At 46.6% G+C, this 115343-nt stretch carries 99 protein-coding genes and 2 tRNA genes (2 of these 101 cut by a window edge); 37 read left to right on the top strand and 64 right to left on the bottom strand.

Annotated features, from left to right (window positions below; translation table 11 throughout):
* A protein-coding gene (locus A37S_RS0101050) for a glycoside hydrolase domain-containing protein (protein WP_036600783.1) crosses the window boundary here: on the top strand, positions 1 to 1386 show its 3' portion. 690 nt of this gene lie to the left of the window's left edge; 1386 of the gene's 2076 nt are visible here — the last part of the coding sequence; its start codon lies beyond the left edge, outside the window; the stop codon is at positions 1384 to 1386.
* A gap of 49 nt (positions 1387 to 1435) precedes the next feature.
* Here A37S_RS0101050 and nagB read toward each other — a convergent pair whose 3' ends face one another.
* The 11 genes from nagB to A37S_RS23120 form a co-directional block, all read right to left on the bottom strand.
* Entirely contained in the window at positions 1436 to 3370 is a 1935-nt protein-coding gene (gene nagB / locus A37S_RS0101045) for a glucosamine-6-phosphate deaminase (protein ID WP_281169842.1), read from the bottom strand.
* Between the two features lie 193 nt (positions 3371 to 3563).
* Positions 3564 to 4346 carry an indole-3-glycerol phosphate synthase TrpC gene (gene trpC / locus A37S_RS0101040; protein WP_028295389.1) on the bottom strand — a complete coding sequence of 261 codons (783 nt, stop codon included), beginning with the start codon at positions 4344 to 4346 and terminating at the stop codon, positions 3564 to 3566.
* A 2-nt stretch (positions 4347 to 4348) separates the two neighbouring features.
* Positions 4349 to 4936, bottom strand: a complete 588-nt coding sequence (locus A37S_RS0101035) for an anthranilate synthase component II (RefSeq protein ID WP_028295388.1) — start codon at positions 4934 to 4936, stop codon at positions 4349 to 4351.
* Between the two features lie 46 nt (positions 4937 to 4982).
* Positions 4983 to 6398: an anthranilate synthase component I family protein gene (locus tag A37S_RS0101030; protein WP_028295387.1), complete on the bottom strand. Its 1416-nt coding sequence runs from the start codon at positions 6396 to 6398 to the stop codon at positions 4983 to 4985.
* A 305-nt stretch (positions 6399 to 6703) separates the two neighbouring features.
* Entirely contained in the window at positions 6704 to 7147 is a 444-nt protein-coding gene (locus tag A37S_RS0101025) for a hypothetical protein (protein WP_028295386.1), read from the bottom strand.
* 53 nt (positions 7148 to 7200) lie between these two features.
* The gene (locus A37S_RS0101020; RefSeq protein WP_028295385.1) at positions 7201 to 9678 is read right to left on the bottom strand and encodes a TonB-dependent receptor; all 2478 of its coding nucleotides are present in this window, start codon (positions 9676 to 9678) and stop codon (positions 7201 to 7203) included.
* A gap of 165 nt (positions 9679 to 9843) precedes the next feature.
* The gene (locus A37S_RS0101015) at positions 9844 to 10128 is read right to left on the bottom strand and encodes an ATP-dependent Clp protease adaptor ClpS (RefSeq protein ID WP_028295384.1); all 285 of its coding nucleotides are present in this window, start codon (positions 10126 to 10128) and stop codon (positions 9844 to 9846) included.
* Between the two features lie 183 nt (positions 10129 to 10311).
* Positions 10312 to 10899, bottom strand: a complete 588-nt coding sequence (locus A37S_RS0101010) for an outer membrane beta-barrel protein (RefSeq protein WP_028295383.1) — start codon at positions 10897 to 10899, stop codon at positions 10312 to 10314.
* Positions 10900 to 11285: 386 nt separating this feature from the next.
* Complete coding sequence (locus tag A37S_RS23125; protein ID WP_051292619.1) at positions 11286 to 11807, bottom strand: hypothetical protein; 522 nt, start codon at positions 11805 to 11807, stop codon at positions 11286 to 11288.
* A 99-nt stretch (positions 11808 to 11906) separates the two neighbouring features.
* On the bottom strand, positions 11907 to 12611 hold the full coding sequence (locus tag A37S_RS0100995; RefSeq protein ID WP_028295382.1) for an ABC transporter ATP-binding protein: 705 nt from the start codon (positions 12609 to 12611) through the stop codon (positions 11907 to 11909).
* Positions 12611 to 13561 carry a glycerophosphodiester phosphodiesterase family protein gene (locus A37S_RS23120; protein WP_051292618.1) on the bottom strand — a complete coding sequence of 317 codons (951 nt, stop codon included), beginning with the start codon at positions 13559 to 13561 and terminating at the stop codon, positions 12611 to 12613. The genes A37S_RS0100995 and A37S_RS23120 overlap by 1 nt, the downstream gene beginning before the upstream one ends.
* A 327-nt stretch (positions 13562 to 13888) precedes the next feature.
* On the opposite strand from A37S_RS23120, the gene A37S_RS0100985 reads away from it, so the two are divergent.
* The gene (locus tag A37S_RS0100985) at positions 13889 to 15358 is read left to right on the top strand and encodes a glycine--tRNA ligase (protein ID WP_028295381.1); all 1470 of its coding nucleotides are present in this window, start codon (positions 13889 to 13891) and stop codon (positions 15356 to 15358) included.
* 85 nt (positions 15359 to 15443) lie between these two features.
* Here the strand turns inward: A37S_RS0100985 and A37S_RS0100980 are convergent, their stop codons facing one another.
* From A37S_RS0100980 to A37S_RS0100965, 4 genes are all read right to left on the bottom strand, one after another.
* Positions 15444 to 15932, bottom strand: a complete 489-nt coding sequence (locus A37S_RS0100980) for a DUF4920 domain-containing protein (RefSeq protein WP_245586278.1) — start codon at positions 15930 to 15932, stop codon at positions 15444 to 15446.
* A 41-nt stretch (positions 15933 to 15973) separates the two neighbouring features.
* Complete coding sequence (locus A37S_RS23115; protein ID WP_051292617.1) at positions 15974 to 17290, bottom strand: NAD(P)/FAD-dependent oxidoreductase; 1317 nt, start codon at positions 17288 to 17290, stop codon at positions 15974 to 15976.
* Positions 17291 to 17464: 174 nt separating this feature from the next.
* Positions 17465 to 17538, bottom strand: a tRNA-Asn gene (locus A37S_RS0100970).
* A 36-nt stretch (positions 17539 to 17574) separates the two neighbouring features.
* Positions 17575 to 17648, bottom strand: a tRNA-Asn gene (locus A37S_RS0100965).
* Between the two features lie 218 nt (positions 17649 to 17866).
* Here A37S_RS0100965 and A37S_RS0100960 point away from each other — a divergent pair.
* The 5 genes from A37S_RS0100960 (at position 17867) to A37S_RS0100940 (ending at position 24423) form a co-directional block, all read left to right on the top strand.
* Entirely contained in the window at positions 17867 to 18781 is a 915-nt protein-coding gene (locus tag A37S_RS0100960) for a PfkB family carbohydrate kinase (protein WP_028295379.1), read from the top strand.
* 216 nt (positions 18782 to 18997) lie between these two features.
* Positions 18998 to 20365, top strand: coding sequence for a GH1 family beta-glucosidase (locus A37S_RS0100955; protein WP_036600781.1), 1368 nt, complete (start codon positions 18998 to 19000; stop codon positions 20363 to 20365).
* 18 nt (positions 20366 to 20383) lie between these two features.
* The gene (locus tag A37S_RS0100950; RefSeq protein ID WP_028295377.1) at positions 20384 to 22021 is read left to right on the top strand and encodes a hypothetical protein; all 1638 of its coding nucleotides are present in this window, start codon (positions 20384 to 20386) and stop codon (positions 22019 to 22021) included.
* A 135-nt stretch (positions 22022 to 22156) separates the two neighbouring features.
* The gene (locus A37S_RS23110; protein ID WP_051292616.1) at positions 22157 to 23371 is read left to right on the top strand and encodes a glycosyltransferase family 4 protein; all 1215 of its coding nucleotides are present in this window, start codon (positions 22157 to 22159) and stop codon (positions 23369 to 23371) included.
* Between the two features lie 143 nt (positions 23372 to 23514).
* Positions 23515 to 24423, top strand: coding sequence for a CorA family divalent cation transporter (locus A37S_RS0100940; protein ID WP_036600778.1), 909 nt, complete (start codon positions 23515 to 23517; stop codon positions 24421 to 24423).
* A gap of 52 nt (positions 24424 to 24475) precedes the next feature.
* Here the strand turns inward: A37S_RS0100940 and A37S_RS0100935 are convergent, their stop codons facing one another.
* From A37S_RS0100935 to A37S_RS28110, 8 genes are all read right to left on the bottom strand, one after another.
* Entirely contained in the window at positions 24476 to 26869 is a 2394-nt protein-coding gene (locus tag A37S_RS0100935; protein ID WP_028295375.1) for a S9 family peptidase, read from the bottom strand.
* Between the two features lie 192 nt (positions 26870 to 27061).
* Complete coding sequence (gene frr, locus A37S_RS0100930; protein WP_028295374.1) at positions 27062 to 27625, bottom strand: ribosome recycling factor; 564 nt, start codon at positions 27623 to 27625, stop codon at positions 27062 to 27064.
* A gap of 84 nt (positions 27626 to 27709) precedes the next feature.
* Positions 27710 to 32278, bottom strand: coding sequence for an efflux RND transporter permease subunit (locus A37S_RS0100925; RefSeq protein ID WP_028295373.1), 4569 nt, complete (start codon positions 32276 to 32278; stop codon positions 27710 to 27712).
* A gap of 180 nt (positions 32279 to 32458) precedes the next feature.
* Entirely contained in the window at positions 32459 to 33595 is a 1137-nt protein-coding gene (locus tag A37S_RS0100920; RefSeq protein WP_036600832.1) for an efflux RND transporter periplasmic adaptor subunit, read from the bottom strand.
* 230 nt (positions 33596 to 33825) lie between these two features.
* Positions 33826 to 34215, bottom strand: coding sequence for a hypothetical protein (locus A37S_RS0100915; RefSeq protein ID WP_157278284.1), 390 nt, complete (start codon positions 34213 to 34215; stop codon positions 33826 to 33828).
* Between the two features lie 124 nt (positions 34216 to 34339).
* Positions 34340 to 35722, bottom strand: coding sequence for a DNA repair protein RadA (gene radA / locus A37S_RS0100910; RefSeq protein ID WP_028295370.1), 1383 nt, complete (start codon positions 35720 to 35722; stop codon positions 34340 to 34342).
* Between the two features lie 53 nt (positions 35723 to 35775).
* Positions 35776 to 36147, bottom strand: coding sequence for a hypothetical protein (locus A37S_RS0100905; RefSeq protein WP_028295369.1), 372 nt, complete (start codon positions 36145 to 36147; stop codon positions 35776 to 35778).
* A gap of 95 nt (positions 36148 to 36242) precedes the next feature.
* Complete coding sequence (locus A37S_RS28110; protein ID WP_281169841.1) at positions 36243 to 36374, bottom strand: hypothetical protein; 132 nt, start codon at positions 36372 to 36374, stop codon at positions 36243 to 36245.
* A gap of 258 nt (positions 36375 to 36632) precedes the next feature.
* On the opposite strand from A37S_RS28110, the gene A37S_RS0100895 reads away from it, so the two are divergent.
* A complete protein-coding gene (locus tag A37S_RS0100895; RefSeq protein WP_028295368.1) occupies positions 36633 to 36911 on the top strand; it encodes a transposase in 279 nt (92 codons plus the stop codon).
* A 361-nt stretch (positions 36912 to 37272) separates the two neighbouring features.
* Here the strand turns inward: A37S_RS0100895 and A37S_RS0100890 are convergent, their stop codons facing one another.
* The 3 genes from A37S_RS0100890 to A37S_RS0100880 all read right to left on the bottom strand — a co-directional run bounded on the left by A37S_RS0100890 (position 37273) and on the right by A37S_RS0100880 (position 38940).
* On the bottom strand, positions 37273 to 37509 hold the full coding sequence (locus A37S_RS0100890; protein WP_028295367.1) for a calponin homology domain-containing protein: 237 nt from the start codon (positions 37507 to 37509) through the stop codon (positions 37273 to 37275).
* A gap of 82 nt (positions 37510 to 37591) precedes the next feature.
* Positions 37592 to 38125, bottom strand: a complete 534-nt coding sequence (locus tag A37S_RS0100885) for a DUF3037 domain-containing protein (protein WP_028295366.1) — start codon at positions 38123 to 38125, stop codon at positions 37592 to 37594.
* Positions 38122 to 38940: a HipA family kinase gene (locus A37S_RS0100880; RefSeq protein WP_028295365.1), complete on the bottom strand. Its 819-nt coding sequence runs from the start codon at positions 38938 to 38940 to the stop codon at positions 38122 to 38124. Before A37S_RS0100880 ends, A37S_RS0100885 begins: the two co-directional genes overlap by 4 nt.
* Before the next feature lie 594 nt (positions 38941 to 39534).
* Between A37S_RS0100880 and A37S_RS0100875 the strand changes: the two genes are divergently transcribed.
* Both A37S_RS0100875 and A37S_RS0100865 read left to right on the top strand, forming a co-directional pair.
* Positions 39535 to 40572, top strand: a complete 1038-nt coding sequence (locus A37S_RS0100875) for a PDDEXK nuclease domain-containing protein (RefSeq protein ID WP_028295364.1) — start codon at positions 39535 to 39537, stop codon at positions 40570 to 40572.
* Between the two features lie 400 nt (positions 40573 to 40972).
* Positions 40973 to 41536 carry a transposase gene (locus tag A37S_RS0100865; RefSeq protein ID WP_028295363.1) on the top strand — a complete coding sequence of 188 codons (564 nt, stop codon included), beginning with the start codon at positions 40973 to 40975 and terminating at the stop codon, positions 41534 to 41536.
* A gap of 208 nt (positions 41537 to 41744) precedes the next feature.
* Here the strand turns inward: A37S_RS0100865 and A37S_RS26960 are convergent, their stop codons facing one another.
* A complete protein-coding gene (locus A37S_RS26960; protein ID WP_157278281.1) occupies positions 41745 to 41912 on the bottom strand; it encodes a hypothetical protein in 168 nt (55 codons plus the stop codon).
* Between the two features lie 377 nt (positions 41913 to 42289).
* Here A37S_RS26960 and A37S_RS0100855 point away from each other — a divergent pair, with 377 nt between their 5' ends.
* The 4 genes from A37S_RS0100855 (at position 42290) to A37S_RS0100840 (ending at position 43677) form a co-directional block, all read left to right on the top strand.
* Positions 42290 to 42538, top strand: coding sequence for a hypothetical protein (locus A37S_RS0100855; protein ID WP_028295362.1), 249 nt, complete (start codon positions 42290 to 42292; stop codon positions 42536 to 42538).
* 109 nt (positions 42539 to 42647) lie between these two features.
* Positions 42648 to 42920: a hypothetical protein gene (locus A37S_RS0100850; protein WP_028295361.1), complete on the top strand. Its 273-nt coding sequence runs from the start codon at positions 42648 to 42650 to the stop codon at positions 42918 to 42920.
* 3 nt (positions 42921 to 42923) lie between these two features.
* Positions 42924 to 43178, top strand: a complete 255-nt coding sequence (locus tag A37S_RS0100845) for a hypothetical protein (RefSeq protein ID WP_028295360.1) — start codon at positions 42924 to 42926, stop codon at positions 43176 to 43178.
* A 139-nt stretch (positions 43179 to 43317) separates the two neighbouring features.
* On the top strand, positions 43318 to 43677 hold the full coding sequence (locus tag A37S_RS0100840; RefSeq protein ID WP_028295359.1) for a cupin domain-containing protein: 360 nt from the start codon (positions 43318 to 43320) through the stop codon (positions 43675 to 43677).
* Between the two features lie 159 nt (positions 43678 to 43836).
* Here A37S_RS0100840 and A37S_RS0100835 read toward each other — a convergent pair whose 3' ends face one another.
* From A37S_RS0100835 to A37S_RS0100795, 9 genes are all read right to left on the bottom strand, one after another.
* Positions 43837 to 44805: an ABC transporter permease gene (locus A37S_RS0100835; RefSeq protein WP_036600775.1), complete on the bottom strand. Its 969-nt coding sequence runs from the start codon at positions 44803 to 44805 to the stop codon at positions 43837 to 43839.
* On the bottom strand, positions 44789 to 45748 hold the full coding sequence (locus A37S_RS0100830; RefSeq protein WP_028295357.1) for an ABC transporter ATP-binding protein: 960 nt from the start codon (positions 45746 to 45748) through the stop codon (positions 44789 to 44791). Before A37S_RS0100830 ends, A37S_RS0100835 begins: the two co-directional genes overlap by 17 nt.
* A 3-nt stretch (positions 45749 to 45751) precedes the next feature.
* The gene (locus A37S_RS0100825; protein ID WP_051292615.1) at positions 45752 to 46918 is read right to left on the bottom strand and encodes a COG1470 family protein; all 1167 of its coding nucleotides are present in this window, start codon (positions 46916 to 46918) and stop codon (positions 45752 to 45754) included.
* 470 nt (positions 46919 to 47388) lie between these two features.
* Positions 47389 to 48369 (bottom strand): NAD(P)H-quinone oxidoreductase, encoded by a 981-nt coding sequence (locus A37S_RS0100820; RefSeq protein ID WP_028295355.1) that lies wholly within the window; start codon positions 48367 to 48369, stop codon positions 47389 to 47391.
* Between the two features lie 21 nt (positions 48370 to 48390).
* Positions 48391 to 49752, bottom strand: coding sequence for a sensor histidine kinase (locus A37S_RS0100815; RefSeq protein WP_028295354.1), 1362 nt, complete (start codon positions 49750 to 49752; stop codon positions 48391 to 48393).
* Positions 49736 to 50434 carry a response regulator transcription factor gene (locus A37S_RS0100810; protein ID WP_036600773.1) on the bottom strand — a complete coding sequence of 233 codons (699 nt, stop codon included), beginning with the start codon at positions 50432 to 50434 and terminating at the stop codon, positions 49736 to 49738. The genes A37S_RS0100815 and A37S_RS0100810 overlap by 17 nt, the downstream gene beginning before the upstream one ends.
* A gap of 51 nt (positions 50435 to 50485) precedes the next feature.
* Positions 50486 to 53590: an efflux RND transporter permease subunit gene (locus tag A37S_RS0100805; protein ID WP_028295352.1), complete on the bottom strand. Its 3105-nt coding sequence runs from the start codon at positions 53588 to 53590 to the stop codon at positions 50486 to 50488.
* Positions 53591 to 53595: 5 nt separating this feature from the next.
* Complete coding sequence (locus A37S_RS0100800; protein WP_084163703.1) at positions 53596 to 54708, bottom strand: efflux RND transporter periplasmic adaptor subunit; 1113 nt, start codon at positions 54706 to 54708, stop codon at positions 53596 to 53598.
* Entirely contained in the window at positions 54705 to 55994 is a 1290-nt protein-coding gene (locus A37S_RS0100795) for a TolC family protein (protein WP_028295350.1), read from the bottom strand. The genes A37S_RS0100800 and A37S_RS0100795 overlap by 4 nt, the downstream gene beginning before the upstream one ends.
* A 530-nt stretch (positions 55995 to 56524) precedes the next feature.
* Between A37S_RS0100795 and A37S_RS23105 the strand changes: the two genes are divergently transcribed.
* The 3 genes from A37S_RS23105 to A37S_RS0100775 all read left to right on the top strand — a co-directional run bounded on the left by A37S_RS23105 (position 56525) and on the right by A37S_RS0100775 (position 57414).
* The gene (locus A37S_RS23105; RefSeq protein ID WP_211229696.1) at positions 56525 to 56719 is read left to right on the top strand and encodes a DUF433 domain-containing protein; all 195 of its coding nucleotides are present in this window, start codon (positions 56525 to 56527) and stop codon (positions 56717 to 56719) included.
* Positions 56720 to 56783: 64 nt separating this feature from the next.
* Complete coding sequence (locus A37S_RS26955) at positions 56784 to 56999, top strand: hypothetical protein (RefSeq protein WP_028295349.1); 216 nt, start codon at positions 56784 to 56786, stop codon at positions 56997 to 56999.
* Positions 56986 to 57414: a putative toxin-antitoxin system toxin component, PIN family gene (locus A37S_RS0100775; protein WP_028295348.1), complete on the top strand. Its 429-nt coding sequence runs from the start codon at positions 56986 to 56988 to the stop codon at positions 57412 to 57414. The genes A37S_RS26955 and A37S_RS0100775 overlap by 14 nt, the downstream gene beginning before the upstream one ends.
* 259 nt (positions 57415 to 57673) lie before the next feature.
* Here A37S_RS0100775 and A37S_RS0100770 read toward each other — a convergent pair whose 3' ends face one another.
* Together A37S_RS0100770 and A37S_RS0100765 are read right to left on the bottom strand one after the other, a co-directional pair.
* Positions 57674 to 58417, bottom strand: a complete 744-nt coding sequence (locus A37S_RS0100770; RefSeq protein WP_028295347.1) for an AAA family ATPase — start codon at positions 58415 to 58417, stop codon at positions 57674 to 57676.
* A gap of 19 nt (positions 58418 to 58436) precedes the next feature.
* The gene (locus A37S_RS0100765) at positions 58437 to 58925 is read right to left on the bottom strand and encodes a thioredoxin family protein (protein ID WP_036600826.1); all 489 of its coding nucleotides are present in this window, start codon (positions 58923 to 58925) and stop codon (positions 58437 to 58439) included.
* Positions 58926 to 59017: 92 nt separating this feature from the next.
* Between A37S_RS0100765 and A37S_RS0100760 the strand changes: the two genes are divergently transcribed.
* The 3 genes from A37S_RS0100760 (at position 59018) to A37S_RS0100750 (ending at position 66423) form a co-directional block, all read left to right on the top strand.
* Positions 59018 to 62395: a UvrD-helicase domain-containing protein gene (locus tag A37S_RS0100760; RefSeq protein WP_028295345.1), complete on the top strand. Its 3378-nt coding sequence runs from the start codon at positions 59018 to 59020 to the stop codon at positions 62393 to 62395.
* Between the two features lie 35 nt (positions 62396 to 62430).
* Positions 62431 to 65322, top strand: a complete 2892-nt coding sequence (locus A37S_RS23100) for a PD-(D/E)XK nuclease family protein (protein WP_051292614.1) — start codon at positions 62431 to 62433, stop codon at positions 65320 to 65322.
* A 114-nt stretch (positions 65323 to 65436) separates the two neighbouring features.
* The gene (locus tag A37S_RS0100750; RefSeq protein WP_036600771.1) at positions 65437 to 66423 is read left to right on the top strand and encodes a pyruvate dehydrogenase complex E1 component subunit beta; all 987 of its coding nucleotides are present in this window, start codon (positions 65437 to 65439) and stop codon (positions 66421 to 66423) included.
* A gap of 104 nt (positions 66424 to 66527) precedes the next feature.
* Here the strand turns inward: A37S_RS0100750 and A37S_RS0100745 are convergent, their stop codons facing one another.
* On the bottom strand, positions 66528 to 67001 hold the full coding sequence (locus tag A37S_RS0100745; protein ID WP_028295343.1) for an Lrp/AsnC ligand binding domain-containing protein: 474 nt from the start codon (positions 66999 to 67001) through the stop codon (positions 66528 to 66530).
* 451 nt (positions 67002 to 67452) lie between these two features.
* On the opposite strand from A37S_RS0100745, the gene A37S_RS0100740 reads away from it, so the two are divergent.
* A complete protein-coding gene (locus A37S_RS0100740) occupies positions 67453 to 67986 on the top strand; it encodes a 5' nucleotidase, NT5C type (RefSeq protein WP_036600769.1) in 534 nt (177 codons plus the stop codon).
* A 73-nt stretch (positions 67987 to 68059) separates the two neighbouring features.
* Here the strand turns inward: A37S_RS0100740 and A37S_RS0100735 are convergent, their stop codons facing one another.
* The gene (locus tag A37S_RS0100735) at positions 68060 to 68572 is read right to left on the bottom strand and encodes a DUF2911 domain-containing protein (protein WP_036600768.1); all 513 of its coding nucleotides are present in this window, start codon (positions 68570 to 68572) and stop codon (positions 68060 to 68062) included.
* A 124-nt stretch (positions 68573 to 68696) separates the two neighbouring features.
* Here A37S_RS0100735 and hisS point away from each other — a divergent pair, with 124 nt between their 5' ends.
* On the top strand, positions 68697 to 70070 hold the full coding sequence (gene hisS, locus A37S_RS0100730; protein WP_028295340.1) for a histidine--tRNA ligase: 1374 nt from the start codon (positions 68697 to 68699) through the stop codon (positions 70068 to 70070).
* A 181-nt stretch (positions 70071 to 70251) separates the two neighbouring features.
* On the opposite strand, the gene uvrB is transcribed toward hisS, so the two are convergent.
* Positions 70252 to 72285, bottom strand: coding sequence for an excinuclease ABC subunit UvrB (gene uvrB, locus A37S_RS0100725; protein ID WP_028295339.1), 2034 nt, complete (start codon positions 72283 to 72285; stop codon positions 70252 to 70254).
* Between the two features lie 217 nt (positions 72286 to 72502).
* Here uvrB and upp point away from each other — a divergent pair, with 217 nt between their 5' ends.
* Together upp and A37S_RS0100710 are read left to right on the top strand one after the other, a co-directional pair.
* The gene (gene upp / locus A37S_RS0100715; RefSeq protein WP_028295338.1) at positions 72503 to 73153 is read left to right on the top strand and encodes a uracil phosphoribosyltransferase; all 651 of its coding nucleotides are present in this window, start codon (positions 72503 to 72505) and stop codon (positions 73151 to 73153) included.
* A gap of 20 nt (positions 73154 to 73173) precedes the next feature.
* On the top strand, positions 73174 to 73884 hold the full coding sequence (locus tag A37S_RS0100710) for a YjjG family noncanonical pyrimidine nucleotidase (protein WP_028295337.1): 711 nt from the start codon (positions 73174 to 73176) through the stop codon (positions 73882 to 73884).
* Between the two features lie 86 nt (positions 73885 to 73970).
* Here the strand turns inward: A37S_RS0100710 and A37S_RS0100705 are convergent, their stop codons facing one another.
* The 4 genes from A37S_RS0100705 to A37S_RS0100690 form a co-directional block, all read right to left on the bottom strand.
* A complete protein-coding gene (locus A37S_RS0100705) occupies positions 73971 to 74330 on the bottom strand; it encodes a CoA-binding protein (RefSeq protein ID WP_028295336.1) in 360 nt (119 codons plus the stop codon).
* 131 nt (positions 74331 to 74461) lie between these two features.
* Positions 74462 to 76036: a SusD/RagB family nutrient-binding outer membrane lipoprotein gene (locus tag A37S_RS0100700; RefSeq protein WP_028295335.1), complete on the bottom strand. Its 1575-nt coding sequence runs from the start codon at positions 76034 to 76036 to the stop codon at positions 74462 to 74464.
* Between the two features lie 14 nt (positions 76037 to 76050).
* Positions 76051 to 79089 (bottom strand): SusC/RagA family TonB-linked outer membrane protein, encoded by a 3039-nt coding sequence (locus tag A37S_RS0100695; protein ID WP_028295334.1) that lies wholly within the window; start codon positions 79087 to 79089, stop codon positions 76051 to 76053.
* A gap of 99 nt (positions 79090 to 79188) precedes the next feature.
* Positions 79189 to 80388: an ROK family transcriptional regulator gene (locus A37S_RS0100690; RefSeq protein WP_028295333.1), complete on the bottom strand. Its 1200-nt coding sequence runs from the start codon at positions 80386 to 80388 to the stop codon at positions 79189 to 79191.
* Positions 80389 to 80614: 226 nt separating this feature from the next.
* On the opposite strand from A37S_RS0100690, the gene hemW reads away from it, so the two are divergent.
* Entirely contained in the window at positions 80615 to 81739 is a 1125-nt protein-coding gene (hemW, locus tag A37S_RS0100685) for a radical SAM family heme chaperone HemW (RefSeq protein WP_028295332.1), read from the top strand.
* A gap of 9 nt (positions 81740 to 81748) precedes the next feature.
* Here hemW and A37S_RS27910 read toward each other — a convergent pair whose 3' ends face one another.
* Positions 81749 to 83104, bottom strand: coding sequence for a 3-deoxy-D-manno-octulosonic acid transferase (locus A37S_RS27910; protein ID WP_028295331.1), 1356 nt, complete (start codon positions 83102 to 83104; stop codon positions 81749 to 81751).
* A gap of 135 nt (positions 83105 to 83239) precedes the next feature.
* On the opposite strand from A37S_RS27910, the gene galE reads away from it, so the two are divergent.
* The 3 genes from galE to A37S_RS0100665 are packed head-to-tail and all read left to right on the top strand — an operon-like array spanning position 83240 to position 85878.
* Positions 83240 to 84271 carry a UDP-glucose 4-epimerase GalE gene (gene galE, locus A37S_RS0100675; protein WP_028295330.1) on the top strand — a complete coding sequence of 344 codons (1032 nt, stop codon included), beginning with the start codon at positions 83240 to 83242 and terminating at the stop codon, positions 84269 to 84271.
* Between the two features lie 9 nt (positions 84272 to 84280).
* Positions 84281 to 84838 (top strand): hypothetical protein, encoded by a 558-nt coding sequence (locus A37S_RS0100670; RefSeq protein ID WP_028295329.1) that lies wholly within the window; start codon positions 84281 to 84283, stop codon positions 84836 to 84838.
* Between the two features lie 35 nt (positions 84839 to 84873).
* A complete protein-coding gene (locus A37S_RS0100665; RefSeq protein WP_036600767.1) occupies positions 84874 to 85878 on the top strand; it encodes a hypothetical protein in 1005 nt (334 codons plus the stop codon).
* A 7-nt stretch (positions 85879 to 85885) separates the two neighbouring features.
* Here the strand turns inward: A37S_RS0100665 and A37S_RS0100660 are convergent, their stop codons facing one another.
* From A37S_RS0100660 to rsfS, 4 genes are all read right to left on the bottom strand, one after another.
* Positions 85886 to 86524 (bottom strand): rhomboid family intramembrane serine protease, encoded by a 639-nt coding sequence (locus A37S_RS0100660; RefSeq protein WP_028295327.1) that lies wholly within the window; start codon positions 86522 to 86524, stop codon positions 85886 to 85888.
* A gap of 48 nt (positions 86525 to 86572) precedes the next feature.
* Positions 86573 to 87643, bottom strand: coding sequence for a PA0069 family radical SAM protein (locus tag A37S_RS0100655; protein ID WP_051292612.1), 1071 nt, complete (start codon positions 87641 to 87643; stop codon positions 86573 to 86575).
* A 133-nt stretch (positions 87644 to 87776) separates the two neighbouring features.
* Entirely contained in the window at positions 87777 to 89882 is a 2106-nt protein-coding gene (ftsH, locus tag A37S_RS0100650; protein WP_245586277.1) for an ATP-dependent zinc metalloprotease FtsH, read from the bottom strand.
* A 141-nt stretch (positions 89883 to 90023) separates the two neighbouring features.
* The gene (rsfS, locus tag A37S_RS0100645; protein WP_028295324.1) at positions 90024 to 90395 is read right to left on the bottom strand and encodes a ribosome silencing factor; all 372 of its coding nucleotides are present in this window, start codon (positions 90393 to 90395) and stop codon (positions 90024 to 90026) included.
* Positions 90396 to 90490: 95 nt separating this feature from the next.
* Here rsfS and A37S_RS0100640 point away from each other — a divergent pair, with 95 nt between their 5' ends.
* The 4 genes from A37S_RS0100640 (at position 90491) to pfkA (ending at position 94736) form a co-directional block, all read left to right on the top strand.
* Positions 90491 to 91261 carry a biotin--[acetyl-CoA-carboxylase] ligase gene (locus A37S_RS0100640; RefSeq protein ID WP_028295323.1) on the top strand — a complete coding sequence of 257 codons (771 nt, stop codon included), beginning with the start codon at positions 90491 to 90493 and terminating at the stop codon, positions 91259 to 91261.
* A gap of 78 nt (positions 91262 to 91339) precedes the next feature.
* Entirely contained in the window at positions 91340 to 91792 is a 453-nt protein-coding gene (locus A37S_RS0100635; RefSeq protein ID WP_028295322.1) for a protein-disulfide reductase DsbD N-terminal domain-containing protein, read from the top strand.
* 193 nt (positions 91793 to 91985) lie between these two features.
* Complete coding sequence (locus A37S_RS0100630; RefSeq protein ID WP_036600765.1) at positions 91986 to 93671, top strand: protein-disulfide reductase DsbD family protein; 1686 nt, start codon at positions 91986 to 91988, stop codon at positions 93669 to 93671.
* Between the two features lie 87 nt (positions 93672 to 93758).
* Positions 93759 to 94736: a 6-phosphofructokinase gene (gene pfkA / locus A37S_RS0100625; protein WP_028295320.1), complete on the top strand. Its 978-nt coding sequence runs from the start codon at positions 93759 to 93761 to the stop codon at positions 94734 to 94736.
* A gap of 46 nt (positions 94737 to 94782) precedes the next feature.
* Here pfkA and A37S_RS0100620 read toward each other — a convergent pair whose 3' ends face one another.
* The 11 genes from A37S_RS0100620 to tpx form a co-directional block, all read right to left on the bottom strand.
* A complete protein-coding gene (locus A37S_RS0100620; RefSeq protein WP_028295319.1) occupies positions 94783 to 95190 on the bottom strand; it encodes a hypothetical protein in 408 nt (135 codons plus the stop codon).
* Positions 95191 to 95266: 76 nt separating this feature from the next.
* Positions 95267 to 95941, bottom strand: coding sequence for a peptide-methionine (S)-S-oxide reductase MsrA (gene msrA / locus A37S_RS0100615; protein ID WP_051292611.1), 675 nt, complete (start codon positions 95939 to 95941; stop codon positions 95267 to 95269).
* On the bottom strand, positions 95938 to 96948 hold the full coding sequence (locus A37S_RS0100610) for a zinc-binding dehydrogenase (RefSeq protein ID WP_028295317.1): 1011 nt from the start codon (positions 96946 to 96948) through the stop codon (positions 95938 to 95940). The genes msrA and A37S_RS0100610 overlap by 4 nt, the downstream gene beginning before the upstream one ends.
* Before the next feature lie 178 nt (positions 96949 to 97126).
* Positions 97127 to 97738, bottom strand: coding sequence for a superoxide dismutase (locus A37S_RS0100605; RefSeq protein ID WP_028295316.1), 612 nt, complete (start codon positions 97736 to 97738; stop codon positions 97127 to 97129).
* Between the two features lie 232 nt (positions 97739 to 97970).
* The gene (locus A37S_RS0100600; protein WP_051292609.1) at positions 97971 to 98438 is read right to left on the bottom strand and encodes a nucleoside deaminase; all 468 of its coding nucleotides are present in this window, start codon (positions 98436 to 98438) and stop codon (positions 97971 to 97973) included.
* Between the two features lie 19 nt (positions 98439 to 98457).
* On the bottom strand, positions 98458 to 99702 hold the full coding sequence (locus A37S_RS0100595; protein WP_036600763.1) for an ABC transporter permease: 1245 nt from the start codon (positions 99700 to 99702) through the stop codon (positions 98458 to 98460).
* 56 nt (positions 99703 to 99758) lie between these two features.
* Positions 99759 to 101009, bottom strand: coding sequence for a metallophosphoesterase (locus tag A37S_RS0100590; protein WP_028295313.1), 1251 nt, complete (start codon positions 101007 to 101009; stop codon positions 99759 to 99761).
* Positions 101010 to 101023: 14 nt separating this feature from the next.
* Positions 101024 to 102070, bottom strand: a complete 1047-nt coding sequence (gene hemH, locus A37S_RS0100585; RefSeq protein ID WP_028295312.1) for a ferrochelatase — start codon at positions 102068 to 102070, stop codon at positions 101024 to 101026.
* A gap of 142 nt (positions 102071 to 102212) precedes the next feature.
* Complete coding sequence (locus A37S_RS0100580) at positions 102213 to 103061, bottom strand: 4-hydroxy-3-methylbut-2-enyl diphosphate reductase (RefSeq protein WP_028295311.1); 849 nt, start codon at positions 103059 to 103061, stop codon at positions 102213 to 102215.
* Between the two features lie 88 nt (positions 103062 to 103149).
* A complete protein-coding gene (dacB, locus tag A37S_RS0100575; RefSeq protein ID WP_036600820.1) occupies positions 103150 to 104532 on the bottom strand; it encodes a D-alanyl-D-alanine carboxypeptidase/D-alanyl-D-alanine endopeptidase in 1383 nt (460 codons plus the stop codon).
* A gap of 47 nt (positions 104533 to 104579) precedes the next feature.
* Positions 104580 to 105077 (bottom strand): thiol peroxidase, encoded by a 498-nt coding sequence (gene tpx, locus A37S_RS0100570; RefSeq protein ID WP_028295309.1) that lies wholly within the window; start codon positions 105075 to 105077, stop codon positions 104580 to 104582.
* Between the two features lie 202 nt (positions 105078 to 105279).
* Between tpx and A37S_RS0100565 the strand changes: the two genes are divergently transcribed.
* Positions 105280 to 107853, top strand: coding sequence for a zinc-dependent metalloprotease (locus tag A37S_RS0100565; RefSeq protein ID WP_028295308.1), 2574 nt, complete (start codon positions 105280 to 105282; stop codon positions 107851 to 107853).
* Positions 107854 to 107952: 99 nt separating this feature from the next.
* On the opposite strand, the gene A37S_RS0100560 is transcribed toward A37S_RS0100565, so the two are convergent.
* Positions 107953 to 109551 carry a lamin tail domain-containing protein gene (locus A37S_RS0100560; RefSeq protein ID WP_169719410.1) on the bottom strand — a complete coding sequence of 533 codons (1599 nt, stop codon included), beginning with the start codon at positions 109549 to 109551 and terminating at the stop codon, positions 107953 to 107955.
* Positions 109552 to 109711: 160 nt separating this feature from the next.
* Between A37S_RS0100560 and A37S_RS0100555 the strand changes: the two genes are divergently transcribed.
* Positions 109712 to 110701 (top strand): aspartate-semialdehyde dehydrogenase, encoded by a 990-nt coding sequence (locus tag A37S_RS0100555; protein WP_028295306.1) that lies wholly within the window; start codon positions 109712 to 109714, stop codon positions 110699 to 110701.
* A 103-nt stretch (positions 110702 to 110804) separates the two neighbouring features.
* Here the strand turns inward: A37S_RS0100555 and A37S_RS0100550 are convergent, their stop codons facing one another.
* Positions 110805 to 111260 carry an Hsp20/alpha crystallin family protein gene (locus tag A37S_RS0100550; RefSeq protein WP_245586276.1) on the bottom strand — a complete coding sequence of 152 codons (456 nt, stop codon included), beginning with the start codon at positions 111258 to 111260 and terminating at the stop codon, positions 110805 to 110807.
* Positions 111261 to 111581: 321 nt separating this feature from the next.
* On the opposite strand from A37S_RS0100550, the gene porK reads away from it, so the two are divergent.
* Positions 111582 to 112868, top strand: coding sequence for a T9SS ring complex lipoprotein PorK/GldK (porK, locus tag A37S_RS25980; protein WP_051292606.1), 1287 nt, complete (start codon positions 111582 to 111584; stop codon positions 112866 to 112868).
* Between the two features lie 22 nt (positions 112869 to 112890).
* Here porK and A37S_RS0100540 read toward each other — a convergent pair whose 3' ends face one another.
* Positions 112891 to 114435 carry an NAD(P)/FAD-dependent oxidoreductase gene (locus A37S_RS0100540; protein ID WP_028295304.1) on the bottom strand — a complete coding sequence of 515 codons (1545 nt, stop codon included), beginning with the start codon at positions 114433 to 114435 and terminating at the stop codon, positions 112891 to 112893.
* Positions 114436 to 114588: 153 nt separating this feature from the next.
* Here A37S_RS0100540 and A37S_RS0100535 point away from each other — a divergent pair, with 153 nt between their 5' ends.
* The gene (locus A37S_RS0100535) at positions 114589 to 115167 is read left to right on the top strand and encodes a LemA family protein (protein ID WP_028295303.1); all 579 of its coding nucleotides are present in this window, start codon (positions 114589 to 114591) and stop codon (positions 115165 to 115167) included.
* A 13-nt stretch (positions 115168 to 115180) separates the two neighbouring features.
* Positions 115181 to 115343 carry the beginning of a TPM domain-containing protein gene (locus A37S_RS0100530; RefSeq protein WP_028295302.1) on the top strand. 281 nt of this gene lie beyond the right edge of the window, so 163 of the gene's 444 nt are visible here — the first part of the coding sequence; it begins with the start codon at positions 115181 to 115183; its stop codon lies off the right edge, out of view.

Here is a 115343-nt window from a genome sequence, read left to right as displayed (position 1 = left end):
CTGTACATATCCTTCTCGTCCGTCGATGAGCAAAGTGCACTGGCCTCGCTGTTGACCTCAGATTATCAAACATTTGCCCAGAAAAGCAACTCTGAATGGAACAAGCTGTTAAATAGGTTCCAAGTGAAGGGAGACGATGATCGTACCCGTCTATTTTACTCGCTCTTATACAGAACGCTTCAATCTCCCTATAACATCTCCAATCCAAGCGGCCAGTATAGGGCCATAGACGGGTCGTTGCAGCAAGCATCAAGCCCACGCTACAATGGCTGGGCCATATGGGACAACTTCAAGACGCAACTACCTTTGCTAGCTTTAGCCTACCCTGAGCGCTTTGGCGATATCGCGCAGTCCATTGCCAACCTCTATCCTCATGGCAAGAAAGACTTTGCAACGGAGCACGAGCCCTCCAACACTGTTCGGACAGAACATGCAATTGTGGCACTGATAGACGCGCATCGCAAGGGTTTCGCAATAGACTTTGCATCCATTATAGATTCCTTACAGGCGGAAGTAGACCGATTGGATTTTTCAAAACCAGACAAGGCTTTAGAGTCATCCTATGACACGTGGGCGCTAGCAGAAATATACGCCATACTAGGCAATGAGACAAAAGCAAGGCAGCACTACCAGAAAGCATCGGAATACAAAAACTATTGGCTCAAAGATTTTGCAGATCTCAGCAAGCCGGATGTAGATCGCATGTCGGCCCGAAATATGTACCAAGGTACCATCAGGCAATATCGTTGGTCTGTTCCTTTTGACATTGCAGGATTGAAGGCATTGATGGGAGGCGAACAGGAGTTCGTAAATCAGTTGGACGATTTCTTCGACCATCATTATTTCAACCGGACCAATGAACCGGACCTACAAGTACCGGCTTTGTACCAGGCTTCCAATGCACCATGGAAATCACAAGCATGGATGCATCAGTTTGCCGTAGATACCGTGATAAACCACTATTTCAACGACAATAGTCGAGGCATAGGTTCTGAAATCGATGTCATTTTCAAAAATCAACCAGCGGCATTCATCCGCACCATGGATGACGATGCCGGTGCCATGTCTTCTTGGTTTATCTTTTCTTCCTTGGGGCTCTATCCTGCCGCCATTGGCTGGCCCATTTACTACCTACACCTTCCCTTATTTGAGGAGATCACACTTGACCTTACGCACGGGCGTAAGCTACACATTCAGGTAAACAACTATGCCAAGGACAAACGATATATCCAAGACCTCACCTTCAATGGGGAAAAAATAGAACGCAATTGGATAAGTCATGAGGAGTTGATGCAGGGAGGAGAACTTATCTTTACTGCCTCCGATAGTCCAAATAAAACATTCGGCATCAAAGATCAATGGATCTCTACCTTGAGGGAGAATTAAAAAAGGGGCATTGTGCAATGCCCCTTTTCTATCACTATATTTATTTATACTAATCAAATTTCCACCTAACGAAGGCTTCAATCGCTTCGTACTCTGCCAGGCCAAGTTCGTCGTAGAGCCGTGCAGTTTCGCTAGTTCTATCTTCGGCACGCACCCAAAACTCCCTTGCGTCATCGCCAGGAAATACAGGTAGATCTTTTTGCGACTGATGCTTAAAGATAGCCATCCGCTTGCGATATACTTCCTGAGGAGACAATGGCACAGCCATTTCTATTTCATGTATGGGGAACTCGTGCCAAGCGCCACGGTATAGCCATAACCAGCAATCTTTGGTCCACTCCTCAGTTTTGCGCAGACGAAGCAAGGCTTGCAGGATAATGTCAAAACACACTTTGTGCGTTCCATGTGGATCAGCAAAATCGCCTGCCGCAAAAATCTGATGAGGCTTCACTGCCTGTAGCAACTCCACCGCCTGTTGGATATCGTCCTCATAAGAGATCTTTTTATCAAACTTGCTGCGATCATAGAAAGGAAGGTCCATAAAATGGATATGATCATCGGGCAAACCGGCATAACGGGCTCCTGCCACAGCTTCACCGCGCCTTATAATGGCCTTAATCTCCCTTATTTCCTTCGTATCTATCTGGTTGGGTTTCTTTGCTTCAAAAAACTTTCTGGTATCGTCGTAGAGTTTCAGGATATCGTCTTTCTCACGTCCCATAGCTTCAGCAAAATCGCGGGCAAACTCGATGTAGCGCAGCACGTCGTCATCCCATACAGCGGTATTGCCCGAAGTCTGGTAAGCCACATGTACGTCGTGCCCCTGATCGGCCAATCGAATAAATGTTCCCCCCATGGAGATGACGTCATCATCGGGGTGCGGAGAGAAAATAATTGCCCTTTTCTTGGCAGGTTGTGCCCGCTCCGGCCTTTGGCTATCATCTGCATTGGGCTTGCCTCCTGGCCATCCGGTAATGGTATGCTGCAGCTGATTGAAAATATCGATGTTCAGGTTATAAACCGGCCCTTTTTCTGTGGCCAGCTGTGCCATGCCGTTATTGTTGTAGTCCTCCTCCGTCAGCTTTAGTACGGGCTTACCTACTTTTTGAGCCAGCCATACTACAGCTTTTTTGATTGTTTTGTTATCCCATTCGCAGTCCTTTACCAACCAAGGCGTATCAAAACGGGTAAGGGAAGATGCTGCTGCCTCATCCAATACAAACTCCACATTATCTGAAAGTTGCAAGTAAGTAGCCGGTACCTCGGACGATATTTCGCCTTCTACCGCCTTTTTCACTATAGGCGCTTTGTTCTCACTCCATGCCATCAAGATAATTTCCCTTGCCTTGAATATTGTCCCCACCCCCATAGTGATGGCCTTTGTTGGCACATTTTCTTTTCCACCGAAATCACGGCTTGCATCACGCCTTGTAAGATCATCCAAGGTGACTAACCGTGTTCCGGAGTTTGGCGCAGAGCCTGGTTCGTTGAAGCCAATATGCCCCGTACGACCTATACCCAGCAATTGAAAATCCAAACCACCCAACTCGGTAATCTGTTGTTCATATTTCAAGCAATAGTCGTGGATAGCCTCTTGTGGCAAGGTACCATCCGGAATATGTACATTCGCTCTCACAATGTCCACATGGTCAAACAGATGCTTGTTCATGAAAGTAACATAGCTTTGCTTTGCATCTGGCTGCATAGGGTAGTACTCGTCCAAGTTAAAGGTGATAACATTGCTAAAGCTCAGTCCTTCTTCTTTATGCAGACGTACCAACTCTGCATATACTTTAATAGGTGTTGCTCCAGTAGCCAGGCCTATTACGGCATGCCCTCCTGTTGCTTGTTTTGCCTTAATGAGGTCGGCAATTCGATGAGCGACTGATACAGAGGCCTCATCGGGATTCTTGAAAACCGTAACGGGAAGTTTTTCGAAACGGGTTTCTTCTAGTAGATTTAATCTAGCCATTGTTTGTAGGATAGTTTTTGTTTTAAGGTGAGAAACAAAAGTATATATTTCACCCTTTCTAAAAGAGCAATTTTAAGGCATTTTTTGTTTTTTCCATAAAAAAAAGCAACGCAAACGATTGTTCTTTTTAAAATAGCACTTAAATTTTCTACTTTCCTCTATTGAGACGATGAAAAAGCAGTTTGAGCGACTACTCGTCACGCTGCTACAACTGGGAGACAAAGTCCTTAATTGCCTGCGCGGGGTTGTTGCTCTTCATAAAATTTTCTCCAATGAGAAAGGCATCGAAACCTACTTGCTTCAGTTGTCTTATGGTTGCTGGATCACTTATGCCACTCTCGGCTACCTTGATATAGCGATCGGGAATTTGGGGTGCCAGGCGGATGGCGTTTTCTACCGACACGACAAAGTCTTTTAAGTTGCGATTGTTCACACCTATAGCATCTACTTCGTCAAATAAGCAATCGTGCAGCTCTTCCTCGCTATGCACTTCCAGCAAGACATTCAAGCCCAAATTCTTCGAATAGGCTGCCAAGCGGTGCAGATCATCGGTAGACATCGCAGCAGCTATGAGCAATATGATATCCGCGCCATGAGCTTTTGCTTCCGCAACCTGGTATTCATCTATTGTAAAATCCTTACGAAGCAAGGGGATATTTACTGCCCTTCTAGCCTCTACCAAGTCGTTCAAGGAGCCTTTGAAAAAATCCTTATCGGTGAGGACGGATATGGCCGATGCACCGGCAGCATCGTAGCCGGATACCACCTCAACTACATCTGCTGTCCCATTTATAAGTCCTTTCGAAGGCGACGCCCGCTTGAATTCGCTTATAATGCCCGTCCTTTCCTCATCGCGAACAAAATCGGCCAGCTGATAGCACGAACGCTCAAAAAAAGGAAGCCTTTCCAAATGCGCCAAAGGGACTGTTTTTTTTGCTATTGCTACTTCCTCTCTCTTTCGAGCTATGATCTTATCCAGTATCGTCATGCTTATTCTTTTATCCAGTTTAATATCATTTCCCGTCCATATTCACTTAATACCGACTCTGGGTGAAATTGCACCCCATGTACCTGATAGTGCTTATGCGATGCCGCCATAATAACGCCCTTGCTGTCAACAGCGGTCACTTTTAGTTCCTCCGGCAGGTCATCGCCACTCACTGCCCAGGAGTGATAGCGCCCCACCAGAAAGCTTTGGGGCAATCCCCGAAACAGCAAATCATCACCATCGGTCACCTGTAGGGTGGTAGCAACCCCATGCACCGGTTTGCTCAAATTGAATAGTTTGCCACCATACACCTCGGCAATGGCCTGCAGGCCCAAGCATACGCCAAGAATGCTCTTGCTTTCTCCATATCGACGGATAACGTCCATCAACAGTCCCGCCTCTTCCGGTATCCCCGGTCCCGGCGAGAGCAGAATCTTATCAAAGGAAGCCACATCTTCCAATTGGAATTTATCATTGCGCCAAACAGTACAGTCCATGCCGCATTCGTGCAGCAGATGTACCAGATTGAACGTAAAAGAATCGTAGTTGTCAATAACCAATATGCTGGGATTCGTAGATAACGGGCTCATTGATTCGTTTTATTTTTTACTTTTTGTTTTTTACTTTTTAATTTTCTCAGCCTATCTCTTGCGCTAGCTCCAACGCTTTGCGCAATGCGGCAATTTTGTTATTCACTTCATTAAGCTCACTTTCCGGGTCTGAATCGGCTACAATGCCTCCTCCAGCCTGATAGTGCAGTACGTGTTCCTTGCTCAGGAAAGTACGAATCATAATGGCATGATTGAAATCGCCGTTAAAGCCCATGTAGCCAATGGCACCGCTATAAAACCCCCTGTACTGCCCCTCATAACGATCTATCAACTGCATAGCCATGTGTTTAGGAGCACCACTCAGGGTTCCGGCAGGAAAAGTATCGCCCACCACGTCAAAGGGATTGCTATTGGCTTGCAGCTTACCCGTCACTTTGGATACCAGGTGGATGACATGGGAGTAAAACTGCGCTTCCTTAAAGGATTTGACCTCCACAGCATCACAATGCCTGCTCAGGTCGTTCCTGGCAAGGTCTACCAGCATCACGTGCTCCGCACTTTCCTTGGCATCGTCCTTTAATTCTTCCGCAACCTGCAAATCGCGTTGCAAACTACCTGTTCTCTTAAAAGTGCCCGCTATGGGAAATATAGAAGCCTCTTCGCCCTTGATCGTTATCTGTGCTTCAGGTGAAGATCCGAACAGCTTAAAATTACCATAATCAAAGTAGAACAAATAGGGCGAGGGGTTTATGGAACGCAACGCTCGATAGACGTTGAACTCGTCGCCTATGAAAGGATGTGAGAAAGCCCTGCTGGGAACTATCTGAAACACATCTCCGCGATAGATATGTTTTTTCATCAATTCTACCAGCCGCTTATGCTCTTCATCTGTCCTATTGGACCCCTCCTCACCACTCAACTCAAAGCTATATTCCGGAAAATCTTTGTTTTGAATCAAGTATTGCATTTTCTCAAGCCCACTTTCTTCCTCACGGTCTCCATATTGATGCTCAAACACATACAATTCGTTTCTAAAGTGATCGATTGCTATGACGTAGCGGTATACATGGTATTGCAAAAAGGGAATTTCCCTGGCCGGGTCTGTAGGCGTATGGAGTTCAATATCCTCGAAATGGGTGACTGCATCATAAGTAAAATAACCAAACAATCCATTGGATATAAAACGAAAATCTCCTTCCCCTTCCGAACTGAAAGACCGGCAAAATGCGGATACCGCGGACCGCAAATTTACCTTATCTACGGGCACAGTCTCCTGGCTGCCGTCAGGATAGCGTGTTTCGAGTACCTTATCGTTCAGTACGATGCCCGCCATAGGGTCGCAACATACATAGCTCATGTTGTTTTCGCGGCTATGGTAGTCCGAGCTCTCCAAGAGCAAGCTATTGGGAAACACATCCCGCAATCTGAGGTAAATGCTTACCGGCGTAGTAGTATCTGCTAAGAGTCTTTTGTACTTCGTATTTAAATGATATGTACCCATTTGTTCAAATTAATTAAATCCTATATTAAAGCGCCAATCACAGCCACAAAAAAAACCCGACGTTGACAGCGTCGGGTTAGTAATTTTTAAGGTTTGTGTTGATTATCAATATCTTTAAACATATGCCCGGCGCTCTACTTTTGAGTAGGCCACCACCAGCTATGCATATATACTTCGATAATCATGTTGACGCAAACCTAGTATTAAATTTTGTAAATACAAATAAATTGTCAATTTTTAACAAAATCAATCAATTCTGCAAACAGACGCCATTCCATTGCCAGTTATATCAATACAAGTAAGACTTAAAAACCCCAGAAAGTAATGAAACCCTTGCTTACGGCCATAAGAATGGTCGCTAGGATAATAATCAAAGCGATGGTATAGAAAACGGCTATCTTTTTGAATTTTGCTGAAGCGGTAAGTGCCTTCTTGGATTTTGAATGTCCTATGGTAATAAGTATTACCGCTATCAGCATCATCGTACTGTGCTCTGCCGTCCAATAACGAATACCACTGTTGGCACCTATATTGGAGAAATCTACCTTCGTGCTGATAAAATACAGCCCCAAGCCAACCAAAAGCTGCACATGGGTAAAAATGAGGGTAAAGAGATTGAGCTTTCTATTGCCTTCGGTGTATGCCTTCTTGCCAAGTAGGCCACTGATAGCAGTGATGACAGCAATGATGAGCAGCAACAATACGACATAACGCAAGCCCGAGTGTAAGTGTCTAAGTCCAGTATACATGTTGTTCAGTTTTTAGTTAGGCCAAAGGTACATCTTTTTAAGAAAAGCGCACATTAAAACTGCTCGCCACCCCCCATTTCGTCGCCATTATTTTGCTGCTTGTCTCTGTCTTCCTTATGGTCTGGCAGCTTCATGCCAAAACGATAGCTGAAGGTAAGCATGGCCATCGGCCCTTGCATCATCCTGCGTTGGAACTGCCTGTTGAACTGCGCCGTAAATTGTTCGCCACCAAAGCGGCGTTGGTTGAAGATATCGCGCACGTTGAGCATCAGGCTTCCCTTGTCTTTCAATACGGCAAGTTTGAAGCCCGCATCTACCATTACCATATCAAATGATTTTCCCTGAGCCATCACCCTTGGCGCCATGTAATTTGCCCGCAATTGTGCGGTAAGGCCCTTGGCTATGCGTCCATTGGCCGTCAAATTGGCATCCCAGTTGAAACCGCTATTCTCTGCCACGCCAAATTCTTCACTTCCCTTGAAAGCTAGGTAATTGCCATTGAAATTGGCCATGAAGTCCATTCTCGGGCCCACAGTAAATTGCGAAATAAGTTCAATTCCCGTAGCCCGGTTTTGGCTGATGTTCTGAAAACTGGAGAACGTGGCGTTCGTCTCCACATTGGCAGAATCGACTATCATTTGGATAACATCATTGGTAATACGGTGATATACGGTGGAGGTAAGGCTTACCTTGCCCCATTTCTTGTTGTATCCCAATTCCATGGAGTGGATATCTTCTGGCATCAGATTGGGATTCCCTTGCCGCAAATTCAGCGGATCGGAAACATCTACAAAGGGATTCACCTGCCATCCCCGTGGCCTATTCACCCTTCTGGTATAGCTCAGTTGCAGGGATTGGTCATTGGCAAGCTCTTGGGTAATGTAAACGCTCGGGTAGACACGGAAGTAATCCAATCGGCCCTTGGCTATCCGATCTTCGGGCGACAACTCGGGATCGTAGCTGATATATTCGGTATTCAGGTAAGCCTGTTCTGCCCTCAGCCCTACCTGATAGCCCAATTTGTCGGTCAACTTGTTCTGGTAATTGGCATACAGGGCATGAACGATATCTTCAATATTGAAATCGTTGGTCAAGTCGTAATCGCGCTCGTACTGTCCCGTCTGAGGATTCCGTATGTCGGACAGCTGCTGTTCGTTCCCATTGCGCAAGGTAGTGCGATAGCCCGCTTCCAGTTTTTGGTCACCGCTAAAGGGCAAGGTATAGTCGATCTGGATATTGGTGTTATTACCATCCTCATAGGTGTCGTTGATTCGATCATTGTCTATCGAAATAGAGGGATCAGAGGCAAACTGATTAAAGGTCTGTATACCGTCTTCCTTGCTCCTGCCATAGGAGACATTGGCCATCAACTCCTCCCCTTCGCGCTTAAACTCGCGCTTGAAATCCAGGTTGAGGTCATAAGCACGGTCGTCTTCATTCTGTCGGGTATATCGCTCGCTGGTGCCCGTGGCCGATCCCGATGTATTATAATAAGTATAGTACAGGTCTTCCCTACGAATATTATCCCTTATGCTCATATTTCCGGAAAGTCCTATCGTGGTTTTCTCATTGAGGAAATAGTCGGCCCCCAAGCGAATCATGTGGTTATTGCCCGTACGCTGGTTATCGCTGGTATTGTACACGCGGCTTCCGTTGAGGTATTGGTTGTCATTGTATCCATTACCGGGCGCATTTCTTCTGTTGTAATTGTAGCCGGTGAAATAGTTGAACTTGCTGTCCCGATAGTTCAGGTCCAGTCCGCCATTGTAGTTATTATAAGAGCCTCCTCCACCACGCACCATGCCGTTGAAGCCCGTGCGGATATTTTTCTTCAGGATAATATTAATGATGCCGCCTTGACCCTCTGGGTCATACTTGGATGAGGGGTTGGACATCACCTCAATACGTTGAACGGAATTGGCTGGCAGGGATTCCAGCAAGGTGTTGATATTGCTTCCTGCAAGGGCAGAAGGTTTTCCGTCTATCAGTATACGAACATTGGTAGAGCCACGCAGACCCACATTGCCATCCATATCTACTGATAGAGAAGGTACGTTCTGCAGCAAGTCCGAGGTGGTACCTCCTTCGCTCACGATGCTTTGCGACACGTCAAACACCTTGCGGTCTATCCCCACTTCCATGGTGGGAGTTTGCCCCTCTATCACCACCTCACGCAGGACGTTTTCCTGAGACATCCGCATTTGGATAGTTCCTAGGTCTACATTCTTGCCGGCAGTTACAAAAAGTGGATTTCGCTCAAAGCGCTCATATCCCAAAAAACTTATGCGCAATATGTAATTACCTGCAGGTATTCCCTCCAAGCTAAAGCCACCCTTTTCATCGGTCTGCACGTGCTTAATAGGCTGCTGAGTGGGCGAGAGCAGGCTCACGCTGGCAAAGTCAACCGCCTCCTTGGATAGCGAATCGACCACTATGCCTCGTATTTGGGATGTCTGTTGCGCCAAAGCAGAGGATATGGAATAACATATAAATAGATATATAAAGAATATAGGCTTTACAACGTTATGCATGTTTTTTATTGTTTGTTTCAGTATTTTGTACAAGGGTGACAAAAATAGTGCTAATCGTTATACGAGCAGGCATTCTTTTGTCACAAGTATGAGGGGTAACTACATTATTACATTTCTCCCTTACGCTGGGAGAGGAAGACAGGCAAGAACTTGGGACAGTTCTTATTATTCGACACTTACAGTGAGGCCTTCTCCCTTTAAGATTTTCCTATATACCTCTATCTCGGTATAGGAACCTTCCAAAATAGCACACTTGCCTTCATTATGAACTTTCCATGCTATCTGCTCTGCCTGGTACTCCGTATAGTCTAAGTATTTCATTAGGCAATAGATAACGTGGTCAAAAGTATTGATATCATCATTCCAGAGTATGAGCCGATGGGAATTTCTGGCTACAGCAAGTATTTCCTCCAAAGTGAACGTTTCCTCTTGTACTGCAGGATTGGACATGTTTGTTTTTTATTTAAGACAGCCAATGGTGGCCGCAAAAATAGCCAAAACAGCTCTGATATACAAGAGATAGTCTTTTTTTACAACTAGTTCAATTCAAATTAGTGTAGGAGCAGGGGGACCGAAACGACAAAAGATGCCCCATTGGAGCATCTTTTGTCTATGAGAAATCGATATCTAGTCCTAAAAATAAAACTGAACACCTAACTGCGGCGAAAAGAAATTACTTGCCAATCCAAAGGAATTGGAAATGGACTTGCCGCCAGTAATCTCATTGGTGAATCTATCATTACCATAGTACAAGCCTCTTACACTTAGTTCTATACCAAAGTTGCTTTTGGGGAAGAAAGCCACTCCTGGAGATAGCTGCACACCATAGTTCGCGGTGCTAGCAACCTTGGTGCCGTCATTTTTCACAGTTCCCCAGGCCATCGGTACAGATAGTTCGCCAAAAAATTTAAAAGTTTCTGTCCCCGAATATTTACGGGCAAAAGGAACTGCAACGAAGCTACCCCACTTATCTTTGATTTCCCCGTCTTTTTCTTGTCTATATGCATATCCTACGCGCGTACCGATCGCAAAATTATCCGAAATGAAATAACCAATGTTAGGCGTCACATTGAAACTTTGCGTATTGGCATCGGATCCATTCAAATGATCGTAAGAATAACCAACAGATCCTCCCAAAATTATTTTTCCTTGTTCTGTTTGTGCCTTAGCGCCGAACGAAATAGCCAAAGCTGCCACGGCAGTTAATAGTAATTTTTTCATCTTTCAATAATAATTTATGTTAGCAAATAAAGGTGTACTTCACCTCATTTGTAGGCTTATTGCCAAGAAAGATGCCATGTCAGTAGCTGTCAGGCAATATTTTCAGACGAAAAAAAGTCAAGCGCTGATTATTAATATCATATTTTTATGGCATGACAAACGAATGTTTTTGAAATGACAAAACCTATATTTTGTAAAAACTGCCATTTTATCAAAAACTGACTTTTTAAGACAATTAGTCAGTTTCTTCTTTGTCCTGCATATTAAAAAACAAAAGGACATCGAGCCCATGCCCGATGTCCTGTAAAAATTTAAAAATATATAGTGAGCTACTAGCGTTGACCAGGTAGATAGATCTGGAATCCAAGACTTGCGCCCAATCCGTTTTACGCAGTAGCACTTCCGCCACCTGCTTTAGAATAGTTATAACCAACTACTGCTTCCAAAGCCACGCTTTCTGTAATAAAGTGGGCATATCCTAATCCCAGGTCACCGGCAAAGCTAACACCTGAACCTCCTCGACTGCCACCTATACCTGCACCAACCTGACCGAAAAAGCGCCCGGTTGACGATGCACCTTCGGGGAAGAAATAACGAACGAAAGGAGCTACGCTATATGTCCAATCATTTTCGGTATCAGGATGAGTGGCAAAACCCAAGTTTGCTCCCAAACCTATAACAATACCATCAGAAATAAAGTATCCTGCACGTGGATTCAAATTGATATTAAAAGATTCAGACTCAAATCCATAGCCCAAAGACCCTAAAGCACCGCCTACCATCCAGTTACCTGCTTGTATGGGGGCTCTTCCTACCGATGCCGATGTTTGTGGTCTTGATACTTCTTGGGCTGAAAGCGTGAATACGCCACCCAATACCAAAGCTGAAAATAAAAATAATCTTTTCATAGTTGAAATGTTTGAATAAATGTTACTATTAGTTAACGTTATATCATTCAAACACAAACTATGCCAAGCTGGTTTTCCAACATGGAAAATAGCTCGTTGCTATCGCAGCGACTCAAAAAGACTTTCCAAGCTTAATACCTCATTATTAGACAATAAAGAATGTGTATCTCCTTCATGCACTTTCTTCCCATGGTTCATCATGATGATGTCGTTACAGGTATTTCTCACGTCGTGGAGCGAGTGGGTGGACAGTATAATGGTCTTGGATTGTCCTAATTCGACCAAAAATCGGTTAATATCGTGCAGCTGATTGGGGTCTAGGCCAGAAGTGGGTTCATCCAATAAAATCAGCTCTGGGTCGTGCACAAGGGCATGCGCAATACCCAATCGCTGCTTGTAGCCCTTGGACAAAGTACCGATTTTCCGATTTTTCATCTCCGCCAGCCCTAGCTGATCGCATAACTCATCTATACGGCTTTTTGCATTTTTCACCCCATAGTACCGGCAATGATGGTCTAGGCTTTCAAGTACATACATCGATCGGTAAAGCGGGTTTTCTTCGGGGAGATATCCTATCTGTTTCCTGATGGAAGCATGCCTTATGCCTATCGCCTTTCCGTTCATGCAGATGGCTCCAGAGAATGGGTCTATGACACCTGCGAGACATTTCATCAAGGTGGATTTGCCGGCACCGTTGGGCCCCAGTAATCCCAGCACCGTACGAGAAGGAACCTCAAAGGATAGATCTGTTATGATGGGCTTAGTCCCATACTTTACGTTCAGGTTTTTGACGCTGATAGCCATTAGTAAATGAAATCGGATTTGAGGTGTCTGTCCGTCACAAAGCGCAATAGTTGTGCGCCTGCTTCCTCGGGCCTATCGGTAGACAGCATGTCCGCACCGCGCTGTACCAATCCGTAGTAAACCGAGTCTCCCCGCGCTACCGCACGTGCATCCAAGTTGCCCATGGTTCCAAGGATACAGCGGATACCATGCTCGTGCAAGCGTGTATATAGAGCGGTATCGGGTTCCCTTATGCCCACAAAAGCTACCAATCTATTGTCTGGCACCCCCAGTTCTGACAATCGAACCAGGTCATCTATCTTGGCTATGGAAGCAGATATCATCAACTCTGGCGCCAATTGATACACCTCCTCTGCCTGGCCGGCGTTATAGGTGATGATAATGGATGAGGCCTCCGCACGATTTCTCCGTACGGCATCTATCACCAGGTCATACGGCACGCCCCGCTTCACGTCCAAAGTAAAGAGCACTTTGCCCTTGCCCCAGTTGAGGGCATCATCCAGTTTGGGTATTTTAAAATCCGTCACTTTGCCGTCCGTATCCCTCAGTTGCAACCTCGCGAGCTCCTCATAAGTAAAGTCTTTAAGGTATCCCTTTCCGGTGGTGGTGCGGTCCAGCTTATCATCATGCATCAATACCAGTACGGAATCCTTGCTCAAGGCTATGTCGCATTCAATGACCAGCGGCTGTGTGGCAGCACGGTGCATGAATGTTTCCAACGCATTCTCGGGATATCCAGGCCCCGGCCCGCCACGATGGGCACTGACCAGTGGAATTCCCCCATCCCGGTAGGCGAGCAGGCTATATAAGTTCTCCAGGCGCTCCGTATGAATCTGCATGCCCATACGCGAAGATATATACCTATCGCTCCCAGATAGGCAGCCCACGGCCATGACGGTCAGGCAACAGCAAAAGATGGCCAAGAATCTGACGGCACCCCTTCTTTTCATAAGTAATATTTAAATTTACTCTCCAAACTTAGCGAAATTGTACGGCACATACAATATGGGGCAATTCAAACCTTCACAAGGCTTAATGCGAAGCTGCAAGCTTCTTCTTATTGGTCGGCCCAAGCTAGGCCACCACCCTTTCCCGCCCTTAAGCTTGCGCCAGTATTGGTACGAGAACTGGCGCAAGCTTTGGGATCATGGCTTTGTGCGGATAGGTCAGCTTGTGCCTTGAAATAAAACCAAGCTTGTAGCTTGGTAAAAACGAAGATTTGAAATACACCCTACAATGTTGTCTATCCAAAGCAATTTATCTATGTTTGCTGCATTATGAGCAAAAACAACGACGAACAGTTCAAAAACGTCATATCGCATGCAAAGGAATACGGTTTTGTATTCCCTTCGAGTGAAATATACGATGGCCTGAGTGCCGTATACGATTATGGGCAACTGGGTACCGAGCTAAAAAACAACATCAAGACCTACTGGTGGAAAGCGATGGTACAGCTCAACGACAATATCGTGGGCATTGACTCGGCCATATTTATGCACCCCAAGATATGGAAGGCATCGGGCCACGTAGACGGGTTCAACGACCCGATGATAGATAACAAAGATTCCAAGAAGCGCTATCGTGCCGATCAGTTGATAGAAGACAAGATTGCGCGCTTTGAAAAAGACGGCAAGACGGAAAAGGCCAAAACATTGCAAAGCGAGCTGGACAGCGCCTTGGAAGCAGATGATTTGCCCCGGTTGAAGACACTTATTGAGGAATATGAAATTGTATGCCCCATCAGTGGTACCAGAAACTGGACGGAAGTAAGGCAGTTCAACCTCATGTTCTCCACCCAGATGGGTGCCATGGCAGACGGTTCCGACGAAGTGTACTTACGGCCGGAAACCGCTCAAGGTATATTTGTCAACTTCCTCAACGTGCAGAAATCAGGCCGCATGAAAATCCCCTTTGGCATAGCCCAAATCGGCAAGGCTTTTCGCAATGAGGTAATCGCCCGGCAGTTCATCATGCGCATGCGTGAATTTGAGCAAATGGAAATGCAGTTTTTCGTGCGCCCCGGCACAGAGCTGGAATGGTACGAAAAATGGAAGGCTCTTCGCCTCAAATGGCACCTAGCCCTGAAACCAGAAGCCAGCAAGTACCGCTATCACGACCACGTAAAATTGGCGCACTATGCCAATGCTGCCGTAGATATCGAATATGAATTTCCCTTTGGCTTCAAGGAGGTAGAGGGCATCCACTCGCGCACCGACTTTGACTTGAGCCAACACCAAAAATTCTCCGGCAAGAAGATGCAGTATTTCGACAACGAGATAAACCAAAGTTATGTACCTTTTGTAATCGAAACTTCCATAGGCCTAGACCGCATGTTCCTCACAGCACTATGCAATGCTTACGAAGAGCAAGATCTCAGTACGGAGGACAAGCAAGATTCGCGTAGGGTACTGCACCTCCATCCGGCTCTCGCCCCCATCAAGGCGGCGATCTTACCTTTGACGAAAAAAGATGGTCTGCCTGAAAAAGCGCACGAAATAGTCAATGCCCTGCGATTGGACTTCAACATTCAGTATGACGAGAAGGACTCAATAGGCAAGCGTTACAGAAGACAAGACGCCATAGGCACACCACTGTGTATCACCATAGATCATCAGTCGCTGGAAGACGATACCGTCACCATACGGCACCGCGATAGCATGGAACAAGAACGCGTGGCTATTGCCCAACTGCCGCAAATGGTACAAGCCATAGCGGGCTGGAAGGGTTTACTCCAAGAACTGCTGTAGATTATATATACATGAGGTATAAAAACGGGAGAGGCAAGTGCGTATCGCACTTGCCTCTCCCGTTTTTATAATGGTATTGCTTTCCTTACTTTACTACGACCACGCCATTGGCCACCAGCTCAATGTCCTTTTTCGGGTCATTTATGGCGGCTATTTCCTCTTTGGATTTACCGGCATCTTCTGCAAAATGCTTCAAGCGTTCTACGCTGGTTTCCCTCACCTTAGCTTCTCCATCGATAACTACGGTTTTGCCTACAATATCTTGCGGCATAAAGAAAGCATAGTCCTTAAACTTCACCATGATAGGATCGCCTGCCGCCCGTTCCAATTTCATGAAGCATCCTTTTTTCTTGCACACCTCCACCACTTTACCTTCTACTTTCCCGTTATATACCGTATCGGCAGACAATTTACTTTCTAGGGAAGCAATGGCTATCGCATCGCCCATGCTAATAGGAGCACCATATTGCGTACCTGGTTTTGCGGGAGCTATCTCTACTTCCTGCTGTGCAAACAAGGAAGAAGTAAATAGCAAGCCCATGAGACAGGCCAAGCCTTTTGATAGCATATTCATTTTGATCAACTTTATTTTAAAACAGTTATACCTTGTGAAGCTTATTGCTCATTCTGCCCCACCTCCGCTTGCTGCTTTTTGTATGCCGCAAGCCAAGATTGCTGTTCCTTCTCCTTATCGCGGTAGATGAAACGCAGGTTGGTATTGTTGCCCAGCCAGGACCACAACCAGCCGTTGAACAGCTTCACCTTATTTCTGAAGCCGTAGGTATAAAACCAGTGTAGGCCAAGCCAGGTAATCCAGGCAAAGAAACCGGTAAAGGAAAACTTAGGTAGATCTACTACCGCACTGTTTTTGCTGATAATGGCCATAGAGCCTTTATTGAAATAAGCGAATGGCTTCAATGGCCTTCCTTCTATTTTGTTGATGAGGTTTGAAGCCAATAGATCTCCTTGCTGCATGGCTACCTGAGCCAATTGCGGGTGGCCGTTCGGATAAGCTGCATCGGTTGTTTGGAAGCAGATATCGCCAATGGCATATACATCGTCCACCGTTTGCACCTTATTGTATTCGTCCACCAAGATACGTCTTGCTCTGCCTGTAGAACCCTCCGGCAAGCCCTTGGCTTCACGAGCTATTACGCCCGAAGTCCATATAAGCGTGTCGGTCTCTATGAAAGAGCCGTCGGCAAACTGCACCCTGCCGTCCACGAAATCTTTCACACCTGTGTTCAGCCGTACCTCTACCCCTCTTTTTTGCAGTACTTCCAATGCCTCGGACTGTGCCGTCTTGCTCATTGGCCCTAGCAGTACAGGGAGCATATCTACCAAGATAATCTTTAGGCCGCCATCGCGAAGCAATTCTGGATATTCTTTGGGCAATAGGTGCTTGTTGAGGTACACGTACATCCCTGCCAGTTCCACCCCTGTGGGGCCACCACCCGCCAACACCACCGTGAGCAGTTTTTTCCGCAGCTCGGGGTCCTCTGTTTGAGAGGCTTTTTCCAGATTGGCAAGTATACGGTTACGCAGATTCATGGCATCATCCAGGGTTTTCATTGGTACCGCATTCTTGGTCACGTTGGCCATACCGAAATAGTTGGTTTCCGTGCCCATTGCCAGAACCGCATAGTCGTATGGCACTTCACCAAACTCGGTAACAATGACTTTTCTAGCCACATCAATCTCCTGCATTTCTCCATAATGGAAACGGAAATTGCTCGTGTTGCTGAACATCCGTCTGAAAGGATATGAGATGATAGAAGTTTCTACAAATGCCGTGGCAACCTGGTAGATAAGCGGAGGAAAAAAATGGTAGTTATTGCGGTCAACTATTGTGACGTTCACACTCTTGTTCTTGGCCAATTTTTTCGCTAGGCTCACACCGCCAAGGCCTCCTCCTACTATTACAATGTTCATACTGTCTAGATATTTCTAAGTATTAGGGATAAATTTAATGAAGAACTCTTTCGATACAATGGAAAAATCCTTTGCACACCCCTTTCGCAAATCAATCGATGGGGCAAATATAAATTTAAAGAACGAGAAATGCACGGCCTAAAATAAAAAAAGCCCCGATAGTTTCGGGGCTTGCTCCTGAAGCTGGGCTCGAACCAGCGACCCTCTGATTAACAGTCAGATGCTCTAACCTGCTGAGCTATTCAGGAAAATTCCATCATGTATATGTTCCGATAGGAAGCTTGCTCCTGAAGCTGGGCTCGAACCAGCGACCCTCTGATTAACAGTCAGATGCTCTAACCTGCTGAGCTATTCAGGAGTGTACCATGCTTCCGAATTTTCGGACTGCAATATTCGACATTTATGATTTAAATAACAAAAAAAATAAATAATAATTATCTCCCTCGTATGTTCGTTCGTCAAGCGAAGACAAATACCAAAGAAAGCTTCCTTTCACTAAGCCTTAAGAGAGAAAAGAAATCGCTTCTAGCAAAAAACACTATATTTGCGACCAAATCATTACCATACGCACAAAAAATGAGTTTAATAGTACTAGGATCTGTTGCCTTTGACGCCATTGAAACCCCTTTTGGAAAAACGGATAAGATTGTAGGTGGTGCAGCACCTTATGCCAGTCTATCCGCCTCTTATATCTATCCGCACGTGAAGATCGTGGGCGTGGTGGGCAATGACTTTGGTGAAGACAATCTGAAAATTCTCAGCGACCATAGCATAGATATAGAAGGAATTCAAGTAAAAAAAGACGAGAAAACATTCTTTTGGTCTGGCAAGTACCACAATGACATGAATAGTCGCGACTCACTTATTACTGATCTAAACGTACTGGCAGATTTCGACCCTATTATCCCAAGTTCATACCAAGACTGCGAATATATTTTGCTGGGGAATCTAGCTCCGCAGGTGCAACTTACGGCATTGCAACGCCTAGAAAAACGGCCCAAGCTCATTGCCATGGATACGATGAACTTTTGGATAGAAAGTGCAATGGACGATCTAAAAGAAACACTGCAACATATAGATGTGCTCATCATCAATGATGAAGAGGCAAGGCAATTGTCCGGTGAATACGCCTTGGTTACTGCTGCCGAGACCATCATGGCCATGGGCCCCAGGTATCTCATTATAAAAAAGGGGGAGCATGGCGCCCTACTTTTTGGCGACAAGCAGGTTTTTTCTGCCCCAGCCCTGCCTTTAGCTACGGTATTTGATCCTACAGGTGCCGGAGACACGTTTGCAGGTGGTTTTGTGGGCTACTTGGCACAGTACGGACAGGTCAATTTCCAGACAATGAAGACCGCGGTCATCTATGGCTCTGCTATGGCTTCCTTCTGCGTGGAACAGTTTGGCACGGAAAGGTTGCAGGGCCTCACGAAAAAAGAAATCGGCGATCGGCTAAGGCAATTCAGTCAATTGTCGTCATTTGTTCTCTAGGCTACATATCATCACGATAACATCATGATAAGTTAACTTGCCATTAACAAACAATAGCTATCTTTCCCTTGTAGAAGAAAGGAGAAACACCCATGAATTGGCAAAAATTATGGAACCCAATTGTATGGATAAAGCTAGTAAAGGAAAAGCTATGTAGGTATCGACTCAAAACGGCCTTCAGGCACCAACGCGGCTTCATCCATGGCTAAATGATAGATGAAAATTGTGACTAGAGACCTTTTTGGCAAAGACTTTAAGTGGGGAGTGTCTACTGCCGCCTTTCAGACTGAGGGCAGTGCTGCTACAGACGGAAAAGGGCCTTCTATATGGGATGTATTTACTCAACAAAAGGGCCGCATAAAAGGCGATCAACACGCCCAGGTCGCATGCGACTTTTACAGGCGCTATGAACAAGATATCGCCCTCATCAAAGACCTTCACATTCCCAATTTCCGTTTTTCCATCGCATGGCCACGATTGTTGCCACAAGGAGACCGCACCGTGGTGAACCAAAAAGGATTGGATTTCTACGACCGCGTAATAGACAGCTGCCTTGCACAAGGTATCGAGCCTTGGGTCACGCTGTACCATTGGGACCTTCCCCATGCCCTGGAACTGAAGGGTGGCTGGAGCAATAGGGACATCGTCGCTTGGTTTTGCAACTATGCCGAGCTGTGTGCCCAGCGTTATGGCGACAGGGTGAAACACTGGATGGTGCTCAATGAGCCAATGGTCTTTACAGGAGCTGGTTATTTCTTGGGGCTACACGCACCGGGACACACTGCTCTCAAGAAATTTCTGCCCGCGGCGCATCATGCCGTGCTTGCCATGGCAGAAGGGGGGCGCTTGTTAAAGGGGCTATTGCCCACGGCAGAGATAGGAACTACCTTTTCCTGCACCCATGTTGAACCAGCTTCATCCAAAAATAGGGATATACGAGCTGCCCAGCGTGCCGACGTCCTGTTCAATCGTTTGTTTGTTGAACCCACGCTAGGCATGGGATATCCAGTGGAAGATCTATCTGTCTTAAAAGGCATATACAAGTACGTCCTTCCCGGCGACGAGGAACGCATGCGCTTCGATTTTGACTTCATAGGATTGCAGAATTATACCCGCGAGCTGGTCAAATATGCCTTGTTCACTCCTTACCTACATGCCGCCTTGGTACCAGCCGAGAAAAGAAACGTTCCCCTCACCACCATGAAATGGGAAGTATATCCTCCGTCGATCTACCATATCATCAAACGATTCGACAGTTATGCGGGGGTGAAGAAAATTTACATTACTGAAAATGGCGCGGCCTTTCCAGACACCGTTCAGGACGGAAAAGTGAATGATAGCCAAAGGCTTCACTACCTGCAGGAGCATATTGCCCAGGTACTGCGCGCCAAGAATGATGGTCATAAGGTTCATGGCTATTTTGTTTGGACACTGACAGACAATTTCGAATGGGCAGAAGGTTACTACCCACGCTTCGGAATCGTGTATAACGACTTTGACTCGCAAGAGCGAATAGTCAAATCATCTGGGCATTGGTACGCTCATTTTCTGAACAAAAGCTTACCTTTGCACGGCTGCCCTTGAAATATGCAGTCCTGTTGTATGCGAAAAAAAGTCGTTTTCCTATCGTTGTTAATAGGTACATTTACCAATATAGTCCTAGCACAGTCTTACTATCACCCCTACTCTTATCAATTTTACCAAAAGCTCAATCCCGTACTTTATGGCAAAAATACGCGGCAGCATACATCCATAAAACCCTTGCTTATCGATTCTGTGATACAGCCCAGCTTTGATAGCCTTATGTATATGGGGGGACGCGAAAGAACGTCGTGGGGAGGGCGCAAGCTCTGGCAAGAACACCTTATAGACGTAAAAAACGAGGAGTACACTTTCTATGCCGACTTTCTTCCCGATTTTCAAGTAGGCCGTTCCTTCAAGGAAGGGGTTACTACCTGGCTCAACACACGTGGCTTTCAATTTGGCGGCAGCATAGGCACTAAATTTTCCTTCTACACCAATTTCTTCGAAAGCCAAGCGCGCTTTCCCGATTATATCAACGCCTACATAGACGAGAACAAAGTGATACCGGGACAGCAAGGCAAATTGTATGACCAGCGAACCGGATTAAATCAGGATTGGTCCTATGCTACCGCAAATCTTTCCTACACCGCCAGCAAATACCTCAACGTCTCGCTGGCTTATGACAAGAACTTCATAGGAGATGGCTACCGCTCCCTATTGCTATCGGATGTTTCGTCCAATTATACCGCTCTAAAACTAACAGGCACCTTGGGCAATGTACGGTACATGAGCATGTGGGCCTATATGCTAGATCCATTTGCCTCCCGCTATATATTCAGCGAAATCCCTGACGATGGCACGGAACGCAGCAATTACGGCGACCTGCACAAATGGGGTGCTTTTCAATACCTCGACTGGAACGTGAGCAATAGCCTGTCGCTTGGCTTCTTTCAGTCTATATTGTGGGCTCCCAAAAATGCTGCAGGCAAAAGAGGCTTTGATTTCAATTACCTCAATCCCCTCATTTTCTTGCGCCCTATAGAATCTGCCAATACATCTTCTCCCGATAAGGTACACCTTGGGCTCAACGTCAAGTATAAAATACTGAACAACATGACCAGCTATGGCCAATTTCTTCTGGGAGAGTTCACCGCTAAGGAGTTTTTTGCGGGAAATGGCTACATGCACAACAAATTTGCCTACCAGCTAGGCATCAAGGGGTATGAACTATTTCGCATTCCAAAGTTAAATTACTTGGTTGAATTTAATACCGCTAGGCCCTACACATACCAGCATTTCACCCCCATCACTGCATACACAAACTACAATCAGCCCTTAGCCCATATATTGGGCGCTAATTTCAGGGAAGGGCTGGCTATCATCAATTACAGCCAAAAACGCTTCGACTTTCAGCTTCAAGGCAATTGGGCCATGTATGGCAAAGACCCCGACGAAGACACGAACTATGGAGGCAATGTGTTCAAGGACTACATGAACTATGTCAATTTTTATGGCAATTATATTGGACAGGGGGTGAACACCCACCTTACATACCTTGACCTAAAAACTGCCTACCTGATCAATCCAAAGTACAATCTACGACTGGAAATGGGCATAGGAAGCCGAAGGGAATGGAATAAAAACATGGATAATACAACTGTTTTCGTTAACTTTGGCTTACGCGCGTCGTTTAGAAATCTTTATTATGATTTTTAGTTTACTTTATTGTAAATTTGGCCGAATAATTGTAGCGCAGGAGTGATAAAATTCGTTTTCACACATATGCATATTTTTATTGTCTGATTAGGACGAATTGCGTTATTTTTAAGGTGTCTTCTATCTATTGTGTTTATGTTAAATGAAATTCTACTTGCCTTTTGTCTATCAGCCATTGTCTCCTGGTTCACAGTTCCCGCCATCATTAAGATTGCTTTCCAAAAACGCTTATTAGACGATCCATCCTTCGAGGAGAGAAAGATTCATCATCACTCCATTCCAAACCTTGGGGGCGTTGCCGTATTTAGTGCTTTCGCATTGGTGAGCACGCTCATGATTCGATCGGAAATGCTTCCCAATGCCAATTATATCTTTGCAGCTGCCCTGCTGATTTTCTCCATAGGCCTCAAGGACGATCTAATAGCCCTTGACCCTTACAAAAAATTTGCAGCTCAGTTCATCACTTCGTTCATCGTGGTGTACTTGGCGGATATCCGCTTTACCAGTTTCTATGGCGTATTTGGCATGTACGATATCAGCCCACAACTGAGCTATATCTTTACCAGCTTTTTCGTAGTGTTCATCATCAACGCTTTCAACCTCATAGATGGAGTAAATGGGTTACTTGGAACTTTAGCTACCTTCATCTCCATCACTTTTGGCACGCTTTTCCTTATCATGAACCAAGCAGGCTGGGCCGTGCTCTCTTTCTGCCTGGCAGGCTCGCTAGTGGGTTTTCTACGGTTCAACTTTATAAAGCGCGCACGTGTTTTCATGGGTGATGGCGGAGCATATACTATCGGTTTCATCCTGGCTTTATTGTCAATTAGTTTTGTGGAAATCAACAAGCAACAAGCTGTGCCTACTTTCGAGTCCGCACCGGCATTGGTGCTTGCCATCATGATTATCCCCATATTTGATACCTTTAGGGTATTTGCCAAGCGTATCATCAGCGGCAAATCTCCTTTCTATCCCGATAGGAACCATCTGCACCATCGGTTTCTCAATATGGGCCTATCGCATCATCAAACCACGTTGACACTGTTGTTTAGCACAGTAGCCTTCACCGTTCTTGGATTTGTATTACGGACAATAGGCACCATCGAACTCATGCTTTTGATACTGTTCACGGCACAATTCATCAATTATAGCCTTTGGCTATATGACTCACGCATGCGGCTCATCCTGCACAACAGGAGGATGGCAGAAGCGTCCTTTCAGAATCAAAAAATCATATCGGACACCACTTTTGACAAAATCATGGAGGAAGAGCCGTCGTCCTTTACCACCACTACCAAAGAAAACCTTACCCAAGAACTTCTAAGGGAACTAGAAAAAAGAAAAAATTAGCGCAGTTCTGCGAATGCATTTTGACCGGCAAACTTCCGTTGGTGCCGTGTTGTTATTGTATAAACTCCCGAAATTATTGGGAACGAAGGTAACTCTCAACAAAATACCTATTTTTACCTTTCATATATACAAGGGAAAACAACATGCAACAACAAACGCTATTGACAAAAGAGGAGGACGGTTTCGACTGGGTCAATATCATTAATCCAGAAAAAGAACACCTGCAAACACTTGCCGACCAATACGGCTGGTCACCTTCCTCCATAGAAGATCTTTTTGAAGCAGACCATTTCCCCAAGCACGAGATATTCGACAATTATACTTTTGTCATCTTGCGATTCTATAAGGACGATAGCCCGGAAGATATGGACACCATCAAGACCATCAGTACGGAAATTGCCATTTTCATCACCCGAGATTATATCTACTCTATCTCTAGCGAGGAATTCCCAGAAGTGCTTGACTTACCCAAACATATCCGTCAAAAAAAGGGTAAGCAACTGAAAAGTAGCGGGGTGCTGACCTCCATCACCCGACTGTGCCTCAAAAGCTACGAACGGCCATCAAAGGAACTATCCGACGCCATAGACAATTTTGAGGAGAGCATTTTCCTTCACAGCTCACGTAAGCCCATGCTCAAATCCATGTACTACATCAAGAGAAAAGTAGACACCATCAGGCGTCTGCTCATCCTGTTGTACGAGGTAGTGGACAAGGTAGATGCCAAGGACACGAGCAATGCGAATACGCGCGACTTACGCGACTACTTCACGAAGATCAAAAACATTTACGACAACCTTTCCGAGAATACGGCCCAACTGCTTAACGTATCGTTTTCGGCGGCAGCGCATCGCACCAATGAAACGATGCGCATACTCACTATATTTTCCGTGTTTTTTATGCCCTTAACATTTATCGTAGGCATATACGGCATGAACTTCGATATCATGCCCGAGCTGCATTGGAAATACGGCTATCCTGCCTCCTTACTCTTGATGGTCGTGATTACCATCATCGTCTATCAATGGTTCAAGCGCAAAAAATGGCTTTAAACCTGTTCCTAAGGCCATTTCCATAAGACGGAGAAACCGTACACACTAGCAACTAGTTCGTGAGATTAGTCTCAAACAGCTTCAATATGCGCTTGTACTCGTCCGTCCAGCTGCTGGGCTCCACAAAGCCGTGGTCTTCCACGGGGTACACGGCCAGTTCCCAATTGTCCTTCCCCAGCTCGATGAGGCGTTGGCTCACCCGAACGATATCCTGAAAATGGACATTGACGTCGACCATGCCATGGCACATTAGCAAGTGCCCTTTCAGGCCCGCGGCAAAATTGATGGGCGACGAAAGCTCATAGGCCTTGGGATCGTTGAACGGTTCGTTGAGGATATTGGAGGTGTAGCCATGGTTATAGTGGGCCCAGTCGGTGACCGAGCGCAGGCCCGCACCGGCGGCAAACACCTCCGGCTCGTTGAACATGGCCATCAGGGTGATGAAACCGCCATAGGAGCCGCCATACAGGCCGATGTTCTTGGCATTGACGCCATATTTATCTACCAGGAGCTTGGCGCCATCTACCTGATCACTCAGGTCCTTGCCGCCCATATGGCGGTATATGCCGGTACGAATATTCCTACCATAGCCGGCGCTGCCGTTGTAGTCGATATCCAGCACCGTGTAGCCCAGGTCTGTCAATAGATTGTGGAACATGTATTCCCTAAAATAGCTGCTCCACCAGTAATGTACATTTTGCAGATAGCCCGCTCCGTGCACGAAAATGACGGCTGGGTGCGATGCCTTTGGCTTCTCCGGTACATAGACCCTGGCATAGATATCTTCATTATGCCTGTTCTTGAAGCTGATGACCTCCGGCTCTTTCCAGGCGTAGGCCTTGAATTCTTCCGTTAAGGACTCGGTAACCTGCTCTGCCTTTGCCCCCGCTTTGTTTTCCTGCAGATAGAGTTCCCAAGGCTTATTGGAATAGGAGTACCTGATGGCCAGCCACTTCTCGTCGGGAGACAATGTTACTTCATTTCCACCTTTCATGGAAGTAATCTGCTGCGGCTCGCCACCACCTACAGGAAGCTTGTAGAAGTGCGTGATGCCGGGATGTTCCTTATTGGCTTCCAGGTAGAAGAATTTCTTGTCTCTTGACAATTGCACGGACTGCACCTCAAAATTGCCCGCAGTCAGCTGCTTGCGCTCTCCGCTAAGCACATTGACGGTATACAAATGGGAATAGCCCGTGGCTTCGCTCTGAAAGTAAATGGTATTCTCGTCCAACCAGTCCAATGTACCTCCCCCTCTGCCGCCAATGCCCGGCCCCGCTATCCAGGCATCATCGTGCTGCCTATCTACCAAGCTCCACGCACCGGTAGCGGGCACATATTTCATCAACCACTTGTCCTTATGGTCCAATGCCGTGAACGTGAAGATGGCCGCACTACCAGAAGGGTTCCAATTGACGGATCCCATATTGATCTTTCTAGGCTCTTTCTTTTCCTCCAGCTTCTTCTTTTCTCCGGGATAGTCGGCATAGAAAGCAGGAATATCGTATATGCCCGGTAGTTGCTTTACATCCACTACCACCACGCTGTCTTTCTCCCTATCGTATATATATCCCTTGCCACTGGCTGGCTGTTCACCCACTTTGGTACGTCCCGGCATGTCTTCCGTAAACCCAGATGCGGTAACGAAATTGGGAATGATGGTATTTTTATTGCCCGTTGCCGCGCTGTAGGTAAATACGGTCACATAGCGCAGATCTGGGCTTACGCCCAAGCTTCTGACCTGCTCCTCTGCACCTATCGCAATGCCCTTAATTTCGTCGGGCCTAAGCAAACGCCTCAATGAATCGGCAGCGTCTCTCTGTTTTTTTCTGTCTTTGAGCACATCAAATAATTCCGCCTGCTGCTCCTTGAGCCATTTTTCCTGTTCATTTTCGCCGCCACGTTCCCTGCCGGGCATTCCTCCACGCTCGCGCGGATTACCGCCACTTCCCTTTTTGATATAGCTGAGCTGTATCAGGTCGCCGCCGGTCAAATCGAGGGCATAAAGATCCTCTCCCTTGCGGAAGCTGAGGAAACGCTCGTCCGCACTTAGCACGGGCATACTTTCCCTATCTATGGTCTTTGTCAGTTGCTTTTCCGTGCCCGATTTTGTTTCCTTCGAGAAAAGATCGCCATCGCGTTCAAAATAGATCTTATCCCCCTTTTTGGTATAAACTGCTCCCCTTATTTGTTTCCTTTGCTCCTCGATCGACACCTTCTTGGGCTGTCTATCCTTCAGTTCTATGCTGTAGAGGGACTCTTGAATATCGGCATTTGGGTTCCAGTTAAAATAGACCTTGCCCTCTTCGCCCCAATATACGTTGCTCGGGGAAGTTCCCATCCATTTCGGGTCGCGCATGATCCGCTCCACCGTAAGCGTAGACCCTTGCTGTGCATAGCCGACGGCCGTTCCCATCAGCACAAAAGATAAAAGTATGTGTTTGAACATGTTCAACAGATTGATTTATATGCTAAAATACGAGGGATTTTTGACAGAACAGACTAAATTTTGCAACATTTTTATCACAAGAGGACTAAGAGCCTGTTTAAATTTTAGCAATAAAATTTAAACAGGCTCTAAAAGCAAAAAGGCACTAGATAAACTAGCGCCTTTTTGCTTTTTTCTTATGCGGATACTACCCTAAACGGTCATGATATCCTTTTCTTTGCTTTCTATCAGCCTTTCGACCTTGGCGATGAAACTGTCGGTCAATTTTTGCACTTCCGCTTCGCCTACCTTGATTTCATCTTCGGATAGACCTTCGTTCTTCAGCTTCTTCAGTTGATCGTTGGCATCCTTGCGGATGTTCCGCACGGCGACCCGTCCACGTTCTCCCTCGTCTTTCACTTTCTTCACTAGTTCCCTGCGGCGTTCCTCGGTCAATATGGGAATTACCAAGCGGATGATGCTGCCGTCATTTTGTGGGTTCAGCCCGAGACTGGAATCGATGATGGCCTTTTCTATGACCTGCAACATATTCTTCTCCCAGGGTTGGATGACCAATGTCCTTGGATCTGGCGTATTCACGTTGGCCACCTGCGATATGGGTGTAGCCGATCCGTAATAATCCACATTAAGGCCATCGAGCATGGAAGGCATGGCCTTGCCGGCACGAATCTTCGTCAGTTCATTTTCTGTATGGTTTAGCGCCTTTTGCATCTGCTCCTGCGCATCGTCCAATTGTAAGCTAATCAGGTCGTTCATATCTTTTTCAGCGATTTCTCTATCTATGCTGTTCCGCCAGCTGGCGGATGACAAACGGCCAAAAATAGCAATTTTTTATGAATATCATTGCCATCCACCGCCCAATGCGCGATAAAGATCAATGATGGTCTGCAAATGCTCCTTATAAATCTGATTGAGGCTTATCTCGGCCTCCAGCACGTTGCGCTGGGCGGTAAGTACCTCCAAGTAATTGGCCCTCCCAGCCCTAAACAGCTCATTGGAAGCATCTACGGCCAGCTGGAGGGCTTCTACCTCTTCCTTGTTCAGCTCGCGCCTATTGCGTAGGCGCTGCTGCGCTTTCAGTCCCGTTTCCACCTCTTGCCAAGCATTGAGCACCGTGCGTTCGTAGTTCTGGAAGGCTATGCCATTGCCGGCCAATTGCTGTTCATATTCCGAGCGGATGATCCGCTGGTTGAAGATGGGCGCCGTAAGTCCGCCCAATAGGCCATAGGCCAGCGAAGAGGGCGTCACGAACAGCTTGTTCATCCCGAAAGCCTGATAGCCCACATAGGGCGTCAACTGCAAGGATGGGTAAAAGGTCGCCTTGGCCGATTTCACGTCGCTCAACGCCGCCTGCAGCTCCAGTTCGGCCATACGGATGTCAGGCCTCATGGCCAGCATTTGCTCGGGCAAGCCCAAGCGCACCTTGCTGGTGAGGGGATAGCTCTCGATATCCAGCTGCGAGCGGTTGATGGGCTGGTTAAACGAGCCGATCAGGTAGTTAAGGTAGTTCTCCTTGGTATTGATGTCTTGCAACACCCGCTCCTTGAGTCCTTTGGAATTGAGCAATACGGCCCTGAACTGCTGTATCCCAAGCTCATTGGCCCTTCCCCCCTCTTTTTGTATCTTGATGAGCTCATAGGACTCTTCCTGTATCTTGATGTTCCTGTTCAGGATTTTCAGTTCATTATCATAGGCCATCAGCTCGTAATAGGTCATCGCTATCTCTGCAATGAGCTGGGTAGACACCAATTTCCTGCCCTCGTAAGAGGAAAGGAAGCGCGCCAAGGCCGCTTTTTTCCTGTTCTTTAGCTTGCCCCAAAGATCTATCTCCCACGATGCCCTCAACCCCAGAAAATAATCGGGCAAGGGATCGGGTAGGCGCTCGTCGTCTTTCAGGTTGTCGGACAGGTTGGTGTCGTAATTGCCTATGCCGTCCATCGTATAATGGCCAAACTTACGCAAGCCCGCTTCTGCCACGGCATCTATGGATGGCGCAAGGGCATTTTTCCGAAGCTTCAGGTTGGCCCTGGCCATCTCTACCCTGTAGAGGGCTTCCTGCATATCGGGACTGTTCTTCAGTGCCGTATCTATCAGCGATACCAGGTATTCATCTTCGAAGAAATCGCGCCAAGGTGTTTGGGCCATATCCGTGCTATCGGTATGCCCCGTGCTATAGGTACTGGGTACCTCCCTTTTGGTTTGCTCCACCACATCCTTTTGCATCCCGCAGCCGCTCAATCCCACTGCCAGCAGCACGGCTATTACCGCTATGGTACCCTTAGAGACCTTGGTCGTTTTCTTTTTACCTTCCAAGCTGGCAAACAGCACGTACAGTCCCGGAATGAGGATCACGCCAATGATGGTACCGATGACCATGCCACCCAAGGCAGCCGTACCGATGGAGCGATTGCCAAGCGCGCCGGCACCCGAGGCGATCACCAAAGGAATGAGCCCCGCATTGAAAGCGAAGGAGGTCATCAAGATAGGTCGTAATCTGGCCACTGCTCCTTCTTTGGCAGCCGTGAGGATATCCATACCCTCCTTGCGCCGCAGCTCGGCAAACTCGATGATCAATATGGCATTCTTGCCCAGCAAGCCGATGAGCATGATGAGTGCCACCTGTGCATAGATATTGTTCTCAAGGCCACAGACCTTCAATAAAAAGAAGGCACCAAATATACCGACCGGCAAGCTCAGGATGACGGCCAGCGGCAGAAGGAAGCTCTCGTACTGTGCGGCCAGCAATAGGTAGACAAATAGGATACACAAAGCGAAGATATAAAGCGCCTGATTGCCCGATATGATCTCCTCCCTGGTGATGCCCGACCACTCTATGTCATAGCCCTGCGGGAGCGTTTCGCTGGCTATGCGCTCCACCACCTCAATGGCCTGCCCACTGCTGTAGCCCTCTGCCTGCTCCCCGTTGATCATGGCCGAGGTAAACATATTGTACCGGGTCAACTGCTCCGGCCCATAGATGCGGTCCATCTGCACAAAGGACGAGAAAGGCACCATGCCTCCCTTGTCGTTCTTCACGAACAATTGCAACACCTGCTCCGGGCTGTTCCGGTAGTCTGGCGAGGCCTGTACCATCACCTTATACATTTGCCCATAACGGATGAAATTGGTCGCGTAGAAGCTTCCCAGCAAGGTCTGCAGGGTCGTCATGGCATTCTCCACGCTGACCCCCAGCTTGGCCGCCTTGTCATAGTCCACATTGATGAGGTACTGCGGAAACTCGGAGTTGAAGCTGGTATAGGCCGTTTTCAGTTCGGGCGCGTCGTTCAGCTGCTGCACGAAATCGCTCATGACAATGGATAGTTTCCCCAGATCGTCGCTCCCGCTCCTATCCAATAGCCTCAGCTCAAAACCACTGGCATTCCCAAAACCGGGTACCGTGGGCGGCGGGAAAAACTCGATGTCGGCATCGGCAATATCGGCGGTTTTCTCCTCCAGCATGTCTATCACCTGCTGCACGGATACATCCCGGTCTTCCCAGGGCTTGAGGTTGATCATCCCCATTCCATAGGCCGCTCCCGACACTTCGTTGGCGATGCTGTACCCCGCCAGGGAGGAGAAGCTTTCTACCGCCTCTTCCCCCCGCACCACTTTATCTATCTGGTCTAGCACGGCCTCCGTTCTGTCCACACTGGCCCCTGCCGGGGTGGTGACGTTCACGTAGATCATCCCCTGGTCTTCCGTAGGGATAAAACCCGAGGGGAGGATGCGCGCAGCGCCCCACGTGGCCACGAAGAATATGACGAGCACCAATAAGGTGATGCCCCGCCTGCCGGTAATCCGACCTAGCAGGCCAAGGTATTTGACCGAAATCCGGTTGTACCAACGGTTGAAGCCCGCGAAGAATTTGCCCATCACCCCCTTGGGCTTATGCTCACCGTGATGATCCATCGGCTTCAGTATAAGAGCGCAGAGCGCTGGCGTGAGCGACAGCGCATTGATACCCGATATGAGGATGGAGCCCGCCAAGGTGAGCGAAAACTGCCGATAGAAAATACCGACCGGCCCCCCCAAAAAGGCAACGGGGACAAACACGGCAGCCATGACGAGGGTAATGGCGATGATGGCCGAGGTAATATCCTTCATGGCGGCGATGGTTGCCTCCAGCGGAGGGAGCCCCTCTTCCATCTTGACGTGCACGGCCTCCACCACCACGATGGCATCGTCCACGACGATACCTATGGCCAGCACCAGCGCAAACAGGGTAAGCAGATTGATGGAAAAGCCCATCAGGTTCATGACGAACAAAGCGCCTACCAAACAGACGGGCACGGCCAGGCCGGGAATCAGCGTGGAACGGAAATCTTGTAGAAAGATATAGACGACCAGAAACACCAGTATAAAGGCCTCAAAGAGCGTATGCAATACCTCGGCAATGGAGGCATCCAGAAAGCGGGATACATCATAGCCCATGGAATATTGCATGCCCGGGGGGAACGAGCTGTCTTTCAGCTCTTCCAGGCGGACTTTTATCCGCTCTATTACATCCTGCGCGTTGGATCCCGGCAGTTGCTTGATCATGATGGCCGCAGAGGGCTTGCCGTCTATCTTGGAGGCCATCTCGTACTCAATGGAACCGAATTCCAGTTCGGCCACGTCCTTCACCCGCAAGATGGAGCCGTCCGGATTGGCCCGCAGCGGGATGTTTCCGTACTGCTCGGGCGTATTGAAGCGCCCGGGATAGCGCAGCACGTACTGCTGCATGTTGACACGCCTGCCCGAGCCCACTCCCGTCTGCCCGGGGGCTGCCTCCACGTTCTGCGCCCGCAAGGAGGTAATGATCTCCTCGCTGGACACGTTGTAGGCCACGAGCTTATCGGGCTTCAGCCATACCCGGATGGCATAGTCCTTAAAGCCCATGATCTCGGCATAGCCTACCCCATCAATCCGCTTCAGCTCCTTCAGGATATTGATGTCCGTGAAGTTGTATATAAAACGCTCATCCGCATCCTCGGCCTCGCTATAGATGTTGAGGTACATGAGCATGCTGTTGATCTCCTTTTCGGTGACCACACCTGCCCGTATTACCTCTTCCGGCAGCTCGTCCAAGACGGTCGTGACCCGGTTCTGCACGTTGACGGCCGCAATATCAGGATCGGTCTCTACGTCAAAGAAGATGGTGATGCGCGTATCGCCGTTGTTGGTGGTCACGGTAGACATATAGGTCATACCGGGCACACCATTGATGGCCCTTTCCAGGGGAATGGCCACCGCATCGGCACATACCTCGGCATTGGCGCCATTGTAATTGGCGCTGACGGTAACCGATGGCGGCACGATATCGGGGAATTGGGTAGTGGGTAGCGTAAATAAGGAAAGAATACCCAAAAGGGTAATAAATATGGAAATAACCAATGAAAGTATCGGCCTTCTTATGAATGTTTCAACCATAATAATGGAATAAATTATAATTTAAAGTCTGTCCATAAAGTCAGTGACCAAGCTGGCATGGTGTCTGGCAAGGCGCACGAAACGAGAAAAAGCGCAGTTTACTAATGGGTAAATGAGCATTTTTCTATTGAGCGCACAAAGCCAGGCGACATGATAGAAGGACACTAATTTAGCCTAGTATTAATTCATGTCCTGATGCACCAAAAGGCTATCGAAAGAAACGGGACGCGGGCGCACGGTAGCACCGTCTTTCAGTCCCTGGGAACCTTCGTACACAATCTTTTGTCCTGCCTTCAGTCCGCTATTGATGAGGTAAAAATAACCTAACCTTGGCCCTGCCTCAAAGCTGTGCATTTTCACCTTATTGGAATCGGCCAAGACATATACATAGGTATGATCCTGAATCTCAAACACGGCCTTTTGTGGCACAATGAGCGCTCCCTCGAGGCGATGAGGCAGTTTTACCTTGCCTGTGGCGCCGTGCTTCAACAACCTATCCGGATTGGGGAACCTGGCCCTTAGGGAAATAGAGCCCGTAGATGCCTCAAACTCCGATTCTGCCAGTTCCACCCGCCCTTCATAGGGATACTCCTGCCCATCCGCCAATGTGAGCTTCACGGGTTGCGCCAGGATGCTTTCATTTTGTTTGCTAGCTATATTCTGCAAATACTCCGTCTCGGAGATATCAAAATAGGCAAATACCTCCTGCAAGTCGGATACGGTGGTCAACAGCGCCCCCTCGCCCAGCAGGCTACCCACCTTGAGCGGTATGCGGTCTATCCGGCCATTGAAGGGCGAGCGCACGTTGGTAAAGCTCAGCCTTGTCTGGGCATGTTGCAGTACACTTCGCGCTTCCTGCACCCTGGCCTGTGCCGCATTCAACTGCGCCTGCGCCACGTCCAGGTCTGTCTTGGAGATGATGTTCTTATCCACCAGCGCTTTCACGCGTGTGGCTTCCACTTCCACGATCTTGGCATCGGCAATGGCATTGTTCAACGCGGCCTGTGCCTTGGATACCTCTGCCCTATATTCTTCATCGTTTATCTTGAACAGGATCTGCCCCTTGGTCACGGCAGCACCCTCATCCACATAGATCTGGTCCAAGAAGCCCTGCAGCCTAGAACGCACTTCCACGTTCTTCACGGCCTGTATATCCGCTATATAATCGGTATATAGCACCGTGTCTATGGTGCTCAAGGTCACCACGGGCACTTGCTTCCCCTTCTCTCCATCTGCCGTGCTGGAATTACTTCCGCTAGATTTACAGGCAAACACGCATAATATCGGCATCCACAAATAGGACCACGCTTTTTTCATCAGCATATAATAAGTTTTTATTGTAATTGGGAGTCTTTATGTTCGACTGCTTAAGGTGCTCCATCCAGCAGGCAAGGCGGCATATATCAAATAGCCATACGAGCCCTTGGATGTTCCCTATAAAAATCTTTGAGTTAATTAATTATGATCTCTAAATCAGTTCATTCGTGTAGTGCCATCATAATCCCATTATGACGCCCTATCGACCATCTCATTAAATAACAAAAAGATTAAAAAGGTTTTAATCGGAAAAGAAAGGTATAATAGCCAAGCAGGTGTTTCAGCTTGGAAGAATGTGCTATGCTAAAAACGACCTTAGAAGATAGCAAGGCCAAGAGCGGAATTAGGCTGACCTGATATACCCATAGCGGGGTACTGCATATCAGGTTGCCCAGAAAAGACAATATCTTGGTAAATAGATCGGGATCGGGATCGGTCTCGTGCAAGGGCAGTTCGAGCACATCGTTCAGCAGGCATTCCAACAGCGTATCGCCATCAAATTCCGGCATATCCGCCTCGGACGATCCTGAAAGGTAGGCATTCACGGCGTACTGCCCGCCCATTCCTCTCAAGCTACTCTGCGGGAAATACGTAATCGTATTTACGAACACTAGTAGCATAAAGAAATTGAAACACTTTGCCGCCATCATTGCAAAAGTAGCATAAAGTGTCCCTGTATACAAAATTTCTCGTGAATTTGCCACATCATTTTTACACTTTGGCCGTATTCAATAAGAAAACGCCCTAGCCAAATAGATGCCCAAACAGCTCTTCTACGGTGGCTACCAAGGTGATTTTCACGCTGTATTTTTCGAGCACGAGGCCCTTTTTGTTATAACGGGGGATGAACACCCGCTCGAATCCCAATTTCTCGCACTCTGCTATGCGCTGGTCTATGCGGGTGACGGCACGGATCTCTCCCGAGAGCCCCACCTCACCGATAAAAGCCATCTGCTGCACGATGGGCATATCCTGCTGGGAGGAAATGATGGCGGCTATCACGGCCATATCAATGGCGGGGTCTTCTACCCGGATGCCCCCGGCGATGTTCAGAAAGACATCCTGCATGCTGAGCCGGAAACCGAATCGCTTTTCCAATACCGCCAGCAGCATGTTCATCCGCTTGGTATCGTAGCCCGTGGACGAACGCTGCGGAGTGCCATAGGCCGAGTTGCTCACCAAGGCCTGCACCTCCACCAACATGGGCCGCACGCCTTCCAGCACCCCCGCAATGGCGATGCCGCTCAAACTGGCTTCCCGCTCGGAAAGCAGGATCTCCGAAGGATTGGATACCTCCCGCAATCCCGTTCCGTGCATCTCGTAGATCCCCAGTTCGGACGAGCTGCCAAACCTGTTCTTCACGGCTCGGATGATACGGTACACGTGATGCCTATCGCCCTCAAACTGCAGCACGGTATCTACCATATGCTCCAGCACCTTGGGGCCGGCTATGCTCCCCTCCTTGGTGATGTGCCCTATGATGAACACCGGCGTGCCCGATTCCTTGGCAAAGCGCAAGAGCTCTGCCGTGCACTCGCGCACCTGCGACACGCTGCCCGGCGTAGAGTCTATGTGGGACGAATGCAGGGTCTGGATGGAATCTATGATGACCACCTGTGGTTCCACCTGGGCTATCTGCTTAAAGATCTGCTGGGTGGAGGTTTCCGTGAGGATATAACAATTGGCACGGGAGGACTGGTTGAGCCTTTCGGCACGCATCTTCAACTGCGATTCGCTCTCTTCGCCGGAGACGTACAGGGTCTTGACGTTGGGCATATTGAGCGCCACCTGCAGCATCAGGGTGGATTTACCTATACCGGGCTCTCCGCCTATGAGCACCAAAGAGCCCAGTACGATGCCCCCACCCAGCACCCTGTTCAGTTCGGTATCGGGCGTCACCAGTCGCTGCTCTTCCGAGTACACGATCTCGTGGATGATGGCGGCCTTGCTGGTTCGGCCGCTTTCCCTGGTCTGGCTCACGCGCCAGTCGGGCACCTTGCTGGTGGTCTTCTCCGCCAGTTCCTCCACCAAGGTGTTCCACTCGTTGCACGAGGGGCACTTGCCCAGCCACTTGGCCGACTCGTAGCCGCAGTTCTGACAGTAATAGACGGTTTTTGCTTTTGCCATGGAGGTCAAAGATAGGGAATTTAATGGTTTAGTATAGACGTAAGGTGTTACGTCTATACGGTTTTTTCCCTCCGCTCTTTCCCTTCCGTCGCTCTTGCCGCGACAGGGCACCTACTTTTTTGCCAAAGCAGAAAAAAGTAGGCAAAACCGAGTCCCGACAGCTGTCGGGACGAGCTCATGAGCACCTTTGAAAGCAAACCAAAAGCGAATAAACTGCTTTTGCGGCTGTGGAAAGTTTGCTGGATTTTGGTGCCCTCTACCAGATGGACGCTAGGCTTCGCTGCATCCATCCCTTTGATCCACAAGCTACCAAAATCCCGAGACGCAAACTTTCCAAGGCCGCCCTGCATAGTTCCGCCTGCCTGCGCCGCAATTCTACCGTCCGCAAGCTCCTCAGCTGGCGCGAGTTTCGGGGTAATGGCCACGTGCGGGCTGGTTAACTCGGGCTCTCCAATAAAAGCAAGTTTTCAACTTGCTACCCTACCGAAGTTGCAAGCTTCTATTTATCTGTAGGTCCAAGTTAGCCCACAGCTGTTCCCCTCACCAAAACTTGAACCAGTCCCTGCTCGGCACTGCCTGCATGATCGGTGGAGCAGCCCTTGCCCTGTTTCCATTGCCATGGAATGGGCAGGGCCTGCATAGCAACGTGCACGCCTGTTTCTGCTACTATGAATGTTTTCCCTTTCAGAAAGCCTTACAAGTGCCACACGCCCACTTGCTCTAGTCTTTGGTCTTTCTGCTTTAGTCTCACATCTGATCCAGAGTACGCTCTTTGCCTATATTAGTCCGGTATTAGTAGCCTATGGTGCCGCTTTTGCGGCTTTTTACCGAACTATTAGGCAATATGGGTCGAATATAGTACTCCCCAAAAACTGGACAGCTGCTTAAATGTTTAAATTAGCAGTTGAAAATGAAAAAGGAACGTAGAAAATTCAGTGCGGGCTTTAAGGCGAAGGTAGCCATAGAAGCGATCAAAGAGCAACAGACCATTCAGGAACTGGCAGTGAAATATGAGCTGCATCCCACCCAGATCAATACCTGGAAACGTGAATTTCTGGCCGATGCCGAACAGGTATTCGCTGGTGAAAAGAAAGAAGAGAAGGAAGATTCAAAGGAAAAAGAGTTGTATTCCAAGATAGGGGAATTACAGGTCCAGGTAGATTTCTTAAAAAAAGTGTTGGGGAAATGAGTATGGAAGAGAAACGCAAACTGGTTTCCCCGTCCGAGAGAAAGATCAGCGTTTCGGATCAGTGCAGACTTTTGGGCCTTCCGCGCAGTAATTATTACTACTATCATACTACCCAAATATTGGACAACTGCATAAATGTTTAAATCAGCAGTTGAAAATAAGAAAAGAACGCAGGAAATTCAGCGCCAGCTTTAAGGTGGATACTACGGTTCAAAGATGCCATTTTCGTTTGATATTGTTCAACATGTTACGGTTCTAATGGTGCCATTATCGATTTAGCACATATTGGCCATTGGTGTTATTGGCTACCTCAAACTAAGGCAGTCGATTGGTTATCGGGGATATTCTACCAACAAGGCAATCACCCTTCCATTTCCTCATGCGCCCGGATTTGCCCCTCTAGGGTAGAGGTAACCGAAGAGACGTTTTCTGGGGTGACGATGTCTACCCGTACCTTGTCACTGGACTTGCCTTGCAGAAAATCCGTAATAAAGGTGCGCAGGTCCTCATTGGACTGGGGCATTTGCGAGAGCAGGTAGAGATGGGACGGCTCGCTGGCCGTGGCCAATTCGTCTATTTGCCCCGCCCAGCGACGCACCTTGTTCTTGATGACATCATCGCGCAGCAGGTCAAAATTGACCGATTCGAAGAAATGGAGGTGGCCGTTCTTCCAGCTATGGTCAAACAGCAGCTCGTTGTACTTGGTGGTTCACCGAGCATGGCGCCAAGTGCTTGGTGATGTTCCTTTGCTCGAAGTATTGCCTATAGATCTTGTTCCTCACTTCCTTATCGCTGTTTACTTCCTTCTCCTTTTCCAGATGGCGGATGCTGATCATCCTATCGGAAAGGTGCCGGGTGAGCGAACGGATATCCAGGTCCAGTCGCTGGCGTACATTAGAGAAAGACAGGGAACTGTCATCCTTGGGAAATATGGAACGGGTAAGCTCATCGACAGATTCGTATCGCTCCAACGGCAGATCGCTAGCCAAGCGATGCTGCACCTTGGCCAGTGCGGTATGAATAATATGCAACTGCTTGGTGAGATAGCGCAACGGTGCCCCAGGGAATACCTGCCCCAGCCCTGCGGCCTTGTGCAGGATATCGAAATCCAGCACTTGCTGCTGCCCATCAAATACCACTACACCTACATTGAGAAACTCGCCAGAAACCTTGTCTGGCTGAAATTGCAACAATTGATATTGAAACGTTTTCATGCTAAGAGTTGCTTTATTTCGTTAATCCATTCATCCTTATGCGCTATCAGGGAAGTGCTGCGGGCGACAATGCCATCAAACAGCTCTCCTACGAACCACTCTTGCGGAATCAAGGTCCTGGCCTTGTCCCAAAACGAGCCGTCCAAAGTAACCATTCTTTCCTTAAATGCATCCACCTCTCCTATTTTGCCCTTGAGGCGTTGGTAGAGACAATGTTTTGTCATCCAGCCCCTATCTCCATCGGAAAACACCCAAGGAGTGGGATTGCGCAAAAAGGCAGGAGTTGTGGCATAGCCAAAAGCCAATTCGTGATCCAACAGTACCAAGTTCTTTCCATTGGTAATCATATTGGGCTTGGCATGGTTCCTATCTACGTTTTCTATAAACACATCGAAGGCGAAAATGTGTTGTCCCAGCTTTTCCAGTTCATTGCTCAAGGTTATCTGATTGTCTAAAATGAAATGGCTCTTTTCGTATTCGGATCCTACATTGTAACCCAAGCTCTTGCTGGCCTTTACATAATATGCTTTGCCCCTTAAGGTCTCCACAAAATTGTCCGTCACCTCTATTACTGCCGGCATCACTACCGATATGCCAAGCTCTATGGCCATAAATACAGCAATAAGCACGCGCATGCGACTTTCTTTGTGCATGCGCTCGGAGGCATTCAATTTCACCACGTAATCGCCACGTTCGACTGTTTCCTTATCAATGCCGGCAACGATGAGCGGCTGGTTTGCACTGTTCTTTAACTCTTCTCCTCCCTCGACCGCAAATACGTAAGGAAGTTTAAAATCCGGTAATTTTATTGACAAATTGATTTGGCTTTGATTGTTGACCCTAAAAAAATACGTTAAGCATCAGCCGTTTACGATGTAAATATAGGGTTTATTTTACACCAAAAACAAACCTTGCCTGTACTTTAACTTAACCCGTCCCGCCAAATTCTCATAACACAGGAATATAAGTCTTGAAAAACACCATGCTTACAAAATTGCGACCAGAATCGTTGTTTATTACGAGTTCCCCGTAATCGATTTTTCATTGAATAGCATACGTTTGCCAGACGCTTACAGTCCTTCCTACTCCACGCCTTTGCATAAAACTCTCCGACACCTAGAAGTAGGTTTTTATATTAAAGAAAAAGGGAAAACTCAAAAGCTAAAACCCCTAAGGGAAGTCGTAGAGAGCTTTGAGGGAGGATTGAGTAAGCTTATATTGGGATATCGAACATGCTATCACTGAAAAACAAAGAGAGGGTTTGGGCAAAGGGGCCCAGTTTTACACTGAATATCAGCCTAATAAAAATCTCCAACCATTGGTTGGAAAAACTAGCTGGAGCAAGTATGTCGTTGTTCTAAAAAGAATCTTAGCTTCAGAGAATCATTGAAAATCATTAAATTTGGACTATGGAAACAGTCGTAGCCGATGTCATAGCCATTATCGAGGAAGGCCGCAGAAAAGCAATTAATGCCGTGAACACGAATATGGTGGAAGCTTATTGGCTTACTGGCAAACGCATTGCAGAAGAAGAATTACAGGGGTTAGAGCGCGCTGAATACGGAAAATCTATAATCAAAACCCTTTCCAGGGCATTAACGACAAAATATGGCAACGGTTATTCTTCAGCAGCCTTATATAGCTTTAGGCAATTCTACTCAACCTATCCTAAAAATGAGATTTTCTACACAGTGTGTAGAAAATTGAGTTGGAGCCATAATAGGCTAATTATGAGAGTCGAAAACGCTAAAGCAAGAGATTACTATCTCCAAGAGGCAGCCGAACAAGGATGGACTGTACGTACATTGGAAAGAAACATCAACTCCTTCTATTATGAGCGCCTGCTGACTTCAAAGGATAAGGAAACTGCCATCAAGCACAGCAATACGTTGGAAAAGCAACGTACAGAAGATTTCATCAAAGACCCTTATGTATTCGAATTCCTCAACATACCCCAACCTATAGATGCTTCAGAAAAAGATATCGAATCTGCTCTTATTGAAAACCTACAGCAATTCCTGCTCGAACTCGGTAAGGGCTTTTCTTTTGTTGGCCGCCAATATCGTATAAGCACAGAGTTAGAACAGTTTTACATCGACTTGGTATTCTACAACTACCTACTAAAAAGTTTCGTACTTATTGATCTTAAGGTAGGCAAACTGACGCATCAAGATATTGGGCAGATGGATATGTACCGAAGGCTATTTGATGATCTCAAAAAGCCCGAAGGCGATAACCCCACCATAGGTATCATCCTATGTACCGAGAAAAGCGAAACAGTAGTCAAATATTCGGTCATTAGCGACAACAATCAGATATTCGCCACCAAATATATGCTCTACCTCCCCTCTGAGGAAGAACTGATCGTAGAAATTGAACGTGAGAAGGAAAAGTTGAGGTTGTTAAAGGAGAAAAATTTGAAAGAAGAGAAGAATAACGGTGATTAAAAAAAAGAAATAGCCAAGGTCGCAAAATGTGATCTCAAAAACCGATTAGATGAAAATAAGCAATCAAGATTACAGAATTAACCGTTATAATTTTTAAAATTATTTAAAATGGAAGATCAAAAGAAAGGCAAAAAAATTATCTCCGTGACGGTATCTTGGTTGGAGTTGGAATAATTTTAGGTAAACTCATTTTTGATGTTATTTGGCCAATGATTTTAAATAATCAAAGATTGTTTCTTTAAACCGTCGGAGGGGCGATCGTTAGCATGGTCGGTTTCCTGAAAATGAAAGAGCAGGATAAGAAGGATATAGTGTTCGGTATACCTTCAAAAGAGAATGGTTACAAAAAACGGAACCCGGAAGTTTGAAATTGCTTTCAGGGACAAACGGAATATAGATCATGGCTGACCTTTATAAAGATAGATACCGCATCCCTTCCGCCAGAGCATCTTGGTGGGACTACGGTGCGAATGCTACATACTTTGTCACGATCTGTACAAAAGACAGGGTGCCATTTTTCGGAGAGGTGGTGGATGGGTTTGTGCGGCTGTCGGAGATTGGGGAGTTTGTTGAAAGATCTTGGAAGGAGATCCCGAATCACTTTCCATTCGTAATCCTAGATGAATTTGTGGTGATGCCAAATCATGTGCACGGTATTGTCGTGATAGACAAACAGCATGGCGAAGGCACCGGCACCGTAGAGACGCAAGATTTTGCGTCTCTACAAAACCGTAATACAGGCAAAAAAACAATTAACAAATTCGGACCTCAATCAAAGAATCTTGCCTCCATTATTCGTGGGTTTAAAATCGGTGTCACGAAATCGGCACGTCTCATACATGCCGATTTCGCATGGCAACCCAGATACCACGACAGAATCCTCCGAGACCAGCCAGAACACGAGCGGATCGTCTCGTACATACAGGGTAATCCCACGAACTGGGAGCAGGACGAGCTATATTAGTAGAGTTCCTATAGGTCAATAAAAACAAACAATTTCTGAAGAATTGCTTCAGGAACGACTGTGCAGATACAAGACTATTTATCGATAGATTTGTTTAAATACGGGTGTTTATAACACAATGTATACCGAATAATTTAAACTAAAGCCCCATTTGATTCCCCGTAATTAGCACTACCGTGTACTCACGAATAACTTGGTTCGGTTCTCGCTAGTCGACATTTCCTGTCAGCGAATCCACTGGTGGTCGGACACGGCGTCGAATGACCGATAACGTGAGGTCTCCGACCTCAAATAATGGAATAACGGATTGCAAATCCGTATTTATCTGTATGTTCGAGATGCCTGCCTGTCCGGTAGACAGGCGCTTTGCTAACATCTCGAACAGCTCAAATGTTTTTTCGTTTCTTTTTTAAAATACTTTTTTTGAAAAAGACATAAGTCTTGAGGCTTTCATCAGCATACGTTTGCCAGACGCTTACAGTCCCTCCTACTCCACGCCTTTGCATAAAACTCTCCGACACCCGGAAGTAGGTTTTTTCACAAAAAGAGGCTAAATGATTTTTAACTTCCTGAAAAACGAGTAATTTTAAAACAGCAATTGACCGGGATTATCCCGTGAATTTTCGAAGTACGTATTTTGTCAAGCAAAAATGTATCCTCAACTGATTATATCCGGATAACAAGGATTATTGTCGCGGATATGTGAGAGTTGGCAGAAATTTCAGACAACAATCGTTTTCAAAACAAACATTTATGAAGAAAATCAATCTTACCGAATTGTCAAACGAAGAATTATTGAAAGAAGCGAAAAAAAGAAAAACGACTTTTACATTTACCGTTGCATCAATCGTTCTGATGTTTATTGTCTCTATCATAACGATTATAGATAACGATATTAAAGTGCTGACTTTTATGCCGGTCGCTTTCATCGGAGTTGCCGTGGTTACATGGAAACAATTTAAGTTAACGGAAAAAGAGCTAAATCACCGTAACCTGAAATAAAGAACACTATGAACCGTCCATGTTTAAAATTTCATTTTCGTCACACAGGAGAATGTAAATTTTAAACATGGTAAGCTCCATCTGACCGATGGAATAAAATTATTTACAGATGAAACAAAATAAGATTGCTGAATTAAGCGATGAAAAACTATTGAAACAAAAGGGATTACTAAAAAGTATTCTGATGGCTTTTGGAATTATGGGGATCTTGATGCTTGCCGTTGTGATTTATATTTATGTTACAAGCGATAGTGACAAATTAGCCAGAATATTTCCGCTGCCTTTAGGGCTTCCTATATTTATTTTTCCAATAAGCTTACTGCCAACTTTAATAAACTTGAATTTGTTAAACAAAGAAATCAAATCACGAAACCTGAACTAAAAAATGGAAGAGAAAGAATTAAAAGAATTGACAGACCAAGAGCTATTAAACGAAGAAAAAAAGCTGAAATCATTCTCTATATTAAATGCTTTTCTTATTGGTTTTCTATTAGGAATTATTTTTGTCAGCATATATTATAACGCATATGGGCTTGCACTTCTACTACCTCTCTTTCTAATCTATAAATTTGTTAAAGACCCTAAAAACAAAAAAGTTAAAGAATTGGAAGTCATATTGAAAGAACGAAACCTGAAATAAAATATGCAACGCAATTAAATTGGATATAAAAGCAATTTATCTAAGTTTGAGCCTTCGGCTTCGCATTTAGGTCTTGTGGTAAAAATCCCGCCCATCGCCAATACGCGGCCCGTTATTTGCAAATTTTGATGGAACACTTATGACAGAAAAAATAATTGACAAACAAACAGCAGAACATTATTTGTGGGGCAACAACTGTGATAGTTGGGTTTTAGCAGATACTGTTGGACTTTCGGTCAAACAGGAAAGTATGCCGAGTGAAACAAGGGAAAAATCACATTTTCATGTCAATGCTCAGCAATTTTTCTACATACTCAAAGGTGCTGCAACTTTTTATTTAGATGGGAATAAAATAATTGTAACCGAACAAAAAGGGCTATTAATCCAACCCAAAACCAGACACTTTATTGCGAATGAGACCACGGAACAACTTGAATTTCTTGTAATCTCCCAACCGACAACAAATAACGACAGAACTACAATTGATGAGCAATCATAAACCATACGGCATGGACGAGTTATATTTTGGTAAAAAACGACCCGGAATTAGACAAAGCAAATACAGCAAAAAAAAGCGGTCTCCTGCATTTGTGTTGCACAAACGCAGGAGACGGCCGCCAAATAGCCAAATAGAGTAATCTATATATAACCTAACCTCTTACCTAGACCGTATTTCCTTGCGCATGAACAGGTAGTAGGATATCGCAAAGCAAAGCACGGTAGCCGCTATGAGGCCCGTGAGCTGCGGCCATACCAGCAGCAGGCTTTGCCCCAAGGGTAATGGACTGGGAATGGCGCTGTACACCTGCTCCATGGTGAGCGGCCCCAGGCTCCTCACCGAAGGCATGAGCAAGGTCGTCGTCGCATCGCTATACAGCTGGCTGGGCACTATGCGCAGCATGTTCATCACCAAGTTTTGATAGGCCATCATTTGCTGCGGCGAGGAAGCCCCGTCCGGTATGATAGCCCTGGCTATCAGATTGACTATAATCTGATAGAACACGGTAAAGAACAACCATATGGCTATCGCCGTGAGGGCCGATGTGGCGGCCTGCTTGAACCTGATGGAAAACAGGATGGACAGGTTGAGCCAGAAGGCCACATACAGCACGCTCAGGAGCAAGAAGAACAGGATGCGCAGAAACTCGCCAGCCGTAGGGGGAATACCCACGATGAACAGCCCCAGCCCCATGACCATGAAACCCAATGCGAAGAACAGGGTGCCGATGACGATGAGAGCCGCCACAAACTTGGCATTGATGAGGTAATCGCGATGGATGGGCTGTGCCATTACCCTGCTCAATGTACCGGCATGCTGCTCGGAATTGATGGCATCAAAGCCCAGGGCAATGCCCAGCAAAGGCCCCAAGAAACCGATGAACACGTGAAAAGGAGGCAACGAGCCATCCGAGACGGTAAAGAGCTTCAGGAAAAAGAAAGCCCCGTCCGGATCATCGGCCTTGATGGACTTGCCCAGATTAGTGATGGAAGTGTACAGGGAACCAAAGCAGGTGAGCAGGATGAGTACCAAAAGGATGACGAAACGCCAACTGCTCACATAGTCCCTTATTTCCTTGTTCACGATCACCCAAAATGGGTGCAATGGCTTATTAGCTAAGCTTGCCATAGGCCTCCTTTCCTTCAAAATACCGATTATAGATCTCGTCCAGGCCGTATTCCCTATGGGTCAGGTGCACCAGCTCCAAGCCGGACGACACCAGCCTATGGGCTATCCGTGCCGTAAGGTCTTGGTGGCAGGCCACGTGAAAAAGTTCCTGTGGTGCCTGTGTGACAGAGGCAATGCCTTCCAGCGGCGCTAAGACCGTTCTCACCTGCTCAAAGGTCGCGCCAGATACGCCTAGTTCCACCTCAAAGGCCTGCTCGGGAAAAAGCTTCCTGGAAAGCGTGGGCACATCGCCTTCGGCCAGCAATTTGCCCTCGACAAACAGCCCTACCCTGTCGCATACCTGCTGTACCTGGTGCAGGTGGTGGGAGGAAAGCAGCACCGTGATGCCCTCTTCCTTGCTAAGCTGCACGATGAGGTCCAGAAACTCCCGCACCCCCTTGGGGTCTATACCCAAGGTGGGCTCGTCCAAGATAATGACCTCGGGGTTTTTGATAAGCACATCGGCCAGGCCCAGCCGCTGGCGCATCCCCCTGGAGTATTTCCCTGCTTTCTTGCCCGCATGATCGCTAAGCCCCACACGCTCCAGGAGCCTGTCGGCCCTAGCCTCCGCTTCCTCCCCGCTGATCCTGTTGAGGCGGGCAGTGTACAAAAGGTTTTCCAGTCCGCTGTAGTTTTCGTAAAACCCTACGTCGTCGGGCAGATAGCCTACCCTTCTTTTAACCTCTATGGGGTTTACCGTGGCATTGATGCCGCAGACCTGCACCGTGCCCGCATCCGGGTCCGTAAGGCCGAGCATCATCAGGATGGTGGTCGACTTACCTGCCCCATTCGGCCCCAGCAGGCCAAAGACCTCTCCTTTCTTGATCGTCAGATCCAAATGGTCTACGGCCGTCAGGCTGCCGTATCGCTTGGTAAGCCCATTGATTTCAATTACGTCAGACACGGCTTACCTCCTTCCGTATTTCTTGAACAGATAATAGACTGCTCCCAAGGCCAGGATAACGATCAAAATGCCCAGCCAGCCCCACAACAGCGAGGTTTCGACGGCCATCCTGAAGCTTACTTTTGAGGAGGTCTCCGCTGCCTTGGCATCGATATTGACCACGTAATCGCCCGGTATGGCCTTCCTGTCCGCCTTGATGGACGCCTTCACGTTGACATAGCCTCCGGGGATGAGGTTGTCTATCTTCTGCGGCTCGAAGGTCACCTCCCATTTGGAGGGAGCAGACGATTGGAGCTGCACGTTCTTTATTTCGGCCGATCCGGTATTCTTGACCGTGAGGTCTATGTTTTTGGTATCTCCAGCCGTGATTTCCCCGCTCAGCAGTCCGCTGGGCGTGGTCAGTTCCATGGCATAGGAACCGGTCACTACCACCTCCAAGGCCAAATCGGCCGATGTACCATTGGTAGTAGCGATCACGGGCACTTTATACTTGCCGGCCTTGGTATCGTCGGTGGGCTTTATTTCGATGGTGATGTCCTTGGTCTTATACGATTCGATATTCACGGACGACACCTGCTTATAATCTGCCTTGAAGGAGACGTTCCATCCCGGAGGAGCCTGTGCCTGCAAGGCATAGACCTGATCTTCGGCCGTACTATTGCGCAGCGTGGCGTTGAAGGTAAACGTGGAATTGGCCGCACCCTCCATATTGGGCTGCGTACTGTTGAATTCCGTGTTGAAGGTACCTTGCTCGGATACCACCACCGTCAGGGGCAACTGCCCCATGCCGGGAGACACCACCTGAAAGGTATAGCTCCCCTTGTTCACCTTGTAGGGCACCTGTACCTGCAGGGAAACATTTTTGCGCTCCTTGGGCAACACGGATACCTGCCCCACGCTCCAGCCACCGGACTTTAGCTCGTATGGCCAGTCTTTGGGGAGGCCTACCACGGTAAGTGAAGCATTGCGCACAGCACTGCCGTTATTGATAATGTCAATGGAATAGTCAATGGATTGGCCGGGTGGTACGGAAATCTTGGTATAAGGCGTATAAAGCGTGACACCCTGTGCCAAACCAAGGGAAGGGGAACCCATAAACCCTAAAAAGAACAAATAAACCAAGCACGATTTAAGCTTCTTTGCACGTGCCAACGATAAAAATGCAAGCATAGATTTTAAGATGACTAACAATACATTATGAATAAAAAGAACTTAATAAGGTTTATCATGGCGGTAGCGGATCCAAGTTCAGGAACATCACCCACTCATAAATCAGGTCAACACCGCTAGGCTGATAACCAAAAATTGAAATGCAAAATTTTATATTTGACAAGAAATTTGCAAGAGCATGGCAGGCAGAAATGCAAAATTTAACATTTCTTTACATTTCCTCTTTAACTAGCGCCAGTTTCGGGGCAAGGGATTGCGCTGCGGATCAACTGGTGCTTGGCCAATAAGCCGAAGTTTGAAACTTCGAGGCATGAGGACATAAAGCTGCAAGCTTTGATGTATTGTTCTGGCCCAAGTTAGGCTTTGCCCACCTGACCTGCCCTTAAACTTGAGCCAGTTGCATTAGTTTCTTCACTGTACTAGCTCCAGTTTCGGGGCAAGGGACCGCGCTGTGGGTTAAATGCTGGGGCCTACTTTTCGTCATCCACCACCAAGACGATCTTGCCGATATGCGCGCTGCTCTCCATCAGTGCGTGCGCCTGGTAGGCTTCTTCTAGCGGGAAGGTCTTATAGATAACGGGCTTGAACTCCCCTGCTTCCATGATGGGCCATACCTTTTCCCCTATTTCCTTGGTAAGTGCCGCTTTGAACGCTGTTTCCCTATTACGCAATGTGCTTCCACTGATGGAAATGCGTTTGCGCATGACTTTCATGATATCCAAGGTGGCGGCATTGCCTTTCATGGCATTGATAAACACCAATCTTCCCTCGGTTTTCAGCACCTGGATATTGCGCTCGAAATACTCGGCTCCTATCATATCCAGGATGACATCCACCCCATCGTCGGCAAATGCTTCGGCAAAGTCTTCCAACTTGTAATTCACATATCGGTCCGCTCCCAACTGTAGGCAAGCCGCTCCCTTTTCATCACTGCCCACCGTCACGAAAACCTTGGCGCCAAAGGCTTTTGCCAGCTGGATGGCCGTAATACCTATGCCACTGCTACCGCCATGCACCAGCAAGGTCTCCATGGGTGATAGCCTGCCCCGCTGGAAGACATTGGACCATACGGTATATACCGTTTCGGGCAAGCTTGCCGCTTCCGTAAAATTGAAACCAAGGGGAATAGGCAGGCATTGCGCCGCATCTACCACCACATATTCGGCATAGCCGCCGCCCGCCACCAAAGCGCATACCCTGTCGCCCACCTTCCACTGCTCCACATCGACACCGCAGGCGGCTATCGTGCCGGCAACCTCCAGTCCGGGAATATCGGCAGGAACACCCGGCGGCGCTGGATAGTTTCCCTTTCGCTGAAAGACGTCGGGCCTATTTACCCCCGCCGCCTTTACTTTTATCAACACTTCATTTACAGCGAATGAAGGTTTGTCGCGTTCCTCCAATCGCAATACTTCTGGCCCGCCCGGCGCACTGATTACTATAGCCTTCATGTTTTTCACATTTTTGAGTTTTTACTTTGCAAAGTATAAAAGGAATGACGTTCCCACATCCAGTTCCGTCAGAACCTCAAATGCAATGCCATGTCGCTGAAAGATGATACGGCTCAGATGAAGCCCTATGCCCGTGCCGGCGACATGTATGGTACGCTTCCCTCGGTAAAACAGGTCAAAGATATATGCGCTATCTTCCGCCGCAATACCAACTCCCTTATCCTGAATACTGAGGCACAATTGCCCATCTTTCATCAAAAACTGTGCGACAACAGGTTTCTCGTCCGAAAACTTCAGGGCATTGTCTATCAGGTTGCCTATGGCAATGGTCAACAGATCGCGATTGCCTTTTATGGTCAATTGCTCCTCCGGCTTTTCTATTGCAGATAAATCCATATTGACGGCGGTACTTTTCTGCAATAACTTTCTCCGGTCAAGAATGTCCCACACCAATTCGTCCAGGCGAAGCCATTCCATATCCAGCTCGTGTCCGTCGTCACGCAATCCAGAGATCGTAAGCAAAGCCTGTAATACGTCCATGATATGTACGGCATCGCTTCGTATGGAGCGCATTTCTTGTTCATACTCGCTCACATTTCTTTCTTTTGCCAGGGTCACTTCCAAGCTGCCTATAATCGCCGTAAGTGGTGTACGGAGCTCATGCGAAGCATGCTTAAGGAAATGGCGCTGCGCATCTATACCAATTTCTATGCGTTCCAAGAAGCGGTTGAGAGAGAGAACGAGCTGATACAGTTCATTCTCCTTCCCCTTGGGCAGGGATATCCGTTTGTGCAGATTCCTGTCCGTAATGGCATTGACCTCCTCCATGACGCGGTAAAAGGGATTGAATGTCTCCTTTGCCAATAACAGCGAGAGAAAAAAAGTACCTATTAAACCTAGAAAAAAGAAGGTGATAAAAATCCACCTCAGGCGTTCCAATTGATCCGTTCCCTCTTTATCCACATCGGAAGCAATTACTACGAAATCGCCTTGATTATCGCGATAGTACAATCCCGAAAACTGACGCTCGCCCAAGGAGAAAGACGATTCGCCCTTGGACCTGATAAGCTCGATCTCCTTGAGCGGGATGACATAATTCAGTGAATCGAACTCAAAGACCATGCGATTCTCCTCATCGAAGAAACGAATGGATGCCTGATAGATGCGTCGGTACCTTTGCTCCACCGAACGGAACCTTCCCTCGCTAAACTCATCCCTTTCCAGGTGGTACATGGCAGCTGTGGTGGCCGTCCGATTGAGGCTCTCAAAGAATAGCCGATGCACCTGCCGGCTGAATAGCCAATAGGTACCTACCAATACAAAGCCGAGCACCAGGGCAACTACCAGAATAGCATTCCTTACCAGTCTAGCTTTCAAGCTCATGCGATTTGTCTTTGAACAGATAGCCTCTCCCTTTTACGGTATGGATCAATGGAAAAGCAAAGCCTTTATCTATTTTGTTTCGTAAGTAATTGATATACACGTCTACCACATTGGTGCCGCTATCGAAATGCATGTCCCACACGGCCTCGGCAATTTGGACACGGGAAAGTGTCTTCTCCCTATTCTCCATCAGGAAAGCCAATAGCTTAAATTCCCTGGGCGAGAGGGTCAACCGTTTACCGTGGCGCGTTGCGGCCAGTTCACTGCGGTCCAATTCCAGATCGGCATAGCGGTACATATCCGAGATACCACGTTGAAAGGCTACACGCCGCAGCAATGCCTGAATACGGGCCAGCAACTCCTCGAAATGGAAAGGCTTGGCCAAATAATCATCTGCCCCGGCCTCTAGTCCCATCACCTTGTTTCCGGTGCTATCCAATGCACTCAACATGAGGATGGGAATGGTCTGTTCATTCTGCCGCAATAGCTGGCATACCTTGATACCATCTATATCCGGCAGCATAATATCCAGTATGATAGCATCAAATGTATGGATAGCCGTCGTACCAATGGCCTCATATCCCTTGCCTACATGCAACACCGAGTGCGTATGCTCTTCCAATCCTTTCTGGATGAAAGACGCCACGCGTTCGTCATCTTCTACTAGCAGTATCCTGGCCATGTTCACTATTCTTTTTCTCCACGCAATTGCCCGAAATTTAACCATTCAACCTCAAATACGCAAACCCTTCTTGCGCCTGTAGGCAAAATAAAAAACCTGTGGCAGCACCACCAAGCTCAAGAACATACAGACGAGCAGCCCCCCCACGATCATAATGGCCAGGGGTTTCTGGATCTCGGAGCCCATGCCGTGCGACATGGCGGCCGGCAAGAGTCCTAAAGAGCCCATAACGGCAATCATAAATACGGGACGGATGCGTTCATACACCCCCTCGGCAATGGCGTCTCGCAATTTTTTTCCCTGTTGCAGGTGTTCTTTCATCACGCTTAGGAGGATGATGCCATCTATGGTGCCCACACCAAAGAGGATGATGAAGCCGATACCTGCCGAGATGCCGAATACCGTACCCGTGAGCCAGAGCGATATGAAGCCCCCGATGAAAGCAAAGGGTATGGTGATGAGGGAAATGAACGTATCGCGCAAGTTGCCAAAATTGAGGTACAGCAGAAAACCGATGAGCAATAGGGAAATGGGTACAATGACCTCCATGCGGGCAAGCGCGCGCTCTTGATTTTCGAACTCCCCTGCCCATTCCATCCGATAGTTGGCTGGCAGCTGCACGTACTTGCCGACCCTTTCCTGTGCCTCTGCGACGGTACCTCCCAGATCCCGCCCCCGCACCGAAAAGCCCACGGCGATATAGCGGCTGCTTCCCTCGCGGTAGATGAAGGCGGGACCATTGTGAAAACCGATCTCGGCTATTTCATACAGCGGTACCTTGGTGTTGTTGATGCCGGGCACCAAGATATTCCTGATCTGCTCTTCATTGTCCCGAAAAGCCTTTTCATAGCGCACCCGGATGTCGAACATGCGCTCTCCCTCGTAATAGGTGGAGGCGGCCTTGCCCCCTATGGCCATCTCTACCACTGCCTGGGCATCGGCCACGGAGATGCCATAGCGTGCCATCCGTGCTTCGCTCAAGCGAATCCGCAGCTCGGGCAGACCTATATTGCGGTATATGTTCAGGTCCTCAATGCCCTTGATGGCGGCCAGTTGCACGGCGACACTATCAGCTACATCCTCCAGTTGGTAGAGGTCATCGCCAAAGACCTTCACCACCAAAGAGCTCTTCACGCCGGCCACATATTCCTCCACGTTGTCCATGATGGGTTGACTAAAACCAAACACGATACCCGGATAGACATGCAGTTCGTTTTCTATCTCCTGCAGCAGCACCTCTTTGCCGATTGGCCGCGCCCAATCTTTTTCATCCTGGAGCTGCACGTGAAACTCGATGTTGAAAAAACCGGTAGGGTCTGTCCCATCATTGGGCCTACCGGTTTGCGTCAGTACAAATTTCACCTCATCAAATCGACGCAGCTTATCCTTCATTTCCTGTGTCAGCCGTACAGACTCGTCCAGATTGACACTATTAGGCAGGGTGGCCCGGATGTAGAGGGCCCCCTCGTTCAGCTGAGGTATGAATTCAGTCCCTATCCGGGTGAAGCCATAGCCACAAAGCAGCAGTAATAGTAGGAAAAGCCCAATGGTGGCTTTTCTATACCTGCTGGCCACAGAGAAGAGCGCAAATACGCCCTTTCGGATGAACTCGGTAATGGGATTGTGCCTATCCACCACGTTCTTGTTGAGCAAAAGCTTGCACATGGCCGGCACATAGGTGAGACTGAGCAGGAGGGAACCCAATAGGGCATAGCCCAGGGTAAAGGCCAAAGGAGCGAACATCTTGCCTTCTACTTTCTGGAAGGTAAAGATAGGCAGCAAGGCTACTATCAATATCACTTGGGCAAAGAGGATGGACTTGGCTACTCCCTTGGCATTTCTGCGGATGATGCCCGACTTGCTAATGCGGTTGAAACGGGACATGCCCAGTTGCTCCGCCTTCTGGCTGAGGCTCACAAAGACATGCTCTACGATGACCATCGTACCCTCCAGCAGCAGACCGAAATCTACCGCACCTATGGAAATCAGATTGGCCGATAGCCCCTGTATGCGTAGCATCAGGATGGCAAACAGAAAGGCAAGCGGGATGACGGAAGCTACGATAATAGTCGTACGCCAGTTAAAGAGGAAGACGAAGACCACGACCGACACCAGGAATATGCCTTCCAACAGATTCTTACTCACCGTACCTATCGTTTTTTCGACTAGACCGCTCCTGTCGTGAAATACTTCTATGCGCACATCTTGCGGCAAGAGGTGCTCATTCATATCTGCAATTTTAGCTTTCAACAAGTCAACGACCTCACTTGGATTTTCTCCACGCAACATCACTACAATGCCCTCCACGAGATCATCCGCTCCGTCCAGCCCCACCTGCCCCAGTCTCGGCTTGGCACTCACGGCCACTTGGGCCACATGCTTTACCAGTACGGGCACGCCGTTATTGTTCTTGATGAAGATGTCCTCTATATCGCTCTGCTTGTCGAGCAGACCGATACCACGTACTACATAGGCCTGTGCACCTCGCTGAATGACATCGCCACCTACATTGACATTGCTCTTGGAAACGGCCTCAAAGACATCCAGGGCCGTCAGGCCAAAATTGGCCAACTCCGTGGGACTCACCTGGATTTCGTACATCTTTTCCTCCCCCCCGAAACTGACCACATCTGCCACTCCGGGGACAGCCAGCAACTCCCTTTCTACCACCCAGTCCTGCAAAGCCGATATTTCTCGGATAGGCATAGTCGCGGGTGCCTTGATGACATAGCGCAAGATCTCGCCCGTAGCGCCATACGGAGGTTCTACTTCCGCCTCGGCCCCTTCGGGCAGGTCTACGGCCCGCATGCGATTGGCGGTGTACTGCTGCGCATAGAAATCATCGATATCGTCCCTATAATTTACAGTGACCACCGATAGCCCAAAGAGCGAAATAGAACGTACCTCCGTCTTGCCGGGGATACTGTTCATTTCCTTGCTAACGGGTAAGGTCACGAACTTCTCTACCTCTTCGGCACTGCGCCCGGGCCATTGGGTGATGATGCGCGTGCGGGTATTGGTCACGTCTGGGTAAGCCTCTATGGGCGTATGCTTGTACGCATAAACACCTGCCGCGGCCAAGAGTATCACAAAGAACAAGACCATGACATGGTTCTTCAGGGCAAAGCCTACTATCTTTTCGGTAAATTTGACCATGCCGATTACCTCCCCCTTAATTTATTGTACACAAGCAGGCTATTCTTGCCTACCAAAGCTTCCTCGATGGGAAGCTCATCCTTGGCGATGTAGTAAAACTGGCTATCCTGATACAGTGGGTGAATTTCCTGTATGAGGTACTGACAGGTAGATGGCATCTTTACCACATAATACCTATCGAGGTCAAATATGACCCCTTTCAAGGGAACGGCCACTACTTCTTCCTTATCGTCCAAACGCACGCTGACAGTAGCCATCATGCCCGGCTTCAACTGCCCTTGTCGGTTATCCAGCTCAATGACCCCTTTCAGTACGCGCTCTTCGGGATCGAAGACATTGGACATCCGGTTTATCTTGCCCTTGAACACCTGTCCGGGCCATGCCGTGGTGCTGATCTCCGCAAGCTGTCCATCCTTGATCTGGCCCAGGTTTCCGGCATAGACATTGGCGTATATCCATACTTTTTCGAGATTGCCCAGTACGAACAAGGGTTCACCAGGGGCAATCTGCTGCCCTTTCACCACGTTTTTTTCCACGACATAGCCACTTATCTCGGACTTGACGACCAGCTGCCCCTGCACCAGGCTACCTCCGTATATTTGAAGGCTTTGTTTTAGTTTTCTTATCTCGGCCTGTACGGCATTGGCCTCCACCGTTGCTTCTAGCACATCACGGTCGGAAGCAGCGCCATCCTTATACAATGCCTGTTGCGATTGCAGGTTTCTGTTGGCCGTCAAGAGCCTTGTCTCCGCTTCTGCCAGAGAGGCACTGATTTCGGTGATTTCCGGGCTCCCGATTTCCAGCAGTACCTGCCCCTTGCGTACATAGTCGCCCAAGGCAAAATGGCTCGTCGTTACCACTCCCGTAAGCAATGGCACATAACGGTACACCTGCTCGGGGTTGTAATCCACACTTCCCGTGAGCTGCAGCGTCTGGTACTGCTGCGCAGTTTGGACGTTTATTGTGTCAATCATTTTTTCTATCTCCTCGTAGGGACAGGTACTCGCAGCCTCTTCTTCTTCCTGAGGCCCCTTACAACTGGAAACTAAGGCCAAGCAGCACAACCATATCGCGCAGAGACACAGCGCTCGCCCCGATCGATCATATTTGTTTCTCATAGTGACAATCCTGTTAAGTAGTTCAATTCTTCTCGGTATATGTTGATGTTCTTGATGGATTCGTAATATTGTTCCTTGCTCTGTCTGAAAGATTCGAAAAAGTCCAAAAACTCCAGCAGGTTGATATTGCGGTTCAGGAATTGCCTAGCCATGCCGGCAGACATATTGGATAGCTTATCTATGTACTCCGTATCCATCTGTTCGTACAGCAATAGGGACTGCTGCAGATCTTGCCAAGTCTTGGTGACGGCATGGCCCATCTCTAGGCGCCGGTTTGTGAGCAGGTACTCGCTTTTCTTTACTTCCAACTGGGCGGCCCGTATATTGCCCTTGTTGCGATCAAAGAATGGCAGATCCATCGAAAGACCGATGCCTACAAAATTGAGCATCGTGCTGCCGTTGCGGTCATAATTGACGTGGGCGGTGATGTCGGGTACCTTCTTGGCATTTTCGATGGAAAGAGCGGCCACATGGAGCGCTTTTTCACTTTCAGCTACCTTGATAGGCAGGTTGTTCTCCTGTGCCGATAACAGCAATTGTCCCAAGTCAAGCTTGCGCAGTTCGGCTATTTTAGGCTGTGAAGGCTGGACAACCAGGTAACTGTTAGGGGGCAGTGCCATGAGCGTTTTTAGGTTTTTCTGGTTCTCACCCAGTTCCTTGTCCAGCTCATGGAGTGCCTGCAAGAGCGATAGCCGTAAGGCCTTGATGCGCATGAGCTCTGCCTGCGATATGTTTCCGAAAGCTTGCTGCACCGACTGCGCCCGCTCAAGCTCGTTAACAAGTTCGTACTGCTGCTGTAGGTCGTTTTTTATCGCTTGCCGATAGACAAGCTCGGCCATCTCCTGCCTGAACTCGGCCTTCAGCGATTGCAGCAAATCCGTGAACATACGCTCGGACAGCTCCTTCCCCTGCACCTCATAGGCTATGTTTTTCTTTCGTTTTCGGGCCGTCAGTAACAACTGTTCCAACTGCGCGGCAAACTGTTGATTGCGCCCCAAACCACCGACGATAGCTGGAGAAGGCTCTACGGTGGCATTGCTCCACAGATTTACCTCGTCCAATGTAAAGGTCGGATTGGGCCATGCCTTTGCCTGCAATATCCGGGCATCGGCTTGCTGTATGTTCAGTTTTTCGGCCAAGAGCTGCAGGTTGCTTTCCAAGAACAGCGCCTCGGCCCGGTCTTCGCTAATGCTTATGGTATCTACGGCAGTTTGCGCCCCGGCTTCTGCGCATAACAGCAATAATAAAGGGAAATAGAGGAAGTGCTTTCCAATGGCTGTTTTCATGATGAGGCCAAATGTAATCGGGCCTCCATTAGATAACACTTAGGGCAATATTAGAAGTAGATTAGACACCTGTGTCTTATCCCCATTTGACAATCCAAATTCCATTGGCTATGGCCTGGAAATCATTGAGGAAGAACGTAAAGTGGATGTATTCGTGCTGAGTGATGAAAAATAGACAGGTACTTAGGCGCTGTCTAAAAAAGTACGAGATTTCGTCATTCCGAGCGTAATCGATGAATCAGTGCCTGTACACTGGTCTCTCCGCTTCGGTTCCCGTGAAACGGGACTAGCTGAGATGACGACTTGTACCTTTAGGCAGCCTCTTTTTTGGTTTCAATGCGTTCAAAGTTCTTTTTGCCAATTGATTTAAAGCACTTAGGTCTCGGCCATTACCAGGATTTGAATTAGGATGGATTGTGTAAATTTGCTTTTTACGATCTTTGTCTTTCTGTATTTGTGAATCGCTATTTTTATATAAGTTTGTTTATCAAAGGTTTTGGACATGGTCAATTACAAAGAATACATAATTATTGGACCCCAAATCAGGTTTGGAAAGCCTTTTTATTAAAGGTACGCGCATTTCGGTTTACGATGTGCCGGGTTGGTTTGCTAATGGCATGTCGGAAGGGGATATCTTGACCGATTTTCCAGAACTGACGAAAGAACAGATTAGAGCGTGCTTGGCATTTGCAGCTGACAGAGAACATAAAATCAGCGTGGCTTAAGCTTAAGATGGTTAAGAAATCTTTCAAATTGACTTTGTATTAAAAAAACACTATATTTGACACTATGTCGACTATCAGAATTGAAATATTGAACCCCAATGCATTGAAGCTGATTGAAGGCATGCAGGACTTGAAGCTCATCAAGGTCACTAACGAGCCAGAATCCAAACTAAAGACTTATCTTAGGCAGAGGAGGAGGAATGCTATTTCTTCGCCTGGTCTTGATGAAATCACCGATCTCGTTGAGGAAGTCAGAGCAGAAAGATATGGCGAAAAATAGACCTGCCAATATTATCGTAGACACCAATCTGTGGATTAGTTTTATCATCTCGAAGAAATACCATCTGTTGGATATATTACTGTACACCAACATGGTACGTATACTGTTCAGCTTCGAGCTTATCGAGGAAATTGAGGCGACAATTAATAAACCCAAACTTCGCAAGTATTTCACGGGAGACGCACTGACCGACATGCTCGAGGCTTTTGATGCTTTTATAGATATCGTTACCGTTAAAAGTGATGTGATCATCTGTCGGGATCCTAAAGATAATTTTCTCTTGGCACTAGCCAAGGATGGAAAGGCGGACTATCTGCTGACAGGCGACAAGGATTTATTGGACATCGAAAAATTTGGCCGCACCAAAATATTAACCTTAACCGATTTTCTTGATCTGATGACTGAAGGTCGGTGACAAAGAGAAGCCCTTTGTGGACGAGACCGGATATACCGACAAAATCGATATGGAGCTCCCCGAATCCGTGCATCATTTTGCTCCATAAGAAAAGTAAATCAGCACTTACGCCCTGAACATCATCGAGGAAGAACGTGAAGTGGATGTATTTGTGCTGAGCGATGAGAAATAGACAAGCACTTAGGTCTTATGCCAATATCAGATGCTTATTTAAGTGGGTCGGGAAGACGATGACGATTAGAAGGCATAGCCCAGCAGATCACCTCATCAGATGCTTCAAATATGCATCGGGATTGTTCACAAAGGATTTAGTCAGCTGGAAATGCTCGGTCTCCTGGTAGGTGGTTTGGTGGACACCCGATTCGTCAAATTGGAAAATGCTCGCATTGGGGTAACAGATCAATAGGGGGGAATGCGTGGCTATCAGGAACTGTGCCCGGCCACTTTGTTCCAGCTCATGGATGATGGATATAAAGGACAATATACGCGCTGGAGACAACGCAGCCTCCGGCTCATCGAGGATATAAATGCCCGATTCAAACTGATTGGTGAAAAGCGAGAGGAAAGACTCGCCGTGCGATTGTTCGTGAAGGGATTTTCCGCCATAAGGAGCTAGCACTTTTTCTCGCTCGTTGTCTTCATCCTCCGCCAGCTCATCGATGTAGGAGGCGAAATTGAAAAAACTCTCCGCACGCATAAAGAAACCTTCCGTGATGCGACGGGGCGACCACACCAGCTTAAGACTCCCCGCTAAGGGCGATTCGTAACCCTCAAAACGATAACCCGTATTCAGGTTGTGGTTTCTGTTGCCACCCCGGAGGTTGAAACCGCAGTGTTCGGCAATGCCCTCCAGCACCGTCGATTTGCCCGATCCGTTTTCTCCTACAAAAAAAGTGACATTGCTCTTTAGCGACAGTCGGAATCCATTCTTCAGGCTAGCTATGTTGAACGGGTAAACATCGGCCTGTGCGGATGGCAGTATGATCTCGGACAGTGCAGGCATGGTTCGAAATGTAAAAAACCTACTGATAGCTCTTTGGATCCAAGGCACTGGGCGACCACGCTTTCAGGAATGACAGCACTTCCTTGGCGCTATGTCCTTTTCCTTCTTCCAGGTAGGCACTGTTTTGCGTGTGGAGCCTATTTCCCTGACCATCCAGAATCACAAAAACAGGGAAACCAAAACGCTGTGGATACCCCAAGCTAGCCAATACGGCTTCGTTTTTGTTTTCCTTGCTGTAGTTAACGTGCACTACTTCGTAATTTTCCGCTATATAATTGCGCAAGGTATCGTTCGATGTCACCAGCCCATTGAAGGCCAGGCACCAAGAACACCAGTTGCCCCCAATTTGTAAAAAGACGTGCTTTCCCTCCCGCCCTGCTTTCTGTACGGCGTTCTCGATATCGGCCTTGGCATCGGCTTCGGGATGGTACAGTTCGGCCTTAGTTTCCTGGGCAGAGGCTCCCGCACAAAACAAAAAGAAGAGGCAGATAATGCTAATTTGTTTCATAATCATAATCGATTCTTTCAATATGTCGGAAATTTTCTCCAACCAATAAATTTTGCGAAATTTACTAAATTTTCAGTAGCTTTTCTTTTACCATGCCAAAAACACTACCCGTAAACATTGTCAAAGCTTCTGCCGGTTCCGGCAAGACCTTCAGTCTTACGGCTCACTACATATGCCTTTTGTTTGCTCCGGGGGTGCGCTTTTCCGAAATACTGGCCGTCACCTTTACCAACAAGGCCACGGCAGAGATGAAATCGCGCATACTCGAGATACTGAAATTCCTGGCCATGGGCGATGAAAAGGCATCTGCCTATAAAGATATCCTACAGACACGTTACCCTGCTCTCCCATCGGAAGAAATAGCGCCAAGGGCATCCCAGCTGTATAGAGATATCTTGCACGACTATGGCCGATTTGCTATAAGCACCATCGATGGCTTTGTGCAGCGCATCATCCGTAGCTTCAGCTTCGAACTTGGTCTCAGCGCTTCCTACCGCCTGGAGATGAACACCGAAAAGGTGAAGAACGACCTCGTAGTACGGCTCAATGCCCTGCTGGATGAAAGGGAAGACCTGCTCCAATGGATCATCGATTATGCGCAAAAGCAAATAGAGCGCGATAATAACTGGAACTACACGAACGTACTGCGCCAGCTGGCCAATGAGCTGTTCAAGGAACGTTTCCAGCCCTTCGATAAGGCCATTAATCTGCTTTCCGAACAGGACAAGAAGCAGCTTTTTGAAACCTTGGACAAATACAGTAGCGAGAAGCTCGATCAGTTCGAACAGCACTTGAGGGAGTTGTTTGCACAAGTCGGGGAAGCAGTTGACCTATCGGGACTTAGAACGGATGACCTGTTGGGCAAGTCGCGAAACCTGATCCCGAAAATCAGGTTTTCCGATCCGGAAGATGCCGATCGCATGGCTAAGATAGCGGAATATGTAGATACGCCGGAAAAATGGCATAAAGAGGGACTGCCGCCCCATATGGAAAGTGCCTATGCGCGGATCACCCCGCTCCTGAAGCAGATCGTTGCCTATTACCAAGAAGAATCTCCGGATTACTTTCTGGCAAAAGCTATTGCGGACAACATCTACTACCTGAGATTATTAAAGGAGATGAGTGGCCTGCTGGCCGATTACCGATCGGAGAACAGCACCCTGCTCATCAGCGATGCCCAAGCTTTGCTGAGTGAGCTGAACGAAAAACAAGGGGCAAACCCCTCTTTTTTATGGGAGAAAGTGAGCAACCGGTTCAAGTATTTCCTGTTCGACGAATTTCAGGATACCTCCGCCGCCCAATGGACAAACCTGAGCCCCTTATTGGCCAATGAACTGGCAGAGCAGGAGCCCATGGAGCACATGGCAAGCCACCTCATCGTAGGCGACATCAAGCAGAGCATCTACCGCTGGCGCAATGGCGACTGGCGCATCCTCAAACAAGGGGTCATCACGGACTTGGGAAACCATTATATCCAACAGAGCAATCTTTTGGAAAACTACCGAAGCAAGGCCCATATTATTGCTTTTAACAACTTCCTGTTTCGCCATGCTCCTGCCTGGTTGCAACGCAAGATAAACGACAAGGTGGCGGTGGAATTATCCGAAGAACTATACCGGCACTGGTGGCAAGCCAAGGGATATGACCACATCATCGTCGAGTCTTATGCGGGCAGCGAGCAGCAGGTGCCCCCACAGCTTGCAGCAAAGCGACAAGGAGGAAAAGTGGAAGTCCATTTTCTCGAACCCCAATCCAATCATCCCAAGGCACGGGCCAACAGCTGCAAGCAACTGGCATTGGAAAAACTTTCCGGCACCATCCGGGATTGGCTAAGGTCTGGGCGCTATAGACCCGGCCAAATAGGCATCTTGGTACGCAACAACAAGGAAGCACGGGAAATCATAGATTATCTTTTACTTTTACAGGAAAGCCTGCCTATCGAAGAGCGCTTTGACGTCATATCGGGCGATGCGCTGAGCTTGGCAAACAGCAAGGCCATCCGGCTTTTGCTGAACGTCTTTTATGCCATGACCACAGATAGCAAAGAGGCGGCTATCTATCGGGCCAATGTGGTTTACCTCTATCACCAACTGTTTGCTGAAACCACCATACCAACACCAGACATATGGATGGACATGACCAAAAGTGACACCGCACGATGGGCAAGGACATTGCCTGCGGCACTGATCGCGCATTGGGATGACTGGCAACAATTGCCTTTGTCCGAATTGACCGAATCGCTCATCCATGTCTTTGGACTGCATGCAGAAGAACGACACGTGCCCTACCTGCTGGCCTTTCGAGATCTCATTGCCGAGTTTTCCAATTTCGGGGAAAAGGGCATCAGCGCCTTTCTCTCATTTTGGGAAGAAGATGGCATCCGCAAGTCGCTGCCGGCCAACGAAGGGGGCAACGCCATCGAAATCATGACCATCCACAAATCCAAAGGCCTGGCCTTTGACGTAGTAATGATTCCCTACTGCTTTTGGGAGCTGGACGGTATGCTCAATGGCAATTTCTGGATCGATATCCAAGATACGCCGTACGGGCTCCTGAATAGGGCACCCGTCAAATACAATGGCACCGTTGGACGATCCAGCCGCTACCAAGACTATTACGAGGAAATGCTCTTCAACTATATGGATGCCCTCAACCTGCTGTACGTGGCCACTACGCGTACGCGCGAGGAACTTTATATCAGCGCACCCAATGTGGCCGAGGGGAAAGATAGCGATCACTTGGTGGCCGACCTCTTGCGCCAGGTACTGCGCGACTACGGCTACGAGCTGCCCGTTGCCTTGCAGGACGATGTGTATTATCCCGCTTTTGATGAGCCATCAGTAATCTCCAACAAAGAGGAAAAGCCGTTGCCAATCGCTACCCAGCGGGAAGAAAGGCATATTCGCGCTTGGCCGCATCCTGAAGGCCGAGACGATGAATGGCTCTGGCGTTTCAACGATTATCCCAGTTCGCAGATACTGCACGAGGCCCTTAGCAACCGCAACATAAAACCCGAACTGCTTGCTCTGGGGGAACAGGACGAGCATGTTCGAAAGGGATTACAGCTCCACGAATTGCTCTCTCGGGTGGCCCATATAGATGATTTGCCCCATCAGGTATCCGCGATGCAATACGAAGGTCTCATCGATAGTTCCGCCACAGAAGAATTAGTGCAGGAGGCGCAAAAGCTATTGCAAGATGCGGCCTTAGATCGAATATGGAACGGCCCCTATAAAACATTGAGCGAACAAAGCATCATCAGTCCTGATGGCCAGGTGCTTCGCCCGGACAAGGTGTTCATCGGCGAAACGGAAACCATTGTACTCGATTTCAAATTTACGGCCATGAAAAGTCCAGAGCACCAATCCCAGGTAGGGGCATACCGCCATATGTTGTCGAGCATGGGCTATCCCAATGTAAAGGCCTTTTTGTTCTATGCCTACATAGACGGGCTTAATGAGGTCGTTTAAAAAAACCAACCAACGTAAAATTCAAAGCAAAACATATGCTTCCATTTTTGAAAGAAGTTTCACAGGATATAATCAAACGCTATGAACGGCAATTGGACAGAGTTGCCATTGTCTTCAACAATAAACGACCGGAAGTCTACCTCAGAAAATACTTGGCTCAAGATGCTGGCAAGGCCATATGGAGCCCCTCTTTTTTCACCATACAGGAGTTTATCGCTGCGGCTTCACCTACGGAGCCTGCCGATGATCTTAGCCAATTTTTTGCCTTACTCCATGAGTACAATGGCATCATGGCCTCCTTAGGCCGTGAAGAGAGCAGCCCAGACCGTTTTTATCCGCTGGCAGAAACCATATTGAGCGATTTTGCGCAGATAGATTATGAAATGGCCCATGTGGACGAGGTCTATAGCCAATTGTACGACATAGCACTCTTCCAACAGCAGTTCCCTCATTTCTCGGAAGAACAAATGGCCGTCATGCAGCAGTTCTGGTCCTCTTTCAACAGCGAGCGGCAGCATTATATCCAAGAACGTTTTTTGGAGCTTTGGCAGATACTGCCCCAATTGTACGAGCGGTTCAAAACCAACTTGCAAGCACAGAACAAAGGTACCCTGGCGGGAATGTACCGTTCACTGGCCGAAGGCAATAAGGAGCAAAACGAGTTTCTAGGGCAATTTCACCAGGTACTTTTCATTGGCTTCAACGCCTTGAACAAATCGGAAGCTACACTATTCAGCCATTGGCAGAAGGAAGGATTGGCTTCTTTCTATTTCGATAGCGATGTGTACTACCTGAATGACGTAAAACAAGAAGCGGGCTATTTTCTTCGTCACAACATAGACCGATTGGGCTTGCGCAATGCCCATACCGGCAATACGGATTTCATTTCCAACAAGAGTAATACGCTAAAAATCGTGAAGGCCAACGGTTTTTCCGCGCAGGCAAAGGCGCTTGCCGGCCTAATTCAGGAAGAAAGGGACATGTTGGGAGGAAATGCAGCCGTTCTATTGGCGGATGAAAAACTGCTATTGCCCGTGCTGCAGAGCCTACCCAAAGAAATCGACCCCAACATTACCATGGGCTTTCCCGTCATGCAGTCACCCGTATTCGGTCTGGTCGACCTGTGGATCACCCATCACGAGCAGGCCATAAGGAACAAAAGGCATGAAGTTCCTTATCAGCACCTGCACCTCTATCTGTCCCATCCTATGCACCGGCCTTTTGCCGAAGAGGAAAACCTGAAAAGCAAATGTGTGGAGAACAAATGGCTGCAGGTTCCCTTGCAGGCACTGCTGGCACTTGGGGGAGAAATAGCTCAATTTTTCTCCCCATTGACCGATGCGGAAACGGCCATGGCCCAATTGGTTGCCGTGCTACGACAGCTTTTTTCCCATAGAAGGCAACAAGCGTTGCTGACCCACACGGAAGCGGCCATTATTGCCGAAGTCATAAAAAGGTTAATCCAGCTGGCCGACAACCTCAAACGCTATGGTACGATGGACATGCAATTCGTACTACGATTGATCCGCAACAGCCTGATGGGCATCCGCGCAGGCATCGAGGGAGACCCGCTCTCGGGGGTGCAGGTCATGGGGCTACTGGAAAGCCGTAACCTGGATTTTCAGCATATCTATATCCTGGGTGCCAATGAAGGGATATTGCCTCGCATCAGCGCATCACCTTCTTTCATCCCTTATTCGCTCCGGAAAGCACATGGCCTTCCTGTCCTGGAAAATCAGGATGCACTTTCGGCCTACCTATTTTATCGATTGCTGCAAAGGGCAGAGCATATTACTATTGTCTACAACAGCCAGGTGGACGAGCAAAGCACGGGAGAACCCAGCAGATTCATCCAACAACTGGCCTTTGAAAGCCCTTTTAAGTTTCAATACCTCACGCAGCAACAACCGGTACAGGGCATTGTGGAAAGCCATCCCCTGGAAATAGCCAAAAGTGGACGTGTATGGGATGCCTTGGCAACCTATCTGGATGATGCCAATCCCTCCAGACCGGGGCTCTCCGCCACGGCCTTCACGAACTACATCCAGTCGCCCTTGCTGTTCTTCCTGAAAAACATAGCCAAGCTGAAAGAACCGGAGAAGCTGTCGGAAGAGTTTGAGCTGAACAAAATAGGCTCCGTGCTGCACGAGGTGATGCAATGGTTTTATGAGGATTTGAAAAACGAGGACCCTTACATTAGCGCAGAGCGCATCATCGCCAAAAAAGCCGATGTGCCACGACTATCGCTACAAGCTCTATCCCATGTTTTTTACGGGGACCGCAGGAGGCTGGACACCCAGGGAACGAAAAGCATGGAGACGATCATCTTGCGCATCGTACAAGACTATGTTTCCATTTTCTTGGAAAAGGACATAGAGACAGCGCCATTTCGCATTGTCGAACTGGAGAACAAGGAAGACTATACCGTGCTGTTTCCCATCACCGTGGCAGGGCAATTGCGCCATGTGAAACTATACGGCATCATAGACCGCATAGACGAGAAAGATGGCACATTGCGCATAGTCGACTATAAATCAGGCGCCGATGAATTGCAGTTTACCAGCATGGAAGAGCTTTTTGACTATAGCAGTGGAAAAAGCAACAAGGCCCTCTTGCAGACCTTATACTACACCTATATATATGAGCGGGCAAAAACAAAACAAGGGGTGGAACCACATCTCTATGCCGTGCGTAGGATGAGGAAAGAGGGGTCGCTCTTCTATACGAAAAGACAGCGACAGCAGCAAGTGCTCGCGGGCGACTTCCTGTCCGAAACCAAAGTAGATTTCCTAGCGCGGCTACGTATTACCCTAGAGGAGATATTCAACAAGGAAGTCCCCTTTTATCATAGGGCGGAAGTAGATCTAAAGTATGCCGATGCCTATAGCGAGTTCTTATCATACCATGCTTTACGGCAAGAAGATTAAATAAAAAAGTCATTTTTTTCCTTAGGTCTATGGTGGCGTGCAGAAGGTTTTAACTTTTCACCTTTTTTGTTTAGGTTTGCGTACAAAATTTAAGACAATTATCACTGATATATAATGAGTAGAGTAATACAGTTCAGAGAAGCGCTTCGCGAAGCCATGAGCGAGGAAATGCGCAAGGATGAGAATATTTTCCTGATGGGCGAAGAGGTGGCTGAATACAACGGCGCTTATAAAGTGAGCCAAGGAATGTTGGAAGAATTCAGCGCCAAGCGCATCATCGACACACCTATCGCAGAATTGGGTTTTGCGGGTATTGGTATCGGAGCTGCCATGCAAGGGCTGCGCCCCATCGTGGAATTTATGACCTTCAACTTCTCACTGGTTGCTATAGACCAAATCATCAATGGCGCTGCCAAGATAAAAAGCATGAGCGGTGGCCAATATTCCGTTCCCATTGTCTTTAGGGGGCCTACGGGCAACGCCGGCCAGTTGGGTGCTCAGCACTCGCAAAATTTCGAAAACTGGTATGCCAATACCCCTGGACTCAAAGTGGTAGTTCCTTCCAATCCCCATGATGCCAAGGGTCTTTTGAAGCAATCTATAATAGATCCCGATCCGGTTATCTTTATGGAATCTGAAGTCATGTACGGTGACAAAGGTGAAGTGCCGGAAGAAGAATATTACCTAGAGCTGGGCAAGGCACATACCATCCAAGAAGGAACGGATGTGACCATCGTTTCCTTTGGCAAAATGTTGCCTAGGGTGGTGATTCCAGCCGTAGAGGAATTGCAAAAGGATGGTCTATCGGTAGAACTTATCGACCTGCGCACCGTTCGCCCAATAGACTATGCAGCAATAGTAGAATCTGTCAAAAAAACCAACAGGCTAGTGGTAGTAGAGGAAGCATGGCCTTTGGCCTCCATTTCTGCGGAAATTGCGTTCCATGTGCAGAAAATTGCCTTCGACTATTTGGACGCTCCCGTTATCCGCGTAACGTCTGCAGACGTGCCCCTTCCTTATGCGCCTACATTGATAGAAGCGGCACTGCCTAGCAAAAAGAAAGTAATAGACGCGGTGAAGCAAGTAACTTACGCCAAGTAAAGAACGTTACAACACCACATAAACAAGAAAAGCCATTTGTAATTAATACAAATGGCTTTTCTTGTTTCTATTAGGCTGCAGAATAAACCACAGATGACGAATAATTACACCAAACTGATTTGACGTTGTATGCTTTCCTCCAGAGAAATAATGGTCTCTGTGCGAGCTATACCCTTTATTGCTTGGATCTCCTCATTCAACACGTGCCTAAGATGGTTAGTGTCCCTACAGATAATTTTCGCAAACATGCTGTATTGTCCAGTACAATAATGCAATTCGACTACTTCTTTCACCAATTTGAGCTGTTCTACCGCTGTTTTGTACTGCGATCCCTTCTCCAAATAGATTCCGAGGAAGGCACAGATGTCAAAACCGATGGATTGAGGATAAATTAACAGCTTTGAACCACGTATTACACCCAATTCTTCCATTTTCTTCATTCTTACATGAATAGTACCCCCAGAAACTACAAGTCTTTTTGCTATTTCAGTATAAGGAACGGAAGCATCTTCCATCAGAATAGATAATATCTGAATATCTAGGTTATCAAGTTCTAAAAATTGTGACTTTTTTTCCATATTTTTTTTAATAAATAGTAATTACAAAATAACTTTCAGCCTTTTTTGATAAAAATAAAAAAATATTTACACAATTTTAACAAGTAATGTAATTTTTTTTTAATTTTGTATCAAACAAAAGGGAATAAAACATTAAAAACAAAATTATCCTCTTTTAAATACAAACAAGTAGAAAGCTTGTTTCTAGATTCGCCCCTCAGTTTAATATAGGTTTATAATTGGTTAGCGTTGAAGCTCCTCTCCCAAAGGAGCTTCTTCTTTTTACCATATCTTGACCAAACGATTATACTAAAAACAATAATCCTACTTGTTTCGCAAAACTAACAATAAGATTTATAATTTTATCAATTATAGGCATGCAACATGTCAAAAAATTGAATTTTATACAATAAAATGTCAATACCTAGTAATCGAGATTGCATATTTTCGCTATTTATACTAGGTTTGAAACATGAACGATAAAAAAAGACGCCTTGCCATAGACATGGACGAAGTCCTTGCAGACACCCACGCCAAATTTCTTACCCTATTCAATAGAGATTTTGGAATCCCTCTAGATCTCAAGCAAAAACCTGGCACCGAAATATTTGAAAACATGCCCAAAGAAATAGGCGATCACTGGAAAAAATATGTCAATGAGCCAGGTTTCTTTCGCGATGTACCAGTAATGAGGGGTGCATTGAACATCGTACCAGAGCTAAACAAGAAATATGATCTTTTCATCGTATCGGCGGCTATGGAGTTCAAAAACTCTTTTCTGGACAAGTATAGTTGGCTGGAAGAACATTTTCCTTTTATCCCCTGGACCAACATTCTTTTCACGGGAAGAAAAATCATTGTATCGGACGTATTGATTGACGATAGAGCCAAAAATTTCTCTGAGCATATAGAACGTCCATTATTATTTACTTCTCCCCACAATGTTTTATTGGAGGAGTATGAAAGAGTAAATAGCTGGGAAGAAGTAGGAGAAAAGCTACTTTAAAAGAAGTAAGTAGTAAGTTTTAATAGTGCTAGCTGAGGCATGTACAACTTATTAACCTACTACTTACCGCTTATTACTGTGTTTTTATCTTAAACGGAATGCTAAAATCGCCCCACAGGAGCTTCACGGTGCCATCGTTGGTCACCTCAATCGTAAATTGTTCATAAAACTTGTCGCTGGATTGAACGGGAGCTTCCACTCTTAGTGCATCCTGCGATTCATCGTATTTCAGGCCCCATTTCTGCCATTCCTTGTTGAATATAATCGTAGTGTTATACTCTCCTGGAATGGCGTGCAGGCTATAGACGCCCGCCGGCAACGGTTTATCATTTACCAACACATCCTTGCTAAAGGTAAAGGTAGTGGCTTCATCGGCACCGACACGCCATACTATTCCCACAGGAGCAATTTCTACCCCCAATTGACGCCCTTTTATATAGGGCCGGCCATAGGTAATGGTCAATTCCGCCTTGTCTGCCAAGGTAGTGGCAATGGTATCATGCGGACTCTGGCGCTGACGCTGGCCCTGTGCAAAGACCATACTACCAACCGTGCAGAGGCAAAACAACAATAGATACTTTTTCATAGAACTGGATTTAATGGTTCAACAGCCTAATATAGCAAAAAGCACCTGATCAAAGCAAGAAAATTTTCATTCTTGTCTTCTCATCCCCCTATTACTCAATCCCCATATTTGTTACCTTTGCGCCATGGCACAGATAAAACCGTCATTGGCAAAAGGCACACGCGATTTTTCGCCCGCCGAAATGGAGAAAAGAAACTATATATTCGATACCATCAAGGACGTATTTCGTCGCTACGGCTATCAGGAAATACAGACCCCTTCCTTTGAAAACCTTCAGACGCTTACAGGAAAATATGGCGAAGAAGGAGATAAACTAATTTTCAAGATCCTCAATTCCGGCGATTTTCTGTCAAAGGTTTCCGAAGATAAACTGATGGAAAGAAACTCAAACGCGCTTACTCCTCTAATCAGCGAAAAAGCGCTGCGCTATGACCTCACGGTGCCCTTTGCCCGCTACGTCGTAATGCATCAAAACGATATCGCCCTTCCTTTCAAGCGTTTTCAGGTACAGCCGGTATGGCGAGCAGACAGACCGCAAAAAGGCCGCTACCGTGAATTTTATCAGTGCGATGTGGATGTTGTAGGATCCGAAAGCCTGCTTAATGAGGCCGAATTTGTGCTTATTTATAAAGAGGCTTTAGGTAAATTAGGATTGAAAGACTTCACCATAAAGCTAAACAACCGAAAGATATTAGCAGGCATTGCAGCTCTTATCGGCAAGCCCGAATTGCTGATAGAAATGACCGTGGCCATAGACAAACTGGACAAGATAGGTCTGGAGGGAGTCAACAAAGAGTTGCTGGAAAGAGGATTTACACCAGCAGATCTTGAGAAATTGTACCCAGTTATTACCTTAAGTGGCAACATCACCGAAAAGGTGAGCTCGCTGAAGAAAACTTTGGCCCCAACCGAAATCGGACTACAGGGAATTGCCGAGATAGAAGAGGTATTAGCATATGTGCAAGCCATGGATTCAGGCGCAGGCCACCTAGTTGAACTAGATATCACCTTGGCACGGGGTCTGAATTATTACACAGGATGTATATTTGAGGTAAAGACCAACGAAGTGCAAATGGGCAGCATAGGCGGAGGCGGCCGATACGATGACCTTACCGGCATGTTCGGCCTCAAGGGACTCACGGGGGTTGGTATCTCCTTTGGCGCAGACCGCATTTACGATGTCCTGGAAGAATTGCAGCTTTTTCCCAAAAGCGCTCAACAGGGAACGAAAGTGCTCATCAGCAATTTTGACACTACTGCTCAGCAATATGCTCTGCCAATAGTGCAGCAACTGCGTCAAGCGGGCATCAGCAGTGAGCTATACCCCAACGCTTCCAAACTGAAAAAGCAGATGAGCTATGCCGATGCCAAAGGTATCCCTTACGTTATCTTGATAGGGGAACAAGAAATGACAGGTGGCTTATTGACCTTAAAAGATATGGCTACGGGAGATCAGCAATCACTGGAGTTGAGTGCCATCGTTGAACGACTGAGATAAACACTTCAACTTTTTGGGCATAAAAAAACCCAGCGTTGGGGATGCTGGGCAAAAACTTATGTTTTTCAATCAACCTAAATCTGTATAAATAACGCCTCATGTAGGCAGATTATTACGCATCGCACAAAATTCACATTAAAAAAACAGGAAAAAACACACAAGAAGCTGACTATCAATATTTTTATTTTTTAAATTTTTCTTGCATAGTCTTCTCCAAAGCAAACATCTGATCCCTCAGCCTCGCTGCCTGCAAGAAGTCCATTTCTTTGGCAGCCTTTTCCATCTCCTTACGCACAGCATCTATCGCCTTCTGCATTTGCGGCTTTGTCATATATTGCACCACAGGGTCGGCAGCTACAGTAGCCTCCGGCTCGGGATCCACATAGGCCTTCGCTGGTCTGGATTTGAAATCGGCCACCGAGGTCTGCTCCATAATAGCTTCCTTTGATTTGCCCACCGTACGTGGCACTATACCATGTTCCTCGTTGTATTTGATCTGCTTTTCCCTACGCCTGTTGGTTTCTTCAATTGTCAACCGCATGCTATCGGTTATGGTATCTGCATACATGATAACCCTTCCCTTATCGTTCCGGGCCGCCCTACCAATAGTCTGTATAAGCGAAGTCTGGGAACGCAAAAAACCTTCCTTGTCAGCATCTAGAATAGCCACCAAGGTTACCTCCGGCAGATCTAAGCCTTCACGCAACAAGTTGATGCCCACCAATACGTCAAATTCTCCAAGGCGCAGCCCGCGCAAGATTTCCACGCGCTCTAACGTCTTTATTTCGGAGTGGATATATCGTACTTTAATCCCTAAACGAGCCATATACTTAGTCAATTCCTCAGACATGCGTTTTGTCAGCGTAGTCACCAAGACACGGCCACCCTGTTTCGTCACGGTATCCACTTCATCCAGCAAGTCATCCACCTGATTGATGACCGGTCGTATCTCAATGACAGGATCCAGCAAGCCCGTAGGACGTATCACCTGTTCCACAACAACTCCCTCGGTTTTTTGCAGCTCATAATCGCTAGGAGTAGCACTTACATAAATAGTCTGGGGCGCCAAAGATTCAAACTCGGGAAAATTAAGCGGCCTGTTGTCAAGCGCTGCAGGCAATCGGAAGCCGTATTCTACCAACGAGATTTTGCGAGATCGGTCCCCACCATACATCGCCCTGATCTGGGGCACCGTCACGTGACTTTCATCGATCACCATTAGATAGTCGTCCGGGAAATAGTCCAGGAGGCAGAAAGGACGCATCCCAGGCTTTCTACCGTCAAAAAAGCGAGAGTAGTTTTCTATACCGCTGCAATAGCCCAGCTCACGCATCATTTCCAGATCAAAGTTAGTCCGCTCCTCCAGGCGCTTTGCCTCCAGCATCTTTCCTTCATTTACCAGTTGGGTCTTTCGCTGCTCCAGCTCTTCCTGTATGCCCCATATGGACTGGAGAAATTTTTCTCGCGGCGTCACAAAAAGATTGGCAGGAAAAAGTGCCATATGTTCCATCTTTTCAAGAGTTGCGCCAGAAACGGGGTCGATCACACTCAGCTCCTCAATCTCATCGCCAAAAAAACTGACGCGGTAAGCTTCATCCATATATGCCGGGAAAATGTCTACCGTATCCCCCTTTACGCGAAAGGTTCCCCTCTTGAACTCGGCAGTAGTACGTGCATACAATATCTCCACCAACCTGTGCAAAAAAGCATTGCGACTAATAACCGTACCCACGGAAAATCGGAATATGGAACGCGAGAAATCCTCAGGGTTCCCCATACCGTAAATACAGGAAATAGAAGATACCACAATGACGTCCCTTCTACCGGACATCAGTGCCGATGTGGTCTTCAACCTCAACTTTTCAATTTCATCATTGATCTGCAAATCCTTTTCGATATAGGTGTTTGACGTAGCGATATAGGCCTCTGGCTGGTAATAGTCGTAATAGGACACGAAGTAATTCACCGCGTTTTCCGGAAAGAACTGTTTCATTTCGCCATACAACTGTGCAGCCAATGTCTTATTGTGGCTAAGAATCAATGTGGGCTTTTGAGTTTGCTCGATAACATTCGCAACAGTGAAAGTCTTGCCCGATCCCGTCACTCCAAGTAAGGTTTGATAGTGTTCGCCGGCTTTCACTCCCTCTACCAATTCCTTGATAGCTTGCGGCTGATCGCCAGTAGGAATATACTCTGATGTTAATTTGAAGTTCATAAAAAAAAGTTGTCAGTTGTCAGTTGCCTGTTACGAGTAGATAACTTCCCAATTTGCAATAGCGCATTCTCGGAAACAGCGCACAACTCACAACACATAACGCTCAACTGTTACAAAACAAAGATACGCATTCCCTGTTTTCCATTTGCCACATCAATGTACGGATATTCATTCACCGATATTTCATTATTCATTTAATAATTAGCAATTTTGCCATATGCCATTCATCCTATCACAAACAGACAGCATAGCTAACCATTACATTGCGGAAATGCGCAATGTTGAAGTTCAGCAAGACCGTATGCGGTTCAGGCGTAACCTAGAACGTCTAGGTGAGCTTTTCGCCTATGAAATCAGCAAACACCTGCCATACGAGGATGTGGAGATAGAAACTCCCCTCGGTATTGCCGAATGTGCTCTATTGGCTGAACAACCCGTTTTAATGACGATCATTCGGGCGGGTTTGCCACTACACCAAGGCCTGCTCAACGTTTTTGACCAAGCAGACTGCGGATTTATTGGCGCCTATCGCAAAACCAAGAAAAGTGGTGAGTTTGAGATAAAAAAGGAATACATGACCAGTCCGGATTTAAATGACCGTATCGTCATCATGGCCGACCCTATGCTGGCCACCGGAAGAAGCATTGTACTCACCTGCAAGGAACTACTTGGCGAATACGCCCTCAAAGAGCTACACATTGTCTCGGCCATAGCCAGCGAGGAGGGAATAGCGCATGTAAAGGCATATCTTCCCCGCGCCAAGCTATGGATTGGTGCCATTGATAGTGAACTGACCAGCAAGTCCTACATTGTACCGGGTCTGGGAGATGCCGGCGACTTGGCCTATGGCAGCAAACTCAGCAACTAGCAACAAAACAGGTAAGATAAATGGATACCACACGTTTCCAGAAAAAGAAACACCTTTTCTTCGATCTCGATCACACCATTTGGGATTTTGACAGAAACGCCGCAGAAACCCTGTCCGAGCTTTTCGTCGATTACCAATTCGAAAGACTGGGTATTGCTTCTTCCGACCTGTTTATAGAAACATATAACCGAAATAACCAGCGCGTATGGGCCATGTACCACAATGGTTTGATAGACAAAACAGAATTGCGCCGCGCGCGATTTGCCGATACTTTTACCGAATTGGGAATAGATCCTGCGAGTTTTCCTCAAGCCTTTGAGGAAGACTACCTTCGTATATGTCCTCATAAGACGCACCTATTTCCAGGGGCCTATGAAACATTGGCCTATCTCCAAGAGAGATACACCCTTCACCTCATCTCCAACGGATTTAAGGAAGCAGTGGAAACCAAGCTGGCCAAGAGTAATCTAAAGCCCTACTTCCATCAGGTCATCATCAGCGAGGTAGTAGGCGTACACAAACCCAATCCCAAGATATACGACCATTCCCTGGCCGGTGCAAAGGGCAGCAAAACGGATAGCATCATGATAGGCGATAGCCTGGAAGCCGATGTACGTGGCGCCATGAATTTCGGCATGGACGCCATATTCTTCAATCCCAATGCCCTGGAAAAACCAGCTGACATACCCTACAGCATCCAACAGTTGAAAGAGTTGAAAGAGTGGTTTTAATAAAAGTTACAAGTTGTAAACCCATTTATTAGCTGCCCAAAGCAGCTGGAAATATTATAACTTAGAACATATTACTTGCAACTCGGTCAATACTGCCCCGTCCCCAAAAGCACCAGGGTACAGGCCTCCAATGTTTCAATACCAGCTTGTTGTGCCAAACGTTCCAATTCCGGATTTTCCGTGCCAGGATTAAAGATAATCCGCTTGGGATGTACGGCCATGATGTAGTCGTAATATTCAGGTTGGGTCTGCGGCCCAATATATAAGGTAACGGTATCGATATCGGTGGGAGCATCGGCAGCTTTTTCTATAGGCACACCGGCAAGCTCGCCCATTTTAATCCCAATATTCACAATTTCATGTCCATATGATTTTAGTCGATGAGCGGCCAGATAAGCATAACGGGAAGGGTTGGGCGTAGCCCCTATGATCATGGTTTTCTTCATCTTTCTTTATCTTTGGATGAACAAATGGCAACAAGTGTGCCGAAAAACATGCGATCAAAATAGCGCACAATTAAAAACGGGATAAGGCATCAGCCCTATCCCGTTATCGAAGCATTGTTAGCGTTTACTATTTATTGAGCATCCCACCATACTCTTCCCGTGAGCAAGTCGCCACCAGAAACCGCAGCAGAAGCTGCTCTGTAGTTTTCGGGATTGGTAGATTCCTCTGCCGTTGGATAAGGGAACCTTCTCGGTATGGTACCGTTAGTTGCATTATTGACGTAGTTCACTGGCGTCAATTCGGGAAATCCCGTTCTTCGCCAATTGGACCAAGCCTCATAAAAATTAAATGACGTACAGGTTTGTACCCAATACTGCTCCGCAATCTGTTGCGGCCCGCTGGCTATAACCAAAGGATGTGCATTGGCAAAAGCTTCAGCCTCTGTCTCGCTTACCGTCAGGGCGCTTCCCCATTGGCTTAAGTAAGTGATGGAAGCCTTTACACCATTTTTATAATGTTCGGCAGCACTTCCTCCGATTCCCCATTTTAATGCTGCCTCAGCCAACAACAGTTCGGACTCGGCGTAGGTAAGCACAAAGGTAGGAGCATCTCGTTCTATCATGGCAGGGTGCGGCTGGGAATAATCGCCAATCGTGGTATAATCAGGGTCTGAAGAAACGTCGCGTCCAGCAACGCCGCTCAGGTCTTTTCCGTTTGGCAATCCTTTTTGCGCTGCGGCATTTGTAACGAAAGCGGCATTTTGCACCGTTGAGGTAGTGGGATACAAATTAGTCACAGCTACTTTTAACCTTGGATCGTTGGTCGCCTTTAGGAAATCTATAAAGGTCTTTGACCACCTTACATAGTAGTGTTCTTGTCCACCGTCCAAAAAGGTTTGACTATTTCTATTTTGTGTTTCTCTACCACCAGTAATATCATGAATAATTTTAGCGTTGTCGTCATTGCCTTGAAATGTATTGTTCAATGCTTTTTCTACATAAGTTCTAGCGGTAGTTTCATCGACCTTTGTCAAGCGCATGGCAGCTCGCAACATCAGGGTGTAACCAAATCTCTTCCATTTGTTAATATCGCCCGCGTACACTAAATCTCCTGTCAAAGCATCGCCCGAAGCATCTAGGGCAACCACGGCCTCATCCAGTTCTTTCAGAATATCTTGATAAATAAATTGCTGGCTATCAAACTTGGGATATAGAATGCTGGAATAGTAACCCATACCCGCCTCCGAATAAGGCACGTCACCATAGAGGTCCGTAATACGCTCAAATGCCAGGGCCTTCCATATTCTTGCCACTTGGTGAACATTGTTATATTCTTCTTTCCCTCTGGTAGATTCAACCACGTCCACTATTCGCTTAATTTGTTCGTCGTAAGCCCTTTCCCAATAAGCCGAGGTATACCAGGGGGTCAACATGTATTTATCTCCCGCCCAGTAGGAGGACAAAGCGGCCAACCCTTGAATCATGGTAGAAGAATATATGAGATTCGCTCTCCACGTATCGTAAGCAAAGTCCGTACTTCCCGCATAGGTCAGCTGCGCGGTAGTCAGCACGAAATTCGGATTAAAGTTATTGGATGAATAAGCTATTGGATTTGTGTTGATTTCCACAAAATCCTTAGTGCAAGAAGTCGTCATTAGCAATGTTGAGACTCCCGCCATCAAGATGGATTTTATATTTTTTTTCATGATGTTTCTTCTACTTAAAATTTAACATTCAGATTGACACCAAAGGAACGCACAGGCGGTATACCTCCTAGTTCGATTCCTGGAATAGCGGAAGAGTAACCACCTTCAGGATCTATGTTGTCTGTTTTACGCATTAATATGAACGGGTTGCGGGCTACTGCACTGATATTTACCGACTTTATCTTAGAGTCAAACAGAGAACCGAAGGTATAGCCCAATATGATCTGACGTACTTTTATGAAGTCGGCACTTTCAACGTTCAAGCTGGATACGTTCTGCACCAAATTTGAATAATAGGAAGATGCCTCCGTAACCGTATTGCTTCCTGCTGGCGCAAAATTTCCTTCTCTATTTTCCAAGGTAGCCTTATGAAGCCCGTTAAAATAACCATAATAATCCGTTCCAGAATAGATTTTGGCTCCCCATTTTCCTTCCAGCAAAAACGAAAGATTCACTTTTTTATAGCTGAATTCATTGTTCCAACCCGCGGTCCACTTAGGAATGGCGGATCCTTGTGGCGTTAATTCTCCCCTGTCGGGAATACCGCTCTCTAAATACTGAATGTTGCCATTTTCATCGTATTTATAGTCATATGCCAATATCTGAAAAGCAGGAAGCCCTTCGAGATGCTGAATAAAGCCAACCCCTGTACGAGACACTCCCATAGGCAAGGCGTCAGTGCCCTCCGCCATTTCGAGTATCACGTTGCTGTTGACCGACCCATTTAATGAAGTAGTCCAGTTGAATTTTCCATCGCGAACAATACGTGCGGTCACCAATGCCTCAAATCCCCTATTTCTCATAGAACCACTATTTAGGACGGCTCCAGTATAGCCAGTTGTAGTAGAGGTTGTCACTGGAATAATTTCCCCGTCAGATATCTTATTATACCAAGTAGCGTCTAAGGAAAGTAGGTTGTTAAATAGGGTAAGTTCCGTACCAATTTCAAATTCAGAAGCAGAAGAAGCGACGAGGCTCGCATTTGGAATAGTCGAGTTGCTTATAGACCCCAAAGCATTCCCCCCAATCGTTCCGCTTAGGAAGCTATACGCCAATTGGGTTTGATAAGGATCGGTAGCCTGACCTACTTCGGCATAGCCTAGACGCAGCTTTCCAAAATCCAAGAAAGACGGTTTCCATAGCTCAGAAAAAACAAAGGATGTGTTTACACCTGGGTAAACCGTATTCAGTTTATTGTTGACCCCTGGAGTTGCCAAGGTAGAAAACCAATCGCTTCGGATGGATCCAGTAAGGTATATAAGGTCTTTATAGGACACTTCAACGTTTCCATATAGAGACTGCACCTCGAACTGTGTGTCTGTATAAGCAAAGCCCTTATTCCTCAGGTTGGGAATATTATAGACAAAAGGCACGTTGAAATCATTGCCATTATTTGTGGTGGCAATGGTGTGCGTATTCCGATAGGCAGCGCCAATAGCTGGAGCAAAAGAAAAATCGGATGCAGTGAATGTCCCTCCCAGCAAAACGTCTGCATTCATATCCGTAAAGCTCGTGTTGGTAAGGGACATCGAACCATTGGGCCTATAAGCCGTACCCGTTGGAACTACATTGGTATAGGTATCATTATAGTGATCTCTACCTACCCTACCCTGAATATAATAAGCTCCTGCAAAATCGTATCTAGCCGTGATGGAAGATATTAACCTTTCTCGGTCGGTATCGTTGACGAACTTCTCCGCGGCAAACCAAGGGTTCGTTGCCCAGGAGTTTCCTGTGTTGAATGCCAATTCGCTTCCATCTGGGTTCCATCCCGGTTTCAAGGTATTGACATCCAAACTGGTTGGCAAAAACATAACTTGATAGTTAGCGTTACCTGCACCGTCGGAAAGCATCGATCTGTTTCTAGCTTTCTCTATAATATAATTCACCCGCGCATCGATCTTAAGGTTATTGATCGGATCGAATGTTCCAGCTAAATTGAAGGTATTTCTATCTAAAGAAGAGTTTGGCACCACGGAAAGGTTATCCATATTACTAGCAGACAAGCGAATAGCTCCACCGGTAAAACTTCTATTCAGAGTTACTGTGTTTGTCCAGTTATTTCCTGTGCGATAGAATTTACTCAAATTATCTGTTACAGCAGAATAAGGTCGTTCCACCCCGTCAAACTGAGGCACTAAAGAGCCGTCCAACAGTCCTCCCCAGCTAGAACCACCAGATTGTCCTGCCGCAGTTGCCGACACGGGCTTTATATTGTTCGACCCCTGTCCATAGACATATTGCCAATCCGTCAAATCCATGACCTGCTCTCCTACGAAATTGGAATTGAACTCAATCCCGTTTCCTTTGCCGCTTTTAGTAGTTATCATGATCACGCCCGCTTTAGCACGATAGCCATATAGGGCAGAGGCCGCTGCTCCCTTTAATACCGAGATGGACTCGATATCATCTGGATTAATATTGCCGACCGCATCGCCCAAATCTGGCGCGTTATCCCACTGCCCACCAGGTTGCGCCCCCCTCGTATTTTCCATGGGGACACCATTTATTACATATAATGGCTGTGAATTTGCGGTTGAACTAATGGTAGAAACCCCACGGATTAGCACATTGTTGGACGCACCTGGGCCTCCAGCACCTGCGGTAATGTTCAAGCCCGCAACCTTTCCCGCTAAGGAATTCATCACATTGGTTTCCCTTGCTTGAGTGAGGCCCTCCCCTTGTACTTCAGTTACCGAGTAGCCTAAAGCCTTTCTTTCCTTTTTGATACCTAAGGCTGTTACGACCACTTCATTGAGCTCATTCGTATCTTCTTGTAAAATCACATTTAAGGTAGTTCTACCGTTTAAGGGAACTTCCTGAGCCACAAAACCTGTATATGTAAATCTAAGTGTGGCATTGGGGTCTACAGTAAGTGTAAATTGGCCATTCACATCGGTGGTGGTTCCTTGAGCAGAACCTTTTATCCTTATAGATACACCGGGTAGCGGAGCGTTTAGTGTGTCGCGTACGACACCAGTAACTTTATTTTGGGCCATAGCTCCATACATAGCCCATACCATCAATAAAGCTAATAGTAATGTTTTCTTCATGTTAAATAATGTTTTAGGATTGTTTTAAGGATTTTGTTAGATGTTGGTTTTTTTCTTCATTAGCATTTAGTTTTAGTTAGTCGATTGTGAAATAAAAAATTACTGTTCATTGTTATAATGGTCCATCACCAGGGCCGCTGCGCCGTACAGTTCGGCATTGTACCCTATATTTGAAACGGACAAATCCATATTCGCAGCCAGGCGTGGTATGCAGAATTTATTGAGCGCCTGCTGAATGGGTGCCAATAATATCTTACCTACCTTTGCTCCCCTTCCACTCAGTACGATGGCTTCGGGATTCATAATGTGAATGAGAATGGAAATGGCCTTGCCAATTTGATACGCCGCATCAGAAAGCAGCTGAACGGCAAATTGATCCCCTTTATTTGCCTCTTCCATCAATGCTTCGCCCACCTTCGTGATATTATCCGGCGAAATGCTGCTCAAGCTGGTAACTTTCTGTTCCTTAATACCTTCGGCCACTTTATTTGCCACTACCAGGAGAGAAGCTTCCGCCTCCAGACAGCCTTGCTTGCCGCAGGAGCACAATTTGCCGTCCTCATATAGGGGAATATGGCTAAACTCACCAGCCAATCCATTGTGCCCACGGAATATTTTGCCATTCACGATCATGCCAAGCCCGATGCCCCAACCGATATTGATCACCATCACGTCCTCCTTTTCCTTCGCTATTCCAAAGCGCAGCTCGGCAAGAGCGATCAGACTGGAGTCGTTATCTATAAAGGTGGGGATCTCTATTGCTTTACTGATATATTCCCTCAGGTTGATATTACCGTCGCTCAGGTAGGTATAGTTTAGCCCATCTACCATATCCACAAAACCCGGGACACCAATGCCTGCCCCTATAAATTCAGTCCTGCTTATTCCAGAAGCATCTAAATGGGCATTTACCCGCTCTATCAAAATAGACAAAGCCTGTTCATTATGCAGCAAAGGCAGATCAAAAACCGATATATCGCCAACAAAATTGTTCTTTAAGTCTATGATAGCCACTTTGGTCACCAACTGATCCATAGCGACGGAAAGGATATACTTCCCCTGGGCTTTTAACGCATACAACACAGGCCTACGCCCTCCTTTTGAGGGCGCAAAACCAAATTCTACGACGATCCCATCAGCAATCAGCTCCAATAAGGCGGTGTTCACCGTAGGAATGCTTCTTTCCAAGGCCTTACCAAGATCGGCACAAGACATCTCCCCCTCATAGTAAAGCAACTTTACTATTTCGTTCTTAAATAATTGCGAAGATCTTTTCTTACCAAGTACTTGCTCACTCATTGTTTCAGGTTATAAAGCAAATAAACAATTCATTTATTAAAAAAACAAAATCTTTTTAAACTTTTTTAAAAAGAAAAGCAAAAACAATCACATCTTTGCAAAAGAATGCATTTTAATTAAACAACTGTGCATAATAACGCAACCCGAGATAAGATATAACGAACTAAAGGCCACATTTTAGAGCAGCATTTGGGAAAGCGCGCTGGGAATACCTATTTTTGCAGCCATGGCAGGCATCTACATCCACATTCCCTTCTGTAAACAAGCGTGCCACTATTGCGATTTCCATTTCAGCACCTCCTTAAAGAACAGAGAAGATCTTTTGGCCTCCATTAAAATGGAGCTATACTTGCAAAAGGAATATTTGAAAGGTCAAAGCCTAGAAACCGTCTACTTTGGCGGCGGTACACCATCGCTTCTTACGGTAGCCGAACTAAACTCGATTATGGATATCATCCATAAGCACCATTCCCTGCAAGGTGACGCAGAGATTACCTTGGAAGCAAATCCGGACGATCTTGACCTGAAGAAAATCACCGAACTAAAAGGTAGCCCTATCAACCGACTCAGCATAGGCATCCAGTCATTTTATGACGAAGACCTCAACTGGATGAACAGGGCCCATCGTGCCGAGGAAGCACAGTCGGCACTAATGAATGCCCTCCATCATGGCTTTGAGAACCTGACCGTCGACTTAATATATGGCTATCCCCTGCTAAGCCACGAAAAATGGAACAAGAACCTGCAAAAGGTAATCGACTTGGGCATCCCGCACATATCGGCCTACAGCATGACCGTAGAAGCCCGCACGGCCCTTAATCATCAGATAACCAAAGGGCAAAGTGCTCCAATGGATGAGGAGCAGAGCGAAAGGCAGTTTATTTTTTTAATGGAGACGCTTTCTGCCAACGGATACGAGCATTACGAGATCTCCAATTTTGCCAAGGACAAACGGTATGCCCGGCATAACAGCAATTATTGGAAAGGCATCCCATACTTGGGCATAGGCCCGTCGGCGCATTCCTATAATGGGACGCATAGGTCCTGGAACATTGCCAACAACAGCAAATACATCGCATCTATCAAGGAGAAAAAATTACCACAAGAGCAGGAGACCTTAACATCGACCAATAGGCTAAACGAATATATCATGACAAGCCTACGCACTATTTGGGGAATCGATTTCACTTATATATTGGGCACCTTCGGTGCCGAGCACTTGCATCAGTTACAGTCAAACGCACAACAACACCTCAAAAGCGGACATCTTTATTTACATGAAGATAAGCTATTCCTTTCCCAAAAAGGGAAGCTCCTTGCAGACCGCATAGCGGCCGACCTGTTCTTTTAGCAGCTATTCTCAGACCTCTTCACGCCCAAGCACGTAAGACAATATCTTTTCCGTAGCTCCAGCTTGCTGCTGTACATAGCCATACGCCCGTTTGCCTATTTCGTTTCTTTCGTCGTCTTTTTGCAAATGGTCAAGCACATTGACGACATCGTGAATATTTTCTACACAAAAGGCGGCCTTTGCCTGAATGAGGTCCTTAGCTTCCTGAAACTTCTCGTATCTTGGCCCAAACAGGATTGGAACACCATAAGCCGCAGCCTCAAGTGTATTGTGTATCCCCTCTCCAAAACCGCCACCGATATAGGCGATATCCGCGTAAGCATATATTGCACTGAGCATGCCGATATTATCTATAATAAGGACATTCGGTTTTCTAGCATTCAGCTGTTTTTCCCAATCATTACCGCTCACTTCAAAACTAGACTCGTCGTACTTTTCGCTTCTTACGGAATTCTCTTCGTCTTGACCTCTCATATCGTACACCTTCCCAATCGCTCCCACGCTGCGCACATACCCATTCAAGACGGAATACAGCACGTTATCGGTAAATCGCATGGCAATCTCCTTGATATGCTGAGGAGTAACCATATGCGGCGCAATAATCAACTTCCATTCGGGATAAACCTGATGGAGCGAGAGCAGCAGCTCTTCATCTGGCAGCCATGTACTCCCGGCCACCAGCACTTTGCTACCCGACACAAACTGTTCTATAACAGGCAAGCTCCGCTCCCTAGAGGAGAGGCCAGCTACCCGATCGAAACGCGTATCGCCCGTCAGCGAAATTTGCCGTATCCCTATCCGCTGCAGCAACTGGGCGCTTTCTTGATTTTGAACAAAATAATGGTCCACAAAAAATAAAACATCCCTAAATGGCTTTCCGTACCATTTAAAGAAAAACTGACTAGGCCTGAAGATCGCCGATATCAAGTAGAGCTTGGCTCCATGACTTTTTATCTGCTTAAAGTGATTGTACCAAAGCTCGTATTTCACGAAGAAAACCATCTCTGGGTTTATTGCCTTTACAAAACGTCTTGCATTTCCGGGCGTATCTGCCGGCAAGTAAAACACATGATTCACCTCGCTGTAGTTCTTACGTATCTCATAGCCAGATGGCGAAAAAAAAGTCGCCACCAAAGGTTTATCCGGACATCTTTTCTTGAAGGCCTCAAGAACAGGACGCCCTTGCTCAAACTCACCTAATGAGGCAAAGTGGAACCAAACATGCTTTTTCGAACTATCTACCTCTTTCTCCACCAAGTTCAAAAGGCCGTCACGGCCATTTTTCCATACACGCACCCTCTTATTAAAAGGTTTGACAAGCCAAAGAAACAGCTGCCCCAAATAAACGATAACATTATATAACATACTTTTATTACTATAGATGCGTAATACTTCTATGCAGTACAGCGGCAAAGTTAAAATTGTTTGGCATTAGACCTGTAATTTTGTCTATTTTCCATATATTCGAAAGCTTAAACAGCAATTTCATTTTCAAAAAACATGAGCAAAATCCTTGTAACAGGCGGAACCGGATACATCGGTTCACACACTGTAGTAGAACTTATCAACGCAGGTTATACTCCCATTATCGTCGACAATCTTTCGAATTCCAACATTGGCGTATTGAAGCAGCTGGAGAAGATAACGGGAAAACTCCCAGAATTCCACAATTTTGATCTTTGCGACGAGGAAAAGGTAAAAAAGTTCATCGAAGAACATACAGATATAGAAGGCGTTATCCATTTTGCGGCCAGCAAGGCCGTCGGCGAGTCGGTAGCGGAACCGGTCAAGTACTACCACAACAATTTCTTCTCGCTCATCAACTTGCTGAATGCCTATAAAGGCAAGCCCGTTAATTTCGTTTTTTCCTCTAGCTGCACAGTATATGGGCAACCAGAACAACTTCCCGTAACGGAATCTAGCCCAGTTCAAAAGGCCGAATCACCCTATGGCAACACCAAACAAGTAGCCGAGGAAATCCTTACGGATACTGCACATGCTTTCAAAAACTACAACATCATCTCCCTCCGCTATTTCAATCCGGTGGGAGCGCATGAAAGTGCTCTTATAGGAGAACTTCCTTTAGGCATTCCCCAAAATCTGGTGCCTTTCATCACCCAATCGGCCATTGGCAAACGGGGGCCTATCACGGTTTATGGCGACGACTATAATACTCCCGATGGATCGGCCATCAGAGATTACATCCATGTGGTAGACCTTGCAAAGGCCCATGTCGCCGCCATCAAGCTACTGAAAAAAGGTACTGAATCCAACTACGATGTGTTTAATTTAGGCACGGGCAAAGGCAGCAGCGTGCTGGAAGTGATCAAGGCCTTTGAAGACACGACCGGAGTAAAGCTCGACTATACCATTGGCCCTAGAAGGTCAGGTGATGTGGAGCAGGTATGGGGAGACGTGAGCAAGGCTGAAAAAATTCTCGGATGGAAAAGCACTCTGGATATAGCGGATATGATGAAGTCTGCCTGGGCATGGGAAGTCTACTTAAAAGAAAAGAATCCTTTCAATCTTTAACGTGTTCCAATGTCCCTATCCAAAGATCCCGATTTGAAAAAAGCTGTCCTACTACTCCCTCAAAAGGAGAAGGACAAGCTGCTCATTCGGCTGATCAACAAAGATAAACTCTTAATCAAGCAACTGCATTTTCAGTTGCTGGAAGATGAGCAGGACCTCGAAGAGAGAACGGAATCCCTGCGCCGACAGTTTCTCCAGCACATGGAGCAAGCAGTCGGCTATATAAACAACCAGCTGCACACACGAAATATAAAAAGGCTACACACCGAACTGCGTGCCTATAGCGGGTTCATAAACGAGTATGCCTATATCACCAAAAACGTATTCAATGAAGCACAGCTGCGTCTCTTGCTTATCAACAAAAGCTTTGAGCTGTTTCCAGATTTGTTCCGGTACGACCCTCAAGGTAGGAACCAAAAACTCCTCAAATACCAGGCAGGCAGGATAAAGCTCCTGCAGGCAAAATTTGAAAAGCTCCACCCCGACTTGCAATTTGATCTTGCTGAGGGCATGGAAGCAATGGAAAATCACATAGGCAACAGCGCACTATCTTTGACAAAAGATTAACCCATCCTAAGGCAGTATGCATTATCTTTGCCCTCATGCAAACTGGCGCACCTCTATACAATCCTTTCAAAGCATTTCGCTTCGACAACAACACTTGTTTTTTATCTGGCGAAAAACTTTCATCTGAAGATGAGCAGATACAAGTATTTCCCATCTGGCTGATGCAGCAATACCATTTGGAAGACCAACCCTTCAAACTGCTGGATGAAAGCATCAGCACTTATAAAAGTCTCAAACTCCCTTGCTCTACCTCCTCTGCCGAAAAGCTGCACCTACTGGAAAAACAAGTCAAAGAAGCCTTCGACGGTGGATATGCCTCCTTGGAGAAACTACCCAAGATGTTGCTTTTCCAATGGATTGGAAAAATCATGTACGGCGTTATATTCAACGAAATACAGCTTGGCTTGCGTCAGCAGATGATGACTGGCGAGCCGATGAATTTCTCACAAGTGCTGGCCAGAAAGTTCACCAACCTACACTACATGTTGCAGTCGCTTATCGCACCCGTAGTATTTGATGGCACCATGCCTTTCAGCATCGAGGTATTTCCCGTAGAAAATGAGAAGGAGACCTTTAGCTATCGCGATGAGATAAATACCCTGGTTTTTTCCCTTCGCATGAAAGATTTTGGCCTCATCGCTTGCCTACAGGACAATGGCACCAATAGCCGCTACAATAGTGAAAAACTTGAAAAAATAGGCCACAATAAACTCCATCCTATTCAGTTTGAGGAAATATGTGGTTGCTTCTTCTATTCTGCCTATTTGTTCAACAGATTGCCCGAATATACCATCCTGCCTACGCCTGACAGCATCTATATAGAGCCCATGCCCCTATCGGGCATCGATAGCCGACCTATCTTTGATCATTTCCAGGCAAAAACATATGGCCAGGTTCTCGAGAACTTCTGGAAACCCTGGGGATATACATTATTTGAAATCATCAAAGATCCAGACAATCCAAAAAGCTTCCTATTCGATCAAGATGGAAAGTTTATCCCATGCGAAGAGGTCGACTTACCGTTGGCAGGTCATCAATAGAGGGGGTTTAATTTATCATCGTTACCACGGCGTTCAGGAAATGGGCAACAACTCCCGGATAAAAGATAATGGTAACCACCACGCCGATAATGGCGCCATAGAAATGCGCATCATGGTTGATGCTATCACCGCCCGCCTTGGCGGCCCAGGCACAATAGAGCAAGAACAAAGGCCCAAATACAACTGCCGGAATGGGAATAGGGATGAAAAACATATATAGCGATGTCTCCGGTTGAAAAAGAATGAAGCTGAACAGCACCGCACATATCGCTCCCGATGCGCCAAGGCTGTGATAATGATAGTTGTTCTTTTGCTTGAACACGGTGCCGATATCGCTCAACACCAAGCCCAGCAGGTAAATAAGGGCGAATTGTATATGCCCCCAACTGCTTACCTGTGCCAGTATTCGCTCCAGGGGAAAGCCGAAGAAATAAAATGTCATCATGTTGAACAGGAGGTGCATCCAGTCTCTATGAATCAGCCCACTTGTAATCAAGGTATAGATATTGGCACCTCTATATACGCTGTACGGATGCAGCATGAACTTGCCGTACAAACTTGGATTGGAAAAGGCATAGATGCTTGTGACGATGGTAAACAAAAAAATGAGAGAGGCAACAGGTGTACCCACAAGAAAAGACTCCATAAACGAAAAATTGAATTAGCTTCTAAAATAAACAGAATATCCGAATTATTAAAACAAATCGAGTTGCTTTCCGCCCTTCGGAGTAAAAAGATCGTGGTTTAGTGGCGGAAGCTTATTGCTGCCCATGAATTTCCTTACAGCTATACCAAACAATTGGTGAATGCTTTCCGCCAGCAATCCCTCGCCTTTTATCCTTCTTCCGTATGTACTGTCGTTCAGTTTGCCTCCATGGCATTCGGCTATTCCATGCAGTATTTTTTCCGCACGATCCGGAAAGGCTTTATGTACCCAGTCGGAAAAAATCTCGGCAATAGCCCCGTTCAGCCGCACAATGGTGAACGAAGCTGACCTGACACCTCGACTGGCAGCTTCCTCTATGAGGGTGGGAAGTTCGTCACTGTTCACATGCGGTACTATAGGGGCGCACATCAGCATCACGGGCACGCCAGCCTCCGCGAGACGCTCCATGACTTTCAATCGTGCCTGTGCCGTCACGGTACGTGGCTCCATTTTCTGCCTCACTTCTTCCCTAAGCGAATTTAATGTGATCGCAACATGCACCAGACCCTGCGCGGCCAATGGTTTCAAGATATCCAGATCGCGCAAGATCAAATTGTTTTTGCTGATGATGGATACAGGATGTCGGTACTTCAAGAATAGCTGAAGCAAGCTTCTGGTAAGTCCTAGTTTCCGCTCAATCGGCTGATAGCAGTCTGTATTGCCCGACAACATGATGGTACTCGGTTCATAGCCCTTCCTATTAAAAGTTGCCTCAAGCAATTCCGCGCAATTGTGCTTCACAATGATCTTACGTTCAAAGTCCAACCCTGCACTAAAGCCCCAATATTCGTGGGCATTGCGCGCATAGCAATAGATGCATCCGTGCTCACACCCCTGATAGGGATTGATGGATCGCATAAACCGAAGGTCGGGACTATCGCTTTCGCTAATGATTGTCTTGGGATGGGTAGGGATAAATTGCGTTTTCTCATCAACCAGCATAGGCTCGTCCAAGCCTTCGATATGTTCCTCTGCATATTTCAGCGCAAAGAACTTGTTCTGTGTATTGATCTGCGATCCCCTGCCTTTGAAGTACGTTGGATTTTGCTCATCTGCCATAATACAAAATTACTAAAAAATATAGTAATTTAAAATTATAGCAATCTCTTTCCGATGACCTTTTGTACCAAAAACAAAAAAGGCATTACTGCGCATGCAGTAATGCCTTTTCGTGCTAAGAAAATAACGGTTTCTATTGAGAATTACTTTGGTCGGGAGAAGCCTTGGGATCAAAGGTTCCCGAATTGTCTCCTACCCCATCATGGATGAGTCCCTCAGCTGCCGGCTTTTGGTCGGCAGCATCGTCATTTCCGTTAACGAACTCGTCATAGGTTGTGCGGTGGTCGAAGGGTCTCTTTCCAAGGATTTGTTCCAAATCCGATTGAAAGAGAATCTCTTTCTCAAGCAGTTTTTCGGCAAGTGCTTTCAGCCCTTCCTGCTTATCCGTCAGCAATGCCTTGGTTTTGGCATATACGTCCTCAATCAGGCCGCGTACTTCTCCGTCGATCAGTTCGGCTGTTTTCTCCGAATAGGGTTTGTGAAACTGGCTTTCCTGGCTATCGTTGAACGATATATTGCCAACCTTGTTGTTCATGCCATATACGGTCACCATTGCGTAGGCCAATTTGGTAATTCGCTCAAGGTCATTTTGCGCGCCTGTAGAGATCTTCCCAAAGGTGATATCTTCAGCTACGCGCCCACCCATGGTCATACACATCCCGTCCAGCAACTGCTCGGTTGTATATAGAAATTGTTCTTTGGGCAAATACTGTGCATAACCTAATGCGGCTACACCACGAGGTACGATGGACACTTTCACCAAAGGATCTGCATGTTCCAAAAACCATCCGGCAATAGCATGCCCTGCTTCATGATAGGCCACGATGCGCTTTTCTTCGGGAGAAATAATCTTATTCTTCTTCTCCAGTCCGCCAATTACGCGGTCTATAGCATCTTGAAAATCTTGCATATCCACAGATTCTTTGTTACGACGCGCAGCAATCAAGGCGGCCTCATTACAAACATTGGCTATTTCTGCACCTGCAAAACCTGGAGTCTGGGCAGAGAGCTTCTTGGCATCAACGTCAGCAGCCAATTTTATAGGTCGCAAATGCACCTTGAAGATCTGTTCTCTTCCTACCAAATCTGGCTTGTCGATCGATATCTGCCTGTCAAAACGTCCGGGACGCAGCAAGGCAGAATCCAACACATCCGGGCGGTTGGTCGCCGCAAGGATAATAATCCCCGAGTCGGTACCAAAACCGTCCATTTCCACCAAAAGCTGATTTAGCGTATTTTCGCGTTCATCATTACCGCCTACGATATTGTTTTTTCCGCGTGCCCTACCTATGGCATCGATTTCGTCAATAAATATGATACATGGAGCTTTGTCCTTCGCCTGTTTGAATAAATCACGCACACGCGATGCTCCTACCCCTACAAACATCTCCACAAAATCCGAACCCGACAGCGAAAAGAAGGGCACTTGCGCTTCACCTGCTACTGCCTTGGCCAACAAGGTTTTCCCCGTACCTGGCGACCCGACTAGAAGGGCCCCCTTCGGGATCTTGCCTCCGAGATTCGTATATTTCTTTGGATTGCGCAAGAAGTCGACAATTTCCATCACTTCCTGTTTAGCTTCTTCCAGGCCAGCCACGTCGTTAAACGTGATATTGACCTGAGATTCCTTGTCAAAAAGCTGCGCCTTTGACTTGCCAATATTAAATATCTGTCCGCCGCCGCCGGCACCACCACCGCCCATACGGCGCATGATGAACAACCAAAACAAGAGGAAAATCGCCAAAGGTAGCACGATGGACAAAATCATGCCCGTCCATTGGCTGTTGCGTTCTTCCAAGGTTATTTGCACTCGTTGATCCTCTGGCAAATCCGCTTGCGCGGCATTTAACTTCCGCTCCAAGGCATCAAAGGAACCATCCGTAAATACATATTGCGGACCTACAGCATCGCTGCCTATCAGGTTCAAACTATTACGCCCCGGCCTAACATCCTTATATTTGTCCTCATTTAATAGCTGATCTTTTTTGATATATACATCTACCGCTATTAATTCATTCCTTTTGTACGCTACGAGTTTGTCTACATCTCCAGGCTTGAGCATTTTATTCTCAAACTCTTGAAACGTAATCTGTTTGGTATTATCGCCCGAAAACAAATAATTGAGGGCGAAGAAACCTAAAATCATGGCCACCCATAGCCACATTATATTGAACTTAGGGGGTTTTGGCGCTATTTTCTTTCCTGGAACTTTCTTCATTCTACCTGGTTGATTCGGCATCTCTTTCTTTCATTAAAACTATATTCACATACTTTCCTACGGCCTCGGCACCATCACTCATTGGTCTTGCACTACAGGCAAGCTGCGAGGCCGGTAAAATGGCTCGGCCATTCACCTATATTCATATTTTGCTAGAGCTTGCTAAGCACTGCGATAGTTTTCCATATCTGCATCGCCCCACAGTTCCTCTATTCCATAAAACTTTCTCTTATCTGTTTTAAAAATATGAACTACTACATCCACATAATCCAGCAATATCCACTCTCCATGCTCAAACCCTTCCTTCCTCCAAGGCTCTTGCTGCATGGCCTTGAACACCTCGGCCTCTACACTATCTGCCAAAGCACGAACTTGTGTGGATGACTCGGCATGACAAATAACGAAATAATCGGACACCGAACTGTGGATGTTTTGCATATCCAACCTAACAATTTCATTACCTTTTTTCTCCTGCATGCCATGGATAACCTTTTCGGAGAGATAAGCGGATTTCCCTACTTGCTTTTCTTTCATTAAATATATTTAAATTCTATTGGCCTAATATACGGCTTAAAAATCATAATTTTGACCATTCATAATCACATATAACGTATTTTTTTCATATTGCCTTGCAAAATAACACTTTTAAAGACCTTATCACTGAAGAAAAAATAATTCGCTTCGAACGATTATCTTCAACCAACGATTACGCTAAAACACTGGTACTGTCAAAAGTCAAGCCAATTGAAGAAGGGACTGTAATTATGGCAGACGACCAGTATGCTGGCAAAGGCCAACATGGCTCTACATGGTCCGCCAAACCCGGAGAAAACCTCACCTTCAGCATCGTCCTCTGCCCTATTTTCCTGAATCCTAATCACCAATTTCGATTAAATATCGCAATTAGTCTTGCTATTCGCAACTATTTGAGCAATTTTCTGAGTGAAAGGGTAGAGATCAAGTGGCCAAACGACATCTATATCAAGGGTAGAAAGATAGCGGGTATTCTCATTGAAAACATTTTGTATGGATCAAAATGGTCCTATAGCATCATCGGAATTGGCATCAACATCAACCAAGCTTCTTTTGATAAGACGCTGCCAAATGCCACATCATTGTCCAATGAAACATCAAGGTCGTATGACATAAACGTGGAATTGCCTCTCCTTTTAAAAGAAATTGAAGCCTCGTACCTAGGATTGAAAACAGGAGGCCACACCAAACAAAAAGCAGCATATATAAAATCGCTATACCGACTTGGCGAGCTACACCCGTTTGAAATAAACGGCGTGAGGGTAGAAGGGAAAATAGCCGGCGTAAACGAAGAAGGGAAACTGCTCATGGACTTCAACGGACATATCGCCGACTTTGATCTAAAGGAAATAGCCTATGTCACTTAATGGAAAACATTTTTTACCTTTGCTTATTAAACTTTGAGTGATATACCCGTGTCTATGTACAAAAACAAAAATAAAATCATGAAAAAAGCCTTTCACATTGTTATTGCGCTTATTCTGTTCTCTGCAACGATGGCCTCTGCCCAAATTGAGGAACCGGTAAAATGGTCTTATGTCGCAAAAAAAATAAATAACAAAGAAGCTGTTGTATTCCTAAAGGCCACCGTTGACAAGGGCTGGCATATATACTCCCAAAATGTAAAGGAGGGCGGTCCTCAACCAACCACATTTACATTTGCAAAGTCGGCAGATTATACGCTAGTCGGAAAAACCATTGAACCAAAAGGAATTACAAAATATGAGGAAGTCTTCGATATGGATGTCACCTACTTCGAAAATGAAGTGGTTTTCCAGCAAAAAGTCTCTATTCCAAAAGGTGCTGCCACGGTAAAGGGCACATTGGAATTCATGGTCTGCAATGACTCGAAATGTCTACCTCCTGACGAAATCAATTTCAGCGTAGCCATCAAATAGCTTTGAAGCTGTTCAAAAGCAGGGAATTGAAAAACAAAAAAGGCGGCAATAGCCGCCTTTTTGTGTTAAATACCTAATAACAACAACCAATCTCTATCTATTCACATAATGGTTGTTTTTTTGTAAAAACATCTACCAGATTTTTTTACAAAAGCAATAAATTCTAATTTCACGCAGTAAAAAAACACGCTTTATGCCCAGAAATATTGTCTTTTTTCTCGTTGCTATTATGTTAATGACCACTTGCATTGGCTTTTCAAGTGTAATGGCACAAGACACCATACCAGCAGATTCAGCCTATTCTTTCGAAGGCTTGGATTTTGAAGAGCTAACAGACGAACCAGATCAAACTGCCACAACGCCTGTAGACACAGTGGAAGATAAAAGTATCGTGACAAGTCCAGCTAATGCTCAAGAAGGGGAAAGTACCTTGTGGCAAACATTCCTCAACGGTTTTTTATTTGGCTTTGCGGCCATCCTCATGCCATGTATATTCCCAATGCTTCCACTCACGGTCAGCTTTTTTACCAAGAGAGCCGGCAGCAGGTCAAAAGCTATTGGACAGGCCTCTATCTATGGTCTTAGCATTATTGTCATATATGTTGCTCTTGGAATGCTGGTCACCATATTGTTTGGTTCGGATGCGCTCAACAGTTTGTCTACCAATGGCATTTTCAACTTCTTTTTTTTCCTGCTGCTTGTGTTTTTTGCAGCCTCTTTTTTAGGTGCCTTTGAGATTACACTTCCTAGTGCTTTCGTTAACAAAATAGATGCTAAATCGGACCAGGGAGGCCTTCTGGGCATTTTTTTCATGGCGTTCAGCCTGGCATTAGTCTCGTTCTCATGTACTGGCCCCCTCATCGGCACCTTATTGGTAGATGCCGCTTCCAGAGGAGAAAGGCTAGGCCCCGCCGTAGGTATGTTCGGCTTTTCCCTAGCACTGGCCATTCCCTTTGCTTTGTTCGCCATGTTCCCCTCTTGGCTAAAATCGCTCCCCAAATCGGGCGGATGGCTCAATAGTGTCAAAGTAGTTCTCGGCTTTATAGAATTGGCCTTTGCGCTCAAATTCCTTTCCAATGTAGATTTGGCCTATCATTGGAACTGGATGGACAGGGAGGTATTTCTAGCACTGTGGATAGTGATTTTCACGCTCATGGGACTTTATCTCCTCGGAAAGATCAAGTTTGCCCATGACAGCGAAGTTGCTTACCTTTCAGTCACCCGCACGTTCTTGGCTATTGTTGTTTTTGCATTCGTTATGTATTTGATACCGGGCATGTGGGGTGCACCATTGAAATCCGTCAGCGCATTTCTCCCTCCAAGTGCCACTCAAGACTTCGACCTTAGCACGGGCATAGCTGCTCCTAACGGAGGTAGCTCACATGGGGCAGAGCCTAAAAAATATGCCGAAATTTTCCACGAACGCGGCACTCCAAAAGGATTCGATCCCTATTATGATTATAACCAGGCCCTGGAAGCTTCCAAGAAGGAAAACAAACCTGTATTGATAGATTTTACGGGCTGGAATTGTGTCAACTGCAGGAAAATGGAAGCCAACGTGTGGACAGATCCCCAAGTAAGAAGTTTGCTTCAAAATGAGTTTATCATGGCGGAACTCTTCGTAGACGACAAGACCGAATTATCTCAAGAGGAGCAATACACGTCCGAATACAGTGGAAAGAAAATCAAGACCATTGGCAATAAGTTCAGTGATTTTCAGGCTTCTACCTTTAACAACAATTCCCAACCGCTATATGTGATAGTAGATACGGATGGCAAGGTATTGGTACCACCTCAAGGTGCCAATTATAATGTTCAAAACTACATTGACTTTCTCAAAAGCGGCATTGAGGCTTTTAATACCAAAGAGGCAGAGTAAGGCATGGCCTGATATCATTAATTGTATTTACTGCCAAAAATACCTAAGTTTGGGACGATTTGAACCGTATGAGAATTTAATGGACCAATGAGCACGAAAATAGAGAACATAGCCGTATTTACCTCTGGGGGAGACTCTCCAGGAATGAATGCCGCAATTAGGGCGGTAGTGAGAACCGGGATTTTCCATAACTTGAACGTATATGGGATCAATAGAGGATATGATGGCATGGTAAATGGAGACATCTTCCCAATGGACGCCAAATCTGTGGCCAATATCATTCAAAGGGGCGGAACGATCTTGAAAACGGCGCGGAGCGAAGAATTTAGAACGTACGAAGGCAGAAAAAAGGCTTTTGAACAGTTACAGAGACACGGCATACAAGGGCTTGTAGCCATTGGTGGCGATGGAACATTTACAGGTGCATCAAAATTTATCGAAGAGTTCGACATTCCCGTCATGGGGCTGCCCGGTACCATTGACAACGACCTGCAAGGAACGGATTTTACCATTGGCTATGACACAGCCATCAATACCGTTGTAAACGCCGTAGACAAGATTCGTGATACGGCCGAATCGCACGATAGGCTATTCATAATTGAAGTAATGGGAAGAGACTCGGGTCTTATTGCCCTGAGAAGCGGCATAGGAACCGGCGCGGAGGCCATCCTCATCCCAGAAAGCATCACGGACTATGCGGCCATGATGGATAAACTGGAGCATGGCAGAAAAGATAAATCTTCCAAAATAGTGCTGGTGGCCGAGGGAGAAGAAGAAGGGGGGGCATTCGTTATCGGCGAACGCGTCAAGGAAAAATTCCCCCATTACGACGTAAGGGTCTCCGTATTAGGCCACATACAACGTGGAGGAACACCTACCTGCATGGATAGGGTACTGGCAAGCCGTTTGGGAGTTGCAGCCGTAGAGGGCCTGCTCCAGGGAAGAAGAGGAGAAATGGTAGGACTGATTCACGATCATATCCATCATACTCCTTTTAAGGATGCCATTAAACATATTGGTTCCATTACTCCTAGCCTATTAAAGATCGTAGACATATTATCGTAACAAGAAAAAAGGGCGCTATCGCTAGATACGCCCTTTACTTTTCCAACTAATTGTTGCCCCTCGGGCCCTGCCGCATACGGGATTGCCTTTCTTTTACGTATACTTCGTACTTCTCTACCTGCTCTCCTTTGAGTACTCCCTTTATCTTCTTGTCTATCTCCTCTTGCAAAACCTGCATTTGCGCCATCATCTTCTGCCTGTCCATATTTCCATCTGCACGGGCTTTTTCAAAGAGTGTTTGTTGCACTTGGGCATTGGCAAGCTCATAAGAATAAATGGAATCTTTTTGGCTACCTTCCAATTTAACGGCCTTGTCAATTTCTTCCACACTACGCTTGGCGCGTTCTTCTGGCGTCGCCATTTGCATTCCTCCTCTATTTCCCCCTTGTTGTTGGGCAAATCCGGTAGCGTAGATTCCCAGAACCAGCGCCATACCTAATATCAATTTTTTCATCCCTGTTTTTAAACTTCTTTAATTGTGTTTGACGCCAATTGAGGCACAAAGTTTAGTGGTGCTAGCTATTATTCTTTCACTTAAGCTTTTCCTGAAACACCTTTTTAAATTTCTCCATCTTGGGCTTGATAACATATTGGCAATACGCAGCATCTGGATTCAAGGCATAGTAGTTCTGGTGATAATTTTCTGCCCTATAAAATACTCCCAGAGGACTTACCTCTGTAACTATAGGAGACGGATACACTTTCTCCTCGTTCAATCGCTTAATATATTCCAGGGCTTTTTCCTTCTGTTTCGCATTACGAAAAAAGATCGCTGACCTGTACTGTGTTCCTACGTCATTTCCCTGCCGATTCAACTGCGTGGGATCATGTGCCAGAAAAAAGGCTTCCAGAAGTTCATCGTAACTTATCGTCCTCGGATCGTAAATCACCTGCACGGTTTCTGCATGCCCAGTAGTACCCGCACACACAGCTTCATATGTTGGGTTTTTGACATGTCCACCCGTATAGCCGGAGATAACTGTAACGACCCCTAGCAATTCTTTCAGTTGCGCCTCGACACACCAGAAACACCCCGCCGCAAAGTATGCAGTGTCGTTACCCGAGGCTGTCACGTTTTCTCTCGACGCTCCCTGTTCTGATATATCCTTTTTTTTATTTCCCTTGGCGCAAGCATGAAACATGAGGGAAGACACCATAAATAAGGAGAAACTTACGAAAAGCCATTTTACATTGCTGATTCTCATTCCGCGATCTTCAAGATGATTTTACCAAATTGATTGCCCGAATCCATCAAGCGCACGGCCAGTTCAGCGTCTTTCAACGGATAAACGCTATCTATGACAGGTCTCACCTGATATCGATTCACAAAGGAAAGCATGGCTTCAAAATCCGCCGGTGAGCCCATGGTTGTACCCAGAATGCTTATCTGCTTCCAAAAAATCTTTCTGGCATTCAACACGGGCAGGTCGCCCGAAGCAGTTCCCCCGAAAAAAACGATCCGGCATCCCGGATTGGCAAGATCTATATGCTTGGCAAAGCCGTTACCCAATGCGCCGTCAATAATAACATCAAAGCCTCCCTCGGCCATATTGCGCAACTGATCAGCCCAGTCGTCATCTGTATACAAAACCCCTCCCAAGGCTCCCATCTCTATTGCCTTATCTATCTTTTCTTTCTTACTAGAGGTCACATATACCTCTGCACCTGACTTCACGGCCCAAAGCAACGCAAAAGAGGCTACTCCGCTACCAATGCCTACGACAAGCACGCGTTCGCCCTTTTGCAATTTCCCTTTAACAAACAAAGCTCTCCAGGAAGTCAGACCAGCCAAAGGCAAAGCTGCGGCTTCCTGAAAACTAAGGTGTGCAGGTTTTTCGTATAGCTGCGTAAGGGGGACCTTTACATATTCCGCAAAAGTACCATCCTGTGGCAGTCCCAGAATATTAAAATCCTTCCCTTGATATGCCTCATGCTCGCCCCATGAGAAGCTTGGGTTTATGATCACTTCCTTCCCTATCCACGCATCGTTCCACTCATCGCCCACCAATTCCACGGTACCGCTCCCATCGGAACCGAGTATGATCGGGAATTTCAAGCCGGCATACAGTCCCTTTTGAATCCAAAAATCTCTTCTATTCAGCGCAGCAGCTTTCAATTTCACCAATGCTTCCCCCTGCCCTATAACAGGTATATCCACTTTTTCTTCAAAAGACAGTGGCTGGTGCTTATCATGTAAAACAATTGCTTTCATCTTTCTAGGTTTCACTATTTACATACAACTCCAAGGTTTCTTTATTACTAGTTCTCTTTCTTACCGGCCCTTATCTTGATCATCTTTACAATGCTTTATGCCTACCTGGCTACCGATAAGGCCGAATAAAAAAGGGTGGAAAAGTCCACCCTGCAATAAAATCACTTAATAGCACTCACTATTTTTTTGCTTCGGCATATCTCTTGCCCACGGCTCCCCAACAGATAACATTAAAAATCTCATCCAGGTAAGCGGGTCTTTTATTCTGGTATTTCAGGTAGTAGGCATGTTCCCACACGTCAATTCCCAGTATTGGAGTACCTTTTACTTCAGCAACATCCATCAAAGGATTGTCTTGATTGGGTGTTGAAGTCACAACTAATTTGCCAGCTTCGTCCACCAAAAGCCATGACCAACCCGAACCAAAGCGAGTTGCTCCAGCTTCTTTCAATTTTTTCTTCAACTCATCGAACGAGCCAAAAGTTTCATCGATAGCCGCTGCCAAATCTCCATCCGGAGTAGTTTGTGCCTTTGGCGATAAAATAGTCCAGAAAAGGGAGTGATTGTAATGCCCTCCACCGTTGTTACGTACCGCAACGGGATAAGTAGACACTTTTGCCAAAATTTCTTCCAAAGGCAGATTTGCATCTTCTTTTCCATCCAAAGCCTTGTTCAAACCATCTACATAAGCCTGGTGGTGCTTATCGTGGTGAATTTCCATAGTTGCTTTGTCAATATAAGGTTCAAGTGCATCAAATGCGTATGGTAACGCTGGAAGTGTAAAAGCCATAATACTTAATATTAATTGTTTTTGGTAATTATTGTTTTTTCTGTCGATAGAAAGAACATTCTCAGTATCGACAAACGTGTTCAAACATAATTAAAAAAGACATGAAATCAAATGGAGCTTCCACATCCTTTCGCTGTTCAAACCTGTAGAATACTAACAAAAGCTGCTTGGATTTGTTTGTGCTATCTTTAGCCAGATAATTTCCTGATAATAATATGACAAGACCTAGGTCTTATCGTTTGGACCTAAAAAAATCTTGCATCAATTGCCTGCATGAAATCTCCATTATCCCAGAGCTGATTATCGTTTTGGGATGGATAATCGATTCTGAAACGGTAGAGTAACCTCGCTTTTCATCTCGTGCTCCGTAAACAATTCGTTTGACTTGCGCCCAATAGGCGGCCCCAGCGCACATGACACATGGCTCTATCGTGACGTAGAGCGTACACTCCTTTAGGTATTTGCCCCCAATATAATTGGCCGCAGCGGTAAGTGCCTGCATTTCGGCATGTGCCGTCACATCATTGAGGGTCTCTGTCAAGTTGTGCCCTTTGCCTATAACCTGCCCATTGTGTACTACCACCGCACCAATGGGCACTTCATCTTTTTCCAGTGCTTTCTTGGCCTCTTTGAGTGCTTGCTTCATGAAGAGCTCATCGGAGAACCCCTCACTGTTCTCTTCAAAATTTATATACTGCATGTTCTCTTTCCTTCGCGCTTTACTCGTATCTCAGTGACTCTATGGGATCGAGCTTTGCTGCCTTGGATGCCGGATAGAAACCCGAAATCATTCCCACTCCTACGCACACGGCGATCCCCAGGAAAATCCAGGCCCAAGGTACTATGAATTTTGTTCCCAATGCCAAAGCAACGATGTTCCCCAGGAGCATTCCCAAAAGAATGCCCCCCAATCCCCCGAGCAAGCAAATGACAATGGATTCTGTCAAAAATTGGGTCCTGATAATTTTTGGGGTAGCACCAATAGCCTTACGCACACCTATCTCTCGCGTACGCTCAGTGACAGACACAAGCATGATGTTCATTAAACCCACCGAAGCTCCCACAAGGGTAATGAGTCCAATAACAACTGCACCTAAGGTCACATATGTCAAACTGCTCATAAGCACCTGCGCCACGGCATCGCTCTTTGTGATTTCAAAATTGCTTTCTTCTTGCACGCCCAGCTTGCGGATATTTCGAAAAGCGGCCTTAGCTTCACCAATGGCCCCTTCCATACGGTCGGGACTCGAACTGCTCACCGTAATGGTATAAGATGGGGTGTTTCCCTGCACCATTGCCCGGCCACGCTCCAAAGGAACGATGCACATACGATCTGCTCCCATTCCCGCGCTTGACCCCTTCGATTCCAGGCAGCCTATCACCTTAAATCGGGTATGGCCTATGGTGATGTACTGATTGATGGGATCTTGTTGCTTGAATAGTTTGTCTTTGATATCCGAGCCGATAATAACCAGACTGCTTCCTGATTCTGCCTCTGGCTTAGTTATATTTCTTCCTAGGCTAAGCTTATATCCTGCAGTAGGCAAGTAGTTCTCATCGCCTGCCAAGACCGATATATTCGGATTTGTCTCATTGCTCCCGAAACGAACGATAGCACCATTGGAAACATAGGCACTTACAGAGACGGTGGCTGGATAAGAAAACCCATTTTTGAAGCGCAGAGCCTCTTGATAGCTAATTTTTTTGAACACCTTGGGCCTCTTTCCACTTCCCCCTATTTGCACGTTAATCCCGCGATTGCGTATATTGAACGAATTGGCACCCATGGCAGAGAAGGAATCCGTAAGCGAATTCTGTATGGCATCAATGGACGTCAATATCCCTACCAGCGCCGTGATACCTATTGCGATGATCAATGCAGTCAGAAAGGTACGCAACTTATTGGCACTGATGGATTCCAATGACAATCTCAAGTTCTCTAAGTTGGACATCTGTAAGGACATGGCAATTCGTATATATTACTAAGACCACAATCGCGACGGATTGTTACAAAAATGGATTATCCTTTGGGAGCCTCTCCCCTGATCAGTTCAAAAATGGTGATTTCTGGAGTAACGCCCACGCGACCTGGATAACCAAGGAAACCATAACCTACATTCACATAAAGCTGCTGATGCAGCTGGGTATAGAGCCCAGCCCATTCGTGATACACGTACTGGATGGGGCTCCATTGATAATGTTCTGCCCTAACCCCAAATTGCATGCCATGTGTGTGACCGGCAAACATCACATCTATATCGGGATACTGTAGCACTTGCGCTCTCCAATGCGAGGGATCATGCGAGAGGAGCAATTTTACTGGAAGTTCTTCCGTGCCCTTGAGTGTTTGTTCTAAATCACCATATTTCGGGAAGCGGCCGGTGCCCCAATTTTCCGATCCCAATATGCCTATTGACTCATTGTCAACTGTCAATTTACGGCTTTCGTTAAGCAAAAGATCCCAACCCAATATTCGGTGCACATCTTTCAGGTCGGCCAAGTTCTTCCTCTTTTCGGGACTGTCTTCACGACCGAAGTAATAATCCCCGTAATCATGATTTCCCAATATGCTAAAAGTACCCAGGGGAGCCTTTACCCTAGCGAAAAGGTCTTGGTAATTCCTCATTTCCGTTGCGAGGCTATTCACTAGGTCTCCGGTAAAGAAAATAACGTCAGGCTTTTCTGCAAGCAGGAGGTCTACTCCCCCCTCTACGGCTTTCTTGTTGAAAAAACTTCCCGAATGCACATCCGATATCTGCCCAATGTGCAGGCCGTGGAAAGCCTTTGGCAAATTGGGCAGGTACAGCTTCTGCCTACGCACCTCATAATTATATCCTCCCAAAGCTACCCCGTAGCTCAGGGTGGCAAAAGGCACTGCTGCCACAATTATTCCTGCCCTGTTGATAAATTGAGCTCTGGAGATGGCCTCCCCCTCGTAGACGGGAGGCTTGTCCATTTCCTTACGCGAGGGCGCTATCCTACGCTTCAGCCACACTCCCCCTCGTCGGATATCGTCTATGACCAGTACGAGCATGTAGCAGGCTTTGCACACAAAGGTGAAAAAAAATGCAACCAATATCACTGCCCGCAGGGAAAGGGGAATGCTGGCTTTTATACTGACATATATTCCCAAAAGCAACAATAGGCTATAAAGCCACCAAAACCTAGAAAATGTTTTTGTTTGCACCCATTTTTGGGACGAAGACTTCAGAGCCCCAAGAATGTAGGCATCCATAAGCAGCATAAACAAACCGACAAAAAACACAGACATGGCAAAATCTAATCTTAAACCAAAACGTCAGTATGGGGCTCATGTGCGTGCACAAGGTCGCGCATAGCGGATATCCATTTTGGATTTTCATTCAAGCTGGGTACCAGTTCAACGGACTCGCCACCCAATGCGCGGAACTCCGTACCATATTCTTCCGTTATCTCGTAAAGGGTTTCTAAGCAATCTGCCACAAAAGCGGGGCTGAACACAAGCAAGCTCTTCTTTCCTCTGGCAGCGACATCCTTCAGGACCTCACTGGTATAGGGCTGTATCCAGGGTTCTTTGCCCAAACGCGATTGGAAGCAAACTGTATAGTCTTCCTTAGGTATATTCAATCGCTCGGCGATCAATCTCGCGGTAGCATGACACTGTGCCGAATAGCAAAACTTATTGCTCTCTGTGATTTTCTGGCAACAATCAGTCGCAGCGCAACCATGATTGCCAGAATTGTCTACATTCTTCAATTGCCTCATAGGCAATCCATGAAAGCTGAACAGAAAATGATCAAACTTCGTCGGATCTTTCCGCTTCCCGTTTTCGGCAAAGGCCTCTATCATTTGCTCATTGTCGTAAAATTGATTGACGAACGAAAGCTGGGGAAAGGTGTTCCACTTGCTCATTAACCGCATCACCTTTTCCATGACAGAACCGGTGGTGGCCGAAGCATACTGGGGAAACAAAGGAAATATTACGATGCTCTCTATGAGGTTTGCTTTAAATTTCTCCAGTGCTTCCTCTATAGACGGTTGTTGATAGCGCATGGCCAACTCAACTTGGTAATCTGGTCCAAGCTCTTTACGTAGAAGTTCTAATTGTCGCAGACTGTAATAAAGCAATGGAGAACCATGCTCCTTATCCCAAATAGCCTCGTACAACTTGGCAGTCTTGGGACTACGAAACGGCACGATAATGCCCCTGACCAACAGGTTGCGCTGAAACTGGCCTATATCGATGACGCGCCCATCCATTAGAAACTCGTCGAGGTATTTTTTTACGTCAGACACCTTTGGACTATCGGGTGTGCCCAAATTGATAAGTAGAACTCCCTTTTTTGCTTTCATATCCTTTCCGCAAAAATAGCAACTATTAAAGCTAAAACAATAAGGCAGATAGGTGAAAGTTGTTTGGCCGATCGCAAATCACCTGTGTCCAGTCATTTTTTTACTTTAATAAGATGAAGCTTTTTGAAAAAGCAATCCTTTATTACATTGCTTCTAAGGCTTGCTTAACATCCTCCATAAGCCACATGGGTGTAGACGTGGCTCCGCAGATGCCTATTTTTTCGCCGTCATGGAAAAACCCGAGTTCCAATTCCTCGGGTCCGGATATAAAGCAGCTTCTCTCATTATTGCTTTTGCAAACGTCGAATAATACTTTTCCGTTGGAGGATTTTTTTCCAGAGACAAAAACGATGCAGTCGAACTGTTTGGCAAAAGTCGCCAAGTCTTCATAACGATTGGATACCTGCCTGCATATTGTGTCATTTGCCTTTACTTCATAACCCCTACGTGACAGTTCTTCTTTAATGCTATAGAACTTATCCGTGCTCTTCGTCGTTTGGCTATAAAGTGTAAATTTACTCGGCAATTCCACGTCATCCAATTCGGCAATATCTTGAAAAACCAAGGCCTCACCATGAGTTTGCCCTTGCAGTCCCACCACCTCTGCATGCCCATGCTTGCCGAAGATGAGTATTTTCTCCTTCTCATCATAAGAAGTCTTGATTCGATTCTGCAGCTTGAGAACGACAGGGCATGAAGCATCTATCAGCGTTATGCCGTTGTCCATTGCTATGCGATAAGTTTCTGGAGACTCTCCATGGGCCCTGATGAGTACCTTTTCATTTTTCAAGGACGGAAGGTCGGAGTGGCCTATGATACGCAGCCCCTTTTTTCGCAAGCGTGCAACCTCCTCATCGTTGTGAACGATATCGCCCAGGCAATAGAGATAGCCCTCCTCTTCCAAAATCTCCTCGGCCATATCTATCGCGTACACCACGCCAAAGCAGAAGCCCGAATCCTTATCAATAGTGACCTGCAAATTCATACTCATATGACAAAGATAGTAAAGTAAAAATTCAAAAGTAAAAAATAAAGAAGCTCAAGCAGCAAGTAGATAGACAGCTTCTCCTACATTCCGTTTACTTCAACACATCCAGCAACTTGAAGATTTGTTGCCGCATAGTTGCGCCGCTCCCAGTATAATTGTTCACCAAAACGACAAAGACCAAAGGTACCCCAGATGAATGTGTATGGTAGCCTGCGTAGCCCATAACGCCGTCAATGGTGCCGCTTTTCATGCGCATGTCATTATAAACAGGAAAACTTTCCAGATATTCCTTGTACCATTTTTCCTTTTTTACCGCCAGCAATATGTGGGCCATAGCATTGGCTGTCACCCGGTTTTCGGGCGAGAGGCCACTACCATCATATATTCGGAGCTCCTCTTTCGGAAATCCCAGTTGATCACTCCAATAAGAAGCCATCCACTGGGCCGCTGTCATTGTCTCGGTATCTTCCCCTCTCACATGTGCCACGGTCTTGAGCAATGCCTCCCCATATAGGTTAATGCTCTTTTGATTGAACCAGTAGACGATATCCTTTAAGGCAGGCGAATGATATTCGTCCAACAGTTTATTTACCTGCGGGAATGGCTTGCCACTTTGTTTCCAACCAAAAGCCGTCGCAGGCGCGTCAGAGACCCTTATCCCCGCTTTTTCTAAGGCATCATGCAGTCGAAAAGCCACGTCGTAGGCTGCGTCTGGCACAGCCATTTCTATGGTCTTCTTTAAATCTATCCCATAAGTTCCTTCCAACTGCACAACGGAACCATAAGGTGCAATATATGGATACACCTTATCTCCAGTACCTTTGCCTCCCGTGCGAACATGATTGACGAACTGCAAATAGGAAAGATCCGGCGTCACGGACTGTAAGCGCGCGGCATCACCCACTTGACTTCCGACAGTAAACGTGAGTGCAGCCTTATTTTCCATCCAGTTCAGTGCTGAAATACCTGCCCCATAGTAGCTTCCCATATCCTGCCAGACCCAACGCGGTGGCCCCTCTTGCTTCCCAAAAAGCCCGTCATCCGCCAGTACCGATCCTTCAACAGACCGAATTCCTGTCTTTTTTATGGCAGCAACCCATCGGTCTAGCAACACATTCGATTTTGCCATCGCATATCGATCGCTTCCGAGTGTTGGGTCGCCACTTCCCACAAGAACCACGTGGCCATGAAGTACCCCCTGTGCGTCTACAGTGCCCGAATAATGAAGCCTCGTCGCGTACCTATAGTCATTGCCGAGCACCTGAAAGGCCATTGCCGAAGTAATAGTCTTCAAAGTAGATGCCGTAGCCATACCCTGCCGCCCTCGATTTTCAAAAATCACTCCGCCGGTATTGCCGTTCAAGACAGTGAACGCCAGCGTTCCATACTTAAGTTGTGCATTTTGCTCAAAGGCAGTATAGGCCTTGTTTATTTTTGTGGATAGTGTTTGAGCGTAGCTAGATAAGCTATACACAAGTATCAATAAACAGGCACAACAACGATACCTAAAACGCATGTTCCTTATTTAACCGCAGCCAATGCCGCCTCATAATTAGGTTCATTCGTCGTTTCAGGAACCTGTTCGGCATACAATACTTTGCCGTTTGTATCAAGTGCCACCACAGACCGACTTAATAATCCCTTCAGTGGTCCATCAACAAACTCGACACCATATTGCTTGCCAAAGTCGGAACGAAAGTCGGACAACATAACCACATTCTCTATTCCTTCCGCTCCACAAAATTGAGCCTGAGCAAAAGGCAAATCCTTCGATATGCATAATACCGCGGTATTGTCCAGGGCTGCTGCATCTTTATTGAACTCCCTCACAGATGCTGCGCAGACACCAGTGTTGATGCTAGGGAAAATATTCAAGATAATCTTTTTGCCTGCAAAATCCGACAATTTCTTTTCAGAAAGATCTACCGCTACCAAGATAAAATCAGGTGCTACTGTTCCAACTTGGGGCAAGTCACCTATCGTGCTTATCTCATTTCCCTTTAATGTTACTTTTGCCATATTCTCTTTTTTATGAAATTCTATTTTAAACCTTGTCAAACATAAACAAAAAATACCCGATTTCTATTGGATTATACATTCCCGTCTGCAACATCATTTTTACAGAAATCCTGACAACAAATGGACGCAATCCTCCGGCGAAAAAGTACTTTTACCTCCTAAACTTAGTACATCTAAAATATTATACAAACTTATACACTAAATGTTGAAGAAAACTCTATTTATCACCGGCATTAGCGCAGCAATACTATTATCTGTCCCTGCCTGCTCTTCCAAGAAAAAAACCCAGCAAAAGTCTGTTGCCTCGGCCGCAGCAGCGACTGGTCCTGGCACAGTGCGGGATACTTCTGCAAGACCTGCTGGCCAACAAGGCCCCCGCAAGGTGGAACCCAAGAAATTCGATGCCTTTATAAAAAAGGACGCCAAGATTGATAGCGGGATGTTCAACGTCTACTTTCAGGAAGACAAATACTATTTTGAACTACCCGATTCTTTACTGAACCGGGACATTCTGGTGGTAAACCGTCTTTCAAAATCGGCGGCAGACCTTCGTTCGGGCATGAGTGGCTATGCGGGCGACCAGATCAACCGCAATGTTATCCGTTTTGACAAGGGACCGAACAACAAGGTCTTTTTGAGGAAAATATCTTTCTCCGAACGCTCAGACAGCACGCAGGCCATGTACCGAGCCGTGATGAACTCCAACATACAGCCTATTGTGGGCAGTTTTGACGTTACAGCTTTCGGCAAGGGAAACAAAAGCGTCATTATTGACATGACTGCCTTCATTGACGGCGACAATGACGTGTTCTTTTTCAGCTCGTCGTCCAAGACCTCTTTGAGATTGGGTCAGTTACAAAAAGACCGTTCCTATATCGGTGGCGTCAGTTCCTATCCGCAGAACACGGAAATCAAGACAGTAAAAACTTATGCAAAGACCCCTCCCCAAGGAGGTGCTGGCGGGGCGGGTGGTGCCCCTGCCGCGAGAGGCGCCGGAATGTCTGGCGGTGAGGCTACCGTTGAGTTGAACACTTCCATGGTATTGCTACCCAAGGTACCCATGCAGGGCCGCTACTTTGACAACAGGGTAGGTTTTTTTGCTGTAGGCTATACTGATTTTGATGCCAACCCACAGGGCGTAAAACGGCAATCGCTCATTACCAGATGGCGCTTGGAACCCAAGGCAGAGGATATGGAAAAATACCTTCGTGGCGAATTGGTAGAACCAAAGAAACAAATTGTTTACTATATTGACCCTGCCACACCGGAAAAATGGGTGCCGTACCTCATTGCAGGTGTCAACGATTGGCAAAAAGCTTTTGAGCAAGCTGGATTCAAGAATGCCATCGTAGCCAAAAGGGCCCCCACGCCAGAAGAAGACCCCGAATGGTCCTTGGAAGACGCTCGCTATGCGGCTATTGTCTACAAACCATCGGATATTCCCAACGCGAGCGGACCAAATGTAAACGATCCCCGCAGTGGCGAGATCATCGAAAGCCATATCAATTGGTACCATAACGTAATGTTACTACTGCGCAACTGGTATTTCGTACAAGCTTCGCCAAATGACGAGCGGGCCCGCAAAATGGAATTTGACGACGAGCTGATGGGTGATCTCATCCGTTTCGTTTCCTCGCATGAGGTGGGGCACACCCTGGGGCTACGCCACAACTACGGTTCCAGCTCTGCCTATCCAGTAGAGAAATTGAGAGATCCCAATTGGATCAAGGAAAACGGCCATGCCGCCTCCATCATGGACTATGCGCGTTTCAACTATGTGGCGCAGCCTGGCGACGGCATATCGGGCAGCGATCTGTACCCGCGTATCAACCATTATGACAAATGGGCCATCGAATGGGGGTATAAGCTCATTCCAGATGCCAAAAGCGCCGCTGAAGAAACACCTACACTCAACAAATGGATACTAGCCAAGGCCGATGATCCCAAGTACTGGTTTGGCACAGAAAGCAATCCGGACGATCCCCGCTCGCAAAACGAGGACTTGGGCGACGACGCCATGCTGGCCAGCAGCTATGGTATTAAAAACCTGCAACGCATAGTGCCGAATTTGACGATATGGACCAAGCAAGCAAACGAAAAATACGAAGGTCTTGCCACCATGTACGAACAAGTTGTCACCCAATTTGGCCGTTATGCAGGCCATGTAGCCAAAAATGTGGGTGGTATCTACGAAACACCTAAAACGGTAGAGCAACAAGGTACTGTTTATGAATTCACGCCTGTCGAAAAGCAACGCAGGGCCATGGCCTTCCTCAACAAGGAAGTATTCAGTACACCTACATGGTTGGTAGACTACCAAATAGCCGACCTTTCCGGTACCGATCCTGTAGCTGCGGTGGGCAGGGTACAAAACAGTACCGTCTCCCGTTTGCTATCGGCCAGAAACCTAGGCAATATCCTGAAAGCGGAGACACAGTTAGGTAAAAACGCTTATACGATAGATAACTTGTTTGCAGATCTGGACAAAGGCGTCTGGGGCGAATTGGCAAGTAGAAAACCGATCGATATCTTTAAGCGTAACTTGCAGAAAAACTATGTGGATAATCTTGCTGCCTTGTTGAGCCCACCCCCTGCCGCTCTGCGCGAGCGTATGCCAGACCCCACCAAGTCCGACATTAGCAGTATCGCCAGAGGGCAATTGATCTCATTGCAAACCAAGATAAAGAATGCTACACCAGCTATGGGCGACAGTCTGAGCAAATACCATTTGCAAGATTTGGCAGCACGTATCCAGCAAGCGCTGGAGCCCAAGTAAGGAAGAGAAGTTCTTATTTCAAAAGAAGCCGTCTCATAAGTCAATTATGAGGCGGCTTCTTTTTTGTATACGGTGTAATCAGAGTAAAAGAACCGTTGCTTACTGCCTATAAGCTACGGCAAAACTGAACTTGTACACCTTTCGCCATCCATCGATGTGATAGGTCTCCAGATGAAGGATATAGAGTCCCATTTTTGCTCTTTCGCTCCGGTATGTAAAGCCATCCCATACAATTATGCCTTCGGTCCCCATGCTATAGGCATGCCCTAGTTCTTTCACCACATTTCCTTTGTCGTCATATATCCACACATTGGCCATCACACCTTCCTTATCCCATACATAATTCAGCTCTAATTTGTCCTCAAAACCATCGTCATCTGGAGAAACGGTCCTGCTCGTAAGCCACAATGTTGTTTCATAAAGTCCGTCGCTCGCTTGCGAATTTTTGTATCCGGGAGTAGCATAGCCTGCAGCAGAGGAAGCCGATGCCCAATTGCTGGATTCGGAAGAAGATCTGCTTGGATCAATTTTTTCGAGCGAAACGCCCTTAGCGTTGTTCATGAAAGGAGAATGCATGCCTGAGTGGTAGCGCAAATCATCCACAATGGCACTATCCGATCGCACAAGTAGTATATGTCCCTCATTATTATTTATTTGTGGCATATTCATCTCATGCAAGGCCGTTTCATCTGGCGTATAATAGTATTGCCTAATTTGCTCACTATTAACGCTCAGAACCTTATAAGCCCTTGGTTGCAGCAACAGCCCATTTCGGGCAATGGGTCTAAACTGCTCTAACCTCCCATTGGTCTCCCTAGCCAGGTAGAGCGCACCGATGTCCAACACCCGCTGTGAGCGGTTGAAAAGTTCCACAAACTCCACACCCCCACTATAGGGATTGCTGAGCAGTTCATTGATGATGACCTCTTCATGCGCTATTGCGATCTGTTCATCGGATTCCTCACCCAGTTTGCGCATCAGGAAATAATCCAGTAAGAGGTCCTGTTGCCTAGCTGGCAGATAATAAAACTGAATGCCTGTGTAGGCCACATTAAAGAGAGGATCTATATTGGGTATATCACCATCTTCTGCTGTATTGGGCAGGATCAGAAAAGCTCCGTTGTCACCATCAGCCAACCACAACCGCCATATTCCTTCCATATCGCAGGCTATTCGTATCCTAGCCTTGAAAAAGGAGGGGCTTTCTTTTGCCGTCTTACTCTCATAAAGTAATGTTTTACCAGACCCATTTTGATGCCACAGCTGATAAATAACAGCGCCGTCGTCGCCCGAGATCTGTAGTTGATAACTCTTATGCGCCCGTTTGATATTGGCGTCATCACTAGCTAGGTATATGCGCAGGTAGGTTTCGGAAGAAAAAGACCCCGACATACGAACGCCCATTTCCCAAGCCGTATTTAGCAATCGCCTACTTGGCCGAAGCAATGAAATAGGTGAGAGGTAAGACCCCATAGCGGCGAGGCTATGGCTAGCGGTTGTGAAATACTGCCTGTCGCCCACCCAAGAGTTTTCCAATACATCATCGAAGGTATCCAGAAAAACAAGGTAATTCATTTCGCTTGGCAACAACTTCTGTTCATCTTCTTCACCATGCTTATGATTGGCGTAAGCCACGCTGGCAAACAAGAAGAACATAAATACCAATAAGCCCAAAAGGGAGAGTTTTTGTCTGATCATATCCATAAAGGTTAATTACAAGTAAGATCAAAACACTGAAAACCAATGCACAAAAAATAAAAGCCGACTATAAGAGATCTATGTATTTTTTGTATGTTTGGCGTTCGAGTTTTCAAAGTAAAAATTTATTATCGATTAACAAAAAAAGAAAAACAAAAAAATGAAAATTGCTGTCGTTGGCGCTACCGGCCTTGTAGGTACGGAGATGTTAAAAGTATTAGCAGAGCGCAATTTCCCTGTAGATGAATTGATTCCGGTTGCCTCTGAGAAAAGTAAGGGTAAGGAAATCGAGTTCAAGGGAAAGAAGTACAAGGTGGTGACACCCGACGAAGCGATTGCCCAGAAGCCCGATGTCGCCTTATTTTCCGCTGGCGGAGGTACCTCTACGGAATATGCCCCAAAATTTGCAGAGGCTGGCATTACCGTGGTAGACAATTCGTCCGCTTGGCGCATGGATCCTACGAAAAAATTGGTCGTTCCGGAAGTAAATGCCCACGTGCTGACTGCCGAGGACAAGATTATCGCCAATCCCAATTGCTCTACCATACAAATGGTCGTCGTATTGAAACCTTTGCACGAGAAATACAAGATCAAGCGTGTAGTGGTTTCTACCTATCAATCCGTGACCGGTACGGGTGTAAAAGCTGTGCAGCAATTGATGGACGAGCGTGCAGGCAAGGAGGGCGAAAAGGCATATCCATATACCATCGATTTGAATGTCATTCCACAGATAGACGTATTCCAGGAGAATGGCTATACTAAGGAAGAAATGAAAATGATCAAGGAAACCAACAAGATCATGGGCGACGATAGCATTCGTGTAACGGCTACCACTGTTCGCATCCCCGTGATGGGTGGCCATTCCGAAGCGGTCAACATTGAGTTCGAGAACGACTTTGACATAAACGACGTAAAAACGCTATTGGCTCAGCAGTCTGGTGTCGTGGTAGTAGACGACCCTGCAAACCTAAAATACCCGATGCCCAAAGATGCGCATGGCAAAGATGAAGTGTTTGTAGGTCGTATCCGTAGAGACGAAAGTCAAGACAATAGCTTGAACCTTTGGGTAGTGGCAGATAATCTACGCAAGGGAGCTGCTACCAATGCCGTACAAATTGCCGAATATTTGGTAGAAAAAGGATTGGTATAATCACCTATTATCTAAAGATAATTAAGGAATTGTCTCTGCAAGCAAATGGGGCCCGCGATTTCATCACGGGCCCCATTTGCTTAAACGTTGTTTAATAAATCTATTAAGAAATCTCTATAAGACGAGGTGCTTTTTTCTTCGCTTCTTCCCTTTTTGGGATACTAAGCCGAAGCAATCCATTTTCGTAATGGGCCTCAATCTTGTCTTCGTCTACCACATCTTTTGGCAAAGTGAAATTACGCTCAAAAGATTGACAGCTAAATTCCCGCCGGCTATAGCCTTCAAGTTCTTCTTTCTTTTCATCATTTTTGGCAGAAGAAATTGTCAGGGTATTGCCGTTAAGTTCTACCTTAAAATCATCCTTCTGCATGCCCGGAGCAGCCATTTCCACCTCATAATGGTCATCAGTTTCCTTGATGTTAACGGCGGGCAATGTAGCGCTTAAGGCCGAATAACGACTGTTGCTACCCCAATTGAAGAAATCACTGGCGAAAAAATCGTCGAACAACGCAGGAACGCCAGATAAACTGTTTCCATTTCTTTTGATAAGTGTCATCATAACCTCCTTTTTTAATTAAACCAATAAACATTGAAGTCATTTAAAATGAAGATCAATTACGCCTATGTGAAATCAATAAATATGCCAATGCATACAAGCGCCCAGCAATGACAAAATAACATCAAAAACTGACTTTTTGTCCCCAAGAGATTTAACATCTTGTCATTTTGCCGCTTGGCAACAACCAAAACATGCTGCTTTGAAAACATTATTGGTGCCTCACAGCGTACTATATTTTGGAGTTTGATATTGCTTTTGTAATTCGTTACTTTGCAGCATCAAATTACATGTAGCCTTAATCACACGAATTTGAGCAGATCAATGAATCGAAACAGCTATTTATATTTTCTAGGGTTTTTTATTTCCCTGTTTTTGGGAGCCTGTAAGTCCAACAAGTTTACGGACATACCAAATACACCTTCATATACGAGAAGGTCCTTGCCCACGCCGCCGGGAATGGTGTATGTGCCGTCTGGATCCGTCCTTTACAAAAACATGGACGATAGCGCTGCCATCAGGCGCTACGTCAGCGTCACTGCTTTTTTTATCGACAAAACGGAGGTAACCAACAGTCAATATCGTCAATTTGTTTATTGGGTAGCAGATTCAATCGCCATTGCGGACTATTTAAAGGACGACAGCTACTACCTCAAATCAAACGGTGGCGATTCTTCCTCCCGTTTTATAGACTGGAGCAAGATACGCAAACGCTCCCCGCTGTATAAAAATGGGACACCGGATGAGAAGCAGAAACTACAGGGGATGTTTATTTCAGTGGGCGGTGCTAAAGTATTGGATCCCGAGAAGGTAAAGTACGATTTACACTACGCCGAGATGACGGGACAGCCAACGGGACGTTATGTACATGAGAAGATTCCCGTATTGCCCAAGGTGGATGTTTGGTCGCAGGACTTCCCCAACTCTCAAATGCAGACCATGGACCAAAATTATTTTATCAATAAGCTATACGAAAACTATCCCGTAGTAGGAGTTACATGGAAGCAAGCCCGAGCATATGCCGACTGGAAAGGGTCAATGCTAGCCGCAGAGCTTAAAAAGACCCCGATCCTTAGAGATTATGACTATATCTTCTCCCTGCCTACGGAAGCGCAATGGCAATATGCCGCAGAAGGAAAGGTTGACCCTATGGACACTACAGACCGAACGGTAAAAACCATTGAACACAAAAAAACGGGAAAGGAAAGACTTGCCCTTAACTTCAAACAAGGTGAAGGTACCTATTCCAGAGATGGATCTACCTTTACGCTGCCTGCAAAATCCTATACTCCCAACGCCTTTGGCATTTACAATATGGCGGGTAACGTGAGCGAGTGGACATTGGATGCCTACAGTCCATCGGCTACGGCATTTGTGAACGATCTTAATCCCGTGCTATTGCACGATGTACCGGACTCTGCCAACCCTCTGATGAAAAGGAAGGTAGTACGAGGTGGTTCGTGGAAAGATCCTGGTCCCATGCTCAATAGCGACACCAGAAATTACGAGGAGCAGGATATGCCCCGTTCATACATAGGTTTTCGTTGCGTGATGCCGGCATTCGAGCTTCCCGGGGATCAAGTGAAGACCCGAAAGTATAAACTGAAATAAGCTTTGTCAATGCCTGTAAAGGTCAGCACCCTATACAGGCATTGGCACAATTGATTCCGTCAATGGCCGCCGAGACGATGCCCCCAGCGTAGCCAGCACCTTCACCACATGGATATAGTCCTACTATTTGCGGATGCTGCAACGTATCCTTATCCCGAGGTATGCGTATGGGTGAGGAAGTGCGCGATTCTACCCCCACCAGTACGGCTTCATTGGTATAGTAGCCTTTCATTTTCTGTCCAAACAAGGGTAAGGCCCCCTTCAATGCACTATGCACAAAGCCTGGCAATACCTCCTTTAGGTCTGCTGAACTGAGTCCAGGTTTATATGAATTGACTGGCAAGTCTGTGGATATTCTCCCTTCCACAAAGTCGACCATCCGCTGTGCCGGCGCCACCAGCGCACCTCCACCCAGCTCAAAAGCTTTTCGCTCCACCGCTTGTTGGAACCGAAGCATGGCAAAAGCATCTTGCCTGCTGCCTGGCACATCCTCTAGGTTGATCTGTACCACTGTACCCGAATTGGCATAGGGATTATTACGCTTGGAAGGCGACCACCCATTGACTACAACCTCTCCTTGTCCCGTGGCACAGGGAGCGATGATACCTCCAGGGCACATGCAAAAGGAAAATACGCCTCGTCCCTCTACCTGCTCCACCAAGCTGTAGTAGGCCGGCGGTAAAAATTCACTTCGCACATCACAGTGGTATTGCACACGATCTACAACGGACTGAGGGTGTTCAATGCGGACGCCCAGGGCAAAGGCCTTAGCCTCAACCTCCCATTGCTTTTTTTGGAACAGTTCAAAAATATCTCTGGCAGAATGTCCAGTGGCCAAAATCACCTTATCTGCACGCACTTCCTCTCCCGTAGCCAACGCGACACCTCTTACTTGCTGCTGCTCCACCACGATATCTACCACACGGCTGTTGAAACATATTTCGCCTCCATGTTCTAAGATAGTTTGACGCATGCGCTCTATGATGTGCGGCAGCTTATTGGTACCTATATGTGGCCTGGCGTCTACCAAGATATCCTCGGTGGCACCATGGGCTACGAAAATCTGCAATACCTTTTCTATGTCGCCCCTTTTATTGGATCGCGTATAAAGCTTGCCATCCGAGTAAGTCCCTGCCCCACCTTCACCAAAGCAATAATTGGAATCTTCGTTTACTATTCCTTCCTTGTTCAATAGAGCGAGGTCCCTTCGCCTTTCTTTCACATCCTTGCCACGTTCTATCACAATCGGCTTCAGGTGATTCTCTATACATTGAAGAGCGGCAAAAAGTCCTGCGGGTCCGGCTCCGATTATAATAACAGGTGATACATCGGATACCATTGGATAGCTGACTTCAAAGGTGGAATTTGGTTCCGGCTCATCTATGAAGAGCAATACGCGCACGCGGTAGAGCACTTGCTTTCCCCTAGCGTCTATCGACCGTTTTCTTATACGGACTCCCAAGATACGCTTGGGAGAAAGCCCAGCCTTTTTGGCAGCTTCCATCTTGATGTGAACCAAATCTTCCATTTTTTCAGGAAGAATGGCAAGTTCCAGTTCTTTTTGCATGCTATTTGCTACGTTTTTATCGCAGAAAGCACAAAGTTAAGAAATAGTAACAAAAAAATGATTTTCACAAATTATTCGATTTTCAAGTAAAAATTGCCTTAATTTATTCGCTTCAAACTGTTATCAGTTTATCAAAACAACAAATTAGAAAAAATGAAAAGATTTATTTTTGGTATTGTAGGGCTCTTCGCTCTTTTCTCCTTGAGTTCATGTGGTTATAACACCATGGTCAAGTTGGATGAAAACGTACAATCTAAGTGGGCCGAAGTAGAGAATGCCTACCAACGCCGTGCCGATCTTATCCCGAATTTGGTCAATACCGTAAAGGGTGCTGCCAATTTTGAGCAGGAAACGCTTACCCAAGTGATAGAAGCCCGTTCGAAGGCAACTTCTATCAATATCGACGCCAGCGAACTGACGCCAGAAGCTATCAAGCAATTCGAAGATGCGCAGAACGCCTTGTCGGGTTCGTTGAGCAGGCTAATGGCTGTAGCAGAAAACTACCCTCAGTTGCGCGCTACCGAGAATTTTCAGGCCTTACAAGCTCAGCTGGAAGGCACGGAAAATAGGATTTCAGTAGCCAGAAGAAATTTTAACGAAGCCACGCAACAGTACAATTCGACCATACGGGCATTCCCTAATAATCTAATGGCAGGGATATTTGGCTTCAAAGCAAAAGGCTATTTCCAATCAAGTGCCGGAGCTGACAAAGCCCCAACAGTGTCGTTTTAAGCTCAAATTTTCTATGGATATATTCAGCAAGCACAAGCAGGAGCAGATAGCCCAAGCCATTGGCGAAGCGGAAGCGCACACCTCTGGTGAGATCCGAGTATGTATAGAGCAGTATTGTCCGGGCGATGTCATGGAACGTGCTCGGGAGAGCTTTTACAACTTGGGTATGCACAAAA

The sequence above is a fragment of the Olivibacter sitiensis DSM 17696 genome, assembly GCF_000427965.1.
Taxonomy (GTDB): domain Bacteria; phylum Bacteroidota; class Bacteroidia; order Sphingobacteriales; family Sphingobacteriaceae; genus Olivibacter; species Olivibacter sitiensis.
The sequence above is the reverse complement of the archived record's forward strand: the minus strand, read 5'-3'. Positions and strand labels throughout refer to the sequence as shown.

Excerpts from the sequence above, each read along its gene's own strand:
- trpC (WP_028295389.1), bottom strand. The coding sequence starts at position 4,346 with ATGACGATACTGGATAAGATCATAGCTCGAAAGAGAGAGGAAGTAGCA.
- A37S_RS0101035 (WP_028295388.1), bottom strand. The coding sequence starts at position 4,936 with ATGAGCCCGTTATCTACGAATCCCAGCATATTGGTTATTGACAACTAC.
- A37S_RS0101030 (WP_028295387.1), bottom strand. The coding sequence starts at position 6,398 with ATGGGTACATATCATTTAAATACGAAGTACAAAAGACTCTTAGCAGAT.
- A37S_RS0101025 (WP_028295386.1), bottom strand. The coding sequence starts at position 7,147 with ATGTATACTGGACTTAGACACTTACACTCGGGCTTGCGTTATGTCGTA.
- A37S_RS0101020 (WP_028295385.1), bottom strand. The coding sequence starts at position 9,678 with ATGCATAACGTTGTAAAGCCTATATTCTTTATATATCTATTTATATGT.
- A37S_RS0101015 (WP_028295384.1), bottom strand. The coding sequence starts at position 10,128 with ATGTCCAATCCTGCAGTACAAGAGGAAACGTTCACTTTGGAGGAAATA.
- A37S_RS0101010 (WP_028295383.1), bottom strand. The coding sequence starts at position 10,899 with ATGAAAAAATTACTATTAACTGCCGTGGCAGCTTTGGCTATTTCGTTC.
- A37S_RS23125 (WP_051292619.1), bottom strand. The coding sequence starts at position 11,807 with ATGAAAAGATTATTTTTATTTTCAGCTTTGGTATTGGGTGGCGTATTC.
- A37S_RS0100995 (WP_028295382.1), bottom strand. The coding sequence starts at position 12,611 with ATGGCTATCAGCGTCAAAAACCTGAACGTAAAGTATGGGACTAAGCCC.
- A37S_RS23120 (WP_051292618.1), bottom strand. The coding sequence starts at position 13,561 with ATGAAAAGAAGGGGTGCCGTCAGATTCTTGGCCATCTTTTGCTGTTGC.
- A37S_RS0100985 (WP_028295381.1), top strand. The coding sequence starts at position 13,889 with ATGAGCAAAAACAACGACGAACAGTTCAAAAACGTCATATCGCATGCA.
- A37S_RS0100980 (WP_245586278.1), bottom strand. The coding sequence starts at position 15,932 with ATGAATATGCTATCAAAAGGCTTGGCCTGTCTCATGGGCTTGCTATTT.
- A37S_RS23115 (WP_051292617.1), bottom strand. The coding sequence starts at position 17,290 with ATGAACATTGTAATAGTAGGAGGAGGCCTTGGCGGTGTGAGCCTAGCG.
- A37S_RS0100960 (WP_028295379.1), top strand. The coding sequence starts at position 17,867 with ATGAGTTTAATAGTACTAGGATCTGTTGCCTTTGACGCCATTGAAACC.
- A37S_RS0100955 (WP_036600781.1), top strand. The coding sequence starts at position 18,998 with ATGAAAATTGTGACTAGAGACCTTTTTGGCAAAGACTTTAAGTGGGGA.
- A37S_RS0100950 (WP_028295377.1), top strand. The coding sequence starts at position 20,384 with ATGCGAAAAAAAGTCGTTTTCCTATCGTTGTTAATAGGTACATTTACC.
- A37S_RS23110 (WP_051292616.1), top strand. The coding sequence starts at position 22,157 with ATGTTAAATGAAATTCTACTTGCCTTTTGTCTATCAGCCATTGTCTCC.
- A37S_RS0100940 (WP_036600778.1), top strand. The coding sequence starts at position 23,515 with ATGCAACAACAAACGCTATTGACAAAAGAGGAGGACGGTTTCGACTGG.
- A37S_RS0100935 (WP_028295375.1), bottom strand. The coding sequence starts at position 26,869 with ATGTTCAAACACATACTTTTATCTTTTGTGCTGATGGGAACGGCCGTC.
- frr (WP_028295374.1), bottom strand. The coding sequence starts at position 27,625 with ATGAACGACCTGATTAGCTTACAATTGGACGATGCGCAGGAGCAGATG.
- A37S_RS0100925 (WP_028295373.1), bottom strand. The coding sequence starts at position 32,278 with ATGGTTGAAACATTCATAAGAAGGCCGATACTTTCATTGGTTATTTCC.
- A37S_RS0100920 (WP_036600832.1), bottom strand. The coding sequence starts at position 33,595 with ATGAAAAAAGCGTGGTCCTATTTGTGGATGCCGATATTATGCGTGTTT.
- A37S_RS0100915 (WP_157278284.1), bottom strand. The coding sequence starts at position 34,215 with ATGCTACTAGTGTTCGTAAATACGATTACGTATTTCCCGCAGAGTAGC.
- radA (WP_028295370.1), bottom strand. The coding sequence starts at position 35,722 with ATGGCAAAAGCAAAAACCGTCTATTACTGTCAGAACTGCGGCTACGAG.
- A37S_RS0100895 (WP_028295368.1), top strand. The coding sequence starts at position 36,633 with ATGAAAAAGGAACGTAGAAAATTCAGTGCGGGCTTTAAGGCGAAGGTA.
- A37S_RS0100885 (WP_028295366.1), bottom strand. The coding sequence starts at position 38,125 with ATGAAAACGTTTCAATATCAATTGTTGCAATTTCAGCCAGACAAGGTT.
- A37S_RS0100875 (WP_028295364.1), top strand. The coding sequence starts at position 39,535 with ATGGAAACAGTCGTAGCCGATGTCATAGCCATTATCGAGGAAGGCCGC.
- A37S_RS0100865 (WP_028295363.1), top strand. The coding sequence starts at position 40,973 with ATGGCTGACCTTTATAAAGATAGATACCGCATCCCTTCCGCCAGAGCA.
- A37S_RS26960 (WP_157278281.1), bottom strand. The coding sequence starts at position 41,912 with ATGTTAGCAAAGCGCCTGTCTACCGGACAGGCAGGCATCTCGAACATA.
- A37S_RS0100855 (WP_028295362.1), top strand. The coding sequence starts at position 42,290 with ATGAAGAAAATCAATCTTACCGAATTGTCAAACGAAGAATTATTGAAA.
- A37S_RS0100850 (WP_028295361.1), top strand. The coding sequence starts at position 42,648 with ATGAAACAAAATAAGATTGCTGAATTAAGCGATGAAAAACTATTGAAA.
- A37S_RS0100845 (WP_028295360.1), top strand. The coding sequence starts at position 42,924 with ATGGAAGAGAAAGAATTAAAAGAATTGACAGACCAAGAGCTATTAAAC.
- A37S_RS0100840 (WP_028295359.1), top strand. The coding sequence starts at position 43,318 with ATGACAGAAAAAATAATTGACAAACAAACAGCAGAACATTATTTGTGG.
- A37S_RS0100835 (WP_036600775.1), bottom strand. The coding sequence starts at position 44,805 with ATGGCAAGCTTAGCTAATAAGCCATTGCACCCATTTTGGGTGATCGTG.
- A37S_RS0100825 (WP_051292615.1), bottom strand. The coding sequence starts at position 46,918 with ATGCTTGCATTTTTATCGTTGGCACGTGCAAAGAAGCTTAAATCGTGC.
- A37S_RS0100820 (WP_028295355.1), bottom strand. The coding sequence starts at position 48,369 with ATGAAGGCTATAGTAATCAGTGCGCCGGGCGGGCCAGAAGTATTGCGA.
- A37S_RS0100815 (WP_028295354.1), bottom strand. The coding sequence starts at position 49,752 with ATGAGCTTGAAAGCTAGACTGGTAAGGAATGCTATTCTGGTAGTTGCC.
- A37S_RS0100810 (WP_036600773.1), bottom strand. The coding sequence starts at position 50,434 with ATGGCCAGGATACTGCTAGTAGAAGATGACGAACGCGTGGCGTCTTTC.
- A37S_RS0100805 (WP_028295352.1), bottom strand. The coding sequence starts at position 53,590 with ATGGTCAAATTTACCGAAAAGATAGTAGGCTTTGCCCTGAAGAACCAT.
- A37S_RS0100800 (WP_084163703.1), bottom strand. The coding sequence starts at position 54,708 with ATGAGAAACAAATATGATCGATCGGGGCGAGCGCTGTGTCTCTGCGCG.
- A37S_RS0100795 (WP_028295350.1), bottom strand. The coding sequence starts at position 55,994 with ATGAAAACAGCCATTGGAAAGCACTTCCTCTATTTCCCTTTATTATTG.
- A37S_RS26955 (WP_028295349.1), top strand. The coding sequence starts at position 56,784 with ATGTCGACTATCAGAATTGAAATATTGAACCCCAATGCATTGAAGCTG.
- A37S_RS0100775 (WP_028295348.1), top strand. The coding sequence starts at position 56,986 with ATGGCGAAAAATAGACCTGCCAATATTATCGTAGACACCAATCTGTGG.
- A37S_RS0100770 (WP_028295347.1), bottom strand. The coding sequence starts at position 58,417 with ATGCCTGCACTGTCCGAGATCATACTGCCATCCGCACAGGCCGATGTT.
- A37S_RS0100765 (WP_036600826.1), bottom strand. The coding sequence starts at position 58,925 with ATGAAACAAATTAGCATTATCTGCCTCTTCTTTTTGTTTTGTGCGGGA.
- A37S_RS0100760 (WP_028295345.1), top strand. The coding sequence starts at position 59,018 with ATGCCAAAAACACTACCCGTAAACATTGTCAAAGCTTCTGCCGGTTCC.
- A37S_RS23100 (WP_051292614.1), top strand. The coding sequence starts at position 62,431 with ATGCTTCCATTTTTGAAAGAAGTTTCACAGGATATAATCAAACGCTAT.
- A37S_RS0100750 (WP_036600771.1), top strand. The coding sequence starts at position 65,437 with ATGAGTAGAGTAATACAGTTCAGAGAAGCGCTTCGCGAAGCCATGAGC.
- A37S_RS0100745 (WP_028295343.1), bottom strand. The coding sequence starts at position 67,001 with ATGGAAAAAAAGTCACAATTTTTAGAACTTGATAACCTAGATATTCAG.
- A37S_RS0100740 (WP_036600769.1), top strand. The coding sequence starts at position 67,453 with ATGAACGATAAAAAAAGACGCCTTGCCATAGACATGGACGAAGTCCTT.
- A37S_RS0100735 (WP_036600768.1), bottom strand. The coding sequence starts at position 68,572 with ATGAAAAAGTATCTATTGTTGTTTTGCCTCTGCACGGTTGGTAGTATG.
- hisS (WP_028295340.1), top strand. The coding sequence starts at position 68,697 with ATGGCACAGATAAAACCGTCATTGGCAAAAGGCACACGCGATTTTTCG.
- uvrB (WP_028295339.1), bottom strand. The coding sequence starts at position 72,285 with ATGAACTTCAAATTAACATCAGAGTATATTCCTACTGGCGATCAGCCG.
- upp (WP_028295338.1), top strand. The coding sequence starts at position 72,503 with ATGCCATTCATCCTATCACAAACAGACAGCATAGCTAACCATTACATT.
- A37S_RS0100710 (WP_028295337.1), top strand. The coding sequence starts at position 73,174 with ATGGATACCACACGTTTCCAGAAAAAGAAACACCTTTTCTTCGATCTC.
- A37S_RS0100705 (WP_028295336.1), bottom strand. The coding sequence starts at position 74,330 with ATGAAGAAAACCATGATCATAGGGGCTACGCCCAACCCTTCCCGTTAT.
- A37S_RS0100700 (WP_028295335.1), bottom strand. The coding sequence starts at position 76,036 with ATGAAAAAAAATATAAAATCCATCTTGATGGCGGGAGTCTCAACATTG.
- A37S_RS0100695 (WP_028295334.1), bottom strand. The coding sequence starts at position 79,089 with ATGAAGAAAACATTACTATTAGCTTTATTGATGGTATGGGCTATGTAT.
- A37S_RS0100690 (WP_028295333.1), bottom strand. The coding sequence starts at position 80,388 with ATGAGTGAGCAAGTACTTGGTAAGAAAAGATCTTCGCAATTATTTAAG.
- hemW (WP_028295332.1), top strand. The coding sequence starts at position 80,615 with ATGGCAGGCATCTACATCCACATTCCCTTCTGTAAACAAGCGTGCCAC.
- A37S_RS27910 (WP_028295331.1), bottom strand. The coding sequence starts at position 83,104 with ATGTTATATAATGTTATCGTTTATTTGGGGCAGCTGTTTCTTTGGCTT.
- galE (WP_028295330.1), top strand. The coding sequence starts at position 83,240 with ATGAGCAAAATCCTTGTAACAGGCGGAACCGGATACATCGGTTCACAC.
- A37S_RS0100670 (WP_028295329.1), top strand. The coding sequence starts at position 84,281 with ATGTCCCTATCCAAAGATCCCGATTTGAAAAAAGCTGTCCTACTACTC.
- A37S_RS0100665 (WP_036600767.1), top strand. The coding sequence starts at position 84,874 with ATGCAAACTGGCGCACCTCTATACAATCCTTTCAAAGCATTTCGCTTC.
- A37S_RS0100660 (WP_028295327.1), bottom strand. The coding sequence starts at position 86,524 with ATGGAGTCTTTTCTTGTGGGTACACCTGTTGCCTCTCTCATTTTTTTG.
- A37S_RS0100655 (WP_051292612.1), bottom strand. The coding sequence starts at position 87,643 with ATGGCAGATGAGCAAAATCCAACGTACTTCAAAGGCAGGGGATCGCAG.
- ftsH (WP_245586277.1), bottom strand. The coding sequence starts at position 89,882 with ATGCCGAATCAACCAGGTAGAATGAAGAAAGTTCCAGGAAAGAAAATA.
- rsfS (WP_028295324.1), bottom strand. The coding sequence starts at position 90,395 with ATGAAAGAAAAGCAAGTAGGGAAATCCGCTTATCTCTCCGAAAAGGTT.
- A37S_RS0100635 (WP_028295322.1), top strand. The coding sequence starts at position 91,340 with ATGAAAAAAGCCTTTCACATTGTTATTGCGCTTATTCTGTTCTCTGCA.
- A37S_RS0100630 (WP_036600765.1), top strand. The coding sequence starts at position 91,986 with ATGCCCAGAAATATTGTCTTTTTTCTCGTTGCTATTATGTTAATGACC.
- pfkA (WP_028295320.1), top strand. The coding sequence starts at position 93,759 with ATGAGCACGAAAATAGAGAACATAGCCGTATTTACCTCTGGGGGAGAC.
- A37S_RS0100620 (WP_028295319.1), bottom strand. The coding sequence starts at position 95,190 with ATGAAAAAATTGATATTAGGTATGGCGCTGGTTCTGGGAATCTACGCT.
- msrA (WP_051292611.1), bottom strand. The coding sequence starts at position 95,941 with ATGAGAATCAGCAATGTAAAATGGCTTTTCGTAAGTTTCTCCTTATTT.
- A37S_RS0100610 (WP_028295317.1), bottom strand. The coding sequence starts at position 96,948 with ATGAAAGCAATTGTTTTACATGATAAGCACCAGCCACTGTCTTTTGAA.
- A37S_RS0100605 (WP_028295316.1), bottom strand. The coding sequence starts at position 97,738 with ATGGCTTTTACACTTCCAGCGTTACCATACGCATTTGATGCACTTGAA.
- A37S_RS0100600 (WP_051292609.1), bottom strand. The coding sequence starts at position 98,438 with ATGCAGTATATAAATTTTGAAGAGAACAGTGAGGGGTTCTCCGATGAG.
- A37S_RS0100595 (WP_036600763.1), bottom strand. The coding sequence starts at position 99,702 with ATGTCCTTACAGATGTCCAACTTAGAGAACTTGAGATTGTCATTGGAA.
- A37S_RS0100590 (WP_028295313.1), bottom strand. The coding sequence starts at position 101,009 with ATGTCTGTGTTTTTTGTCGGTTTGTTTATGCTGCTTATGGATGCCTAC.
- hemH (WP_028295312.1), bottom strand. The coding sequence starts at position 102,070 with ATGAAAGCAAAAAAGGGAGTTCTACTTATCAATTTGGGCACACCCGAT.
- A37S_RS0100580 (WP_028295311.1), bottom strand. The coding sequence starts at position 103,061 with ATGAGTATGAATTTGCAGGTCACTATTGATAAGGATTCGGGCTTCTGC.
- tpx (WP_028295309.1), bottom strand. The coding sequence starts at position 105,077 with ATGGCAAAAGTAACATTAAAGGGAAATGAGATAAGCACGATAGGTGAC.
- A37S_RS0100565 (WP_028295308.1), top strand. The coding sequence starts at position 105,280 with ATGTTGAAGAAAACTCTATTTATCACCGGCATTAGCGCAGCAATACTA.
- A37S_RS0100560 (WP_169719410.1), bottom strand. The coding sequence starts at position 109,551 with ATGATCAGACAAAAACTCTCCCTTTTGGGCTTATTGGTATTTATGTTC.
- A37S_RS0100555 (WP_028295306.1), top strand. The coding sequence starts at position 109,712 with ATGAAAATTGCTGTCGTTGGCGCTACCGGCCTTGTAGGTACGGAGATG.
- A37S_RS0100550 (WP_245586276.1), bottom strand. The coding sequence starts at position 111,260 with ATGATGACACTTATCAAAAGAAATGGAAACAGTTTATCTGGCGTTCCT.
- porK (WP_051292606.1), top strand. The coding sequence starts at position 111,582 with ATGAATCGAAACAGCTATTTATATTTTCTAGGGTTTTTTATTTCCCTG.
- A37S_RS0100540 (WP_028295304.1), bottom strand. The coding sequence starts at position 114,435 with ATGCAAAAAGAACTGGAACTTGCCATTCTTCCTGAAAAAATGGAAGAT.
- A37S_RS0100535 (WP_028295303.1), top strand. The coding sequence starts at position 114,589 with ATGAAAAGATTTATTTTTGGTATTGTAGGGCTCTTCGCTCTTTTCTCC.